The 111,480-nt window shown below is 67.1% G+C and carries 112 protein-coding genes, 9 pseudogenes and 1 riboswitch (2 of these 122 cut by a window edge); of the genes and pseudogenes, 53 read left to right on the top strand and 68 right to left on the bottom strand.

Going from position 1 to position 111,480, the window contains the following annotated elements; translation table 11 throughout:
* On the top strand, positions 1 to 132 hold the 3' portion of the coding sequence (gene gcl / locus ACTXG6_RS32620; protein ID WP_445183252.1) for a glyoxylate carboligase. It extends 1,644 nt beyond the left edge of the window; 132 of the gene's 1,776 nt are visible here — the last part of the coding sequence; its start codon lies beyond the left edge, outside the window; its stop codon occupies positions 130 to 132.
* Positions 133 to 179: 47 nt separating this feature from the next.
* On the opposite strand, the gene ACTXG6_RS32625 is transcribed toward gcl, so the two are convergent.
* Positions 180 to 506, bottom strand: a complete 327-nt coding sequence (locus ACTXG6_RS32625) for a hypothetical protein (protein ID WP_445190339.1) — start codon at positions 504 to 506, stop codon at positions 180 to 182.
* Here ACTXG6_RS32625 and ACTXG6_RS32630 point away from each other — a divergent pair.
* From ACTXG6_RS32630 to ACTXG6_RS32650, 5 genes are all read left to right on the top strand, one after another.
* Positions 468 to 863, top strand: a complete 396-nt coding sequence (locus ACTXG6_RS32630) for an ANTAR domain-containing protein (RefSeq protein WP_445183253.1) — start codon at positions 468 to 470, stop codon at positions 861 to 863. The two genes, ACTXG6_RS32625 and ACTXG6_RS32630, sit on opposite strands and share 39 nt — an antisense overlap.
* Positions 793 to 1,425: a DUF47 domain-containing protein gene (locus tag ACTXG6_RS32635; protein WP_445183254.1), complete on the top strand. Its 633-nt coding sequence runs from the start codon at positions 793 to 795 to the stop codon at positions 1,423 to 1,425. The genes ACTXG6_RS32630 and ACTXG6_RS32635 overlap by 71 nt, the downstream gene beginning before the upstream one ends.
* A 3-nt stretch (positions 1,426 to 1,428) precedes the next feature.
* Positions 1,429 to 2,424 (top strand): anion permease, encoded by a 996-nt coding sequence (locus ACTXG6_RS32640; RefSeq protein ID WP_445183255.1) that lies wholly within the window; start codon positions 1,429 to 1,431, stop codon positions 2,422 to 2,424.
* Positions 2,425 to 2,749: 325 nt separating this feature from the next.
* Positions 2,750 to 2,998: a hypothetical protein gene (locus ACTXG6_RS32645; protein ID WP_445183256.1), complete on the top strand. Its 249-nt coding sequence runs from the start codon at positions 2,750 to 2,752 to the stop codon at positions 2,996 to 2,998.
* Between the two features lie 56 nt (positions 2,999 to 3,054).
* Positions 3,055 to 3,255 (top strand): transposase, encoded by a 201-nt coding sequence (locus ACTXG6_RS32650; RefSeq protein ID WP_445190151.1) that lies wholly within the window; start codon positions 3,055 to 3,057, stop codon positions 3,253 to 3,255.
* An 88-nt stretch (positions 3,256 to 3,343) separates the two neighbouring features.
* On the opposite strand, the gene ACTXG6_RS32655 is transcribed toward ACTXG6_RS32650, so the two are convergent.
* A complete protein-coding gene (locus tag ACTXG6_RS32655) occupies positions 3,344 to 3,817 on the bottom strand; it encodes a MarR family winged helix-turn-helix transcriptional regulator (RefSeq protein WP_445183257.1) in 474 nt (157 codons plus the stop codon).
* A 63-nt stretch (positions 3,818 to 3,880) separates the two neighbouring features.
* On the opposite strand from ACTXG6_RS32655, the gene ACTXG6_RS32660 reads away from it, so the two are divergent.
* From ACTXG6_RS32660 to ACTXG6_RS32685, 6 genes are all read left to right on the top strand, one after another.
* Positions 3,881 to 4,978, top strand: a complete 1,098-nt coding sequence (locus ACTXG6_RS32660; protein ID WP_445183258.1) for a substrate-binding domain-containing protein — start codon at positions 3,881 to 3,883, stop codon at positions 4,976 to 4,978.
* 927 nt (positions 4,979 to 5,905) lie between these two features.
* Positions 5,906 to 7,159: a formamidase gene (gene fmdA, locus ACTXG6_RS32665; RefSeq protein ID WP_445183259.1), complete on the top strand. Its 1,254-nt coding sequence runs from the start codon at positions 5,906 to 5,908 to the stop codon at positions 7,157 to 7,159.
* A gap of 179 nt (positions 7,160 to 7,338) precedes the next feature.
* Complete coding sequence (locus ACTXG6_RS32670) at positions 7,339 to 7,980, top strand: AmiS/UreI family transporter (protein ID WP_445183260.1); 642 nt, start codon at positions 7,339 to 7,341, stop codon at positions 7,978 to 7,980.
* 1,837 nt (positions 7,981 to 9,817) lie between these two features.
* Positions 9,818 to 10,183, top strand: a complete 366-nt coding sequence (locus tag ACTXG6_RS32675; protein ID WP_445183261.1) for an ArsR/SmtB family transcription factor — start codon at positions 9,818 to 9,820, stop codon at positions 10,181 to 10,183.
* A complete protein-coding gene (locus ACTXG6_RS32680) occupies positions 10,180 to 10,668 on the top strand; it encodes an SRPBCC family protein (RefSeq protein ID WP_445183262.1) in 489 nt (162 codons plus the stop codon). The genes ACTXG6_RS32675 and ACTXG6_RS32680 overlap by 4 nt, the downstream gene beginning before the upstream one ends.
* A 1-nt stretch (position 10,669) precedes the next feature.
* A complete protein-coding gene (locus ACTXG6_RS32685) occupies positions 10,670 to 11,197 on the top strand; it encodes a maleylpyruvate isomerase N-terminal domain-containing protein (protein WP_445183263.1) in 528 nt (175 codons plus the stop codon).
* A 230-nt stretch (positions 11,198 to 11,427) separates the two neighbouring features.
* Here the strand turns inward: ACTXG6_RS32685 and ACTXG6_RS32690 are convergent, their stop codons facing one another.
* From ACTXG6_RS32690 to ACTXG6_RS32700, 3 genes are read right to left on the bottom strand one after another with little or no spacing between them, the layout of a single operon-like run.
* The gene (locus ACTXG6_RS32690) at positions 11,428 to 13,236 is read right to left on the bottom strand and encodes a hypothetical protein (protein WP_445183264.1); all 1,809 of its coding nucleotides are present in this window, start codon (positions 13,234 to 13,236) and stop codon (positions 11,428 to 11,430) included.
* 8 nt (positions 13,237 to 13,244) lie between these two features.
* Complete coding sequence (locus tag ACTXG6_RS32695; protein ID WP_445183265.1) at positions 13,245 to 13,664, bottom strand: hypothetical protein; 420 nt, start codon at positions 13,662 to 13,664, stop codon at positions 13,245 to 13,247.
* The gene (locus ACTXG6_RS32700; RefSeq protein ID WP_445183266.1) at positions 13,661 to 14,041 is read right to left on the bottom strand and encodes a hypothetical protein; all 381 of its coding nucleotides are present in this window, start codon (positions 14,039 to 14,041) and stop codon (positions 13,661 to 13,663) included. The genes ACTXG6_RS32695 and ACTXG6_RS32700 overlap by 4 nt, the downstream gene beginning before the upstream one ends.
* Before the next feature lie 181 nt (positions 14,042 to 14,222).
* Here ACTXG6_RS32700 and ACTXG6_RS32705 point away from each other — a divergent pair, with 181 nt between their 5' ends.
* Positions 14,223 to 14,429, top strand: a complete 207-nt coding sequence (locus ACTXG6_RS32705) for a helix-turn-helix domain-containing protein (RefSeq protein WP_445183267.1) — start codon at positions 14,223 to 14,225, stop codon at positions 14,427 to 14,429.
* Between the two features lie 41 nt (positions 14,430 to 14,470).
* Here the strand turns inward: ACTXG6_RS32705 and ACTXG6_RS32710 are convergent, their stop codons facing one another.
* Genes ACTXG6_RS32710 through ACTXG6_RS32720 form a run of 3 tightly spaced genes read right to left on the bottom strand, consistent with a single transcriptional unit; the run spans position 14,471 to position 16,496 of the window.
* Complete coding sequence (locus ACTXG6_RS32710; RefSeq protein ID WP_445183268.1) at positions 14,471 to 15,193, bottom strand: enoyl-CoA hydratase/isomerase family protein; 723 nt, start codon at positions 15,191 to 15,193, stop codon at positions 14,471 to 14,473.
* Positions 15,183 to 15,500: a Dabb family protein gene (locus ACTXG6_RS32715; RefSeq protein ID WP_445183269.1), complete on the bottom strand. Its 318-nt coding sequence runs from the start codon at positions 15,498 to 15,500 to the stop codon at positions 15,183 to 15,185. The genes ACTXG6_RS32710 and ACTXG6_RS32715 overlap by 11 nt, the downstream gene beginning before the upstream one ends.
* Positions 15,501 to 15,530: 30 nt before the next feature.
* Positions 15,531 to 16,496: a cupin domain-containing protein gene (locus ACTXG6_RS32720; RefSeq protein ID WP_445183270.1), complete on the bottom strand. Its 966-nt coding sequence runs from the start codon at positions 16,494 to 16,496 to the stop codon at positions 15,531 to 15,533.
* 241 nt (positions 16,497 to 16,737) lie between these two features.
* Between ACTXG6_RS32720 and ACTXG6_RS32725 the strand changes: the two genes are divergently transcribed.
* A complete protein-coding gene (locus tag ACTXG6_RS32725; protein ID WP_445183271.1) occupies positions 16,738 to 17,628 on the top strand; it encodes an NAD(P)-dependent oxidoreductase in 891 nt (296 codons plus the stop codon).
* A 289-nt stretch (positions 17,629 to 17,917) separates the two neighbouring features.
* Here ACTXG6_RS32725 and ACTXG6_RS32730 read toward each other — a convergent pair whose 3' ends face one another.
* The 5 genes and pseudogenes from ACTXG6_RS32730 to ACTXG6_RS32750 all read right to left on the bottom strand — a co-directional run bounded on the left by ACTXG6_RS32730 (position 17,918) and on the right by ACTXG6_RS32750 (position 22,057).
* Positions 17,918 to 18,406 carry an NAD(P)-dependent oxidoreductase gene (locus tag ACTXG6_RS32730; protein WP_445190152.1) on the bottom strand — a complete coding sequence of 163 codons (489 nt, stop codon included), beginning with the start codon at positions 18,404 to 18,406 and terminating at the stop codon, positions 17,918 to 17,920.
* Positions 18,389 to 18,819 (bottom strand): annotated as a pseudogene (locus ACTXG6_RS32735) (NAD(P)-dependent oxidoreductase); the annotation flags it as partial. The pseudogene ACTXG6_RS32735 and the gene ACTXG6_RS32730, both read right to left, overlap by 18 nt.
* 34 nt (positions 18,820 to 18,853) lie before the next feature.
* Complete coding sequence (locus ACTXG6_RS32740; protein ID WP_445183272.1) at positions 18,854 to 20,188, bottom strand: M24 family metallopeptidase; 1,335 nt, start codon at positions 20,186 to 20,188, stop codon at positions 18,854 to 18,856.
* 29 nt (positions 20,189 to 20,217) lie between these two features.
* Positions 20,218 to 21,222: a transketolase family protein gene (locus ACTXG6_RS32745; RefSeq protein ID WP_445183273.1), complete on the bottom strand. Its 1,005-nt coding sequence runs from the start codon at positions 21,220 to 21,222 to the stop codon at positions 20,218 to 20,220.
* Positions 21,215 to 22,057 (bottom strand): 1-deoxy-D-xylulose-5-phosphate synthase N-terminal domain-containing protein, encoded by an 843-nt coding sequence (locus ACTXG6_RS32750; protein WP_445183274.1) that lies wholly within the window; start codon positions 22,055 to 22,057, stop codon positions 21,215 to 21,217. Before ACTXG6_RS32750 ends, ACTXG6_RS32745 begins: the two co-directional genes overlap by 8 nt.
* A 146-nt stretch (positions 22,058 to 22,203) precedes the next feature.
* Here ACTXG6_RS32750 and ACTXG6_RS32755 point away from each other — a divergent pair, with 146 nt between their 5' ends.
* On the top strand, positions 22,204 to 23,016 hold the full coding sequence (locus ACTXG6_RS32755; RefSeq protein ID WP_445183275.1) for a FadR/GntR family transcriptional regulator: 813 nt from the start codon (positions 22,204 to 22,206) through the stop codon (positions 23,014 to 23,016).
* Positions 23,017 to 23,069: 53 nt separating this feature from the next.
* On the opposite strand, the pseudogene ACTXG6_RS32760 reads toward ACTXG6_RS32755, so the two are convergent.
* From ACTXG6_RS32760 to ACTXG6_RS32770, 3 genes and pseudogenes are all read right to left on the bottom strand, one after another.
* Positions 23,070 to 23,360, bottom strand: a pseudogene (locus ACTXG6_RS32760) (iron-containing alcohol dehydrogenase); the annotation flags it as partial.
* A 41-nt stretch (positions 23,361 to 23,401) separates the two neighbouring features.
* Positions 23,402 to 24,550, bottom strand: coding sequence for a muconate/chloromuconate family cycloisomerase (locus ACTXG6_RS32765; RefSeq protein ID WP_445183276.1), 1,149 nt, complete (start codon positions 24,548 to 24,550; stop codon positions 23,402 to 23,404).
* Positions 24,543 to 25,352, bottom strand: coding sequence for a dioxygenase family protein (locus tag ACTXG6_RS32770; RefSeq protein WP_445183277.1), 810 nt, complete (start codon positions 25,350 to 25,352; stop codon positions 24,543 to 24,545). Before ACTXG6_RS32770 ends, ACTXG6_RS32765 begins: the two co-directional genes overlap by 8 nt.
* A 110-nt stretch (positions 25,353 to 25,462) precedes the next feature.
* Between ACTXG6_RS32770 and ACTXG6_RS32775 the strand changes: the two genes are divergently transcribed.
* The gene (locus tag ACTXG6_RS32775; protein ID WP_445183278.1) at positions 25,463 to 26,248 is read left to right on the top strand and encodes an IclR family transcriptional regulator domain-containing protein; all 786 of its coding nucleotides are present in this window, start codon (positions 25,463 to 25,465) and stop codon (positions 26,246 to 26,248) included.
* Between the two features lie 61 nt (positions 26,249 to 26,309).
* The gene (locus tag ACTXG6_RS32780) at positions 26,310 to 27,341 is read left to right on the top strand and encodes a cyclase family protein (protein WP_445183279.1); all 1,032 of its coding nucleotides are present in this window, start codon (positions 26,310 to 26,312) and stop codon (positions 27,339 to 27,341) included.
* 242 nt (positions 27,342 to 27,583) lie between these two features.
* Here ACTXG6_RS32780 and ACTXG6_RS32785 read toward each other — a convergent pair whose 3' ends face one another.
* The 14 genes and pseudogenes from ACTXG6_RS32785 to ACTXG6_RS32850 all read right to left on the bottom strand — a co-directional run bounded on the left by ACTXG6_RS32785 (position 27,584) and on the right by ACTXG6_RS32850 (position 37,575).
* Positions 27,584 to 28,654: an MFS transporter gene (locus ACTXG6_RS32785; RefSeq protein ID WP_445183280.1), complete on the bottom strand. Its 1,071-nt coding sequence runs from the start codon at positions 28,652 to 28,654 to the stop codon at positions 27,584 to 27,586.
* Positions 28,655 to 28,712: 58 nt separating this feature from the next.
* Positions 28,713 to 29,156 (bottom strand): annotated as a pseudogene (locus ACTXG6_RS32790) (MFS transporter); the annotation flags it as partial.
* 14 nt (positions 29,157 to 29,170) lie between these two features.
* Positions 29,171 to 29,614, bottom strand: coding sequence for a GlcG/HbpS family heme-binding protein (locus ACTXG6_RS32795; protein ID WP_445183281.1), 444 nt, complete (start codon positions 29,612 to 29,614; stop codon positions 29,171 to 29,173).
* Positions 29,615 to 29,735: 121 nt separating this feature from the next.
* On the bottom strand, positions 29,736 to 30,512 hold the full coding sequence (locus tag ACTXG6_RS32800; protein ID WP_445183282.1) for a DUF427 domain-containing protein: 777 nt from the start codon (positions 30,510 to 30,512) through the stop codon (positions 29,736 to 29,738).
* 76 nt (positions 30,513 to 30,588) lie between these two features.
* Complete coding sequence (locus tag ACTXG6_RS32805; protein ID WP_445183283.1) at positions 30,589 to 31,473, bottom strand: IS3 family transposase; 885 nt, start codon at positions 31,471 to 31,473, stop codon at positions 30,589 to 30,591.
* Positions 31,470 to 31,757, bottom strand: coding sequence for a transposase (locus ACTXG6_RS32810; RefSeq protein ID WP_445183284.1), 288 nt, complete (start codon positions 31,755 to 31,757; stop codon positions 31,470 to 31,472). The genes ACTXG6_RS32805 and ACTXG6_RS32810 overlap by 4 nt, the downstream gene beginning before the upstream one ends.
* Before the next feature lie 240 nt (positions 31,758 to 31,997).
* Positions 31,998 to 32,852, bottom strand: coding sequence for an alpha/beta fold hydrolase (locus ACTXG6_RS32815; protein WP_445183285.1), 855 nt, complete (start codon positions 32,850 to 32,852; stop codon positions 31,998 to 32,000).
* A gap of 55 nt (positions 32,853 to 32,907) precedes the next feature.
* Complete coding sequence (locus ACTXG6_RS32820; protein WP_445183286.1) at positions 32,908 to 33,642, bottom strand: SDR family NAD(P)-dependent oxidoreductase; 735 nt, start codon at positions 33,640 to 33,642, stop codon at positions 32,908 to 32,910.
* 236 nt (positions 33,643 to 33,878) lie between these two features.
* Positions 33,879 to 34,076, bottom strand: a pseudogene (locus tag ACTXG6_RS32825) (DUF3024 domain-containing protein); the annotation flags it as partial.
* Positions 34,077 to 34,286: 210 nt separating this feature from the next.
* Positions 34,287 to 34,859 carry a nuclear transport factor 2 family protein gene (locus tag ACTXG6_RS32830; RefSeq protein WP_445183287.1) on the bottom strand — a complete coding sequence of 191 codons (573 nt, stop codon included), beginning with the start codon at positions 34,857 to 34,859 and terminating at the stop codon, positions 34,287 to 34,289.
* 266 nt (positions 34,860 to 35,125) lie between these two features.
* Positions 35,126 to 35,536 carry a nitroreductase family deazaflavin-dependent oxidoreductase gene (locus ACTXG6_RS32835; RefSeq protein WP_445183288.1) on the bottom strand — a complete coding sequence of 137 codons (411 nt, stop codon included), beginning with the start codon at positions 35,534 to 35,536 and terminating at the stop codon, positions 35,126 to 35,128.
* A gap of 124 nt (positions 35,537 to 35,660) precedes the next feature.
* Positions 35,661 to 36,014 carry a VOC family protein gene (locus tag ACTXG6_RS32840; protein ID WP_445183289.1) on the bottom strand — a complete coding sequence of 118 codons (354 nt, stop codon included), beginning with the start codon at positions 36,012 to 36,014 and terminating at the stop codon, positions 35,661 to 35,663.
* A 43-nt stretch (positions 36,015 to 36,057) separates the two neighbouring features.
* Positions 36,058 to 36,807 carry an SDR family NAD(P)-dependent oxidoreductase gene (locus tag ACTXG6_RS32845; RefSeq protein WP_445183290.1) on the bottom strand — a complete coding sequence of 250 codons (750 nt, stop codon included), beginning with the start codon at positions 36,805 to 36,807 and terminating at the stop codon, positions 36,058 to 36,060.
* A 24-nt stretch (positions 36,808 to 36,831) separates the two neighbouring features.
* Positions 36,832 to 37,575: an SDR family NAD(P)-dependent oxidoreductase gene (locus ACTXG6_RS32850; protein ID WP_445183291.1), complete on the bottom strand. Its 744-nt coding sequence runs from the start codon at positions 37,573 to 37,575 to the stop codon at positions 36,832 to 36,834.
* A gap of 578 nt (positions 37,576 to 38,153) precedes the next feature.
* Here ACTXG6_RS32850 and ACTXG6_RS32855 point away from each other — a divergent pair.
* Positions 38,154 to 38,633 carry a nitroreductase family deazaflavin-dependent oxidoreductase gene (locus tag ACTXG6_RS32855; protein ID WP_445183292.1) on the top strand — a complete coding sequence of 160 codons (480 nt, stop codon included), beginning with the start codon at positions 38,154 to 38,156 and terminating at the stop codon, positions 38,631 to 38,633.
* Between the two features lie 138 nt (positions 38,634 to 38,771).
* On the opposite strand, the gene ACTXG6_RS32860 is transcribed toward ACTXG6_RS32855, so the two are convergent.
* Positions 38,772 to 39,611 (bottom strand): helix-turn-helix transcriptional regulator, encoded by an 840-nt coding sequence (locus tag ACTXG6_RS32860; protein WP_445183293.1) that lies wholly within the window; start codon positions 39,609 to 39,611, stop codon positions 38,772 to 38,774.
* Between the two features lie 494 nt (positions 39,612 to 40,105).
* Between ACTXG6_RS32860 and ACTXG6_RS32865 the strand changes: the two genes are divergently transcribed.
* Positions 40,106 to 42,850, top strand: coding sequence for an AAA family ATPase (locus ACTXG6_RS32865; protein ID WP_445183294.1), 2,745 nt, complete (start codon positions 40,106 to 40,108; stop codon positions 42,848 to 42,850).
* Positions 42,851 to 43,003: 153 nt separating this feature from the next.
* Here the strand turns inward: ACTXG6_RS32865 and ACTXG6_RS32870 are convergent, their stop codons facing one another.
* The gene (locus tag ACTXG6_RS32870; protein WP_445183295.1) at positions 43,004 to 43,153 is read right to left on the bottom strand and encodes a hypothetical protein; all 150 of its coding nucleotides are present in this window, start codon (positions 43,151 to 43,153) and stop codon (positions 43,004 to 43,006) included.
* Between the two features lie 246 nt (positions 43,154 to 43,399).
* The gene (locus tag ACTXG6_RS32875) at positions 43,400 to 43,546 is read right to left on the bottom strand and encodes a hypothetical protein (protein WP_445190340.1); all 147 of its coding nucleotides are present in this window, start codon (positions 43,544 to 43,546) and stop codon (positions 43,400 to 43,402) included.
* A gap of 129 nt (positions 43,547 to 43,675) precedes the next feature.
* Here ACTXG6_RS32875 and ACTXG6_RS32880 point away from each other — a divergent pair.
* A pseudogene (locus ACTXG6_RS32880) lies at positions 43,676 to 43,918 on the top strand (hypothetical protein); the annotation flags it as partial.
* Between the two features lie 7 nt (positions 43,919 to 43,925).
* On the opposite strand, the gene ACTXG6_RS32885 reads toward ACTXG6_RS32880, so the two are convergent.
* The 4 genes from ACTXG6_RS32885 to ACTXG6_RS32900 all read right to left on the bottom strand — a co-directional run bounded on the left by ACTXG6_RS32885 (position 43,926) and on the right by ACTXG6_RS32900 (position 47,329).
* The gene (locus tag ACTXG6_RS32885; protein WP_445183296.1) at positions 43,926 to 44,465 is read right to left on the bottom strand and encodes a TRM11 family SAM-dependent methyltransferase; all 540 of its coding nucleotides are present in this window, start codon (positions 44,463 to 44,465) and stop codon (positions 43,926 to 43,928) included.
* 63 nt (positions 44,466 to 44,528) lie between these two features.
* Positions 44,529 to 44,951: a hypothetical protein gene (locus ACTXG6_RS32890; protein ID WP_445183297.1), complete on the bottom strand. Its 423-nt coding sequence runs from the start codon at positions 44,949 to 44,951 to the stop codon at positions 44,529 to 44,531.
* Between the two features lie 471 nt (positions 44,952 to 45,422).
* Entirely contained in the window at positions 45,423 to 46,085 is a 663-nt protein-coding gene (locus tag ACTXG6_RS32895; RefSeq protein WP_445183298.1) for a response regulator, read from the bottom strand.
* Positions 46,082 to 47,329, bottom strand: coding sequence for a sensor histidine kinase (locus tag ACTXG6_RS32900; RefSeq protein ID WP_445183299.1), 1,248 nt, complete (start codon positions 47,327 to 47,329; stop codon positions 46,082 to 46,084). The genes ACTXG6_RS32895 and ACTXG6_RS32900 overlap by 4 nt, the downstream gene beginning before the upstream one ends.
* Positions 47,330 to 47,438: 109 nt before the next feature.
* Here ACTXG6_RS32900 and ACTXG6_RS32905 point away from each other — a divergent pair, with 109 nt between their 5' ends.
* The 4 genes from ACTXG6_RS32905 to ACTXG6_RS32920 all read left to right on the top strand — a co-directional run bounded on the left by ACTXG6_RS32905 (position 47,439) and on the right by ACTXG6_RS32920 (position 51,387).
* Positions 47,439 to 49,094 (top strand): hypothetical protein, encoded by a 1,656-nt coding sequence (locus ACTXG6_RS32905; protein WP_445183300.1) that lies wholly within the window; start codon positions 47,439 to 47,441, stop codon positions 49,092 to 49,094.
* Entirely contained in the window at positions 49,091 to 49,567 is a 477-nt protein-coding gene (locus ACTXG6_RS32910) for a FixH family protein (protein ID WP_445183301.1), read from the top strand. Before ACTXG6_RS32905 ends, ACTXG6_RS32910 begins: the two co-directional genes overlap by 4 nt.
* Positions 49,568 to 49,642: 75 nt before the next feature.
* Positions 49,643 to 50,815 (top strand): hypothetical protein, encoded by a 1,173-nt coding sequence (locus ACTXG6_RS32915; RefSeq protein WP_445183302.1) that lies wholly within the window; start codon positions 49,643 to 49,645, stop codon positions 50,813 to 50,815.
* Positions 50,815 to 51,387, top strand: coding sequence for a hypothetical protein (locus tag ACTXG6_RS32920; protein ID WP_445183303.1), 573 nt, complete (start codon positions 50,815 to 50,817; stop codon positions 51,385 to 51,387). The genes ACTXG6_RS32915 and ACTXG6_RS32920 overlap by 1 nt, the downstream gene beginning before the upstream one ends.
* Before the next feature lie 456 nt (positions 51,388 to 51,843).
* Here ACTXG6_RS32920 and ACTXG6_RS32925 read toward each other — a convergent pair whose 3' ends face one another.
* Together ACTXG6_RS32925 and ACTXG6_RS32930 are read right to left on the bottom strand one after the other, a co-directional pair.
* Positions 51,844 to 52,083, bottom strand: a complete 240-nt coding sequence (locus ACTXG6_RS32925; protein ID WP_445190153.1) for a maleylpyruvate isomerase N-terminal domain-containing protein — start codon at positions 52,081 to 52,083, stop codon at positions 51,844 to 51,846.
* 110 nt (positions 52,084 to 52,193) lie between these two features.
* On the bottom strand, positions 52,194 to 52,640 hold the full coding sequence (locus tag ACTXG6_RS32930) for an anthrone oxygenase family protein (protein ID WP_445183304.1): 447 nt from the start codon (positions 52,638 to 52,640) through the stop codon (positions 52,194 to 52,196).
* Positions 52,641 to 52,730: 90 nt separating this feature from the next.
* Here ACTXG6_RS32930 and ACTXG6_RS32935 point away from each other — a divergent pair, with 90 nt between their 5' ends.
* Positions 52,731 to 53,309: a TetR/AcrR family transcriptional regulator gene (locus ACTXG6_RS32935; RefSeq protein WP_445183305.1), complete on the top strand. Its 579-nt coding sequence runs from the start codon at positions 52,731 to 52,733 to the stop codon at positions 53,307 to 53,309.
* Between the two features lie 427 nt (positions 53,310 to 53,736).
* A complete protein-coding gene (locus ACTXG6_RS32940; protein ID WP_445183306.1) occupies positions 53,737 to 54,864 on the top strand; it encodes an alkaline phosphatase family protein in 1,128 nt (375 codons plus the stop codon).
* Between the two features lie 572 nt (positions 54,865 to 55,436).
* Here ACTXG6_RS32940 and ACTXG6_RS32945 read toward each other — a convergent pair.
* Positions 55,437 to 55,667 carry a three-helix bundle dimerization domain-containing protein gene (locus tag ACTXG6_RS32945; protein ID WP_445183307.1) on the bottom strand — a complete coding sequence of 77 codons (231 nt, stop codon included), beginning with the start codon at positions 55,665 to 55,667 and terminating at the stop codon, positions 55,437 to 55,439.
* 1,508 nt (positions 55,668 to 57,175) lie between these two features.
* Between ACTXG6_RS32945 and ACTXG6_RS32950 the strand changes: the two genes are divergently transcribed.
* The 5 genes from ACTXG6_RS32950 to ACTXG6_RS32970 all read left to right on the top strand — a co-directional run bounded on the left by ACTXG6_RS32950 (position 57,176) and on the right by ACTXG6_RS32970 (position 61,203).
* Positions 57,176 to 58,732, top strand: a complete 1,557-nt coding sequence (locus tag ACTXG6_RS32950; protein WP_445183308.1) for a COG4705 family protein — start codon at positions 57,176 to 57,178, stop codon at positions 58,730 to 58,732.
* Positions 58,733 to 59,279: 547 nt separating this feature from the next.
* A complete protein-coding gene (locus tag ACTXG6_RS32955) occupies positions 59,280 to 59,666 on the top strand; it encodes a hypothetical protein (protein WP_445183309.1) in 387 nt (128 codons plus the stop codon).
* A gap of 61 nt (positions 59,667 to 59,727) precedes the next feature.
* Positions 59,728 to 60,162, top strand: coding sequence for a PPOX class F420-dependent oxidoreductase (locus ACTXG6_RS32960; protein WP_445183310.1), 435 nt, complete (start codon positions 59,728 to 59,730; stop codon positions 60,160 to 60,162).
* 534 nt (positions 60,163 to 60,696) lie between these two features.
* Entirely contained in the window at positions 60,697 to 61,005 is a 309-nt protein-coding gene (locus tag ACTXG6_RS32965) for a hypothetical protein (protein WP_445183311.1), read from the top strand.
* Positions 61,006 to 61,056: 51 nt separating this feature from the next.
* Entirely contained in the window at positions 61,057 to 61,203 is a 147-nt protein-coding gene (locus ACTXG6_RS32970; protein ID WP_445183312.1) for a hypothetical protein, read from the top strand.
* A gap of 165 nt (positions 61,204 to 61,368) precedes the next feature.
* Here ACTXG6_RS32970 and ACTXG6_RS32975 read toward each other — a convergent pair whose 3' ends face one another.
* Both ACTXG6_RS32975 and ACTXG6_RS32980 read right to left on the bottom strand, forming a co-directional pair.
* Positions 61,369 to 62,304, bottom strand: coding sequence for a formate/nitrite transporter family protein (locus ACTXG6_RS32975; RefSeq protein ID WP_445183313.1), 936 nt, complete (start codon positions 62,302 to 62,304; stop codon positions 61,369 to 61,371).
* Positions 62,305 to 62,650: 346 nt separating this feature from the next.
* Complete coding sequence (locus tag ACTXG6_RS32980) at positions 62,651 to 63,055, bottom strand: LytR/AlgR family response regulator transcription factor (protein ID WP_445183314.1); 405 nt, start codon at positions 63,053 to 63,055, stop codon at positions 62,651 to 62,653.
* A gap of 280 nt (positions 63,056 to 63,335) precedes the next feature.
* Here ACTXG6_RS32980 and ACTXG6_RS32985 point away from each other — a divergent pair.
* Positions 63,336 to 63,476 (top strand): annotated as a pseudogene (locus ACTXG6_RS32985) (DUF4118 domain-containing protein); the annotation flags it as partial.
* 189 nt (positions 63,477 to 63,665) lie between these two features.
* On the opposite strand, the pseudogene ACTXG6_RS32990 reads toward ACTXG6_RS32985, so the two are convergent.
* From ACTXG6_RS32990 to ACTXG6_RS33000, 3 genes and pseudogenes are all read right to left on the bottom strand, one after another.
* Positions 63,666 to 63,887, bottom strand: a pseudogene (locus ACTXG6_RS32990) (DoxX family protein); the annotation flags it as partial.
* Entirely contained in the window at positions 63,863 to 64,138 is a 276-nt protein-coding gene (locus tag ACTXG6_RS32995; protein ID WP_445183315.1) for a hypothetical protein, read from the bottom strand. The gene ACTXG6_RS32995 and the pseudogene ACTXG6_RS32990, both read right to left, overlap by 25 nt.
* 339 nt (positions 64,139 to 64,477) lie before the next feature.
* Positions 64,478 to 64,792 (bottom strand): hypothetical protein, encoded by a 315-nt coding sequence (locus tag ACTXG6_RS33000; protein WP_445183316.1) that lies wholly within the window; start codon positions 64,790 to 64,792, stop codon positions 64,478 to 64,480.
* A gap of 13 nt (positions 64,793 to 64,805) precedes the next feature.
* Here ACTXG6_RS33000 and ACTXG6_RS33005 point away from each other — a divergent pair, with 13 nt between their 5' ends.
* Positions 64,806 to 66,623, top strand: a complete 1,818-nt coding sequence (locus ACTXG6_RS33005) for an ABC transporter ATP-binding protein (RefSeq protein WP_445183317.1) — start codon at positions 64,806 to 64,808, stop codon at positions 66,621 to 66,623.
* Between the two features lie 188 nt (positions 66,624 to 66,811).
* On the opposite strand, the gene ACTXG6_RS33010 is transcribed toward ACTXG6_RS33005, so the two are convergent.
* A complete protein-coding gene (locus tag ACTXG6_RS33010; protein ID WP_445190154.1) occupies positions 66,812 to 68,512 on the bottom strand; it encodes an IS1634 family transposase in 1,701 nt (566 codons plus the stop codon).
* A gap of 329 nt (positions 68,513 to 68,841) precedes the next feature.
* Here ACTXG6_RS33010 and ACTXG6_RS33015 point away from each other — a divergent pair, with 329 nt between their 5' ends.
* Positions 68,842 to 69,234: a reverse transcriptase domain-containing protein gene (locus tag ACTXG6_RS33015; protein ID WP_445183318.1), complete on the top strand. Its 393-nt coding sequence runs from the start codon at positions 68,842 to 68,844 to the stop codon at positions 69,232 to 69,234.
* Positions 69,235 to 69,253: 19 nt separating this feature from the next.
* Here the strand turns inward: ACTXG6_RS33015 and ACTXG6_RS33020 are convergent, their stop codons facing one another.
* From ACTXG6_RS33020 to ACTXG6_RS33040, 5 genes are all read right to left on the bottom strand, one after another.
* Entirely contained in the window at positions 69,254 to 69,568 is a 315-nt protein-coding gene (locus ACTXG6_RS33020) for a tyrosine-type recombinase/integrase (RefSeq protein WP_445190155.1), read from the bottom strand.
* A gap of 30 nt (positions 69,569 to 69,598) precedes the next feature.
* The gene (locus tag ACTXG6_RS33025) at positions 69,599 to 70,519 is read right to left on the bottom strand and encodes a tyrosine-type recombinase/integrase (RefSeq protein WP_445183319.1); all 921 of its coding nucleotides are present in this window, start codon (positions 70,517 to 70,519) and stop codon (positions 69,599 to 69,601) included.
* A gap of 51 nt (positions 70,520 to 70,570) precedes the next feature.
* Positions 70,571 to 71,800 carry a site-specific integrase gene (locus tag ACTXG6_RS33030; RefSeq protein WP_445183320.1) on the bottom strand — a complete coding sequence of 410 codons (1,230 nt, stop codon included), beginning with the start codon at positions 71,798 to 71,800 and terminating at the stop codon, positions 70,571 to 70,573.
* Between the two features lie 407 nt (positions 71,801 to 72,207).
* Complete coding sequence (locus ACTXG6_RS33035) at positions 72,208 to 73,215, bottom strand: tyrosine-type recombinase/integrase (protein WP_445183321.1); 1,008 nt, start codon at positions 73,213 to 73,215, stop codon at positions 72,208 to 72,210.
* Positions 73,212 to 73,421 (bottom strand): hypothetical protein, encoded by a 210-nt coding sequence (locus ACTXG6_RS33040; protein WP_445183322.1) that lies wholly within the window; start codon positions 73,419 to 73,421, stop codon positions 73,212 to 73,214. Before ACTXG6_RS33040 ends, ACTXG6_RS33035 begins: the two co-directional genes overlap by 4 nt.
* Before the next feature lie 129 nt (positions 73,422 to 73,550).
* Between ACTXG6_RS33040 and istA the strand changes: the two genes are divergently transcribed.
* Both istA and ACTXG6_RS33050 read left to right on the top strand, forming a co-directional pair.
* On the top strand, positions 73,551 to 75,176 hold the full coding sequence (gene istA / locus ACTXG6_RS33045) for an IS21 family transposase (RefSeq protein WP_445183323.1): 1,626 nt from the start codon (positions 73,551 to 73,553) through the stop codon (positions 75,174 to 75,176).
* Positions 75,173 to 75,997: an ATP-binding protein gene (locus tag ACTXG6_RS33050; RefSeq protein WP_445183324.1), complete on the top strand. Its 825-nt coding sequence runs from the start codon at positions 75,173 to 75,175 to the stop codon at positions 75,995 to 75,997. The genes istA and ACTXG6_RS33050 overlap by 4 nt, the downstream gene beginning before the upstream one ends.
* Before the next feature lie 134 nt (positions 75,998 to 76,131).
* On the opposite strand, the gene ACTXG6_RS33055 is transcribed toward ACTXG6_RS33050, so the two are convergent.
* From ACTXG6_RS33055 to ACTXG6_RS33070, 4 genes are read right to left on the bottom strand one after another with little or no spacing between them, the layout of a single operon-like run.
* Positions 76,132 to 77,016, bottom strand: coding sequence for an IS3 family transposase (locus ACTXG6_RS33055; protein WP_445183283.1), 885 nt, complete (start codon positions 77,014 to 77,016; stop codon positions 76,132 to 76,134).
* Positions 77,013 to 77,300, bottom strand: a complete 288-nt coding sequence (locus ACTXG6_RS33060) for a transposase (RefSeq protein ID WP_445183284.1) — start codon at positions 77,298 to 77,300, stop codon at positions 77,013 to 77,015. Before ACTXG6_RS33060 ends, ACTXG6_RS33055 begins: the two co-directional genes overlap by 4 nt.
* 30 nt (positions 77,301 to 77,330) lie before the next feature.
* On the bottom strand, positions 77,331 to 78,149 hold the full coding sequence (locus tag ACTXG6_RS33065) for a tyrosine-type recombinase/integrase (protein WP_445183325.1): 819 nt from the start codon (positions 78,147 to 78,149) through the stop codon (positions 77,331 to 77,333).
* A complete protein-coding gene (locus tag ACTXG6_RS33070; RefSeq protein ID WP_445183326.1) occupies positions 78,146 to 79,273 on the bottom strand; it encodes a tyrosine-type recombinase/integrase in 1,128 nt (375 codons plus the stop codon). The genes ACTXG6_RS33065 and ACTXG6_RS33070 overlap by 4 nt, the downstream gene beginning before the upstream one ends.
* Before the next feature lie 256 nt (positions 79,274 to 79,529).
* Between ACTXG6_RS33070 and ACTXG6_RS33075 the strand changes: the two genes are divergently transcribed.
* The 6 genes from ACTXG6_RS33075 to ACTXG6_RS33100 all read left to right on the top strand — a co-directional run bounded on the left by ACTXG6_RS33075 (position 79,530) and on the right by ACTXG6_RS33100 (position 84,613).
* Entirely contained in the window at positions 79,530 to 79,907 is a 378-nt protein-coding gene (locus tag ACTXG6_RS33075; protein ID WP_445190156.1) for a hypothetical protein, read from the top strand.
* On the top strand, positions 79,904 to 80,050 hold the full coding sequence (locus ACTXG6_RS33080) for a hypothetical protein (RefSeq protein WP_445183327.1): 147 nt from the start codon (positions 79,904 to 79,906) through the stop codon (positions 80,048 to 80,050). Before ACTXG6_RS33075 ends, ACTXG6_RS33080 begins: the two co-directional genes overlap by 4 nt.
* Before the next feature lie 62 nt (positions 80,051 to 80,112).
* Positions 80,113 to 81,336, top strand: coding sequence for a tyrosine-type recombinase/integrase (locus ACTXG6_RS33085; protein ID WP_445183328.1), 1,224 nt, complete (start codon positions 80,113 to 80,115; stop codon positions 81,334 to 81,336).
* Positions 81,333 to 83,465, top strand: a complete 2,133-nt coding sequence (locus ACTXG6_RS33090) for a tyrosine-type recombinase/integrase (protein WP_445183329.1) — start codon at positions 81,333 to 81,335, stop codon at positions 83,463 to 83,465. Before ACTXG6_RS33085 ends, ACTXG6_RS33090 begins: the two co-directional genes overlap by 4 nt.
* Positions 83,466 to 83,542: 77 nt before the next feature.
* Positions 83,543 to 83,758 (top strand): hypothetical protein, encoded by a 216-nt coding sequence (locus ACTXG6_RS33095; protein ID WP_445183330.1) that lies wholly within the window; start codon positions 83,543 to 83,545, stop codon positions 83,756 to 83,758.
* Between the two features lie 45 nt (positions 83,759 to 83,803).
* Positions 83,804 to 84,613: a hypothetical protein gene (locus ACTXG6_RS33100; protein ID WP_445183331.1), complete on the top strand. Its 810-nt coding sequence runs from the start codon at positions 83,804 to 83,806 to the stop codon at positions 84,611 to 84,613.
* A gap of 34 nt (positions 84,614 to 84,647) precedes the next feature.
* Here the strand turns inward: ACTXG6_RS33100 and ACTXG6_RS33105 are convergent, their stop codons facing one another.
* The 3 genes from ACTXG6_RS33105 to ACTXG6_RS33115 all read right to left on the bottom strand — a co-directional run bounded on the left by ACTXG6_RS33105 (position 84,648) and on the right by ACTXG6_RS33115 (position 85,703).
* A complete protein-coding gene (locus ACTXG6_RS33105) occupies positions 84,648 to 84,875 on the bottom strand; it encodes a hypothetical protein (protein ID WP_445183332.1) in 228 nt (75 codons plus the stop codon).
* 67 nt (positions 84,876 to 84,942) lie between these two features.
* On the bottom strand, positions 84,943 to 85,386 hold the full coding sequence (locus ACTXG6_RS33110; RefSeq protein WP_445183333.1) for a MerR family transcriptional regulator: 444 nt from the start codon (positions 85,384 to 85,386) through the stop codon (positions 84,943 to 84,945).
* A complete protein-coding gene (locus tag ACTXG6_RS33115; RefSeq protein ID WP_445183334.1) occupies positions 85,383 to 85,703 on the bottom strand; it encodes a hypothetical protein in 321 nt (106 codons plus the stop codon). Before ACTXG6_RS33115 ends, ACTXG6_RS33110 begins: the two co-directional genes overlap by 4 nt.
* 153 nt (positions 85,704 to 85,856) lie before the next feature.
* Between ACTXG6_RS33115 and ACTXG6_RS33120 the strand changes: the two genes are divergently transcribed.
* The 3 genes from ACTXG6_RS33120 (at position 85,857) to ACTXG6_RS33130 (ending at position 88,471) form a co-directional block, all read left to right on the top strand.
* A complete protein-coding gene (locus tag ACTXG6_RS33120) occupies positions 85,857 to 86,198 on the top strand; it encodes a YnfA family protein (protein WP_445190157.1) in 342 nt (113 codons plus the stop codon).
* Positions 86,198 to 86,659: an SOS response-associated peptidase gene (locus ACTXG6_RS33125; protein ID WP_445183335.1), complete on the top strand. Its 462-nt coding sequence runs from the start codon at positions 86,198 to 86,200 to the stop codon at positions 86,657 to 86,659. Before ACTXG6_RS33120 ends, ACTXG6_RS33125 begins: the two co-directional genes overlap by 1 nt.
* A 234-nt stretch (positions 86,660 to 86,893) precedes the next feature.
* On the top strand, positions 86,894 to 88,471 hold the full coding sequence (locus tag ACTXG6_RS33130; protein ID WP_445183336.1) for a Na+/H+ antiporter: 1,578 nt from the start codon (positions 86,894 to 86,896) through the stop codon (positions 88,469 to 88,471).
* A gap of 66 nt (positions 88,472 to 88,537) precedes the next feature.
* Here the strand turns inward: ACTXG6_RS33130 and ACTXG6_RS33135 are convergent, their stop codons facing one another.
* The 3 genes from ACTXG6_RS33135 to ACTXG6_RS33145 form a co-directional block, all read right to left on the bottom strand.
* Positions 88,538 to 88,855, bottom strand: a complete 318-nt coding sequence (locus ACTXG6_RS33135) for a hypothetical protein (protein WP_445183337.1) — start codon at positions 88,853 to 88,855, stop codon at positions 88,538 to 88,540.
* A 52-nt stretch (positions 88,856 to 88,907) separates the two neighbouring features.
* Complete coding sequence (locus ACTXG6_RS33140; protein ID WP_445183338.1) at positions 88,908 to 89,174, bottom strand: hypothetical protein; 267 nt, start codon at positions 89,172 to 89,174, stop codon at positions 88,908 to 88,910.
* A gap of 230 nt (positions 89,175 to 89,404) precedes the next feature.
* Entirely contained in the window at positions 89,405 to 89,953 is a 549-nt protein-coding gene (locus ACTXG6_RS33145; protein WP_445183339.1) for a hypothetical protein, read from the bottom strand.
* Positions 89,954 to 90,136: 183 nt separating this feature from the next.
* Between ACTXG6_RS33145 and ACTXG6_RS33150 the strand changes: the two genes are divergently transcribed.
* From ACTXG6_RS33150 to ACTXG6_RS33160, 3 genes and pseudogenes are all read left to right on the top strand, one after another.
* Entirely contained in the window at positions 90,137 to 90,859 is a 723-nt protein-coding gene (locus tag ACTXG6_RS33150) for a hypothetical protein (RefSeq protein WP_445183340.1), read from the top strand.
* The gene (locus ACTXG6_RS33155) at positions 90,829 to 91,827 is read left to right on the top strand and encodes a PucR family transcriptional regulator (protein WP_445183341.1); all 999 of its coding nucleotides are present in this window, start codon (positions 90,829 to 90,831) and stop codon (positions 91,825 to 91,827) included. The genes ACTXG6_RS33150 and ACTXG6_RS33155 overlap by 31 nt, the downstream gene beginning before the upstream one ends.
* Positions 91,828 to 91,991: 164 nt before the next feature.
* Positions 91,992 to 92,272 (top strand): annotated as a pseudogene (locus ACTXG6_RS33160) (DUF4158 domain-containing protein); the annotation flags it as partial.
* Positions 92,273 to 92,566: 294 nt separating this feature from the next.
* On the opposite strand, the gene mihF reads toward ACTXG6_RS33160, so the two are convergent.
* Complete coding sequence (gene mihF / locus ACTXG6_RS33165; RefSeq protein ID WP_445183342.1) at positions 92,567 to 92,797, bottom strand: integration host factor, actinobacterial type; 231 nt, start codon at positions 92,795 to 92,797, stop codon at positions 92,567 to 92,569.
* 484 nt (positions 92,798 to 93,281) lie between these two features.
* Positions 93,282 to 94,148: a helix-turn-helix transcriptional regulator gene (locus ACTXG6_RS33170; protein ID WP_445183343.1), complete on the bottom strand. Its 867-nt coding sequence runs from the start codon at positions 94,146 to 94,148 to the stop codon at positions 93,282 to 93,284.
* 249 nt (positions 94,149 to 94,397) lie between these two features.
* On the opposite strand from ACTXG6_RS33170, the pseudogene ACTXG6_RS33175 reads away from it, so the two are divergent.
* Positions 94,398 to 95,319, top strand: a pseudogene (locus ACTXG6_RS33175) (aldo/keto reductase).
* 547 nt (positions 95,320 to 95,866) lie between these two features.
* On the opposite strand, the gene ACTXG6_RS33180 reads toward ACTXG6_RS33175, so the two are convergent.
* The 3 genes from ACTXG6_RS33180 to ACTXG6_RS33190 all read right to left on the bottom strand — a co-directional run bounded on the left by ACTXG6_RS33180 (position 95,867) and on the right by ACTXG6_RS33190 (position 98,513).
* The gene (locus tag ACTXG6_RS33180) at positions 95,867 to 96,112 is read right to left on the bottom strand and encodes a hypothetical protein (protein WP_445183344.1); all 246 of its coding nucleotides are present in this window, start codon (positions 96,110 to 96,112) and stop codon (positions 95,867 to 95,869) included.
* 1,399 nt (positions 96,113 to 97,511) lie between these two features.
* Positions 97,512 to 97,697, bottom strand: a complete 186-nt coding sequence (locus ACTXG6_RS33185) for a DUF1918 domain-containing protein (protein WP_445183345.1) — start codon at positions 97,695 to 97,697, stop codon at positions 97,512 to 97,514.
* A gap of 183 nt (positions 97,698 to 97,880) precedes the next feature.
* Complete coding sequence (locus ACTXG6_RS33190) at positions 97,881 to 98,513, bottom strand: integrase core domain-containing protein (protein ID WP_445183346.1); 633 nt, start codon at positions 98,511 to 98,513, stop codon at positions 97,881 to 97,883.
* Positions 98,514 to 102,097: 3,584 nt separating this feature from the next.
* Between ACTXG6_RS33190 and ACTXG6_RS33195 the strand changes: the two genes are divergently transcribed.
* Positions 102,098 to 102,292, top strand: a complete 195-nt coding sequence (locus tag ACTXG6_RS33195) for a hypothetical protein (RefSeq protein WP_445183347.1) — start codon at positions 102,098 to 102,100, stop codon at positions 102,290 to 102,292.
* 572 nt (positions 102,293 to 102,864) lie between these two features.
* On the opposite strand, the gene mgtA is transcribed toward ACTXG6_RS33195, so the two are convergent.
* Positions 102,865 to 105,618 (bottom strand): magnesium-translocating P-type ATPase, encoded by a 2,754-nt coding sequence (gene mgtA, locus ACTXG6_RS33200; protein WP_445183348.1) that lies wholly within the window; start codon positions 105,616 to 105,618, stop codon positions 102,865 to 102,867.
* A 321-nt stretch (positions 105,619 to 105,939) separates the two neighbouring features.
* On the opposite strand from mgtA, the gene ACTXG6_RS33205 reads away from it, so the two are divergent.
* Positions 105,940 to 106,323, top strand: coding sequence for an ArsR/SmtB family transcription factor (locus ACTXG6_RS33205; RefSeq protein WP_445183349.1), 384 nt, complete (start codon positions 105,940 to 105,942; stop codon positions 106,321 to 106,323).
* Between the two features lie 34 nt (positions 106,324 to 106,357).
* On the opposite strand, the gene ACTXG6_RS33210 is transcribed toward ACTXG6_RS33205, so the two are convergent.
* Positions 106,358 to 107,326: a VWA domain-containing protein gene (locus tag ACTXG6_RS33210; protein ID WP_445190158.1), complete on the bottom strand. Its 969-nt coding sequence runs from the start codon at positions 107,324 to 107,326 to the stop codon at positions 106,358 to 106,360.
* A gap of 211 nt (positions 107,327 to 107,537) precedes the next feature.
* A riboswitch (M-box (ykoK) riboswitch) is annotated at positions 107,538 to 107,719 on the top strand.
* Positions 107,720 to 108,355: 636 nt separating this feature from the next.
* On the opposite strand from ACTXG6_RS33210, the gene ACTXG6_RS33215 reads away from it, so the two are divergent.
* Positions 108,356 to 110,017, top strand: a complete 1,662-nt coding sequence (locus ACTXG6_RS33215) for an NRAMP family divalent metal transporter (RefSeq protein ID WP_445183350.1) — start codon at positions 108,356 to 108,358, stop codon at positions 110,015 to 110,017.
* Positions 110,018 to 110,236: 219 nt separating this feature from the next.
* A protein-coding gene (locus tag ACTXG6_RS33220) for a magnesium transporter MgtE N-terminal domain-containing protein (RefSeq protein ID WP_445183351.1) crosses the window boundary here: on the top strand, positions 110,237 to 111,480 show its 5' portion. 202 nt of this gene lie beyond the right edge of the window; the window shows 1,244 of its 1,446 coding nt (coding positions 1–1,244); its start codon is at positions 110,237 to 110,239; its stop codon lies off the right edge, out of view.

Genomic DNA, 111,480 nt, shown 5'->3' on the forward strand with positions numbered 1-111,480 from the left:
GTCGTCGTGGAGATCATCCTGGAACGGGTCACGAACATCGCTATGGGCACCGAGCTCGACGGCATCGTGGAGTTCGAGGCGCTCGCCGACGCCGATATCACGGCGACGCCCACGACGGAGACACTGCACTGAGACGGCCGTGCGGCAGCTCGCGGCAAGTGCCGAGATCCGACCCGGAGCTATTCGAGACCCGACGCCGTTAATCCGACGAGCCCAAGAACGGCGAAGTTCATCGAAAGAAAGACCAAAAAAGGATAACGGCACGAATCTGGGGGTTCGGCACGGCGACCCTGGGCGCGCTCAACCTCTACGCCGCCCAACCCGACGTCTTCACCCCGGACGCGGAAATCCTGGCGGAGCTGGTCGCCCAGCACGCCGCGATCGCTCTCGCCGGGGCCACCCGCGAACACCACCTCAACGCCGCGCTGGTCAACCGGGACGTGCTCGGGCAGGCCAAAGGCATCCTCATGCAACGCGACCGACTCACCACCCTGCATGCCTTCCAACTACTGGTCCGGACGTCGCAGGAAACCAACGTCAAGATCGTCGAGGTCGCCCGCTGGCTGATCACCGAAACCCAAACAATGCCCGTGGCCTGCACTGCGTCGGAGACCCCAACCCGTTTCCCCAGTGGCGACCGGCCAGGCTCAGCTCGACCGGCCACGGCGAGAACAGGGTCGCCGACAACTCGTGACCGTGGAATCCGCGTCCATACCATTCGTTTTCAGCGGCTAGGTATCGTGCCCGGACGGGCGGGAAGCCGACGGCAGCTATGGGATGGAGAGTCCGGGCATGTCTCTGCGACTGAAGCCTCACGAGCGCGGGTTTTATCCGCTGTTCGCCGAGGCTGGCCGGAACATTGAGGCCGCGGCGGGCAACCTGGCGGCGCTCATGGCTTCCCATCCGGAGGGGCGTCCCGCGTTGGCCACGCGGGTGAAGGAGGCGGAGCGACGGGGGGACGAGCTGACCCGTGAGGTCCTGTTGAAGCTCAACTCGACCTTTGTGACCCCGTTCGACCGCGAGGACATCTATCGGTTGGCCACCTCGCTCGACAACGTGATCGATGCGATCGAGGAGGCGGCCGATCGGATTGTGCTGTACCGCATCGGGGCCCTGCCCAGCAGGCTCGTCACCCAGTGCGACACGTTGTGTCGAGCTGCCCGGTGCACGGCCGATGCGATGGGTCGCCTGACAACGGTGTCGGAGCTGGGGGACTACTTCGCGGAGATCAACACTCTGGAGGACGAGGCCGACGAGCTCTATCGCGACGTGATCAGTGAACTGTTGAGCTCGACGCACACGTCGGTGGGTGATCTACAAGACGCGTTGAAGGTAAAGGAGGTAATGGAGGCCCTGGAAGAGGCCGCGGACGCGTTCGAAACTGTCGCGCACACCGTCGAAGCCATCGCGGTCAAGGAGACCTAGCCCATGGAGCTGGCCACGGTGGTACTGGTCATCGTTGTTGCGCTCGGTTTCGACTACACCAACGGTTTCCACGACGCGGCGAACGCGATCGCCACCTCGATCTCCACCCGCGCACTGACCCCCCGTGCGGCCCTGGGAATGGCTGCGGTGATGAACCTGGTCGGGGCGTTTCTTGGTACCGGGGTCGCCAGTACCGTCGGCGAAGGCATCATCAACGCGCCGCGCGGCATAACCGGCTTGGTGATCGTGCTGTCGGCGCTGGTCGGGGCCATCGTGTGGAACCTAATCACCTGGTACTTCGGGCTCCCGTCGTCCTCGACCCACGGGCTGATCGGGGGACTGGTAGGCGCGGCGCTCTCGGCCTCCGCGTCGGTGCACTGGACGGGGGTAGTGACGAAGGTCGTAGTCCCGATGCTCGTCTCACCGCTGGTCGGGTTCGCCTTAGCAGGTTCGCTGATGCTCGCACTGTTGTGGATATTCCGGCGCGGTCGCCCGGCGAAAGTGAACAGAGGTTTCCGTCGCGCCCAAATCATCTCGGCGATGGCGATGGCGCTGGGTCACGGGCTGCAGGACGCCCAGAAGACCATGGGCGTGATTGTGCTGGCCCTCGTCGTGGCCGGCGGCCAAAACGGCTTCGCCATCCCGCCATGGGTGATCCTCTGCTCGGCCGGGGCGATCTCCGCGGGCACCGCCTCCGGCGGCTGGCGGGTGATGCGTACCCTCGGTCGGCGCGTGATCGCGCTGGACCCGCCGCATGGCTTCGCAGCGGAGACCGCCGCGGCCACCGTGCTGTACGTGACCGCGTTCGCCTTCGCCGCCCCGATCTCCACCACACACACCATCACCTCAGCGGTGTTCGGCGTCGGCGCGACCAAACGACTCTCTGCGGTGCGCTGGGGCATCGCCGGCCACATCATCACGGCCTGGGTCCTCACCCTGCCCATGGCCGCCCTCTTCGCCGCAATCGCCTTCCAATGCCTGCACCTGCTCGTCCGCTGAGCTCGCGCTGCTCATTGATCTAGGCTGCTAGGGCTTGGTGGTGCATTGACTCCCTGACACCGCCATCTACTTCGGGACGTCCGGGCTGACCCCACTCAACTATGTACACCATCCGAGATTTTGTCCGGGCACCCGCCGCGCGGGGTCCTGCACGACGTGCGCGATCATCTGCCACTTCTGCGCCGGCCATCTCACCCCGGCCAAGACTTCGTTGATGCGCAGCGTGTCCTCGCGGTATCCCAGCCACGGTGTGAGTGCCCGAAACCTCGCGCACTGACTTTGACCTGGCGCTTCACGGCTGGTGGTGGCAAGGCATGATCCGCCGATGGCGGTGAAACTGATCAACCAGATGTTCACGAAGCTGCTGAGCTGGATGGTGCTCCACTCCCGCTCGAACACCGCCAACGAGATCGAAATTCTCGTCCTGCGCCATCAACTGGCTGTGTTGCAGCGACGCACACCACGACCGCAGATCAGCTGGACCGACCGCGCCGTCATCGCCGCCCTCGCCCGACTACTACCTCCTCGTCGCCGCCGCGGATTCCTGGTCACCCCGGCCACGATCCTGCGCTAGCGAACGCGATCGCCGAGCGCTTCGTCGGCACCATCCGCCGCGAACTCCTCAATCGGATTCTGATCACGAACCAACGACACACCGCAACCCTGCTGCGCGAGTTCGAATGCCACTACAACGATCACCGTCCACACCGCACCCTGGGGCAGGCTGCTCCGTTACGGCCGCTCCCCCACCATGCACCGACCGACATCCGCAAGATCCAACGACACGACCGCATCGGCGGCCTCCTCCACGAATACCAGCAGGCGGCATGACGTGGACAGGGTTTCGGGCACCCACAGGCTCGGTTGATGAGTGACGGTGGCTGATGGTCGGTCTGGTGAAGCGGGCACGATGAGGTTCTCAGTCGGCGGCGCTGTCGGCGGGCGTCGAGGCGCGCCCCAGGCCCTGGGACAGCCGGCGCAACAGGTCGTGGAGCTGGGCGGCTTGCGACCCCAGGATCTCCTGGAACTGCTGCTGCACCTCTGTGGCGGCGGTATCCCACTTCGCCAGTGCTTGGTAGCCACGAGGGGAGGCGACAACGAGCACACGCCTACGGTCGCGCTCGTCCGCGCGGCGCAATACCAGGTTCGCCGACACCATCCGGTCGACGAGCTTGCTCAACTTCGGCGCCAGCAACATCGCGTGGTCCGCAATCACATTCATCGGGCAACCGCCCTGCTCGACGAGCAGCGACAGAATCCGCCACTGATCAATTCCCGAACCGTGGGCCTTGAGTGCCTCATCGAGACGTTGGGTCAGGGAGCGCTCCGCCAGCGAGAGCAGCCGTAGAGACTCATCACTGACCAGCGTCGACCGGTCCGGGCTTGCCGCCATTGAGGAATGTTAACCCTACGATTGGAGCAACACGATCTTTACAGCTAGGGCTAGCGTGACGCCATGACTCTATGCGTGGCGCCGAAGCACCTGACGGTGCCGCCGTTACGCGGGCGCGACGTCCTCAACATGGCGCTCGTCATTCCCCTGCAGGGACCCGCCGGCATATTCGGGCCGTCCTGTGAGAGCTGCGCCGCACTCGCCATGGAGGAGGTCAACGCCGAGGGCGGCGTGCTCGGCCGCGAGCTGAACCTCGTGCCCGTGGACGGTGGGGCCGCGCCCGCAATTGTCGCGGCGGAAGTCAACGCGCTGATCTGCGCCGGTGCGATCGAGGCCGTGACAGGATGGCATATTTCCGCTGTTCGTGAGGTTGTCGCGCCCCGGATCGACGGTCGCGTCCCGTACGCCTACACCGCTCTGTACGAGGGCGGCGAGCACCGACCCGGCGTGTTCCTGACCGGTGAGACGCCGGATCAGCAGCTGGGCCCGACGCTCGACTGGTTCGCCAGTACGGTCGGGGTCCGACAATGGACCATCGTCGGAGACGACTACGTCTGGCCGCGCCGATCCGCGCGGGCCGCGCGGCACTACCTGCGGCAGATCGGCGGAACGGTCTGCGACGAGATGTACGTCCCTCTCGGTACCACCGAATTCTCCGAAGTCCTGCACCGTGTCGAGGCGAGCGGCTGCGAGGCTGTACTCATGCTGCTCATCGGCAACGACGCGGTGGAGTTCAACCGCGCCTTCAGCGCGAGCGGCCTGGACCGAGATGTCCTGCGCTTCAGCTCGCTGATCGACGAGAACGTCCTCCTGGCCTCCGGAGCGGAGAACACGCGCGGACTCATGACCTCCGCCGGTTACTTCGAAGATCTCGCGACGACGTCCGGCCTCGACTTCGCTGCGACGTACTTCCGCCGGTTCGGCCCCGACGCTCCCGTGCTCAACAGCCTGGGCGAGTCCTGCTACGAGGGCGTACGCCTACTCACCGAGCTCATGCGCCGTGCGGGCTCGGTCGAGGTCACCGCCCTGACCTCCGTGTCCGAGGGACTCGCCTACGAAAGCCCGCGCGGCACCGTCGAACTTCGCGACCGGCACCTGCGCCAGCGAGTGTTCCTTGCGGCCGCCAACGGCCTGCTCTGGGACGTCATTCAGGAGCTCTGACCTCCCGAACAGCCCCAACTCGCGGCCCTGGGACGCGCTGATGGTCCCGCTGCCCGCTCCGGCCGTGGCCCCTCTCCTGATCGGGGATGGTCGTCTCCACCTCGATGTTCGACGCCGTGACTAGCTGTTTCAGTTGACTCCTCGGCGCCGGGGGGCTCCTGCGCTGGAGAGTCGTCATCTCGGCTGCTCTTACCCGATCCGTTGACATCCATGTTAAACGGAGAGTATTTTCCTAGGAAATAATTTCCAATGACTTACAGTACACTTGCGCAGCTCAAGAAGCTGGCGGAGCGTAGGACCCGAAGCTCGAACACGGAACGTAGACAGAGTCGTCTACATCAAGGGGTGCCCAGATGGCTACGTACGGGTATCGATGCGACGTGCACGGTCTCGTCGACATCGGCTGGCCGATCGGTACCGCGCCGGCGACGGTCTCTTGCCCAATCTGCGGTGGACCATCCGCACGGATATTTACCGCACCCATGCTCGGACTTGCCAACCGCAAACGCATGGCCGTAATCGACCACGCCGAGGCGTCCAGGTCCGAGCCCGCGATCGTCTCCTCACTCCCGTCAGGACCTCGGCCGGGCAGGAACCGTCTCGCACCTGCCCCCCAGCTGAACCCCAAGACCAGCAAGTTGCCGCGACCCTAACCGCGGCTCCGCTGGGCCCGGGGCTTCGACACTGAATCATTTCGATATTGCCCGCCCGGGCGTCGGACAAGTCATCCTCGCGGGCAAGAGCCGTCCCGATCCCGAGGTGGTCTCCGCTACCGGGTCGACCCGAGTATCCGCGCGCGCGGACCCCGTTCAACCCGATGCCGCAACGGCTGCCCGGGCCCTCACCCACCGGTCCCTGACCGATTTCCCGGCGGGCCGACGTTCCGAAGATTTGATCCACGTATCACAGATGAGGAGTTGTGGTCCCATGCCCGAGGTCGTATTCCCACTCGACTCACAGAAGAGATTCACCGAGCAGCGCATCGTCGGCCACAACCGCTGGCACCCCGACGTCCCGGCCCTGGTACAGGTCAAACCGGGCGACGTGTTCCGGGTGCACTGTCGGGAGTGGTTCGACGGCGCGATCCAGAACAACGACTCCGCCGACGACATCCTCAACGCCCCGCTGGCCGGCGTCCACGTGCTCAGTGGCCCGATCGCGGTGCAGGGCGCACAGCCGGGCGACCTGCTGATCGTCGACATCCTCGACGTCGGCCCGATCCCGCAGGAGGACTCCGGCCCGCTGGCCGGGCAGGGCTGGGGCTACACCGGGGTGTTCGCCACCGGCAACGGCGGCGGGTTCCTCACCGAGCAGTTCCCGGACGCCTACAAGGTGATCTGGGACTTCCGCGGTGGCGTGGCGACCTCGCGGCACGTGCCGAACGTGTCGTTCACCGGCATCGTGCACCCCGGCCTGATGGGCACCGCACCCTCGGCGGCGCTGCTGGCCAAGTGGAACGCCCGCGAGCAAGCGCTTATCGACACCGATCCCAACCGGGTACCGCCGCTCGCGCTGCCGCCGCTGCCGCAGTCGGCGATCCTGGGCAACCTCACCGGCGACGAGTTCGACCGGGTGGCCCGCGAGGCCGCGCGCACCGCGCCACCGAGGGAGAACGGCGGCAACCAGGACATCAAGAACCTCACCAAGGGATCCCGGATCTTCTATCCCGTCTTCGTCGACGACGCGAAGCTGTCCATGGGCGACCTGCACTTCTCCCAGGGCGACGGCGAGATCACCTTCTGCGGCGCGATCGAGATGGGCGGGTTCATGGACCTGCACGTCGACCTGATCAAGGGCGGCATGGACACCTACGGCGTGTCGGAGAACGCCCTCTTCATGCCCGGCCGGACCGACCCCCAGTACAGCGAGTGGCTGGCCTTCTCCGGCACCTCGGTGACGCTCGGCGGCGAGCAGCGCTACCTGGACTCACACCTGTCCTACCAGCGGGCCTGCCTGCACGCGATCGACTACCTGCAGAAGTTCGGCTACAGCGACATCCAGGCCTACATGATCCTGGGCGCGGCGCCGATCGAGGGCCGACTGTCCGGCGTGGTGGACATCCCGAACTCGTGCTCCACCGTCTACATCCCGACCGAGATCTTCGACTTCAACGTGCGGCCCAGCAAGGACGGCCCGCACCAGGTCCACCCGGGCATGGGTGTACCCAAGGCCGTCGCCTGAGGAGTTGACCACGAGAACATCGAGTGGCTGCGGGGGCCCTCACCTCCGAGTACGGCCTCCGCAGCCTCCCCCCACCACCGTGCCGCCAATCTCGTGCGGCGCCCGCCCGAACGACGACCTCCCCTCCCGTCCCGGGGCGGCCGCGACCGGTACTTACGACTCAAGAAAGGTGTGCCCCCATGGCCGCCGTGGGACTGCTGTTCGTCGGAGCCGTGCTGTTCATCAACGGCGCAATGCTCTTGGGCTGGGTCGACGCGAAGTCGGCAGCGCCGATGAACTTTTTCGTCGGCGCCCTGCAGATCATCACTCCGACCTACCTAATCTTCACCGCCAACGGCAACGCGGACACCATCCTGTCCGCCGCCGGGCTCTACCTGTTCGCCTTCACCTACCTCTACGTCGCTCTCAACATCTCCTTCGACCTCGACGGCACCGGTCTGGGCTACTTCTGCCTCTTCGTCGTCCTCTCCGCCCTGGTCTACTCCGGGCTGAACTTCGTCCACTTCCGTGACCCGGGCTTCGGCGTGATCTGGCTGTACTGGGCGTTCCTATGGTTGCTGTTCTTCCTGGTGCTGGGTCTCAAGCGCGAAAGCCTCAGCCGCTACACCGGCGCGGTCTGTGCCATCCAGGGCTGGGTCACCGCATGGGTCCCGGCGTTCCTGCTGCTCACCGGCCGTTACGCCGCCTACAGCAGCCAAATCGCGATCGCACTCGCCGTCTTTGCCGTCGTCGTCTTCGGCGGCCTCTACATCACGATGAGACGGCACGCAGCACCGGTCACGAAGGCCGAGCGAACTCCCGGCGAGCACGCGGCTGTCTGACCGGACGGCTGGAAACGACACGTGGTTGCAAGGCGGCGGGTCAACGGCGGTGCTCAGTGATCGGGAGCGAGACGAGCTCGCAGAGATCGAGAACGCGCTCGTGTCCTCTGAGCCCGCCTGGCCACCTCGTGCGCCCACCACCGATTGCCCGCTCGGTGCTGCGCGTTATCGCGACCCTCGTGTGCTCCGCATCCATCCCGCTGCTAGCCGCAGGCCCGCTCCTCGACAGCAGAGGGCTACTCTTGCCAGTCGTTCCCGCTGTCCGCATCGGCACGACATGCATTGCCATCACGCTTACCACCCAGTCGCGGTGATACCCACGCGGCGAAGGCTTCGGCGCCACAATGAAGCGACTGCTGAGCCGCTCAGTTTCGCACGGCGTCATCCGCGCCCAAGACCGCGCCCGCATAGGACGTTGGTGCCGCTCCGCCGGGCGGAACCCAGCCCCGTGCTCACCGGCCCGTTAAGGCCGCTTGCAGCACCCAGATCGCGATCGCCCGCCGGTCTTCGCCGTCGTCGCCTCGGCGCCTCCACGTCACGATGAGATGCCGCACCACGCCCCTCACACCGGTGATACCCCAAACGTGGGCTCGCGCGGCCGGGGAAGTCCCTGTCCGCGATTCGTAACATCGCTGTTACCGCGAGACATACAGGGGTAAATGCAAGTTGTCACCGTGATCCGGTGTGGCAGGTTCAGCGCCCGGCTGACCGGCACTAAGGAGGCGGCGTGCTCAGCAGGAACGAGGCCCGAGCATGGGCCGAGATCGAGCGCCGACTGGTCCAGGACCGCCATACCCGGTCTTCCATCCGGGCCCGGCTGCGGAACGCCGTACCGGTGCAGACCCTCGCACCGCTCGTGCTCGCCGCCATAGCCGCCCTGCTGGGCCTTCCCGTCCCGGCCTTCCTCCTCCTATTCCTTGTCCCCGTCGGCCCGGTCTTACACATGACTCAGAACATGCCACCACAAGCGCCCAGCCGCGACCGGCCTTTGCCTGGCTGATGAAGCCGTCCATGTTCCCGCTTTCCCGCCGGCGATGTCGGTGGCGGCGCTGGTCTTGCCGTGCGGTCCGCCGCCGCTGACGTCGGCGTGCTGGGGAAAGGGCTTCACATACGAGCTGTCAGCTTTCGCGCTACGGCAAACTCGACAAGCTCGGCGTGCCAACGCCGTCGAGCTCGCTGGGGAGATCCGTAGTCGCGGCAACACAGGCAGCGAACGATCGGTGCGGGATCTGGTGAGCACCTGGCGCACAAGCGCGACCGCGCCCAGCCCGACTCCCGTGCGGTCGCTGACGTCTCGCCAGGTGACCACGTTGATGATGCGCCCCAGACACTCACCGCTACGCCGATTCGCCACCGGTCTGCTCGCCGACTACGACGCCGTCCGCGCCGGGCTCACCCTGCGCTGGAGCAGCGGCGCAGTCGAAGGAAACGTCACCAGAATCAAAGCGATCAAGGGACAAATGTACGGACGAGTCAACTCGACCTGCTCCGCCGCCGCGTCCTACTCGCACACTGACAACCCCGACCATCACGGGATGTGTGCCAGAGCCAGTTTTCACGTGCCGTCGACAGGCTGTCGGGCGATGTGCCACTTCTAAGGAACTGGGACACCAGTCCCGTCCCGTATGAGGTACCCGTGCGAGATTCTTCATAGCGGGTTCGCCAAACGGGAGGCCACGGTTCCGGCTCGGCAGTGGGACCGAGGGGCAGCTGGCTCGACCGGTTGCCCCATGATCGAGCCGCACCCGAGATGATCACTGTCTTTCTCAACCATCGGGTTGATAATGCTCGGGCGGCGCCGTACGGTCGTACTCAACCGATGAGTTGAGGAAGACGGATGGCTGAGAGCACGGAGCAGCTCAACCGGGTATTCGCCGCTTTGGCTGACCCGACCCGACGGGATCTGGTGGCCCGCCTGGCCGGCGCGGACGCGACGGTCGGGGAGCTGGCGGAGCCATACGACATGAGCCTCCAGGCGATCTCCAAGCACCTGAAGGTGCTCGAGGAAGCCGGGGTGGTGACCCGCAGCAGGGAGGCGCAACGTCGGCCGGTCCACCTGGACGCTGAGGTGTTTGACCTGATGACGAAGTGGATCGAGCGCTATCGCCGCGAGGCGGAGGAGCGTTATCGACGCCTCGATGCCCTGCTGGGCCGGATGGCTGACGAGAAGGACCAAAAGCAAACCCGCAAGGAGGCATTGTGACCAGCACCAAGCATGAGACTGAGATCGTGGCCGACGAGAAGGTCCCGACGATCGAGATCATCCGCGAGTTCGACGCAACTGCCGAGCAGGTGTTCCGATCCCACGTTGTCCCCGAGCTCTACGCGCAGTGGGTCGGCCCCCGCTCGGTCGCCACGAGGATCACCAGATGGGACGCCCGCACCGGCGGTGCATGGGCCTTTGCGAATGATCGCGACGGCGAGGAGATCGCCTCGTTCTACGGCAGCTTCCACGAGGTGCGGCCCCACGAGCGGATCGTGCGGACCTTCACCTACCAAGGTGAGCCCGACGGAGTCGCGCTGGAGACGCTGATCCTCGAGGAGATCGAAGGCGGGCGTACGCGGCTGCGGGCGCTGAGCGTGGTGCAGGACTTCGAGACCCGCGACGCCATGCTGTCAAGCGGCATGGACGTCGGCATCAACGAGGGCTACGACACACTCGACGAGCTGCTCGCGATGGCGCCCTGAGATGACCTCAACGCCCACGAGTCCGGCCCGCCAGCATGCCTACGATGCGGCCCGGTTCACCGAGTTGGTCGAATCCGCCTCCACCGGCGACTGGGCTCGGCCCAGCCCCATCGCAGAGTGGACGGCTCTCGACATCGTGAAGCACCTGGTCGAGTGGCCCCGCGAGTTCCTCAAAGGTGCCGGAATCGACCTTCCAGCCTTGGACGTCGAGGATGACCCGGCGGCGGCCTGGACACAGCACGTCGCCGACATCCAAGCCATCGTCGACGACCCCGCGGGACGGGTGCTCAGCAACCCCCACACCGGAAACAAGCCCGTCGACGAGGCGATCGACCAGTTCTACACCGCTGACCTCTGGATGCACTCCTGGGACTCGCCACGGCACTCGGCCGCAAGCTGGACCTGGGCCAGGAGCGCTGCGCGGCCGCGCTGGCGGCCATGGAGCCGATCGAGCAGACGCTGCGCCACAGCGGCCAATTCGGTTCCGCCGTGGCCGTCGCCCCCGACGCCTCCGCGCAGGACAAACTGATCGCCTTCATCGGCCGCGACCCGGCCTGGCGGCCCGACGGTCGAGTCGCCACAAATGGCCGGTTGCGCCCGTCACCAATGACCGATTGAGTGTGCGGTCGCCAAGCACAACCGCGCACGTCGCGTCGACCCGCCTGCCGATGGGACGCTCGGGGTGTCGACAGGGGCAATGCGGCCACCGTCCCGATGAAGGATCCCGCATGGGGATGGTCGCCGCCGGGGGCAGCCAGCCTACTTTGGTGGTTGAGGCCGTTGGTCGAGGATCCAGTCTCGTTTGTCGTCAGGGGCAGGCTGGTAGCTGCAGTGCAGGCCGGTGCGAATCGTGGCCCGCAGGTGCCGGCCGAGCGGCGCATCGACGGTGGCGATGCGATCGATCGCGGCGGTGATCGCCTTGGTGGCGGCGACCCTTGCGCGTTCGTGGCTGGAGCCGGTTACCCGTGCCCGTCCGCCGAGGCCGGTCGCGGCGGCCAGCTCGCCAACGAGCGCGTCGCGTTCGGCGTGCAGGGCGTCGAGCCGACCGACGTCGGACCAATCCTCGGCCTCGGTGAGATCGCGTTCGATGTCGCTCAGCCGTCGGCGGTACGCCTCGCGCGCCTGGTCGTCGAGCACGTCGCCTAGCCCGGGTTGTAATGCGGCGCCGCTGCCGCCGGTGACCAGATCGAGCGCCGGCACGAACTGACCGGGCCGGCGCAGCAGTTCGCGCAAGTAGCGGAAGCCGCGCAGTGCACGAACCGGCACGGTGGCGTCCGCGGGTCCCACCAGCCAGAGCCCGTCCGCTCCCGGCAGTAGCTTCATTTGCCCAGCCGGGTGTGTGCTGAACGGGGGCGGTTGCCATGCCGCGAGCCGGTCGCGCCACCAGCGGGCGCCGATACGTTCGTAGGTGGCAAGTGCCCCGGCGCCCAGTTGGCTGGCGGCACTCGCATCACCGAGAACGCCCGCCGCGCGGGAAAGCGTGTCGTCGGTGACGCCGTGGAACATGACCGCGCCAGCGTTGAATACGGCCCGGCCGGCGTATGGGGTGAGCAGGTGAGCCGCCCTCTCAACGATCTCGTCGCCGGTGCCGAGCGCCGCCTCCAGCACGCACTGCAGCGTCAGCAGCCAGTTCACGTCGCGCGGCAGCTCGTCGAGAACGCGTCCGTGGAACGTGCGCACGAGAGCGCGGGCGCGTTCGGGCTGCCCGGCGGCGACCCAGAGGTAGCTGGCCTCGGCGCACACTACGGGAACTCCCTCGGCGGTCGCGAACTCCTCGCACTCGGCCGCGACGACGGCGCACGTGGCCGGGTCACCGGCCTGCACGGCGGCGTAGCCCTTCATGGACTCGACCACCATCCAGGCGTCGGCAAGGCCCGCCCGCTCGGACGCCGCGACGGCCAGCTCGACCAGCCGGGCCGCCGTGTCAGTGCGCCCGCGCAACAGGTCGAGCATCAGCCGCCGCGACGCCGCGAAGAACTGCGCACGCGGCGACTCCTCACCCAACCGCTCGAGGGCCCGCATGTGCCGATGGATCGCCTGCACGTGCAGCGACTCGCACGCCACCTGCAAGCCCCACAGGTGCGCCTGCAGCCGGGCGTCCGGGTCGAGTACGTGCGCGGCGACCTCGTCGAGCTGGCCAGCCAGCTCCACGCGCGCCTCCAGGTCATCCGGGCCCCAGTGCGCGGCCAGAGCGGCGTCGAGGCAGTCGGCGAGCAGCCCTGGCACGTCCACACGCTGCGCCCGGTCCACCGCCTCGTCCGCGAATTGCACCGCCCGCGATGCCTGACCCGCATAGACCCAGCACCGGGCCAGTGCGGCAGCCACGCGGGCCCGGCTGGCGTCGTCGGTGGTGCGGACCAGCACGTCGTACAGCTGGGCGGGCAGCCTGCCCGGCTCGGCGCCGAAGACGTAGCCCGACGCCGCGCCGAGCACCGCGCGCGTCCAACCGGCGAGGTCGCCGTCGGCTCGGCAGCGTGCGATCGCCTCGTCATAGAGGCCGGCGGCCTCCTGCACCCGGCCAGCCGCGCGCGCGGCGTCGGCCCGCTCCAGGAGATCGTCGATTGGCACGCCTCATCCTAAGGACGGATCAGCGGCACCGCCGCAGCGTGCTCGCGCTGCCTGGCCTCGTCCCAGTCGCCGGTGCAGTACACCGACATCTCGACGATCCGGTTGTCTACGACGTCGGCGCGGATCATCTCGCGGCAGTACCAGCGCTGGCCGTCGTGGTCCCACCGCTCCTCGAACTCGATGGTGAACCCGTGGTCGGTCTGCTCGACGCGCTCGACGCGGACCTGTCCCGGGAACGGATGGCCCTCGGCCCGCACGGCCAGTATCTCCTCCCCGGTGTCTGCCTGGATCCGCCACTGCGGCAACGACAGGTCGAGGAAGGCGTCCGGCGCGAACAGCCCTACCGGCGCCGCCCCCGTCTCGAGGAACCGGATGAGGTGCGCGACGGCCATGGCCGTCTCCGGCCGGGTCGCCGTCGTCGCCTTCATGCCTGCGCTCCCGCGTCGAGCAGGTTCTTCTCAACGACCGCCATGGTCGCCTCCAGGTCCCCGGACGGGCTGAACTCCACGATCGACGTTCCGGCGGTCACGAGCGGCAAGTGCCCCGGCGGCGCGTAGTAGGAGTCACCGGCGACGTAGGTCTCCTCGTGGTCCGTCCACCGGAACGTGAGCTGACCCTCGGTAACCATGCCCCAGTGCGGGCACTGGCAGCGGTCGCCGGGCAGGCCAACAAAGTACGGGGCCGGGTCGGCGTCCTGCTTGAACGTCTCGAAGCTGACGGTGTAGTCGCCGAGTGGCGCGTAGCGGCCCTCGAGCACATCGATGTCGACGGCGACCGGCGTGGTCATTCGATTAGCACTAGGCATGGCGTCCTCCTTCTGAAACGAGCTGACACCTCTCATGCGTGACAACCGATGGAACAACCGTGCCACCGCTCGTCACAGCGGCCCACGGCCAACGTCAAACCAGCAACGCATCGCCGTACCGCATAACCACAGGCAACGCCGGCCCGATCAGGGACCCCTGTCGTACGTACGGATAGGCGGCATGGCCGTCGCCCGCGCCAAAGGCCGGCTACGCGGCCGCCAACCCAAACTCTCCACCAAGCAGCAGGGCGAGCTGCGGCGCATGCACGCTACCGGCGACTACTCCATCACCGACCTCGCCGAGCTCTTCTCCGTGTCCAGACCGACCGTGTACCGGGCTCTCCAATCGAAACAGACCGCGCCGGCGCCTCGGTTGCCCGTCAGCTGATCGGCACCGAGGTCTGTACCGGGCTGGAGGTCGCCAGAAAGTCAGCGTTCCGCGAGGGCGACGAAGGCGTCGGCGCCAGCGCGCAGAGCCTCTCGGAACGGGAGCGTGCACGCCCGGTAGAGCTCTCGACGACCTGTCGCCACGGCGTCTCCGGCGACCGTGATCTCCTCGGCGACTTCCAGGGCCCGGGCATGCAGGTCCAGGGCGGGGACTGTCTCGTCCACGACACCGAGCCGCTCAGCCTGCTCGGCGGTGAACGGCTTCCCGGTGAGCACGTTGCGCCGCAGCGCGGGGAACGGTGTCCGCTGCAGTGCCGCGACCTGGGCGATGACTGGCCAGGAACCGAACCGGGCCTCGACGGTCCCGAGCAACGCATCGTCGACCGCGAGCACGATGTCGGCACAGCACATCAGCCCGAAGCCCCCGGCCAGCGCGTCGCCGTTCACCGCCGCGACGACGGGGGTCCGCAGTTCCGGAAAGAGGGCGAAGAGCTCGACGATCGCGTCCGAGAAGTCGTGCAGCGTCCCGGAGGCGGTGATCTCGGGAAGATCCGCGCCACCGCAGAAGACACCCTCGGACCCGGTCAGGACGATGGCGCGCACGTCGTCCGCGGCGTCGAGCTCGACCAGCGTCGTGCGGAGGGCCCTGGTCAAACCCAGGTCGAGCTTGTGCTGAGGGGGGCGGCGCATCGTCATCCGCGCGACCCTTCCCTCTCTGCTGACGTCGACGAGCGTGCGGCCGACGGGCGGCGGGTCAGCGCTCATCGGCGGCGACGCTCACCCGATAGTCGAGCGCGAAGCGGTCGATGCAGAGCTCGTCGAGCCTGCCGAGCAATTTCTGATGGGCTGGATGGTTCCAGTAGTCGCCGCGCAGTGCTGCCTCGCCGGTGAGCCGGGCGAAACAACCGTGCGTGTAGCCGTGCTTCAGGCCGGACGCGTTGGTGTTCTCACCCCAGGTGAAGTCCTGGACGCAGGTCAGACCGGTGATGCCGGCAGCGAAGTCCCGCAGGGCCGCCGAGAGCTCCTCCTCCCGTCCCCGGTGCGGCTGGAACACGACGTAGTGGTCAAGCATGATCACCCTCCTCGGTGAGGATCGGTCGGGTCAGCAGTGGTCGGCCTCGAAACGCTCCCAGTCGACCGGCCATCGGTAGCTGTGTTGCTGGGGCGGGGCGGGGGCCTGGGTCTCGATCCAGCGGACGCGCCCGCCATCGACGTTGAAGCAGGCGTGCGTGGCACCCACGCCCGCCCACGCCACGTCGCCAGGCGAGAAGTGATACGTCTGTCCGCCGAGTTCGAAGTCGGTCTCCCCGCTCAGGAAGAAGTAGGCCTCCTCGAAGGGGTGGTCATGAGGTTGGGCGGCGCCACTGACCTCGTAGTCGACCATGAACATGGTCAGCAGGTGGGCCCCGCGGTTCTGGTCGACCAGCATCTTCACGGAGATGCCGCTATAGGCGAGCAATGCCGTGTTCATGCCCGCCGACTCGCGGCCGCGGGCCGGCTCGGACGTGGCTGTGGTGACGTGGTCCGGTTCCGTGCCCTGGTAGTGGCCGACGAGCCGCAGGGTGGGGTCGGCGAGGTTCGGCGGTGCGGCCGCCGCGGTGACGTCAGCGGCGCCGACCGGGAAGAAGGCGTCCCTGCGCCCGGACTCGCGGCGCAGCGCGACGGGGCTGTAGACGTCCATCCAGCGAGCCTCCGTCGATGCGCGGTTCGCGAAGGCGTGCACGGCTCCCAGTGGAACGAAGGCGAAGTCGCCAGGTCGCAGGAGGTAGGCCCGGGCCTCGATCTGGACCGCGACTTCACCCTCGAGCACGTAGATCGCCTGCTCGTAGGAGCGGACGTGGGGCGGGATGTGCCCCCCGGCGGCGAGACGCCCGATGCCCAGGTCCGTGTGGGTGGTGCCGACTTCTGGCGTCAGGAGAGCGAGACGGTCGAAGCCCTCGCCGTGCCCCTCGAATGCCCACGGGACAGTGGCCGCCGCCCAGTCCTGACGTACGACAGCCGTCGGTCCGTCGAGTCGTGCGCCCCGCTCGCGTCCATGGTCGCGGGAATGGAACGTCGCGCTCGTCATCATGGCCTCCTCGATCACTGCTGGCACCTGGGTCGCGCCCGCGGCATGACGTGGACGAACGACTGACCGTATGTGGCCATGCCAATCTAGCGACTTCGAACCTGCTTCTCAAGATGTGGCTTGGCCACCTATCCACTCTTTGACACGTCGCCGGCTCCCTGCAAGGCTCGGGGAGGCGCGGGACGACCCGCGCGCCGCCCGAGTCGTCGGGCCGGCACCCGCACTCTCGAAGGTGGCGACGATGCCCACTCCTGTCCCCCACACCTCCATCGGCTTCATCGGGCTCGGCAGCCTCGGAGCGCCTCTCGCCCGCAACCTCGCCGCCGCCGGATACACGGTCACCGGACACGATGTGAGCGAGCAGGCAGTGACCCGCCTCGCCGGCGACGGCGTCGCCGGCGCCGGATCGGCGGACCAGGTGGGCCGCCGATGCACTGTGGTCTTCACCTGCGTCCGGTCCTCGGCGGACCTCGAGCAGGTGCTCTCCGGACCGGGCGGCCTGCTCAGCGGCCTCGCCCCCGGTTCGGCGGTGCTCGACCTGAGCACCCTGTCCCCCGAGGCCTCCGCCTTCCACGCGAAGGCCGTCGAGGCGGCCGGATCGCGCTATCTGCGTGTCGCCGTCAGCGGTAGCGCGGCCGCGGCCGCGGCGCGGCAGGTCAGCTTCATCTGCTCCGGCCCGAGCGACCTCTACGAGTCGAGCGCCCCCCTGCTCGATGCGCTCGGCCGTTCCCGGACCCATGTCGGGGAAGGGGACGAGGCGCGTTCAATCAAGATCGCGGTAAACATGCTCGTCGGGATCGGCTTGGTCGCGCTTGTCGAGGCCGTGGCACTCGCCGACGGCCTGGGCATCGATCGCCGCCGATTCCTCGACGTCGTCGAGCAGAGCGCGGTGGGCTCACCGTTCGTCTCCGCCAAGGCCACCGCCCTCGTCGAGCGTGACTACACACCCGCGGCCAGCCTCGCCCTGATGCTCAAGGATCTCGACCTAGCCCTCGACGCGGGCCAGGCGACCAAGCTGACGCTGCCGGTCACCGAGCTGGCACACAAGCTCTACGACGAGTGCCGCGAGCGCGGCTGGGCGGAGCGTGACTTCGCCTGCATCGCGGAACTCTACGAATCACCCGCCGGGTGAGGCTGCGCGGCACCGTCGGTACGTAGAAGCACCCGGGACGAGCCAGGACGTGACCGCCGATCCGGACGGTCGCGCCCTGGTCCACCGCCCGCCTCGGACACCAGTCGGTCGACCGCCTCGCCTCGACATGGCCGGATTGATCAACGACCCGAGCTGAGTGGTGACCTCGAGCCCCGGGCCGATACGCAGCTCCCCCATCGCCTCGACGAGCTGCGTGCCTCGCGCGCGCCGTCGGACGCCTCGCCCCACTACTCGCCGACGAGAAGGTCCGTGTGTGCGGGCAGCGAGGTCACGAGCCGGTCCCCTGCTCGAGGGCGGCGCCGCGGGCCTGCTGCTCGTAGAGCGACAGGAAGTCCTCCTCACGCAGGCCGATCCCGATCGCCGACTGGATGAGCTGATACGTGGCCGAGCCCACCGGCATCGGCACCTCCAACGAGCGCGCCAGCCCGAGACCGAGATCGAAGTCCTTGCGCAGCATCTCGGTGGTGAACTTCGGAGTCCAGTCCCGCTTGACCAGGTCCGGGGTGCGCTTGCGCACCCAGTCCGAGGCCAGCACCGTCGCATTGAGGAACTCCAGGAACGCCGCCCGGTCGGTGCCCCCCTTCTCCACGAGGCTGGTCACCTCGACCAGAGCCTGCACCATCATCCCGAGGTAGAGGTTGTGGCACAGCTTCACCAGGCGGCTCTGCTCCTGGGCCCCGGCGTGCACGGCGACCTTGGCAATCTCGTCCAGATAGGGCTTGACCTGCTGGAACGACTCGATCGGCCCCGAGGCCACGATGCACGCGCCACCCTCGGCGACGACGTGCGGGTTGCCACTGATCGGCGCGGCCAGGAACGCCACACCGGCCGCGGTTGCGGCCGCACGGACCTTCGCCGACGACTCGCTCGACACCGTGGAGCAGTCCACGATGGTTGCCGGCTTCGACGACCCGCCCAGCAGGCCGTGATCGCCGATGACGACCTGTTCGAGATCGGCCGGGGTGGACACCATGACGAACACGATCTGACAGCGGCCGAGGTCGGCGATCGTCTCCACGACCGTAGCCCCTTAGCGACCAGCGGCTCGGTCTTGGACCTGGTCCGGTTCCACACGCTCACCTGCTCGCCCGCATCGAGCAGGCGACCGGCCATCGCGGCACCCATCCGGCCGGTGCCCAACCATCCCAGGCTGATGCTCTGCGTATTCATGCGTACTCCTCGACGAGATGGGTGGTGGCCGATGTCAGCGCGCGCGAACCGGTGCGACGACACCGTTGACCGAGGAGCTCGGCAGGTCCACCCCGGTCCAGTACTGGGTGCCCGCGACGTAGAGCTGGTCGGCCGGGAAGCGCGTGAGCAGCTCGCAGCCGCCCGGGGTGACCACCACTTCCTCCTCGATCCGGGCGGCTGCGGTGCCGTCCGGGGTGGGCCAGTAGGTCTCGATGGCGAACACCATGCCCTCCTCCAGTTCCACCGGGTACTCGAAGGAGTGCAGTCGGCTCATCAGCGGCCGTTCCCAGTTCGACAGGCCCAGCCCGTGGCAGTACTGCAGGCCGAACGCCTCCTCCTCGGTCGCGAAGCCGAACTCCCGCGCCGCCGGGAAGTGCTTGACCACGTCGGCCGAGGTGGCGCCCGGGCGGATCTCGGAGATCGCGTTGTCCATGAACTCCCGCGCCCGGCGGTAGGCCTCGCGCTGCGCGGCGTTGGAGTTGCCGACGTTCAGGGTGCGGTAGTAGCAGGTCCGGTAGCCGTTGTAGGCGTGGATGATGTCGAAGTAGGCGGTGTCGCCGGGGCGGATGAGCCGGTCGGAGAACACGTGCGGGTGCGGGCTGCAGCGCTCCCCGGAGATCGAGTTGACGGCCTCGACCTCGTCCGAGCCGTGCTCGTAGAGGTAGCGGTTCACCAGCGCGACGCAGTCGTTCTCCCGCACTCCCGGGCGCAGGAACCGGTACAGCTCGTCGTAGGCGCCGTCGACGAGCGCGGCGGCGTGGTCGAGCAGGGCGACCTCGTCCGGGGTCTTGATCGCCCGGACGTCCTGCATGAAGCCGTGGCCGTCCTCGATGTGCAGGCCCTCCCGCTCCAACGCGCGCAGCACCGGCAACTCGACGACGTCGACGCCGACCGGCTCGCCGGCCAGGCCGTGCTCGCGCAGCAGGTTCGCCAACCGTTTGGCGTTGCCGGCCTCCACCCCGACCTCCTCGGGGATGGAGCCCCGCCAGCTCGACAGCCCGGCCTGCCAGGATTCCTTGCCGAACCAGTCGGCGAACTGCTGATGCGTGCGCGCCGCCGAGCCGATGTCCCACAGGATCGGGTCCTGGCCACGCATCACCAGCGCGCAGCGGAAGAACTTGTCCCGCGCCCAGTTCCCGATGTGCGTCGAGGTGGTGTAGCGGACGTTGTTCATGTCGAAGAGGATCAGCGCGCCCAGGTGTGAGCGCTCCAGTGCCTCGCGGACCTTGGCGAAGCGGGCGTTGCGCAACCGGTCGAAGTCGACCCGCCGCTCCCAGTCCACGCCTTGGGTGGCGCCGGGCGAGGCGATCGGGGTGGCCTGTCGGGACGCCGAGTAGAAGGCGGTCATCAGTGACGCTCCAGGGTGATGAGGGGGGTTCAGACCGGCGAGTACTCGCCGGTCTCGACAATGGCGACGGGAACGGCGGGCGCCGCGCCGGGGCGGCCCAGTGCCGCCCAGGTCGCCTCGATCAGCGACCGGGTGGACAGGCCGTACTTCTCGAACAGGTAGGGCCCGCTCATTGAGCCCTCGGCGAAGGTGTCCCGCAGCCCGATCCGTCGCAGCGGCCGCCCGAGCCCGGCCTCGGCGATCGTCTCCGCGACCGCGGAGCCGAGGCCCCCGATGACGGAGTGGTTCTCCGCGGTGAGCACGACTTTCGCCTCGGCGGCGACTCCCTGCACGGTCACCGTGTCCAGCGGTTTGATCACCGGCACGTTGACCACGGACACCGAGACGCCGTGCTCGCCCAGCACCCGCGCCGCGCTCAGCGCGGCGGCGAGCATCATCCCGCTGGCGAACAGCGCGACGTCGGTGCCCTCGGTCAGCACCTCGGCGCGGTCGAGGTTCAGCAGGTGCTCCTCGTCGAAGATCACTGGGATCTCCCCGCGCTTCAGTCGCACGTACACCGGCCCCGGCACGTCCACGATCGCCTCGACGACCTGGCGCACCTCGACCGCGTCCGCGACGTCGATCACGGTCATGTTCGGCAGCGCCCGCATCAGCGCGACGTCGTCGATCGCCTGGTGACTCGGCCCGCCAGGGGTCGATACACCGGGCATGAACCCGATGATGCGCACCGGCAGGTTCGGATAGGCGATCGCGTTGGCGATCTGGTCGTAGGGCCGGCGGGTGGCGAACACCCCGAAGGTGTGCACGAACGGGATGTGCCCGCACCGGGCCAACGTCCCGGCCATGCCCATCATGTTGGCCTCAGCCATGCCGGCGTGGATGAACCGCTCGGGCAGCTCGGCCTGGAACAGGTCGATCTCGCACTGCCGGGTCAGGTCACCACTGAGGCACAACACCTCCTCCCGGCGGCGCGCCAGATCCAGCAACGCCTTGCCGTAGGGCTTGAGCTCGGTGGGATAGGGCGGCTCATGCATCGATGCTCTCCAGCTTGTGGGTGAGCTCCGCGACGGCCGCGGCCGCCAGCTCGGGGGGCAGCTTGATGAAGTGGCCATCCGCATCGGGCGGCAGGCAGTCCAGCCCGTGCACGGTGGACGTACGGCAGACCAGCACACTGGGCCGGTCGCATTCGGCGTCGGCCACGGCGAGACCGTCGGCCACCGCGTCGATGTCGTGCCCGTCCAGATCGATCACGTGCCAGCCGAACGCCGACCACTTGTCGGCGATCGGCTCGATCGTCGTGATGGAGTCCACCGGCCCGTCGACTTGCGAGTTGTTCGCGTCCAGCAGCACAGTGAGCCGAGAGAGGCGGTGATGGCCAGCGAACATCGCCGCCTCCCACACCTGCCCCTCCTCCAACTCGCCGTCGCTCACCATGGCGAACGTGCGAGCGTCGCGCCCGCGCAGCCGGTCCGACAGGGCGAACCCGATCGCGCCCGACAGACCCTGGCCCAACGAGCCGCAGGTGTAGTCGACCACCGGCGAACGCTCGGTACCGATGGCCTCGATCACCGACCCGTTCTGGCCGTAACCCGCAACAGCCGCTTCGTCGAGCAGGCCGAGCTCGGCCGCCGCGGCGAACGGGCCGATGATGTAGTGCCCCGGCGAGCAGACCAGGCGATCGAGCCCCGGTCGCGCGGTGGCGAACACCGCCGCGACCTGCTCAGCCGCCGAGAGGGCCTGACCGAGGTACCCGAATCCCTGCGGGGCCACCATCCGCACCGCACGCAAGCGGATGCGCAGCGCAAGCTCGCGGGTGTCGGGCACCGTCCAGTGCATTCCCGGATCGGAGACGTGCAGCGATGCAGTCATCGGCCTTCCTCCTTGCTCGGGCCTTACCCTCCGGGCCAAGTGTGGCCAAGTGGCATGGCCACATTGTGGCTTTGCCGCTGCGGTAGTGTCAAGATTCCCGTCAGATGCGCCGGTGCCCGAGGTGCCGCCGAGCCGAGAGGAACGACGTGGCCGAGTCGACCCGAGAAGTGCGCACACCACGGCGCCGCCCCGCGCCGGTCGCCCTTCCCGGCATCGAACCGCTCGTCACCACTCGCCTGTCCGACGACCTCGCCGACCGGATCCGCGGCCTGATCATCAGCGAGGACATCGTCGAAGGATCCCGGCTGCCCTCAGAACGCGATCTCGCCGAGCGATTCGGCGCCAGCCGACCGACCGTCAGCCAGGCCCTGCGCACCCTGTCGCTGATGGGTCTGGTCGAGATCCGCCGCGGATCCGGGGCCTATGTCGTGCGACGACCGGAGACGATGGTCGCCGCCTCGGTCAACCTCATGCTCGATCTCGACGAGCACTCGGTCAGCGATCTGATGCAGCTGCGCTTCTGGCTCGAGACCGTCGGCGTGCAGGAGGCGGCCACCCGCGAACCCGCTCTCGGGGAGGGCGAGCTCGCCCGGATCAGGGACGCGCTGGAGCGGCTACAGGAGGCCGCGGGGAACGCCTCCGAGTGGATCGCCGCCGACACCGTCTTCCACGCCACCGTCGTCCGCGGCGCCGGCAACCCCTACCTCGCGGCGATGTACAAGGGTGTGCACACCGCCGTGCTGTCCTACGAGTTCAAGCAGTGGGTCGACAGCGAGTCTGTGCCCGCCTGGCTGCGCGACGCCGACCCGGAACAACAGCTGGCGCTGCACGAGCCCATCGTGGCCTCGATCGAAGCGCAGGACGCCGACGCCGCTCGGATCGCCGTCGTCAACCACCACCGCGTGATGCTCGAGCACCTCGATGCGGCCCGGGCGCTGCACGACGCTCGGCGTGCCTGAGCGCCCGCCTGGCCCCGACCGCAGCACCTACTCTGGTGACATCGGCGGTCGAGCAGCAGCGCGATGGCCTTGGCCATGCCGACCGCTGAGCCACCGCCGACGCAGAGCAGGCTGTCTGCGGTGTTTTCCTGGGCGCGGGCGGCGGCGGCGCGGGCGGCGGCGGCGGATACATGCCGGTGGATGTCTTCGACGTGACCGACCACCCAGTCACGGATCGGGTCGAGCACGTCCGCGCGGGCTTTGCGTTCGCGTGGGCTGGCCAGCAGCAGCGCCCTGCGGGGCCGGCAGGAGGTTGAGCTCGGCGGCAAGGTCGGTGCGGGCGCCCCTTGGGCCGAACACCACACGTGGTCCGCGCAAGGTGAGCGTGTGCCGGCTCGCGTGGGTGTCAGCGGCGTTCATATTTGGCCACCTTGTTTTCATCGATGGTGATTCCGAATCCGGGGCCGGCGGGCAGCAGCAGTTGGCCGGCTTGGTAGGTCACCGGTTCGGTGACGATGTCGTCGTCGAGCAGCAGCGGCCCGAACAGCTCGGTGCCGGCGTCTAGTGGCGTGGTGGCGCAGAACAGGTGTGCGCTGGCCGCGGTGCCCAGTGAGGTTTCGATCGCGGTGCCGCCGTAGCAGTCCATGCCGGCGGCCTCCGCGACGGCCGCGACGCGCCGGACCGCGGACAGGCCTCCGCTCTTGCCGATCTTGATAGCTAGTACGTCGGCGGCGTGGGCGGCTGCCAGGCGCAGGGCGTCTGCCGGGGTGCGCAGCGACTCGTCGGCCATGATCGCGACGGGTGACTGGGCGCGTAGCCGGGCCAGGCCGGCGATGTCGGCCGCTGGGAGTGGTTGCTCGACCAGGTGCACTCCGGCGTCGGCGAGCGCGGGCAGCCAGCGCCGCGCGGTGTGGGAGTCCCACGCCCCGTTCAGGTCGACCGCCAGTGGGGCCGCGCCGCCCAGCGCGTCGGCGATCGCGCGCACCCGGGCCACGTCCGCCTCGGCCGGGGCGGCGCCCATCTTCAGCTTGAACGAGCCGTGGCGTCCCTCGGCTAGCAGGCTGTGGGCTTCCTGGGCGACGACGTCGGCGGGCTCGGCGCCCAGGGCCCAGGTGACCGGCAGGCGGTCGCGGTGAGCCCCGCCGAGCAGTTGGTGCACCGGCACGCCCAGCGCGCGGCCGGCCGCGTCCCAGGCCGCCATCTCCACGCCGGCACGCGCGAACGGTGCGCCTGCGACCAGGCTTTCCAGCCGTCGGGCAAGTACCTCGGGTCGCAGCACGTCCTGGCCGACGGTCAGCGGGGCGAGGTGGTGTTCGACCAGGGCCGCCATGCCTTCCACGGACTCGCCGCCCCACCAGGGGCCGCCTGGGACGACGCCTTCACCCCAGCCGACGATGCCGTCCTCGGTCACGAGCTCGATGAGCAGCACGCCTTGGGTGTGCATCGTGGTGACGGAGAACTTGTGTGGCCGCACGAGTGGGATGTCCAGTAGCCGGATGCGCAGGCACGCGATCCGCAGCACGTCCGCGGATTTTGGGCAGGTCGGTTCAGGCACCCGGCACCGCCCCGGTAGGGGCGAAGGCGAAGTCATAGCGGGCGTCGACAAAGGCCTGCCCGAGGCCCTGGTGCGCGATCCGCTCCGGGTCCTCGACGAGCGTGGTCTCCAGTACCAGCTCGGTGCGGACCGCGTTGGCCACGTCGCTGTCGAGATACTCCCCGGCGGGAAAGTAAAGCTGCGAGGTCCGCTCGCCGAAGTAGTCGTGGCGCAGCTTGAGGTGCAGGTGCGCCGGGCGGAAGAAGTGCCGCCCGAGCGCGGACAGGACGGTGCCGGTGGGGCCGTCCTTGGGGATCTCATAGGGCGGCGGCGCGATCGTGCGCACGGCGAAGTGGCCCTGGCCGTCGGTGCGGAACCGGCCCCGTAGGTTCCATTCCGGGATACCCGGGTGGATCTGGGAGTACTGGCCGTGAGTGTCGGCCTGCCAGAGGTCGAGCTCCACATCGGCGAGCGGGTCTCCCCGCTCGGTGCTGATGCGGCCGTGGAACACCAGCGGGATCCCTGCCTCGTCGGGGCGTTGGGTCAGCACGTAGGGCGGGCCGTCCAGCCAGGGTGCGCCCGGCAGGTAGAAGGGGCCCTCGATCGCCTCGATGCTGCCCTCGCGGCCGTGGTTGTCCATGTCGGTGGCGGCGGCTTCGAGGAAGACGTCGAACAGCAGGCTGCCCTCGCCCGCCTGTACCTCGGCCACGAGCAGATCGGTCGCGGACCGGTATTCGGCGTGGGTGATGCGGTGTGTGCGGATGAACTCGACGAGCGTGCGCTCTAGCTCCTCCACCACGGTGAGCACGCGATCGTTCGTCATCGGGGTCTCACTTCCTTGGGAGTGTTGTGATGTCGCATTGCGATCTCTTGTGCCGCAATGCGACTACATGCGAGAATGCGCCTAGCGACTGGTGATGTCAAGGAGGTCCGGTGACGGACGAGCACGAGCGACGCGACCATCTGCAGACCTTGGAGCGTGGTCTGGCCGTCATCGCCGCCTATGCCGGGCGCGGCCCGCTGCTGGGTGTAGGTGAGCTCGGCGCGCTCACCGGTCTGTCCAAGCCGATCGTGCGGCGCATCATGTTGACCTTGGAGCGACTGGGCTATGCCCGCTCGAGCGCCGGCCAGTTCGCGCTGACCCCCAAGGTCCTGGCGCTGGGCTACGCGTACCTGTCCTCGGTCCGCCTAACCGACGTGGCGCGCCCGCTGATGGAGGAGCTCACCGACGAGATCGGTGTCGGCACCTCGCTCGCCGCGCTCGACGGGCGCGACGTCGTCTACGTCGACCGGGTCCAGCGAGGTCGGGTGACCAGCATCAACCTGGCCGTCGGGACCCGACTCCCCGCGCACGCCACCTCGATGGGCCACGTGCTCATGGCCTACGCCGCGCCCGCCGACCTCGAGGCGGTGCTCGGGTCGGCCCCACTTCCGGCCCTGACCGAATCGACGCTCACCGACCCGGCCGCGTTGCGCGCCCGACTCACCGTGGTCCGCGACCGCGGGTGGGACGCCGTCGACCAGGAACTCGAAATCGGGCGCCGCTCCGCGGCCGCGCCGGTCTTCGACAGCGACGGGCGCGCGATCGCCGCCCTGTCGTTGTCCTGCGGCACCCTGGAGTGCTCCATGGACCGCCTGATCGGCGAGTACCTCCCGCCCCTGCGGGCCGCTGCAAGCGCGATCAGCGAAGCCCTTGGCGGTGGTCTGCGCGCCGGCTGACGGGGACCACCACGTCGAGACACCCCCGAATCCAGCGCCGACCAGCGACGAACGGAACCCGATGACCAAGCCTCACGCCAAGGCGAGCCCGTCGCTGGAGGATCTGCCCGACTATGCGGCGCTGCGCGCCCGCGCCGACGCACCAGCGGGATCCAGCTGGGGACTGTTCGGGGCCGACGACCAACTCGGCACCCTCAACTTCCTGGCGCTCAACGACCTGAAATCCGCCGCCAAGGAGGTGCGCGAGGGCGCAGCGTTCTCCCTCGATCTGCCCTCGACGGCGATCAACCCGCCGCTTGCCCCCACCCGCGAGCCGATCGAGCACCACATCTTCCAACGCACGCCCTATCACCGTGACGAGTGGCTGGACAGCTTCTACACCCAGTACGGCTCACAACTCGACGGGCTGCGGCACATCGGACACCCCGAGCACGGCTTCTACAACGGCGCCGACCCACACCGCTTCGTGCCCGGCGACGAACTGCTCAGCATCCACCACCTCGCTGCCCTCCCGATGGCCGGCCGCGCGGTCCTGCTCGACGTCGACCGCCACCTGCGCACCCAAGGCCGCGCCCTCAATCACCACTCCAGCCAGGCGGTAACCGCCCAAGAACTCGAAGACACCCGCACCGCTCAAGCCACCGCTCTGCGGCCCGGCGACATCGTGCTCATCCGCTTCGGCTGGTTGCACTGGTACCTCACCGAAGCCAGCCCCGCCGTACGAGAAGACCTGCGCACCCAACAGGTCCACCCCGGCCTCGCTCAGTCTCACGACATCATGGCCTGGCTCTGGGACCACCGCGTCAGCCTCGTCGCCGCGGACAACTTCGCCCTCGAATGCTGGCCCGCCGCTTCCGACAGCCCCTTCTACACCCAAGCCGAGCGAGAGGCAGGGGCTCACGATCCGCACTCCGGAGTCATGCACCGCGCGCTCATCGGCCTGCTCGGAATGCCCATCGGAGAACTATGGAACCTCGACGCGCTCGCGGCCGCCTGCGCCGCCGACAAGCGGTGGACGTTCCTCCTGACGATGGCCCCGCTCAACCTCGTCGGCGGCGTCGGCTCCCCAGCCAACGCCATCGCGCTGCGCTAAGCCCAGGGTCAAATTCCCTAGCGGACCCGCCGCTAATTGGATCGCTGATGGGGCCAGGCAACAACAAGCTCCCCAATCGATGCGCGCCAAAGACAGGCCTCCGCTCGGCCACGCCGCGCCAGACCACAACCAGCTCAGAGACGCTCCGTAACAGCGGGTATCCGCGCCGGGCACTCGCCACACTCCTCATCCTCGCCGCGCTACTGATGCTCCCGTTCGCGCCTCCGGACACTTGAGGGGGCTCAGGCGCGCCGGCCGGGGGCCGGGCCGCATCGGGCGATGAGGATCCCGACGACGCAGAGCAGCGTGAGCGCGCCGCTGACCAGGAACACGTCGCTGTAGGCCTGGGCGAGGCTGTGGTTCTGCAGTTGCTGCCATAGCGGCAGCAGCCCGTCTGGTCCCTGCTCGCGCATGTGCTGGATCCGGGGGTCGCCGGCGACCCGGTCCGGGCTGAGCAGCGCGGCCCGGTCGGCGAAGATCTGCTGCCGGCGGGCGTTGACCAACGCGGTGAGCAGGGCCACGCCGATCCCGGAGGCGATCCGCTGGAAGACCAGCCGGATCGCCAGCGCGTCGGGCACCACGGCCGGGGCCAGCGTGGCGACGCTGGCGCCGAGGATGCTCGTGGCGACCAGACCCAGGCCGAACGCCCGCACGCTCAACCACAGCGCAAGCTCCGGGCGCGGCAGGTCGACATTGATCCGGACCAGCATCAGGGTGCCGCCGCCGAGCAGGACGGTGCCGAGGACGGCGGGCAGCCGGGTACCGCGGCGGACGAACAGCCGCACCGCCAGCGGCGTGGCCACCATCCAGGCCAGCGCCTGCGGCACCATGACCAGCCCGGCGTTGGTCGGGGTCAGCCCCTGGACCTGGGTGAGGAAGCTGGGGACCAGCGCCAGCACCAGGAACAACCCGGTGAACATGACGTCTATCAGCAGCGCGGCCATCACGAAGGAGGCGTTGCGGAAGATCCGCAGGTTCAGCAGCGGGTGGGCGACCCGCAGCTCGACGTAGACGAACAGCGCCAGCGCGTCCAGCCCGACGGTGAGCAGGATCAGCACCGGGTAGCTGGTCCAGCCCCAGTCCTGGCCCTTGGACACCGCGATCAGCAGGCTGGCCAGCCCGACGCCCGAGAGCAGCAGGCCCGCCAGGTCCGGTCGCTCCCCGGGGCGCCCGGGTGTGGCCGGCAGCAGCCGCGCGCCGGCGACCATCACGACGAGGGCGACCGGGACGACCCCGAAGAAGATCATCCGCCAGGTCACGTATTGACCGAGGAAGCCGCCGACCAGCGGGGCGAACCCGACGCCGGAGACCACCAACGATCACGTAGGCGCTGAGCACGGCGGCCATCCGATCCAGCGGCACCACCGCGTAGAAGATCAGCATGCAGACGACGGGGGTGACCGCGCCCGGCACAGCCTGCAGCACGCGTGCCGCAACCAGGACGTCCAGGTTGCCGGCCACGCCGCACAGGGCCGAGGTCAGCGCGTAGAGCAGCATCGAGGCGAGGAAGACCCGGCGGGTACCGAAGCGGCGGCACAGCCAGGCGGCGGCCGGGATGACCAAGCCCTGGCTCGCCCGGTACGCCGTGGTCACCCACTGGATGTCCACCTGCGAGCCGCCGAGCTCCTTGGTGATCTCGGAGTAGTCGCTGCCGGCGATCGCGGCGTTGTAGATGGACAGGAACATCCCCAGGGCCGCCACGAGCGCCGTGCCCAGCACGAGACCACGCCGAGGGCCCGGGCGGGCGCCCGCCGACGGTGGGTCGGGCGCGGGGGTCGGAATGGTGGCGCGGGCCGCCAGCGTGGAGGCCTTCATGGTCGCTCCAGCTGCTATTGCTCCTCGGCCGGCGCCGCATCATCGACCAGTGCCAGGGCGGCACTCGCGCAAGCGACATCACTCTCCAGGGTGGGGGCTCCGCTCACCCCGATAGCCCCCACAACCTCCCCGTCCACCTTGATGGGAAAACCCCCACCCCACGCCGCCACACGTGCAAGCGCGGGGATACCGGCCAAAAGCGACGGATCGCCTTGGATAAAGTCGAAGAACTCCTGCGTGGAAACTCCGAATAGAGCTGTATACGCCTTATTGTGCGCCATCTCAATGGAAAGGATCGGGGCGCCATCCATTCGACTAAAGGCCTTCAGATTGCCGCCGTCGTCGAGAATAGTCACGTTCTCGTTAACGCCAAGTTCTCTGGCTTTCGCCACGGCTTCATCCACCATTCTCTGTGCCAGTTCAGAAGAAATGCTGTATTTCTTCACCAAGTCAGCCATTGGCTTCCTCCTCCGCGAGACAACTGCGCGATGATTGAATGGGTGCAATCAAGAACTTCTCCGGACAACCCGCTCCCAACGCCCCTGGTGCTCGGTGGGGCGCCACGTCCTCGGGAACCTGCTATGCGAAAATGGTACGGGGCCTCGGTAAGCGAGCATCATCGATGGAGATATCGAGCTTCTCATTGTAGAAAGCGATCGTTCCAGCGATAGGGCCGACCTCGCGCAGCGGGTAATCGTAGGCCCAGGCGATGTCCGCATACACAGCCTCGCCGACTTTGGCACTCCAGTACCCCGATGTGACCCCCTTATACGGGCAGACACTCTCGGTTTTGCTCGGCTCCAAGTAAGAAAAATTGATATCGGTGCGGTCGATGTAGTAGCGGGTGGGCAGGCCTGTTTCGAACAGCATCAGTGAGCTTCGCGTATCGGCCAACAGGACGCCGTCAAGCTCGACCTTGACATGGCGATGAGAGCGCAGCGTGTCAACACGCACGTATGGGTTGCGCGGATGAAGGATAATAGGTTCATCTTCTTCGAACCAATCGAGCGCGTCCCATTCGAACCGCATGTAATTCGTGACCGGCCCCGTACCGTAAAGACGGACTGCGGACTTTGATGTGCGTTTCGACGACGCCAACGAGTAAAGGCGCGAGGAACCAAGCTGCAACTTCTGGACGTGATCCTCGTCCTCCAAAAACTTCATGCGAACGTCGGACACTGGAATGTAATACTGCGGGTAGTATTGGATCTCCCAGACGTAGCGGGCTCCGATCGTGTCGAACACGAGTTCCCCATCGAAATAACCCCGCACCCGGCGAGGGGCGGGTTCGATCAGACCTCGATCCCCTACCAGTTGTGGGTAGTCCCGATCGAAGTGCAGTGCGTCCGAAGACATTGGTCCTCCTGAATGTCTGGGTCTCCTGAGCGCAGCGCGAGTGCACTGGACTGTTCCCGATTTCATTGACACTGGTTTAGGCTGCCAGTTCGGTAAGTTTTCTGAACCCTAGCTCGTATTCGATGGGTGTCAAGTAGGCGAGTGTGGAGTGTCGCCTGCGGCGGTTGTAGTAGCTTTCGATCCAGAGGAATGTCTGTTGTTGTACTTCGGTCGCACCGCTCCATGGCCGGGTGTGGATGAGTTCTTTCTTGTAGGTTGCGAAGAATGATTCGGCGACCGCGTTGTCGAAACAAGTAGCGCGCCGACCCATTGAGCGCTGTACGCCGTTCTCGGTGCAGAAGTTAGCGAATTCTCGGGACGTATATTGACAGCCTCGGTCGCTGTGGAATATGACCCCGGCCAGGGGTTTACGGGTGACCAGTGCCGCGGCGAGGGCCTCGACGATGAGGCTGGTGCGCAGGTGATCGGCGACGGCGTAGCCCACCACTTTGCGGGAGTGCAGGTCGATCACAGTCGCGGTGTAGACCCAGCCGTCGACTGTCTGGACGTAGGTAATGTCGCCACACCAGCGGGTGTCGGGTGCGTCGGCAGTGAAGTCCTGGCCGATCAGGTCTGGGGCGTCGATAGGGCGTAGACCTGCGACGGTGGTCTTCTTCCAGGCTCGGGGGTGGCGTCCTTGCAGGCCGGCGGCACGCATCAGGCGCCAGACCCGCTTGGGAGCGGTCCGCACGCCGCGCACGACCAGCTCAGCCCAGACCCGGCGCACCCCGGGGTGGCCGTGCAGGTCTTGGTGGATCTCGCGGATGGTCTCGGTGAGCTCGGCGTCGGTGCGTTCGCGCTGGCACGGCCCTGAGGTCAGCCATCGGTAGTAGCCCTGCCGGATCACTCCGAGCTGGTCGCACATGAACGTAACCGAAAACTGCTCATCGGTTGCCCAGTCCGCGATCGCCGCGTATTTCACGGCTGTTCCTTCGCGAACCAGGTGGCAACTTTTTTTGCGAAGTCCCGCTCCATCTTCACAATGGCGATCTCTTTACGTAGCCGTATCAGTTCGGCACGTTCAGACTCGGACAAGTCCTTGTCAGGAGTGCGACCGGACTCTCTTGCTGACTTCACCCATTTACCCAACGTCATCTCGTGGACGCCGATACTTTTCGCTACCTCAGCGATAGTGCGGCCGGAATTGAGCACGAGGCTAACGGCCTGGTCCTTGTACTCCTGGGTGAAGTGTCGGCGTGTCGCCACGCGAGTACCTCCGCTGCGATCAGCGGCAGTCTACGACCGGCTGTCTACAAGATCGGGAACGGTCCACACTGTACTCGGAAGGGGTCGCAAGGGTGCCCCGAGCCGGGCGGAGATCGCGCCATAAAAGGCAGTGCACAGACCGCCTTCGCCGTCACCTTCGCCGACCGATTCCCAGCAGCCGAAACCTACTAACCAAAGCTGCCGGAATCACCGTTAGCGAGACAGTCCCGCGGTCTTGTCCTAACGGTCGAGGAAGAGCTTGGTGTGGGTCACGAACAGGTCGGGGTACTGGAAGTGGACCCCGTGGTTGGCGTCCGGGTAGATGATCAGCTCGGCGTTCGGCAGGAACTGCTGAAGGATGTACGAGTTGATAGTCGCGATGATGATGTCGTCGGTGCCGTTGACCACCAGGACCGGGACCTTGATGTTCTTCAGGATCGCGTAGGCGGGGTCCTTCGTGGTGCCGTAGGTGTGGATCGCGGCGCCCTGGCCGGCGAAGACCTGCTCGCCGAACGGGGAGGCGTCGCGGTCCTTGCGGGCCACGATCCGCTCCACGTACTCGCGGCCCAGCTTCTGGCTGGTCTCGGTCGGGGCGAACAGGACCGGGAGCCACATGTCCTCCTGCCGGGGCAGCGTGACGCCGAACAGCGCGGCGGTCTCCGCCGGCATCTCGCCGATGCCAACGCCGCCACGCGGCCCGGTGCCCACCAGGACCAGCTTCCGGACCAGGTCCGGCCGCTGGATGGCGACCTGCTGGGCGACCAGGCCGCCCATCGAGTGGCCGACCAGGTCCGCGCTGGTCACTCCCAGGGCGTCCATGAAGGCCCCGGCGTCGGTGGCCATCTGTTCGATGGTGTCCGGGACCAGGCCGCTGGTGGAGGCGACTCCCGTGTTGTTGAACAGGATGACCTCGCGGTCGGTGGCGAAGCCGTCGCTGATCGCCGGGTCGTGGTCGTCGAGGTTGCCGATGAAGTGCTGGAAGAACACGATCGGGTACCGGCTGGCATCCGGGTTACCGAAGCGCCGGTAGGCGAAACGGATGCCGCTGGCCTCGACGAACTGGGTGGGGGCGGTGTCGTGGGTGTGGTCGGCCATTGTGGCTCTTCTCCTTGAATCAGCGTCTTGACTTGGGGTGGTGCGCAAGCGCCGGTCAGACGGCGGTCCGGCCACCGTCGGCGGCAACGGTGGCGCCGGTGACGTAGGCCGACGCCGGCGACGCCAGGAACGTGATCACCTGGGCGATTTCGTCGGCCTGCGCCGCGCGACCGAGCAGCGTGGTGGCCCCGAGGGCCTCGATGCGTGCCGGATCGGCGGCGGTGTACACCGGGCCCGGAGCGACCGCGTTGACCCGCACGCCCCGGGGGCTGAACTCGGCCGCCCAGGAGCGGGTCATGGCCGCGAGCGTCGCCTTCGTACCGCCGTACGCGGCGGCGCCGGAAATGCCGATGGCGGCCACCATGCTGGCCACGTTGACGATGCTGCCGCCGCCGTTGGCCGCCATCCGGGGTGCCAGCGCCGCGACCAGGAAGTACGCGGCCCGCACGTTGCTGTCGAACAGCGCGTCGTAGGTGGCGACGTCGAGGTCCGCGGTGGGGCCGAACCAGGAGATCCCGGCGTTGTTGACCAGCACGTCGACCTCGCCGGCCTCGTCGGCGAGCCGGCGGATCTCGGTCGGGTCGGACAGGTCAGCCGCGACGAAGCGCGCCTTTCCCAGCGCCCCCGCGATCTCGGCGACGACCTGCTCACCCCGCTCCGGATCGCGGCCGTGCACGATGACCTCGGCGCCTTCGCGGGCCAGCTGGATGGCAGTGGCGCGCCCGATGCCAGAGGTGGCGCCGGTGACGAGGGCGATCCGGCCGCGCAAGCTCTGCTGAGTGCTGGTCATGGGGTGCTCCTTACCGAGTTCGCTGGCGGTGTCGAGGTAGTGGGAGCGTCGCGCCGCGCCGGCCCCTCGGGCACCGCATGAACGTGTGATTCCTCGGGTGGGACTGTCGGGCGAACGTGCCAGGCTCTCGGGTATGGCGGGGATGGCGATGTCAACCCAAACTGGCTCCACCGTGACGGAGGTGAGTGGCCCCACCTGAGTCTGGGCCAGGGGTTGGGGGCTTGGCGGCCCTTGGGTTATCCCCAGAAGATGCAGGTTGGGTCGCGGTCGATCTCAGTGAGGAGGTCTTCGACTTGTTGTGAGGGAGGGAGTAGGTCGTAGCTGTGAAAGCGGAGATTGCGGTCACGCCAGTACAAGGTCCACGACTTGTCTGCGACGGTGTAGCGCAGTCGGGCGAGCGGGAAGCTGGTCCATTCCGGCCCGACGTCCTCGCGCCAGGGGGCGCGTCCGCTCGACGATCGTGAGGTGTCATGGGGCGAGCTCGCACTCGACGTGCTCGCGTCCCAGTTCGAGCGGCAAAACGATCGGGATAGGTAGACCTATCTGTCAAGAAACTCGATCGGGCGAACCTAGCGAGATCGCGAACTGGTAGGAGACATCCATCGTGTTGCTCCTTGCCGCAGGAGAATTCGTCAGCGGCGCCATCAGATGGCTTCGGCGCGGTCTTCGGGGAAGGTGTCGCCGAACATCGGCAGCCCGCTCACCGAGGCCTCGCGAGATACCTCGTCTTCGATGACGTCCCAGTGCTCGACGAGCTCGCCGTCGCGCACCCGCACGGTGTCCACCACGATCCACGGCGCCGGCTGGCCGTGCCCGGAGAAACGGCCCCGCAGCAGGACCATGTCGCCCTCGGCCATGATCAGCTCGGTTTCGTGGCGCAACGTGTCCGGCAGGGCCTTGACCAGGCTGAACAGGCCGTCTCGACCCGGTGGGATGTGCGCACTGTGCTGAATGTAGTGCGGCGACCAATATGTCTCGGCGCGCGCGTAGTCGCGTCGGTTGAACAGCGTGTCGAACGCTTCGAGGACAAGCTGTTTGTTCTGTTCGGGCGTGGCCATCGTGGCTCCGATCAGCGAACTTATTGGGCAAGGTTCGTTTGTTGAATCTGGTGAACATACGTTGGCGTTCGGAGCTTTTTCGTTGACCATGGCGAGTCCGGCGATTGCGGAGACCGTGCGGTCGAATCCGTCGAGGCTGTCGCGGTAGCGACTTGTCAACGTTATCCAGTTTTAGATGCGCGTTGGCCTGCTCAACGCCTACGCGGAGGAGGCGAGCGCGATGTTGTAGTTGCGATCAGCCTCGGTGCGTTCGCGCCCGGGCTATTTTTTGTTCGGTTCGTCATGTCGCTACCCTGGTAGCCAGGGTCGCCGAGCGCGCTTCCCGCTGCGTCTGCGAGACCGTCGGATACGTGGGAGAATTATATCGGCTTCTTTTGGACGCCGAGCACGAATTGACGGCGTGCTTCTCCGATCTCGTGGGGATGTCAGGTAGTCGCTGGACCGTCATGTGTGGCGTTTACGGCTTCGAGGAGCAGGATCGGGATTTCCCGTCCTGCTTTAGCGCGGTAGTCCGGGAAGTATGGCCACCGCGATTCGGCCAGTTTCCAGGCTTGCGCTTTTTCTTGCCCGAACACCTCGCGGGCGCACAGGGAGTGCACCTGGGCCCCGTCTTGTAGGCGCACTTCAGGGTGGGCGATCAGGTTGTGATACCAGGCGGGGTGGCTCGGCGCGCCACCGTTGGAAGCCACGGCGAGGTAGATGCCGTCATGCTCGATCCGCATGACCGGCGTTTTACGGACTTTGCCGCTGGTGGCGCCGGTCATGGTGAGGATGACGACGGGGCGCCCTTCGAGCGTGCCACCTTCTTCTCCGCCGGAGGCTTCGTAGAGCGCCACCTGCTCTCGCACCGGCTCGCTGGAGCTGGGAACGTACGGCTCAGCCACTAGATCCTGGTCTCGGCGTTGCATCGTGCTGGGTCCTCCCCTGGTGGAGTTTGTCGTGCGGTGTCACCGACCGGGCTTAGCCGGCAACAAGATCGAACTCGTTGCCCTCGGGGTCGAGAAAGGTGGTCCAGCGCGCGCCGCCCTGCTCGACGTCGTTCACTCGGGTGGCGCCCAGAGACAGCAGCCGGTCGGTTTCGGCGGCGAATTCGCTGCTGATCATGTCCAGGTGCAGCCGATTTTTGACCGTCTTGACCTCGGGGACCTGGTGGAACGCCAGTCGTGGGCCCTGTGTCGAGTCGGTCGCGTCGATGGCGGCGAACTCGGCGGTTGGTCGGGGGTTCACCTCTCGACCGAGGACATCGGCCCAAAACTGGGCCAGTTTGGCGGCGTCCGCGCAGTCGATGCTCAGGCCGATCACGGAGTTGCTCATGGTGGAGTCCTTCCAGGGGTGCGTGGCCGGTCGGGAGTCGGCTCTAGACCTGGGCCATGCCGCCGTCGACGGCGAGGTCGATGCCGGCCACGAAGCTGCTCTCGTCGGAGGCCAAGAAGTAGGCGGCGGCCGCCACTTCCTCGGGCTGTCCCATTCGGGCGAGCGGAATGACCGAGGCGAAGGCGGCCCGGATGGCGTCGGCGCCTTCCTTCGTGTCCGCCTGGCCATCCATGATCGGCGTGTCGATCGGCCCCGGGCTCAGGGTGTTGATTCGGATGCCGCGATCCTTGAACTCCTGGGTCCAGGTGCGGGCGTAGGAGCGCAATGCCGCCTTGGTCGCGCTGTAGGTGGTGTAGCCGTTGATGCCCTTGTAGCCGGCGATCGAGCTGACCAGGACGATCGACCCTCCATCCCGCATCAGCGGTAGCGCCTTCTGCGCGGTGAACAACACCGCCCGGGCGTTCAGGTCGAAGGTCTTGTCGAAGTTGCCCTCGGTGATCTTCCCGAACTCTTCCGGCTCGACCCGACCGGAATTGGCGACCAGGACATCCAGCTTCCCCTTCTCCTGCACGACCGTCTCGAAGAGGCGGTCGAGGTCGGCGGTACTGGTGGCGTCACCCGGCACGGTCGTCACACTTCCGCCAAGCAGGGCCTTAGCCTTGTCCAGCTCTGATTGCCGTCGGCCGGTGATGAAGACGTAGGCGCCCTCCTTGACAAACCGCTGCGCGATGGCCAGGCCGATACCGCTGCTCCCGCCGGTAACGACGGCAACCTTTCCGTCCAATCCAGACATGTCCAATACCTTCCGATTGCTGAGTTAGATCGCGGTGCGGCCGCCGTCGACCGCGACGATCGCGCCGGTGACGTAGCTGGCACGTGGCGAGGCGAGAAAAGAGATGACCTCGGCGACTTCATCGGGGTCGGCGGCGCGATCGAGCGCGGTGGTGGCCCCGAGGCTGTCGAAGAGCTCCCTGGCCTGGGGGCGGGTGTAGACCGGGCCGGGGGCGACCGCATTCACCCGGACGCCGCGCGGGCTGTATTCGGCGGTCCACCCCTGGGTTAGTGAGGCCAGCGCGGCCTTGCTGGCCCCGTAAGCCGCACCGTTGGGCAAGCCGACCCGCCCGGCCATACTGCTGACGTTGATGATGCTGCCCTCACCGCGAGCCGCCATCCCGGGCGCGAAGGCCGCGACGAGCTGAAACGGCGCGCGCACGTTCAGGGCGAGCATGGCATCGAAGTCGGCGTCGTCGAGCTTCTCGGTCGGCGCCCACGCCGAGAAACCCGCGTTGTTGATCAGAACATCGATCTCGCCGGCAACCTCGACCAGGCGCTGCACCTCACGTCTATCCGCGAGGTCAGCGGCGACGAAACGTGCCCGGCCGCTCTTCGCCACGATCTCCGCCACCAAAGCGATACCTCGAGCCTCGTCGCGTCCGTGCGCGATGACTTGGTAGCCGTCCCCGGCCAGCCGCAGCGCAACCGCCCGACCGATGCCCGCCGTCGCTCCGGTCACGAGTGCTTTTCGAGGATGAACGTCGAGGTCAGAACGCTGCTCGGCCATCGTTCTCTCCTCCGGTGAAATCGATACAGACTAGTCTGTCTTGCTCGTCATCTCGACGAGGCTGCATCTGGGATCGTCAAGCGATTCGTGGTGTTCGCTCGCGGCACCGCCCGGTGTGCATGGCATTCGTCCGGCGGTGGGCGAACGCTGCCACCGGCGGTGCGGCGGCGCGGTGTGCTTGCTGTCCGGATAGACAACCAGGCACACGCGGACCCTGACTCACCCAGATTGAGCAACTCTGGGCGCGGCGGGCTCTGCTGTCCGCGCCCGCCCGTCACCCTTTTCGACGAGACGCTCGGTTCTGGGAAAATCAGGAGGGTGCCCGGGAGTCCTCACTCGAATCAATGAGGCCTAGTAGCGGCAGCAAGAAAGGCTCGCGCCGAGCGCTACTCAGTTCAGGTGGTACGGGGTTGCCGGCCTGGGTGGTCTTCTCACCGGGCCCGGCTGGATCGTCCGAGTCACCTTGGGAGGTCGGCCACGTCCTCAGGGCGGTAGGAGCAGGTCTGCCCGCAAGAAGCCGTTGACAGCCTCGGCGCGAGATCCTTTACCTCGTTGAACAGTCCTGGAAGAGCGTGTCGATGCCTCAAAGTGGGGACTATGAGCCCAGCCCGAAGGGGCAGGTTCGCGATCAAGTTGACAGGTACGTGATGTCCGGTGGTCGAGAAGGTCGGACACTGCGGGGCCGCCCGGTCGTTGTACTGACCAGCAGGGGCGGACGGTCAGGAAAGCTTCGCAAGACGCCGGTGATGCGGGTTGAACATCGTGGGCGGTACGCGTTGGTGGCATCGGCCGGGGGGTCGGCCACTAATCCCTGTTGGTACTACAACCTACTGGCAAACCCGATTGTCGATCTACAAGACGGCCCGGTGACGAGTCAGTGGAAGGCCCGCGAACTCTTTGGTGATGAGAAAGTCGAATGGTCGGTGCGCGCCGACGCCGCGTACCCCTTCTACGTCGTGGAGCGGGCACGTGCAGGCCGCGAAATCCCCATCTACGTACTGGAACCCACATCGCCTCCCGAATCCCCTCCAGCCCAAGGCGCGGCGGAGCCGCACTAACCAACGCCACTGAGTCAACGGGTGCGGGTGCCAGGCCTAGATGCCGCGCGCGTCGACGCCGGAGGCCTCGCCTCCCACGGGAGTGTGTGCCTGGCCTGGTGCGGATGACTCCGGGTACTCGGCGAGTCGACCGCTCCCTCAGTCGGACCGGTTGCCGCTCAGTGCACCGGTGAGCGTGTGTAACCGGGCTGATGTCGACGAGTCCGGCGTGGGGGTGTATACGACCACGCGGAGATCGCTGTGCTCGATGGTGAGGATGTCGCAGTCGAATTCGAGGGGCCCTAAGCCAGGGATGTCAATCGTCTTGTGTTCCTCGGTATAGGTAGCGACGCACTGGGACTCCCAGAGCTCGCGGAATCTTGGGCTGACATCGCACAACTCGGCGACGAGCTCCCCGAGACGCCAGTCGTCTGGATACTTCCCGGAGCTGTCGCGCAGGTCTGCGACCAGGGCTTGTTCGAAGGCCCGCTGTTGGCTCGGCGTCCGGACGACGCGTGTGGGTAGGCCGGTGAACTGGCGCCAGGCGAGGTTGCGTTCCAACTCCGGGCGGGATAGCGGGTCGCCCATCACCGCCACCCACATGGAGTTCCATGCCACTGGGTCCCACCGCAGGTCGTAGACCGCAACGGGGCCCTGCACCCGATCGACTAGCCGGTGTATCGCTGCCGGCAAAGTGTTGCTGATGCGGGCCGCTGCCGGCACGGGCTTGCCAGCCAGGCGAAACAGATGAGCGCGCTCCGCCTCGGACAGCCGCAGTGCCTTGGCCAGCGCCGCCAAGACCTGCGCTGAGGGGCTGGATGCGCGGCCTTGTTCCAGTAGCACCACATACTCGGTTGACACACCGGCGAGACGTGCAAGCTCTTGACGGCGAAGGCCCGGTGCGCGGCGCCGGGCCTCAGCCTCGAGCCCCACTTCCTGCGGGGACAGTCTGTCGCGCCAGGCACGCAGAGTGGGCCCCAGCTCGCTTTTGGCGGCCACCAGCCCAGACTACCTCGGCAAACTGGTAATGGGTTTACCTGCTTCCCGAGCCTGCGGTCTGCTACTCCTTCGCTAGGCTGAGTGCGTCAACGTGGATCAGGGCCAACCTAGGTTGCTGCCGACCCTGTTTCAAAACATTGGACGCGCACCGATCGACGCGAGTGCGCCGTACTGCCTCGAAGTTGACGATTGGCCATTATGACCAAGCTCCGAGATTTCACGGTTGCGCGAGGTAACGCGACGAGGCATCGAGGCCTCACCGGCGGGCATGAATCGCCTGCTCGGCACCGCGCGCCGACGCGGTGTCCTGATTGGGACCGCCGCCGGTCCAGCTCCCTCCAGCGCGGAGTCGCCCTGATCCGCGGCACGTCGCTCCGAGCCATTGTCCGCACGGTACCCCGACGCACCGGGCCACTTGATTGTAGGCAGTGCTTCCTGGCCGCCTCATGGCTGGACGGTGCGGTTCGGGGCACGGGATGACAGAGGAGGCTCGTATGGGCCCCGGTCCGTTGCGTGGCCGCTCCGAGCAGATGAGGCGTGCCCTTGAGGTTCTGCGTCGGGTCGCCCGGAGTGGTCAAGGAGCTGTGGTTGTGGTCTCCGGCGAGGCGGGCATCGGCAAGACCGCCTTACTCGACGCCATTTCCGAGCAGGCGGCGCGCATGGGGTTTGCCGTCGGGGTCGGCAGGGCCGAGGAGTCCTCGCGGATAGCGCCGATGGCGGCGCTGCTAACGGCGGTGCGCTCAGGCCGATCGCCCTTACTGTCCGAGGCGACGTTCAACGACCTCGGCCCGCTCTACGACCGCGAGTTGTGGTTGATTGACCGGCTCGCCGCGGCGCTCGAGGAGCGAGCCGCGCGGTCGGCGATCTTGGTCGTGGTCGACGACGTGCACTGGGCGGACGAACTCACTGTCTTCGCGCTGCGCGTCCTTCCGGCGCGCATGGCCGGTTCACCGGTGGTCTGGGTACTGGCCAGCCGTAGCACCACTCGCGGTATCACCGATGTTGCACGGCGAGATATGCCGGTGGAGACGGTCGTATTGGGGCCGTTGAGCGACGGCGCGATCGAACAGATCGCCATCGACCAGCTAGGAGACGCTCCCAGTCACCAGATGCGGGCACTTCTCAGTGGTGCGGCTGGGAGCCCTTTCCTCGCGGTGGAACTTCTGGCGGGCCTGGTGGCCGAACGGAAATCTCCCGCAGCGGATAGCGACAGCGGCTTGCCGTCCCAGCTGATCATCGGCGTGCGAAACGTGCTCGCCCCGTTGCCCGCAGAGGCGGTGAACCTGGTTCGGGTGGGTTCAATTTTGGGCCAGTGCTTCACCGCTGACGACGCGGCCGCGCTGCTGGACGGGTCAGCCGAGCGGCTGGTCCTGCCGAGCTTGGAACTCCTAGAGCGGGCCGGGGTTCTCGATGACGACGGTCAGACATTGACGTTCAGACATGACCTGCTTCGCCAGGCGGTGTACGAGGACGTCCCGGCCACCGTCCGCAAGGCGATGCACCGCGCGGCCGCCCGACACCTCAACCGCGCGGGACGAAGCCCGGTCGACGCGGCCGCTCACGTGTTACTCAGCGCCGAACCCGGAGACGCCGAGGCAGTCGCGGTACTGCGTCGCGCCGCGGCGCAGGTTGCCGTGATAACGCCGTCCATGGCGGTAGAGCTCATCCGCGCGGCGTTCGCGTTGTTGACCCCGGCCGACCCGCGGTGGATGGAGGTTGGGCAGGAAACCGTCGCAATCTTGGCGCAGGCTCGCCAGGCTCGGGCGGCGGTGTTGGTCGCCGACGAACTGCTCGCCCGCAACCCTGGTACGGAAGCCAGCGCCCAGATCGAAGGACTGCTCACCACGCCGCTGTGGACGATGGGATTGCTCCACGAGCTCCGTGAGCGGACGGAGAAGAGTCTCACCCAGCACGATCTGTCCGACAGAGCGCGCGCTCAGTTGATGGCGCAGCGCGCACTCGCGTGCTCGCGAGACGAGGACCTCGCCGCCGGCCGGGAGTCAGGACAGGCGACATTGGCCGAGGCGGTGCGGCTGGGTGATCCCACTGCACAGGTGACCGCGTTGTGGGCGCTTGGGGAGATCGAGCGCAACGACGGCTACAACGAGGCGGCCCTGGAGCATTTCCAGCGGCTTCGGCTTCTCACCGGCGCCCCCTACTCCGCGGACGAGATCCTTACGCTGCAACTACTCGATCGCTACGACACCAGCGCCGACCAAATCGCCCAGGCGGAACGAGACGTCAGTGAGCAGGGCGCGAGCGCACCACGATCCGTGCTGGCGTTCGCGCGCATGTGGCAGGACTACAGCCTCGGACGACTCGACGACGCCGAGGCGGACGCCCTGACCGTGCTGCGGCTGGGCGAGGAGCTGAACGACTATGCCTTCCTCACCGAAGCGCGGCTGGTGCTGAGTCGCATAGCTCAGCTGCGGGGCGACCCGAAAGCGACCAAGGAACAGCTCGAGCTCGCCGAGGCCATCCCCCGCGCCGACGACGGCACCTGCGCGGTGATGTTGTTGTTCATGCGCGCCTGGCTGGCCGAAAGCGAAGGGGACCTAGCTGGTGCTCTGGAACCCGCACGTCAGGTCGTCCACGAGACCCTCTCGCTGCGCCACCGCTGCCGGTGGGAAGCGAGCTGGATGGTGGAGGCGGCGCGTATCGCCCACCGCAGCGCAGACCACGCCCTTGCCGGCGACGTGGCCGCTATGGCTCGCACGCTGGCCCAGCGCAACCCCCAGGTGCTGACCGCGGTCGGAACCTCACAGCACATCGACGGAATCCTCGCCGATGACCCGGACACACTCGGCCGCGCGGTCGAAGCCCTGGGCGGCGGACCCCGCCCGCTACTGCTCGCGGACGCGCTCAGCGACCACGGCCAAGCCCTGCTCCGCGACGGCCAGCGCGACCAAGCCGTTGCCGCCCTGGACCAGGCTGGCGGCATCCTGCTAGGTCTCGGCGCGCGCGGCGAGATACGTCGACTCCAGGGGCTCCTGCGATCGTTAGGGACGCGTCGCCGCTGGATCACCTCGCCGACACGGCCCGTCGAGGGGTGGGGTGCGCTGACCGACGCCGAACGACGGGTCGCCCACCTCATCGCGGAAGGACACACGAACAAGTCGGCCGCCGCGGAGCTCTATCTTTCCGCCAACACTGTCGCAACACATCTCAGAGCTGTCTTCAACAAACTGAGCGTGACCTCGCGCATCCAGCTGGTGAAGATCGTACCTCCGGACGCCTAAGCGCCAACAGCACCGGCGAAGGCTGAGCGGCAGCATATCCGCTCGAAATGCGCCTTTGGTCGGGACCGGTCAGGCGTCGAGGAACTGCATGACGTGTACGGCACACAGGTCGGGGTATTGGAACTGGGACCATGGTTGAGCGTTCGGCAGATGTTATTGAAGGAGGTAGGAGTTGGCCGTCGGGATGACGATGTCATCGCTGCCGTTCACGACCAGTGCCGGTTGAACGATCTCGGCCAAATAGTCGTAGCTGCCGGCCCGGTGGGCGCCCCACTCGGCGGCGGCGGCCGAGTGCGCGGCCACCGTCTCCTCCTGGACTGGGACGTCACGGTCATCGGTCCGCGCGCGGATACGTTGGAGGATTTCTGCCCCGGCGACTGGCTCTCCGGCGATGGCGACAAGAATATCGGCAACCACATCATGTCCTGCTGGGCATACTTGCTCGTGAACAGCGCGCTGAACGTGGGCAGCGCCTGTGGGGTTCAACAACCCTGCCACGGAGCTTGAGCTGCGGTTTCGGGTCCACGCGTGTCGCCGGATTTGGCATGATCAGTAGTTGTGTTCTGGTCCTTTGCCTACCTGGTGCTGCGGCGCGCCTTCCAACTGCTTCTGTTGCTGGCGCGCGGAGACCGATCCAAGGAGATCGAGATCCTGGTGCTGCGCCACCAGGTCGCGGTCCTGCGTCGCCAGGTACACCGGCCGGACCTCACCCACGCGGATCGAGTCGTGCTCGCAGCGTTATCGCGGCTGATCGGGCGACGGGTATGGGACACATTCTTCGTCACTCCTTCCACGCTGCGCTGGCACCGTGATCTGGTCCGCCACATGGACCCTCCAGCACGCCAGGAACCTGCTCACAGAACTACGGATGCCGGTGCGGTTCCTCATCCGAGATCGGGACTCCAAATACACAGCCGCGTTCGGCGCCGTGTTCGAATCCGAGGGCCAACAATCATCAAGACTCCCCATCGAGCGCCTCGGGCAAACGCGATCTGCGAACGCTGGATTTCCACGCTTCGCCGCGAGTGCACCGACCAACTGCTCATCTACGGCGAACGACATTTGCGCCACGTACTCAGGCTTTACCTCCCGCACTACAACAAACACCGCCCTCACCGTGCGCGACACAGGCGCCCCGCCAGTACGGCCCGTCAATCTCACCGACGTGCGTGTCCACCGCCGAAAGATCCTCAACGGACTCATCAACGAATACAAACGAGCCGCATGACGCGCATACCCACAGCTCACAGGCCAGAACAGAGTTCTTAAACCCACAGGGGCAGGTCGGGACCAGCTTGACCTGTCCGCGCATCTGATCCAGGTACTGCGGTGGCAACACCGCGGGCAAAGATCGGGCGTCGCCGGTGATCACATGCCCGTAGCCGCCCACGCCGAGACGGCGGGTGTGGGCAATGTTGTCGCGGGCCAGGGAGCTCCAACGGGGTTCGATGTCCACCCCGACCGCGGCCCGCCCCAGATGCATCGCCTCCACCAGGGTGGTGCCGGCCCCGCACATCGGGTCGAACACCAACTCCCCCGGCTCAGTCAAACCCGAGATAGCAGCCGTGGCGACGGCGGGCAGCATCCGCGCCGGATGCGCCGTGGTGTCGGGCACGTAGCGGCCTCGCCGCTGTGCACGGGAGTCAGTCTGGGCGCTGGCCCCCACTGATCGGCCTACTCACGCAGCCTCTCCCCTCCGCTCCGCGCTGACCTCAGGACTGCTGGGGATGGCGGCGCCGCCGCTGATGTCGGCGGGCGTCAACGTGGTGGGTGATAGGTCTGGGGCGCGAGCGGCGGCGATGCTGGGCAGGGTCGGCGGATCAGCCGGCGGATCAGTGGGAGCGTCGGTCGCCGCCGAGGACCGGGCCGCGACGGCCGTCCCCAGGCTCGTGAGGGGGGCCGCTGGACGCGGCGACTGCTGGAGTGGTTCGGTCAGGTCCGGCGGGGTTTGCAGGACGAGGGCGTCGGTGTGGACCGGCCAGAACGGTGCGTGCGGGCGCCGGGTCGAGTCTGGGTGCGCCAAGCCCGCCTCGGTAGCGGGGACGTGCACGAGCACGATGTGTTGCAGGTAGCTCAACCCGGCCTCTCGCGCGGTGCTCACCACTGCTGCGTGTCCGTGGGAGGTCCGGCGTTGGCCGAGCTCGCCGGGGCGCAACACCATCAGCAACCCGCCCGGGCGCAGTGGGCGTGCCCACGCGCTGATCAAGCCCCTGGGTGATCGTGCGTCGGGACAGCGAACCGGCGACGGGCTAACAGCTCCCACATCGCGGCGGGATCAGCCAGCACCGCGGGGTCGACTCCCGTGACGTACCCCCACGCGCCGTCAGCGTCGACCGCAGCCGGGTCAAGGTCGTGGTCGTGGTCGTGGTCGAGCCCAGCGAAGCGCGGGGCGGACCGCCGCGCGCGCTGCAGCCGGAGCTTCTTCTGCGAACGCTTCCGGCGACGTCCGTGACCAGCCGAACTCACCACCCAACACTCTCAGATCCACCCCAGCCTTGACGAGGTCACACTCCCACCGCCACGAGACGCCTCCGAGGACTTGACACGAATAGAAGCGTCTACGGCTGGAGTGCTAGTGCTCGATCAGCCCGTGTCGGTGGGCGTAGACGACGGCGTGTACTCGGTCGCGTAGGTCGAGTTTGGCCAGGATCCGGGAGACGTGGGTCTTGACTGTTTCGTCGCCGACGTAGAGGCGGGCGCCGATTTCGGTGTTGCTGTGGCCGGCTGCGAGCAGCAGGAGCACCTCGTTCTCGCGGGCGGTGAGGCGTTCGAGCCCCGGCGCTCGAGCGGCGACCGTTTTGACGGGTGCGATGCTGGCGGCGAATCGGCTGATGAGGCGGCGGGTCACCGAGGGGTCGACGAGCGCATCACCTCGGGCGGCGACTCGGATGGCGGCGACGAGTTCTTCAGGGGGCAGGCTCTTGAGTAGGAAGCCGCTGGCGCCCGCGATGAGTGCTCGGTAGACGTACTCGTCGGTGTCGTATGTGGTGAGCACGAGGATTCTGGTGTCCAGGTCGGAAGCCAGAATCGCTTCCGCGGCCGCGAGCCCGTCGAGTTTCGGCATGCGTATGTCCAGGATCGCGACGTCTGGGCGAAGCCGGCTGGTTTCGGCGACCGCGGCCCGACCGTCGGCAACCTCGGCAACACAGTCGAAGTCGGGCTGGGTGTCGAGCATCGCCCGCAGCCCAGAGCGGAACATGGCGTGGTCGTCGGCGAGCAGAATCCGCAGCGTCATTGGTCTTCGCCGAGTGGGAAGGTGGCGATGGTCTCCCATCGACGGCCGGCCGGGTCCGGGCCGTGGGCGATCGTGCCGTTGAACAGCGCCGCCCGCTTTCGGATTCCGGCCAGTCCGCGCGCGCTTTCGTTGCGGTCATCGTTGGCGGGTGCCCCGGCCGGTCCCGCTGGCACGCTCGTCCGGAAGCCGTTGCGCGCGATCACCGAAATCGACGCTGGCAGGTAATGCAGTTGGATCTCCACGCCAGCACCGTCGCCGTGGCGCATGGCGTTGGTCAGCATCTCCTGAATGATCCGGTAGAGGGCGACGTCGAGGGACTCGGGTAGCGGGCGAGGCGCGCCGTGGGTACTGACCCGGGTCGGCAGACCGGCCCGGCGGACCCCGTCGAGGAGTTCCTCGAGGTTGTCCAGTCCGGGTTGCCTACTGATGTCGGCCCGGTCGCCGTGGAGCAGGTCCAGGAGCCTGCGCAGGTCGAGCATCGCCGCGCGGCTGGAGGTCTCGACGGCGGTCAACGACTTGGCGAGGCCCTCGGGGCGGGCCGCGGCGTTGAGCCCAAGGCGTGCGGCGCCGGCATGCACGCCGATCGCGCTGACGTGGTGGGAGATGACGTCGTGCAGGTCGCGGGCGATGGCGCCGCGTTCCTCGGCGACCGCGTACTCGACGGCGGCCTGAGCGTCACGGCGCTGGGTTTCGGCGCGTTGTTCGAGTTCGGCGATATAGGCCCGCCGTGCGGTGGTGTAGCGGCCGACCAGCCAGGGCAGGACGGCCTCCTTGACGACCTCGACCGGCAGGATTTCTCCGCTGTGCGCGCCAGAAAGCAGGTGGGCGCCGCCGACCCCCAGCGCCAGCACCGCCAGCGCCACGAACGCGTTACCGCCGCGCAGCCACGCACCGGCGCGGTATCCCGCGATCAGCGTGCCGGCCCCGTTGGCCTGACCCGCGAAGCTCGATCCGCCGAGCAGTCCGACGGCGGCGAACCTGACGACGGCGTGGGCTAAGGCTACCCATCCGGAGTAGCGGGCGGGCAGGGCCAGGGCGGCGTCCACCACCGCGACCGCGCCGAGTACCGCCCAATCCTGGGCCCGCAGCTGGGCGAGGGGCCCACTGGACAGCAGGGCGGCCACGTCGGCGAGCAGGCACACCACGGCCACGAGCAGTCCTTGGCGCGCCAGCGCGCTGCTCAGATCGCCCGCGCCGCCGATCGTGAGTCGGTGGCGCAGCTTGAGGTGGTTGCGGGGGTGCACACTGCCGATGATCGGCCGTCCTCGGCCACAGCGGGTCCCCCGTGCGGGGGATAGCGGGTCCCCGGCAGCGGTGACGATCTCGGACGTCCGAGTTCCTAACGTTCACGGTGTGACCACCAGAGCGCACGTAATAGGCCGTCGCCTGGCGCTGCTCGCGGGCCTGTGTGCGCTGCTGGGGTCGCTTGGGATCGCACCGGCATTCGCTGACACCCCGTCCTCGGGCGGGGATCTGACGGTCGCGCAGACCCTGGGCGACCGCGAGCTGACGTTCGTGCTCCGCCGGGTCACCGGAGTGCCTGGTCCGCTGCGCACCGACGTCATCACCCACACCGGCACTGCCCCGGGATACCTCGCGCTGGAAGTGATCCCGACCGGGACCAGCACCCGGTCGTCCTCGTTGCCCGCGCCGGGCGCTGCGACCGCGCGGACCGGCGTCGAACTGGGCACAACACCGGGGACGTATTCGGCCACGGTGGCGGTGGACCGGGCTGGACCGTGGGAACTGGCAGTCAGCGACGGCCAACGAGTGGCTCGGATTCCGTTCGTCGTGCCTATTCAGGCCGCGTCCCCGCCGGAACGAGCGGTCTACGGAGGTTTGCTCGCAGCTGGCGTGCTGCTGCTGGTCTCGGTGGTGGTGGCCACCCGGGCCCGGCGCGGCGCGTGGGTACTTGTTCCCGCCGCCGGCCTGGTGGTGGCGATGTCGGTGGCACTGACCGGTGGGGTGCTTTCGGCGTCGTTGCCGCTGCCCCCGCAGCCAGGTGGCCAGTTGGATCCCACCGTCGACAACGTCACCGACCCCTACGCCGTGGCCAAGCCCTTGGTTACCGACTTCTCCCGTCCACCGGTCACCCTCGACATCGAGGGCGGCGCTCTCGTCGCGGGCCAGGCGGGCGACGTTGAGCTGAACCTGACAGACGGGGCAACCGGTACGCCGGTCGACGACCTACTTGTGCACGACGACGCGCTGATCCACCTCCTCCTGGTCGGTCCAACCGGGCAGTTGTGGCACCTGCACCCGATCCGAACCGCACCGGGCCGCTACCAGCAGCATCTCTCCCTGCCCACTCCGGGCCACTACGCCCTGTCGGCGGAGATGGTCCGGCGCGGCGGCGGCGTGCAACTGGTCCGCGCGGCCGAGGGCCTCGACGCCGCTCCGGCCGGCAACACCCCTGGGTCGGTGGGCACCCAGGACCGCACCGCCGCAGCGCCCATCCACCTGGGCGACGGACAAGTCACCGCGTCGACCGTCATCGATGCGACCTCCATCACCGTCACGGCGAGCAGGGCGATGGCGGGATCACCCACCACCATCACTGCCCGAGCCGGCGACACCGCCGACCTGCAGCCCTGGCTGGGGATGGTCGGGCACATGATCGTTGCCGGTCCGTTGCCCACCACCGGCGAGGCAGTGGGAGCGGCCGTGCAGAACGCGCCGGTGTGGGCCCATGCCCATTCCATGGGCGCCATGACCATGGCGGGCATGGGCGAAATGACCATGCCAATGGGCGCGATGCCGATGGCGGGCACGGGTGACACGGGCACCGGCACGGGCATGACCGCGATGACCGGCCTGGCCCCGGTCAACGGCGACAGCGCCCCGGACGAGACCGTCGCCGCCTACGGCCCGGACGTCCCGTTCACCTACACCTTCCCTACCGCCGGCCAGTACCGGCTCTGGATCCAGGTCGAACGCGACTACACCGTGCTCACGGTGCCCCTCGTGCTCGACGTGGCCGCCTCAACGAGCCATGGAGTCCTGCAATGATCCCCTCCTCGCCCGCCCCGCAGACGTTCGAATCCGTCGCTCGCGCCCGGCGCCCGCGACGCAACCGTGGCGTTCTTGCCGCCACCGGGGCCGTCGCCGCGGTCGCGCTAGCCATCGTCGCCGGCTGGCTGCTGTGGCCAACCCCGCCCGGACCCGCGGTGCTGCATGGCGGCACCGCCCGGTATGTCGTCACCGCGACCGTCGACAGCCCAAGGATCGGGGCGACCGCGATCGACATCGACCTCACGTCTCGCACGGGTGACCCGGCACCGCCGGTGGCGATGGACGTCGAGGCGGTCATGCCGCTGATGGGCCATGCCACGCCACCGGTATCCGCGGTCCCCGTCGGAGGCGGCCGTTACCGCGCCGAGGGGGTTCCGCTGATGATGACCGGCCCATGGCAGCTGCGAATATCCATGACCGCCGCAGACGGTATCGATCACCTCATGCTGCCGCTCTCGGTCAGCGGCTAAGGCCCAGCAGCGATCAGACCGCCACCGACCCGTGTGCCACCTACCGCCGCGCCACCCCGAGAGGACACCGGAAACATGGACATCCCCGCATCACCGACCGTGGCCACCGGCCGCGCCGGTCCGCCAGCGGACCACAGCTCTGACCCAGCCGTCCCCGATCCCGAAGTCGGCGTCACGGCGAGGGCCGGCGCCTGGGTTGTGCTCCTCGGCACCATGATCACCACTGTGGGCCTGAGCTGGGACATCCAGTGGCACGTCGAAGTCGGCCCCGACACCTTCTTTACCCTCTCCCACCTGGCCCTCTACTCCGGCAGCGCGCTGTCAGGTATCGCCAGCCTGGTCATGGTGCTCATGGCTACCTCCGCGCAGCGCGCCGATCGATCTCTGCCGAGGGCTGTCGGTGGCACGCCCGTACGGGTCCTCGGTGGCAGGTTCGCCGCCCCGTTGGGCTACCTGATCTCCGGGATCGGCGCGGCGTCGTTCCTGCTCTACGGCCTGCTCGACCTGTGGTGGCACTCCCTCTACGGGTTCGACGCGGTGCTGAACTCCCCACCACACGTGGCACTGTTCCTGTCGATCTCCATCACGATGGTCGGCAGCATCGTCGTCTTCGCCGCCGCCCGCGACCAGCGCTGGGCCCAGATCGGGCTCCTGATCGCCATCCCGATCCTGATCACCTTCGCCCCCGTCACCACCAACGCGTTCAGCAACCTGTCGCTGCCCATCGACCCGACGATCGCCGGGATCATCTTCTTCTCGGCGGTACTGCTGGTCACCGGCGCGGGCATCATGCGCCGGCCGGGCGCGGCAGTGGGCATCGCCGCCGTCCTCGGGGTCCTGCAGGCGTTCCTGTGGTGGTTCTCCCCCTGGGCGGCGCACACCTATGCCGCCGCCGTTGGCCTCCCGCTGCGTGACGGGCTCACCCCCAAGCCCCCTGAGTTGCCGGGCACCATGCCGATGTTCCTGATCGTCGCCGCGGTCGCCGTCGAGGTCTTGTTCTGGCTCACCCGCGACCGGAACCTCAGCGCCAAAATCGCCTTCCTGCTGGCTGGTGGCGCGGCGGGGCTCGTCGTCGCGGCCACCCTCCCGCTGCAGCAGGTCCTCACCGACCCCACAGCGAGCGTCGGCCCCACCACGATCGCGCTCCTGGCGATCCTCGGGATCGCGTTAGGGAGCCTCGCTGGTTTCCTCAGCGGCCGGTTCACCACCATGCTGCGCGCCGTCGCGCCGGCCACGATGGAGGCATGATGATTACCGAAGCATCCCGACCGCGCCCGACGCGGCTGCGCCGGCTGGTCTTCATCGCGCTAGCCGTGGCCACCCTGAGCCTGGTCACGGCAGGCCCCGCGTCGGCCTACGCGCCGGTCGACATTGTCCACACCGAACGAGTGCAGGCAGGCCCCTACCGGGTGGCCGTTGGATTCTCCGTCTGGCCGATCCGCGCCATGCAGTCGCTGGACTTCACGTTCGTCCCCGACGGAGGCATCGCCGGTAAATCCGGGCGGCTACTGATCGACGGACCTGGGGTCAAGCCCGACCAACGCAACACCCCGCTGGCCCGCCATCCCCGCAAACTCGACGTGTGGGGGCTGGACGTGAAGTCCCTCAACGCCCCGGGCAGCTACAGCTTCGGGTTCACCATCGACGGCCCGCAAGGGCCCGGGCAGGGAACCCTGACCGGAATTACGGTGCTCAACCAACCCGGCCCACCCCTGGGACTCAGTTGGGCGATCGGATCGCTGCCGTTCGTCGGGCTGCTCGCCTTGCTCGTCGTCGCCTGGCGACGGACCCGACCCGGCGGCCAACCCCTCACCATCTGAGCCCCACGCCCGGTCGAGCCGCGGAATGGAAGTTGGCTCCGTCGCGAACCTTGCCGCGCCATGATCATTCAGCTACTGCATTGGTGTCCATGTTTCGTTGAGACGAACTGAGGAAGGTAGCGACCAGGGCATCCGCACGATGTCACACCTCGTCGGGTGTCCACAGGTGAAGCCACCCGTCGTAGTGCAGGTTGAGTTCCGTTCCGGGTGCAGGTGCGTCTGGGTGCCGCAGCGGTGGGGCAGCTTCGACCGGAGCAACAAGGTTGGCAGGAGTGGTCACCCTAGCGAGCTTATCGAACACTGTACGGTTTGCTCGAACCTGAGAGAATCACGGGCTCCTCACAAGTAACGAAGCCGCGATCCACGGCTGGGATCTCGCCCGCGCAATCGGTGCGGACGAGACTCTCGATGACGATGTCGTGGCCTTCCTCCTCGCATGCACGGCCGACCTCGATCTCAGCCCTCAGCAACGTGCTGATCGTGAAAGCACGCGACAGCGCGGTCGGCCGTCGCGATACACGACGCCAGCGCGTCGTCGCCAAGATGATCGACGGTGGGCATCGCTTCGACCTGTTCAGTCGGTGCCCCGTGTAGCAACAGCTGGAAGCGAACGTTCGCGCCGACGACGTGATTGACGAGCGCGCGCACGTCCCACTCGGAACACGGCGTTGGCCGCGCGAGGTCGGGGCCAGACAGCGTGGAGAACCACTAGTTGCTCAACGGTTTAGCGCTGTTCTGCAACGCTCAGCGTGGAACTTGCCTCTTCAGCGGTTGCGGCTGACGACCGGGCGGGTGAGCCCGTGGGCTCAGGTGAGGGTGGCGACCAGCAGGGCGAAGGCGGCGATGATGACGGCGACGCGGACGTAGTGGAGGCGGTCCCAGCGGTTCATCTGCTGCTTCCAGTCGGCGGGCCGGTTGTCAGGCGTCCACGTCTTGTTCCGGTTGTTGATCGGGACGAGCAGCAGAAGCGACATGGTCACGCTGAGGATCAGAAGCGCGCCGGCGGTGACGACGAGGCCGGTGCCGTGGCGGTGCCACCCGGCGACAGCCCAGATGCCGACGAGGACGAGCGAGCCGATGTACCAGACCGGCATCACGGCGCCGAGCATCCGGCCCCCGTGGGCGTGGCCGAGTTGGCCGCTGTCCTCCGGAAGGGCGTTGAGGATCGGGTTCATGACGAAGGCGACGGAGAACTCCACCCCCACCATCACGCCGACGACCACGGTAGTGACGACCTCGAGTGCGTTGAGCATGATGACCCTCCTAGAATCTAGTGCCGCTAGATGATGAGGCGACGCTAGTGCTGCTGCCGCTCTCTTGTCTAGCGGCGCTAGGATCGGATCATGTCGGTACAGGAACGCAAGGAACGCGAACGGGCGGAGCGCGAGCGCCTCATCGTGGCGACAGCCCGCGAACTCGCCGAGCAGCAGGGCTGGGAAGCGGTCACCACCCGCCGGCTCGCCGAGCGCATCGAATACAGCCAGCCCGTCCTCTACAGCCACTTCCGCGGCAAACGCGAGATCATCGGCGCCGTCGCCCTCCAGGGCGCCACCGAGATGGCCGCGGCGGTGCGGGCCGCGACCGCCGCCGCGGACGGCCCGCGCGCCCGGGTGTACGCCCTAGCCCGCGCCTACCTCGACTTCGCCGAACGCAACCCGGCGGTCTACGACGCCATCTTCCAACTCGACGGCGGCCTCGCGTACGCACAGGAGGAAACCCCGGAACCTCTCAAAGACGCTTTCGCCGCGCTGCTGGAGAGCCTCGGCGAGGTCGCCGGGGACGGCGTCGCCCCGGGGCTGTTCACCGAGGTGTTCTGGGCGTCCCTGCACGGGGTGGCGACCCTGACCCGGTCGGGACGGCTGCCGCCGGAGGACACCGAGCCGAGGGTGGAGCTGCTGGTGGACCGGCTCGCCATGGTCTGACACACCATCCGGCGGGCACGCAGCCGGGGCCCTCGGGCCCCGCCGCTGCCTGCCCGCGGCCCACACGGCGCAGCCGCAGATGGCCGGGCCCCGGCGGTACCTCTCGCTGAGCGGTTCCAGGATGTCGAAGCCGGATGGCAAGCGAGATTGCGATATGGGGCGAGCTGATCTCCCGCGAGGCGGCGCGCCGGGTATTTAGTCTCAACGTCATGGCGTGCAGCTCGTGGCCAGCAGTGAGTTCCCGCAGTCGCCGGGCGGTTGCCCTCCCTCCCTCCTCGATGAGCGCTCGCAAGAACGCTGACGCGCTCGGCAGGGCCTTGCGGAGGATCTGGGATGACACCGGATCAGCGGTCACCAGTGGAGTTAGCGGGCGGATGTTTTTCTGCAGTTCCTTGAGTCTCGGTGGGTCCTACGGGAGCCTGCGGGAGTGACAGCCGCGGTAGGGCATGTGGTGGTCTTCGTCCAGGAGAACCACACCACCGACAACTACTTTCGATCGATGCGCCGGTGGGGCGCCAACGTCGTCGATGACTGGCCGATCCAGCCCAATCCACCACTGAAAGACCATGCCCATACCCGCGCCGCCTACGCCAAGTGGTTGCACGCCCAGCACGCGGGCAGCCCGACGCCGGCGGTGCACGCCCAATTCGACACCACCGCGGTGTTGCCCTACTACGCCTACCTCGCCGCCACCGGGGCTTTCCTGGAGAACCACTGCTCCGGTTTCGGCACCAACTCCACCCCGAACCATCTGCTGCTGGTCGGCGGGCAGACCCCGACCCTGCGCAACCCACCTCGTGGCCACGGCGACCCGGTCTGGGACATGCCCTCGATCCTGGGCCACGCCGGTGAGCACGGGCTGAGCTGGAAGGCCTACACCGGCACCTCGTCCTATCCGGTGGCGTTCTACCAGCAACTCAAAGCCTCACCCAACGTGGTACGCAGCGACCAGATCGTCGCCGACGCACCGAACCTGCCCGGGCTGAGCATGGTCTGGCACGACAGCCCGTATGACGAGCACCCGGTAGCCGATGTGAGCAAGGGCCAGGACAAGATCTGGCAGGCCGTCGACGCGATCGTGGCCGCCGGGCTGTGGGACGACACCGTGTTCCTGCTGACCTGGGACGACTGGGGCGGGTTCGATGACCACGTGACAACCCCGAACGTCGAACACACCCCCGACGGGGTCCAGCTGGCCTACGGCCCCCGGGTCCCGCTGCTGATGTTCGGCGGCCGGGTCAAGGTCGGCATCGACAGTCGGTGGAGCTCCCACGTCAGCATCGGCAAGACCGTGCTGGACCTGCTCGGGCTGCCCCCGCTCGGAGTCCCCCGACTCGATGAGGCACCCAGCCTCGCTGATCTGATCAACCCTGGTCCGTCCATGCCCACGCCCCCGGCGTTCGGCACCACGATCACCCAACCCACCCCGCCCAACCCCACCCCTGAGCCGAACCCGGCGCCACCACCCCCGACCAACACCTCCGCGCCTGTCGGGCCGGTCATCTTGCGCGACGGGTCCACGCTGCCCCCGCCCAACGACCAACCGGTCACATAACCCAGCGGCACCAAATAAGGGCCGGAACCCCAGAACGGCGACCCTCCGGGCGTCCTGGGTGTCCTCACCGGGCGGTGGTCGCTGCCGAGCACATGTTGAGAAACGATGCCCGCGACAGTGTCCGACACCGCTGGGCCGCCAACCGGGGTTCTTCCGTCGCCGGGTGTCCACCGATGTGGACAGCGCGGCTGTGACGCCGCGGTTATCCACAATTGTGGACTCCGCAACGCTGGGTGACCGTCTTCGGAGTCATGACCCGGCCGGTGGGGGCAGGTCGCCTAAGCGCACCCAACCGGGACCCACGCCAACTCCACGAGCAGCTGGTCGCCGCCCAACAAGACGTGGTCGCCTCGCTGATGGAGATGATCAATTCACCGCACTGTGACCGAGAGGCAATGCTAGAGCGGTCTGGGCGGCGCGGCTGCTGGCCTGCCGGGCCGGGGCCACCGCGTTGAGCAGCGCACAGGCTGCCGTGCCGTTGGTCACCCAGGGGGAATCGGGGCTTCCGGGTCACGCCCACCCTCGCCGAATTGCCGGCCAGGATCGCGAGGCCGGGAACGGAGGTTCGAGCGTCAGCGTTCCAGCTCCCGGGCTGCTCGCTCGATCAAGATCGGAAGGAAGGTGCGAATCCTTGCGCTCAGAAAGCGTTCGGCCACACGTCCGAACGTGTGGCGCACATGATCTTCGGTGATCTCGCCGTGTGTAACGTAGTGATCCACTAGCCGAGCTTCGCTCTCCTTGAGCTGTTGAGCGATCTGTTCTTCTTCGGGATCCCGGGTGATCGGCCTGCTGGCGTGCGTCATCGAGACCTCCTACTGATTGAAGAGGTGGCACGACAGGGACCGCTAAGAACTGAACACAAGTTGCCGGCGCAAGCAAGGCGCCGCATCCGAGGTGCCGCCACTTGTCACCGATAAGACTGGCAATCCGCCGGGTGTGTGTCGTCACCGTGAGCACCCATCGGAACTACCAGCTAGCTGGTATCCCTGAATGCCTGCCAGTGGCCATAACAACGATGATGATCAGCGGTCGTCCGGTGAGGCGCTCGACGGTGCGGGCCGCCCCCGGCTTTCGGCGGGAAGATCGGCCAGCAGCCGAACTGCACGGCAGGCAAAACGATCACCAGTAAGAGGCAAGACGGGAGGATCGTGAGCTAGCTAGCCAGCGTGCGGAAGCCTTCTCAGTGGGCGGGCGATACCGCGGTCGCGCTCCAATCGGGCGATCAGACCGCGACGAACGGCTTCGGAGGTGTCCGCGTTCTGGTCAGGGTGGGCGGCATACTCAAGCGGGCGGCAAGGACGCCGAGTAGCTCTTCGCGCCGAGGACTTGAGGCTGACATTGCGCGTACAGGGTTCGGTCGGGCCTGCGCAGCAGCAATGGACTCCCGCACTGTTCGCACTCAGAGGGCCACGCGGCGGGCATAGATCCCTCAGAGGTTGCGCCGTCCGTCGCCGTGATCATGGTCAGGAGTCTGCCCGCCGCAGTAACGGAACCCGGGATCAACGCGCGAGTCAGACACCACAAACATGAGGGCCGGTAGGAGAACGGTCGGGTGACCACGGGCCACGGACGCGGCTACATTGGCCGCCGTTCCACCACCACCCGCCTCCGGTGTCGTCGTCCGAATGCGCGCCGACAGTCACGCCGTGTCGACCTCGACCGTCGAGCGGGCGCTGCGCCGCCGAGGTCTACTCCCCGCGTGGTTATCGGGCCGACCGCAAGTCGTGGGCTCTGGTTCGACAGCCGACTGTACTGCCAACCGTGACGGCGCACTGTTCACCGGAGTGCCCGGTGCTTCCCGAGTGGGTCAGTCCGATGACTGAGCCGCGCCGGCGCTGGCGGATCAGCCCACATGTCCAGCAAGACATCACCACGTTGAGTCAGACGCTGCCCTACGAGTGGAAGCTGTTGTCCGACCGGCTGGCCCGCGAGTCCGTCGCCTTCCGGGACGGCGCTGCGGGCGCCGAGGCGGGCCGCCATGCGCGAATCCGACCAGTCCGTTCCCGGCCTCATCCAAGCCCTCAGCGCCAGCTTCGTGGAAATGACCCTCGACGACCCAAGAGCCACCCGGATTGGGTTCATCGAAGCCTGGAACAGCGAAGCTCTCATGCGCCGGCGAGTACAAACCCTGCACGGCTGCGCCACCGCGCCCCCTGAACCGCCGCCGGGAGCCTTATCGCCGGGTCGCCGAATTTGCCGAGGGCTTGCCTAGTTCTGCCATCCCGCTAGTCGATCGCCGCATAGCGTCGTGTCTGAACCCACTCGGCCACGGGCGGAGTCCGAGGCGGCAAATGAACCAGGGATGAGGCTCATGACCACCTATGACCCCCTCGTGGGGAGCAGGAGCCGCCGGCTTCTGAGCAAAGTTCCGGAAGTCACGATCTACTTCTGGGTGATCAAGATTCTCTGTACAACGGTCGGTGAAACGGCCGCGGACTTCCTCAACGTCAATCTCAATTTCGGATTGGTCGCCACCTCCGTGGTGACCGGAATCCTGCTCGTCGGAGCCCTGGTCCTGCAGTTCCGCGCGGATCGGTACATTCCGGGCAGGTACTGGTTGGCGGTCACCCTGGTCAGTGTCTTCGGCACGCTGGTGACGGACCTTCTCACCGACCAGTTGGGCGTGCCGCTCGAGGCGAGCAGTCTATTCTTCGGCCTGCTCCTGGCGCTCGTTTTCCTCGCGTGGTACCGGTCGGAGCGAACGCTGTCGATCCATTCCATCTTCACCAGGCGCCGGGAGGCGTTCTACTGGCTTACGATTCTTGTCACCTTCGCGCTGGGCACCGCGACCGGTGACCTGATGGCCCAGGTGCTGGGGCTCGGGTACCTGGTGTCCGGACTCATCGTGACCGGGATCGTCCTGATCACCGCGGTCGGCTGGCGAGCCGGTCTCAACCCGGTGCTGGCGTTCTGGATCATCTACGTCCTCACCCGGCCCTTGGGCGCGTCGATCGGGGACTACCTGGCCCAGCCGACCGGAGAAGGGGGGCTGGGCCTGGGCGCGACCGTGACAAGTGTGATCTTCCTGGTCGCCATCGTCGGCACCGTCACCTACCTGAGCCTGACCAAGGCGGACGTCATCTCCGGTCGTGCCGTGGCGGGCACCGAAGTGGGGGCGCAACGCGGGGGTCTGTGGCAGACCGTCGTCGTGGTCGGCCTCCTGCTAGTCCTGGGCGGCACCGGATACGCCATGCGCAAGTCCGCCCTGCAGGACGCTTCCCCGGCCTCCGCCGCCGCGCCGGACTCAAGCACGGCGTCCCCCGGCGATGCCCAGGCAGCCCCAGCGTCGCCACTGGGGGATCTGTCACCGTTTCGGACCGTCACCCAGGACACGCTGAACAAACTCAACGCTAGTGACCAGTCCGGGGCCACCACCCGGATCACCGACCTGGAGACCGCGTGGGACGACGCCCAGGCACGGCTGAAGCCCCGGGACACGGCGGCGTGGACTCAGATCGACGGCAAAATCGACACCGTGCTGCGCGAGCTGCGCTCCACCAACCCCCACCCAAGCAGCGAGAAGGCAGCGCTCGTGGACCTGCTCGGCACGCTCGGGCCGGCGACGCCCGCCGGCGGCACACCGGCGCCGCGTCGCTCTACGCTGGGGGATCTGTCGCCGTTTCGGACCATCACCCAGGACACGCTGAACAAACTCAACGCTAGTGACCAGTCCGGGGCCACCACCCGGATCACCGACCTGGAGACCGCGTGGGACGACGCCCAGGCACGGCTGAAGCCCCGGGACACGGCGGCGTGGACTCAGATCGACGGCAAAATCGACACCGTGCTGCGCGAGCTGCGCTCCACCAACCCCCACCCAAGCAGCGAGAAGGCCGCACTCGCGGCATTGTTGGCTGATCTGGGCTGAGAAATCCGCCCTGGATTCCGTCGGAACCTCGCCCGGCTCACCGACCAACACAAGCGCCCCGCCCTCACTGTCGAACAGCCCTAAGCAAGCGATCCAGCTCAGCGAACTCCGCGCACCGAGCCAGGAATGGTCGTTCCGCGCACCTGCGGTTGCGAGCCGGACGTCTGGGTGATGCCAGTCCTCGAATCTCACGGTCTCGGGTTGGCGTGGGGCGGGTCGATGTGTCACGGGAAGCTGCCTCTGCCAGGGGGAGCGAACCCTTCCACGTTGCCATGACCCCACGATTGAGGTGACCGTCTGTGACCAGCCCTCACGGCCGGTCGGGGTCCCCGGCGCGCCGGTCCGATCGCTCCCTCGGGGCAAGAGCCGAGCGGAGGGCTGGCCTCTCCAGGCTGAATCCCGCTGGGGGTGGATCGATCAGAGTGCGGGTATGAGCGTCGCACGAGTGCCGCGCCGGCGGGAGCGGTCGGTGTGGCGCACAGTGTGCGCGGACTGCCCCGAACCGATGTGGGGTGTCCACGGAACACCAGCGGAAACGGCAGAAGCCATGACAGCCACGCTGAACCGGCGCGCGCTCGACGATGCTCGGGAGCTCATCGCGACGGGCAGGTACATCATTGACGACCGCGACGCCTGGAGCGAGCACCAGCCCTCCACACAGCGGGAGAACGCGTTCATCGAGCGGCACGGCATGGCTGAGTATGGGAAGTGGCACCTCGGGATCGACGAGACGCTCGACGTCGCCAACAAGGGGCGCTACAAGGTTCCCTACGAGACTTCGAGAAGGTCCACCGGTGCGGGCTGCTGGCCGCCGAGTCACGGGCCGGGCAACGCAAGTACTACGACATCGAGCTCGCCGTGGCGCACCTGCACAGCATGTTGGAGGTGTTGTGTCGGACCGCGCACGCATCCAACAGCTCTCGCCGCGGTCTAGGTGACGGCGCGCCCGATCCGGTCCACTGATGTTCCATCCACACTACTGGAGGTCGGCCACCATGGCGCACTCGGCGAACGACCAGCAGCTGCACCCCATGGCGCGGGAGTTGGCGGCTGGGAAGAACTTTGCGGCGGTCTCGACCCATTTTCCCAGCGGCACCATCCAGACGCAGATGATCTGGGTGGACGCCAGGGACGGAAAGATCGTCCTGAACACCGAGACTCACCGCGCGAAGTACCGGAACGTCCAGCGCGACCCTCGCATCACCGTACTGGTCCGCGACGAGCAGGATCCCTACCGCTACGCCGAGGTGCGCGGCGAGGTCACCGCGACCACCATGGGCGAGCAGGCGCGGGCGCACATCGACGAACTGGCGCGGAAGTACACCGGCTCGCCCTACCCACCGGAGAACATCAAGTCCGAGCGGGTGATGTTGTGGATCACCCCACGACACCAGACCATCGTCGACCAGAGCAGGGGCGTCGAAGGCTGAACGGGTGATGGATCGCCCCCCGCGCTCAGGATGGCTGACGGCACGCGGCCACGCAGAACTTAAGTCCACCTACCCGGAGATCTGCTGTCCGCGAGCCCGGAGATCAAATGTCCGCCCACCCGGAGTTCCCAATGACCGTTGACACTCGGGACCTTACCCGCCCGGGGATGGGTCGAGGGCTGGTTGAGCGCCGGGGTGATGGATCAAGGTCGCGGGCCACGCCGAGCTGCGCGCACATGAACGAGACCGAGTATTGCTTGTCGCCGACCCAGTCCGCGATGACAGCAGATGGGCTCGCTGGGTTCGCTCCGCCCTGCGTGTCAGGGTGAGTTGAGGCCGGCACGCGCGCGTACATGGCGAGCCGGGCACGGCGACCGTGCCGCCGTACGTGCGAGCATGGGACGCCGCGTCACTCGCGATTGACGCCGACACGAACCTCGGCCTGGTGCTCGTGAAGCCGGCGACCGGTGCCGTTATCGACTACATCGTCGACGCGCTGGGCGGGCTCGGCTGGTTGGTGAGCTGCCCGTCGGCGTGCCCGCCTTCGTCACGGCCGCCGGCAACCTCGCCAAGTCGCTGCCGGAACACCAGGTCCGCACTTGCACCTCGGCCGAGGTCGTCGGGCTGCTGCGGCGGGCGCTGAGCAATGCCGGGGAGCGGAGCGGCAACCTGCGGACCGCACTTGCCGAGTACGGCGCCCATTACAACGGTCGGCGACCACACCGCGCGCAGCGACTTCTCCCGCCACGCCCCGATCATCCCGCCCCGGACCTTGACCAGCAGCGGATCAGACGTCGACCGATCCTGGGAGGCCTGATCAACGAGTACGAACGTGCAGCCTAAACCCGCAGGTCAACCCCGGCAGCCGAGTTCTGGAACCCGACAGGTTGCGCGATGCTGGTCCCGGCGACCGTGGTGGCCGAAGTCGTCTATCTCCTCGAGCGCAGGGCGGGGCCCGAGGTCGAAGCGCCCTCGCTGGCCGGAGCCGGAACCATCCCCACCGGAGCACGACCAGGTGACTTCGATACGACGAAAGATTGATCCCGGGCCGTGATCAGGCGGTTTGGGGTGTTCGTCGCGCAGACGCGAGAGCCAGCGTCGTCGCGATGCCGGCGATCGGGCTGATTCGTCGCCGACGCTCGCGTGTTCGCTGATGTGAAGGAAGCGGTGCCGCGTGTTTCGGTCAATCAAGTTCTGCGAGCACGTCTACACGTGCTCCCGTTCTTCCTTCACCCGGTGAGGCACCCGAAGCAGCCGGACTGCGGTGACCAGAACCAGGCCGCCGACCAGGTTACCCAGCGACGACCAGCACAGTGCAATTAGCCAGTCGGCGTAGCCGTAGTCGGTGTGACCGGTGAGTAGACCGCAGAACATGAGGATGGAGTCCAGCACCGAGTGGAAAAGCTGCGCGCCGACCAGCACGAACGAGAACAAGATCGCGGGCACCAGTTGGACTCCCAGATTCTCGGTGGCGTGCTGCATCCGCGTGAGCAAAGTGATCACGGCTCCGCCCAGCACCGCCAGGGAGAACGACTCAACGGTGACGCCGAGGTGTGCGTAGTGGCCACCGATCTGCACGGCAGTGGCCCGAACGCCGGGCAGTGCAACGACGATCAGCGCTGCCATGACGAATCCGCCCGCAAGGTTGGCGATCAAGCTCACCCCCCACAAGCGCGCCAGCTGGAACACCGTGCCTCGCCGGGCGACAACCGCGATGACCGGCACCAGGAAGTTCTCGGTGAACAACTCGCTGCGGGCCAGCAGCAGCGCCACGAAACCGATCGTGAACGTCGCCGCCGCGAGTAGGCTGTCTCCGGTCTCGGTCTTGACGACCAGGTAGATCAGAACCCCCATACCGACGTCCACACCGCCCACGAAACCTGTGCTCAACAGCGGTAGCAGTGGCCGGGTCAATCTGGTGTGACCTTCTTCGACCAACCGGTCGAACGCATCCTCCACCTCGGGTTCCTCCCGAGATCCGGCTGCGGACACGAGGTCGCCCGAGCCCCCTGACGGCGCCGCGTCGGTCACGGTTCGAGTTGGTCGACGAAGGGCACGGGATGGTCCTTCCCCTGGACGATCATGTCGCTTCAGACCGGCGGCGGGAGAGCCTATCTCGCGGCTGGTGCGCAACGCCTTCATTCACGACCTGTCGCAGCCGGCTAATACCGCTTCTGCCGATCGATGCTTCATCCAGGACGCCTCATGGGGAGGCTTACCCCGATGGGCAGCCGTCATCCCCGATCAGCACCCGAATTTTTCGACTGACCTCATGCGATATCAGCTCTGTACAACGCCGAGGCCGGGCGGCGCGACGCGTTGTTGATGGCAGGCGACCGAGCTGGGGAGCAAGGTAGTTGTTTTCACCTACTTCCTCGCCCACCCGGAGATGGTGTGCGGCCACGGCCAAGAGTCGCGCTCATCTCCTGATCGGCCAGCAATCGGGCGTCCGTAGATCGTCCGGGTTTATCCCATGATCGGCTCCTCTCTAGTCAAGTCGCGGGGTGGCCTGGCGGAGTCGAGTAACCAGCTCGAAGCCGCTCTCGCCACCCAGGTCGATGTCCACCAGCGTGACGTCCGGCTGGAGCTCGTCGGCTCGCTGGAGGGCCTCGGCGCTGTTCGAGGCAACGGCGACGACGGAGATGCCCTCGTGCTCGAGCAGGCTTCGGGCCGCGCGCAGGAACCTCGGATTGTCATCTACGATCAGGCAGCGCACCTTGACCTTCAGAATCCCATCGCCGCCCGCGGGCACTGCGGTGTCGGCCGGACTGGCGTCCCGGCCGGCACGAAACGCTGATATCGGTTTGTCCGGGAGGTCGTCCCGGCCGGCACCAGTCAACCTGGCGAGGACTTGATCGACGCGGTGGTACTCACCGCGCACCAGGCGGGTCACCTCGTGTAGCTCATCGAGACTGATGGTGGCCCTCCCAGACCTCGTCCACCGACAAACTGGTCGAGCTGAGAAGGTCATTCCGGAGATGGCACCCCAACCGATGGCACGGGATGAGACGGCATGGCGCCGGGTCAGCGGACCCATCGTCCGCTGGTTGAGCGGGCTGCTCGCCAGCGTGGCGATGGTGGCTGCGGTGAGCGGCCTGGTCGCGTTGCTCGATCCGCGCGTGCCCCCGCTTTTCCTGCTAGCCCTCTAGGCGCTCGGGGTCGTGGCGCTTGCCATGGTGTGGGATACCGGGCTTGCGGTAGTCAATGCGGTCCTTGCCGTTACGGTCTTCGACTACCTCTTCATACCTCCACTCCACACGCTCGGGGTCGACGACATGGCCGACGTTGTAGCGTTGGTGGTCTTCCTTGCAACGGCGATCGTCGTGGGAGTCCCGGCGTCCCGGTTGCGGCGGGCGGTGCTGGAGTCGGCACGGCTGTCGAAGGAGCTCGCGGCGTGCGCGGGTGCGCATACGTCCCATCGAGGCGGTGGCCGTCCCACACCGTGGCGTCGTCGAACGTGCGGTGGCATGGACCGCGCAGGCGAAGAAGAGGACGAGCCCGCCGGCCGCGGCGGTCCCGACCCCGGGCACGCCGAGCAGGCCCAGGAGCATGCCGGCGGACCCGGCGGTCTTGAGAGTGCCGATGGGGAAGATCAACCAGGGCAGCGGCACCCCGGCCCGGGTCATGGCCGGCACGATCGCCGGCAATCGTGCGAGGGGCGCGACGCCCGAGAAGCCCGTAGCGAGGACGGCGACGACGGTCACGACGAGGTGGGCGGTGTGCATGCCGGCTCCTGGGGAATGTGCGCGGTGCCCGTTTCACTGGCGGCGGGTATGTCGTAGTGGATGCCGTGGCGGGAGGCGATGGGATTGATCTTGGTCGGGTCCAGCTCGCCGTCGGTCAGCACGGACAGGCCGGCCTCGACCAGGTCCTCCAAGTAGCACTCCCACCCGCCGGGGGTGGAGATCTGCAGGACCCGTGGCGGCGGCCGTGAGGCGCCGCGCAGCGCGTGCGGCACCCTCGCCGGGAGCAGCACGAACGCGCCAGGTTCGGCGATCAGGGTCCGGTCCGTCGAACTCGACCTCGAGGCGCCCGTCCAGCACGTACACGCACTCGTCCGCCCCATACCCGCGACTCTTTCAAATCTTTTTCACATTATGAGAAACTGATTTGTCTCACATTTGAGGATTTCGGACTAGATTGCTGAGATACCTCAGGTTACTCAGGATTATCATAGTAAATTCACATTCTAGATCAATGCTTGCTTCGGTGATCGAACTTATGTTGGTCTATTTGAGTGGTCCAGCGGGATTTGCCGTAACCGATGCGAGGAGTGGCTCGCTATACCCCTCGTGGGAGCGCCGCATGGCGTCCTTCACAGAGACGCACAAAGACGGAGGAAAGAATGGGAAGCAGCAGATGGGGTTGGGTCCGGGACGATGACTGGCGCCGCCGCGGTGACGACGACGACCGTCGCCGGCGTGAGGACGACGACCGCCGCCGGCGTGAGGACGAGGACCGTCGCCGGCACCACCACCGATAGATAGACGCTGTGGTGGTGGTCCTGCCCGTGGGGGTGGGGCCACCACCGGGGGGCCGCGAAGATGACGAAGTTCACCGAACAGCCGCGGCCGCCTCGCGGGTCGGCGTGGGCGGCTGCGCTGGGTACAGCGTCGGGCGGCTTGCTCACCACGACACCCCGAGTGGGAGTGCGAGCGAGCTTCGTCCGGTTCTGGCCGGACACCGCCCCGTTCCGCGCTCGGTTGTGGATCAGTCTGGGGCTGGTCGCGGTGTCCCCGGTGTTGAGCACGGTCGCGATCTGGCTGTTCAAGGTCGTGATCGACAATGTCGTGGTTCCGCACGACTTCCACCTGTTCCCGGTGCTTGCCGGGGCATACGTTGCACTCGCGGTGGTCCAAGGCGTGGTGTCGTTCACCGATCAGTACCTGTCGACCTGGGTCGGCGAGCGGTTCGTGCTGAACCTTCGGACTCGCCTGTTCGCCCACCTGCACCAGCTCTCGCCCGGGTTCTTCGAACAGCGGCCGCTCGGTGACATTCTGTCCCGGTTGACCGGGGACATCGGTGCCATTGAGGAACTGGTTCTGTCCGGCCTTGCCCAAGCCCTGACCTACCTGTGTCAGCTCGTCTTTTTCACCGGCGCGCTGTTCTACCTGGACTGGCGCCTGGCCGGGGCCTCGTTGATCGCCGCGCCGAGTTTCCTATGGGCCGCTCGGTTCTTCTCAACGCGGATCAAGGAGGCTTCCCGGGAGAAACGCCGCCGAGCCGGCGCCATCACCACCGTGGCCGAGGAGAGTTTCAGTAACGCCGCGTTGGTCCGCGCCTACGACCGCACCGACGCCGAGAGCACCCGATTTCACGAGGAGAACCTGGGCAGCTTCACCGCCCAGATGCTCGCCACCCGGCTGCAGGCCCTGTTCGGCCCCTTGAGTGACCTCCTCGAGGTCATCGGCGTCATGCTGGTCCTCGGCCTGGCGGTATGGGAGCTGGCGAACAACCGCATCACGATCGGCGGTGTACTGGTCTTCGTGGCCTACCTGACCCAGCTCTACGGACCTGTTCAAGGCGTCGGGCGGCTCAGCAACTCCCTGTTCGCCGCCAGCGCAAGCACCGAGCGGGTCATCGAGCTACTCGACGAAACACCCCTGGTCACCGAACCTGCCCACCCCACACCGCTGCGCCGCGCCCACGGCGCGGTGCGCTTGCGGGGGGTCAGCTTCACCTACCCGGGCACCGAACACCCCGCGCTGGGCGGGATCGACCTCGACGTCGCGGTGGGTGAAAAGATCGCCGTGGTCGGTGCCAGCGGCGCCGGGAAGTCCACTCTGGCGAAGCTGTTGCTGCGTTTCTACGACCCCACCCTCGGTGCCATCAGCATCGACGGTATTGATCTACGACAGCTCGCCCTCAGCGATCTCTACCGCAACGTCGGCACCGTGCTACAGGAGACGCTGGTCTTCGACGCCACCATTGGGGACAACATCGGCTGGGGCAAACCCCACGCCACCAAAGCCGACATCATTGCCGCGGCCACCGCCGCTGACGCCCACGAGTTCATCCTCGCGCTACCACAGGGTTATGACACCCGGGTCGGTCAACGCGGGCGGATGCTATCGGGAGGACAACGCCAACGCCTGGCCATCGCCCGCGCGATGATCCGCGACGCGCCGATCCTGTTGCTCGACGAACCCACCACCGGCCTCGACGCCGAATCCAGCCAACGTGTCCTGGCGCCACTGCGCCGACTCATGCACGGCCGGACCACGATCATCATCTCGCACAACCTGCTCACCGTGACCGACGCCGACCACATCGTGTTCCTAGAGCACGGCCGCATCACTGGAACCGGCACCCACACCCAACTCTTAGCCACCAACCCCGCATACGCCCACCTCTACCGCCTGCACCAACCCACGACTCCCGCGGACAGCGGACCCTCATCCCTCGCGCCACGACAGGCGATCTGGCCCATGGATTCGGGCCGACAGGGGGTCCCGACCTAAGCAATGCGCCGGCACCGCGACTCCGCCGCCGCGTCGCGCAAACACCCCAGCACTCAGACCCGGGTTCCGCAGTTGAGAGGCACATGGGCGGGTCGGATTCGGGGTTTGACCTGGGGGAACGCCCGTGAGGGCGCGGAGGGGGCGTGTGCCTACGCCGTTCGCCAGGCTCGGGTGGGTGTTTTGCCTGGTCAGGCCGGGTCTAGCGCGGTCACGGTGGTCGGGGCGGATACCTGACAATCGCGCAGAATGGCCGCCTGGGCGGTGGTGAGCGGTGTGGTGTGCACGGCGGTGCCGGCGCTGCCGGTCAGCGTCACGGCGTGGACCCGGCTGAGTTCGGTGTTGATGCGCCGCCAGGTCATGCCGGCGCGACGTTCGGCGAGGCGCACGAGCAGTAGCGCCAACCAGCACAGCAGGACGTGGGCACGGATGCGGTGTTCGAGCCGGTGGAAGACCGGCCGCAGTAGCAGGCTGGACTTGAGGTCGCGGAATCCGCGCTCGGCTTCCAGGAGGTTCTTGTAGCCCAGGGCGGTGTCCTCGGCGCTGAGGTGTGGGTCGGAGGTGGCGATGAGGTACTTGCCGTCCAGCCGTTCCTCCTGCTTGATCTTCGCGCGGTTGAGTGACAACCTGCCGGTCGGTGACTGGTGCAGCCAGCGGCCCAGGGTCGGGTGATCGCGCAGTGCGCATTCGGCCTTGGTGTGCGCGGCTTCAGCCTTCTGTCGGGTTGTCGCGTTCGTCTTCTTGCGGTCGCGTTCGCGTGCCTGCTTGATCCGCTCGAGCTCGGCTTCCAGTCGGGTGAGCGCGTCTTCGCGTTGGGTGCGGTCGCGCTCGGCCTGTTCGGGGTTGTGACAGATGACGAACCGCACGTCGGTGTCAGCTCCGAGGCGGACTTCCTTGACTCGCAGGTTCTCTTTGACCTGCTGGTAGCGGCCCTGACGGGCGAGTACTTGCTCGACCAGCGGATTCCCGTCGCGCATGCGCATCCCGGCGATGAAGTGCCCGCCGGCGCGGCGCAGATAGGCCAGGTTGTCCGCGCTGGAGAATCCGCGGTCGACGACGGTGATGACGCGTCCGAGGCGCCAGCCGCGCATGTCGTCCTTCACTCCGGGCAGGATTGCCTGATCGGACGTGTTGCCGGGCCAGCACCACACGCGCACCGGGATGCCCTCCTTGGTGACGGCCAGCCCGATGACGATCTGCGGGAGGTCGTCACGGTGGTCCTTGGAGTGGCCGTAACGGCGGAACGCCTCGTCGCCGCTGTCCTCGGTGTCGCGCTCGAAATAGGTGGACGTGGTGTCGAAGAACAGCAGGTCGACCTCGAGGTTGAGCAGGTTGGCCACGGCGAAGAACACCGCTTCCTGTACCTCGGCCTGGGCGTCGGCCTCCACCAGCAGGTCCATGGCGCGGTAGGCCTGGTCCTCGTCCATCGACTCGAGTCCGTCGATCGCCACGTCGTGGCTGGCCCACTCGCCCGCGGAGAGCTTCGACATCGGGTCGATGGCCCGGTTGGCGACCAGCGCGAACAGCACCCGCTCCACGTCGGTGGCGAACCGGCGCGGCCCGAGTACCTTGCGCAGCGCGGTGTCGATCTCCAGCGCCCGCCACAGCCCGTCGAGCAGGTGCACCGCCCCTACCGGGCGTGAGCCGGTCACGGACAGCCCGTCCCCGACCAGCTGCGTGGCATCCGCCACCGCCCCATCAGCGGTGCCCAGGTAGCGGTTGATCGAGGTGACCAGCCGCGCCAGCCCGTCGCGGTCGAGCTGGTCCTCCCGGCCCAGGTTCAACAGCACCTGCGCCTGCGTGACCCCGTCCACCCGACGGTTGTGCGCCAGCTGCACGTATCGCACGACCGTGCCGTCCCGGTTCTTCCGCTGCGTCGCCCGCAGATACATGCCCACCAGCCGACCAGGAACAGCCAGCGTGATCAAGCCCGACACCACAAGTCGTGTGCCCACGCTTTTCGGAGATTCCGAGGACGCCGCAGACCCACTACCAGCACAAACACGAATCAGAAGGAGCCTATGTGCCCATCAACCGCGGAACTCGGGTCAGAAGACCGCCCAGGGCCGATTCCGCTGCCCCGGGTCAACAGATCAACGCGCTCGATGAGGTGAGCCTTACCGGCCCGAGCGGCCCCCGGACCCCCGGCCATGCCGACCAATCCGCGGGGCCAGTGTTTCGGGATTGTTGGCCACGAGCCACGAGTCACGAGCGACGGGGCGTGGAAGCCCGGTTCGAGATCCGCTCGTACGGATTTCGACGAGGCCGGGGCTGTCACGAGGCGATCGAGGCCATCTTCAACACGCTGCATGGGCGCAACGCCCAGCGGCTATCGATCCTGGACGCGGACTTGACCGCGGCGTTCGACCGGATCGACCACTCCCAGCTACTGGCCGTTCTCGGGTCGTTTCCCGGAAAGGAAACAACCCGGCAGTGGCTGACGGCGGGTGTGTTCGAACCTGGCAAGGGATTCGCTCCCACCCAGGAGGGAACCCCGCAGGGGGGGTTATGTTCAGCTGCGCATAAGCCCCCTTATGAACAGTGCCGGGTTATGCGTAGCGCTGGCCTGCCGGCCCTGGTGACAGCGACGCTGGGGGTCGAGCACTGCGCATAACCCTTCCTGGTGCGGAGGCTCACAGGTTGGCGAGCCAGTTGAGCAGTCCGGGGTCCTGGTTCCATTCGGGCAGGTCGCCGGCGACGATGTCGGTGTAGGCGGCTTCGAGGGCTTTGCGTTTGGCCTCGGTGGAGGCTCTGGCGTAGATATCGGTGGTGGCCAGCTCGACGTGTCCGAGGATGTCGCGGATGTAGGGCAGCGGCACGCCTGCCTCGTAGAGGTGCATGGCCCGGGAATGGCGTAGTACGTGTGGGCTGAGCTCGGCGCGGGCGAGTGCCGGGTCGCCGGCCTTGGCCTGGTGTTGGCGGATGATCCAGGCGCGGCCAGATGCGATGTGAGGAAGCGGTGCAGGAAGACCGCGAAGTCAGTCGCCATAGCACGGCCCTGCCGCGAGCCGCGGGACGACGTCACCGAATGCGCGGTGGATCTGGGTAGTGACCTGCGGGTAAGACTCGGCGGTCAGCCTCAGGTAGTAGTCGGTGTCGGCGATCGAGGAATGACCCATGTAGGCCTGCAGGACCGGCAGCAGCGCGCCGACGTCCTCGTCGCGGGTGAACCATGACCGCACATTGTTCACTGCCATGGTGTGCCGGAGATCATGGACGCGGGGGCCGTGACCGCGGCCGCCGTGCGGAATGCGGGCCTGCCACAGGAACCGGCGGAAGTTCTTGTCAATGTTGGCGAGCGTCAGCGGCCGCCCGGACGTGCCGGCGAAGAACCAGTCCCCGCCGGTGCGCCCGGCGACGCGACCGTGGTAGTCAGCCAGCCTTTCGCGCAGCGGTGCGCTGACCGGCACCTGCCGGTCTTTGCCGCCCTTGCCGTCGCGGATTGCCAGGACGCCGGCATCGGGGTCAACGTCGCCGAAGCGCAGCAGCCGGGCCTCGGAGGCGCGCAGGCCGCACGCGTAGATCGTGCGGAAAAGCACCGGCATGACCAGGTGCCGGAACGGTACCTGCGAGTCGTAGCGACAGCGGTCTGTCTGGGTGAACAGGGCCGCCAACTCCAGGTCGGTGTAGATGTGCGGGACATAGCGGGCGGGCCTGGGCAGCGCCCCGGAGGGAAGAACATAGGCCGGCACGCCCCGGCGGCCGAGCCAGCGGGCCAGCTCCCGCACCGGCGCGGCCAGGCCCTGCAGGGTCGCCGGTTTGACTCCCCGCTCGCGGGCCGAGGTGATCCACGCCTCGACCGAGGCCCGGGCGGGCGCGTCCAGCCCGGGGAACTGGCTGTCGGAGAACGCGGCGAAGCGGGCCAGCACCCGCTCCTCGGCGTCGTACTTATAGCCCACGGCGCGCTTCTCCGTGACCAGGGCCGTGATCGCCCCGGCTGATGCCGGGGCTCATCGCGTCACCTCACGCCCTGGCGCGTCCGGGTCCAGCGCGCACTTGGAGAGCAGCCCCAGCGACGACTTCAGGTAAACGCCGGTCGACTGAACTGACTGGTGACCGAGGATGTCCGCGATCTGTTCGACCGGCGTGCCGCCTTCCATCAGCCGGGTCGCCAGCGTATGCCGGAGCGAGTGCATGCCATGACGGCGTTTCTCACTCACCGGGACGTGAGCTACCCGGGCGTGCTTGACCAGGATCTGATGCAGATGGTCCTGGTCGGAGAACGGCCCAATAGGGGCCAGGTGCCGCACGAACACCTGCGGGCAGTCGCAGGCCGGCCGGCCATGGCGGATGTAGTCGATCACCGCCCAGCCAACCTCTTTCAGCAGCGGCAGCTGCACCCGGTGACCGGTCTTGGCCTGCGTCACGAACAGGCGGTTGCCCGGCCAGTCGAAGTCGGCGAACTCCAGCCGCCTGACATCGACGCCGCGCAGCCCGAGCCTGGTGATCAGCAGGATGATCGCGTAGTCGCGCTTCCCGCACGGGTTGTCCCGGTCGATCGCCTCCACGATCCTGGCCACCTCGCCGGGATCCCACACCGACGGGATCCTGGCCTGCTTGATCGAGGGCACCGCCGGAACCACAACCAAGCAGGCGGCGTCGACCAGGCCGTCGGCGGACGCGAACCGCAGAAACGACCGCAGCGCACCCAGTTTCTGCTCGACCGTCTTGACCTGGTATCCGGCCAGCGTGACGACGAACGCCTCGATCGTGGCGGCGTCGCACCGGGCCAGCCCGCCGCGCGTGCCGGTGAACGCGACAAACTCACCGGCCACTGTTCCGTACGTCCGAACGGTCGACACGGCGCGATCCGCCGCGCGCAGCCACGCCTGGAACCGGGCGACGGTCTCGGCGCCGTCCCCGGACAGCTTGCTCACCGACCGGTTATAGCGACGCAGCACCGCACCGTGCGCCGCGTACTCGCCCAGCATCTGGGCGACCCTGAACAGATAGATGTCATTCGGCTTCAGCGAGCCCGCCTGTTCCTTGCCGAAGAAGCCGCAGGCTTCGTCGACCCACGCCATCGCCACGTCCAGGGAGAACTCCTCCACGCCACGGGCGGCGAAGAAGTTCTGCATGCGGCGCCAGCAGCCCCGGTACCACACCATCGTCGCGTCCTTGTAGCCCAGACGCCGCAACTCCGCGTCCAGACCTGACACCAGCGCAGACACAGTCGTCATCACGCCGACCTCCTGATCATCTGGGTTCGGCACCATGCCGAACCGCCCGATCAGAAGCCTCGGCGCATTATGCGCAGTGCTCGACCCCCAGCGTCGCTGTCACCAGGGCCGGCAGGCCAGCGCTACGCATAACCCGGCACTGTTCATAAGGCGGAGTGATCAGCCCCGTCCTATTGAACGTCGCGCTGCACGGGCTAGAACGGGCCGCCAGGGTTCGATATCAAACCAGCCCCACCCATACCGGGTGGGCGCGGGCGAGGTCCCCGGTGCTGGTGCGTTACGCCGATTTATGCCGAATTCAGCATAAGTCCGCTTATGTCGACTGCCGGATTATGCCGACCGGCGTTGTTGAGTGTGTTGGTGAGCTTTGGTTTCAGGTCGGTGGGGTCGGCATAATCCGGGGTGGGTTAGAGCGTTTGGAGGAAGGTCAGCAGGCTGTCTGGGGCGGTGTAGCGGTGGAGCCTTCCGCCGGTGGGGTCGGTGCGGGCCAGGGCGCGTTCTTTGATTGCCATGTCGGCGTGGAGATAGATCTGGGCGGTGTCCGTTCCTTCGTGACCGAGCCAGAGCGCGATGACGGAGATGTCCACCCCGGAGCGCAGTAGTGCCATTGCGGTGGAGTGGCGCAGGGTGTGTGGTGTGACGTTCTTGCTCGTCAGGGACGAGCAGGCGGCTGCGGCGGTGTGGGCGTGTTTGGTGACGAGGCGGGCGATCGCGTCGCGCGATAGTGGGGTGCCCCGGCGGGTAGGAAACACCGGATCGCCAGGTTCGCCGGCTCGCTCGTTGAGCCAGGTCCGGAGGGCTTTGGCGGTGGGGCGGGTCAGCGGGGTGCAGCGATCTTTGCGGCCTTTGCCATGGCAGCGCAGGTGTGCGCCGGTGGCGAGGTGGGTGTCGCTGACGCGCAGGTTGGCCAGCTCGCTGACGCGCAGTCCGGTGTGGATGGCGACCAGCAGCAGAGTGTGGTCGCGCCGCCCGAGCCAGGTGGACAGGTCCGGGGCGGCGATCAGCGCGGCGGTCTCGGCGTGGGTCAGGTAGTCCACGATCGCCCGGTCGTAGCGTGCGGGCGGGATGGCTAGCACGCGTTGGATGAGCGCGGCGTGCTCCGGTGCGCGCGGTAGGGCATGGCGGAAGAATGAGTGGATTGCGGCAAGCCGCGCGTTGCGGGTGGCGGCGGTATTACCTCGCTCACTCCGCAGGTGCTGCAGAAACGCGCCGACCGCAGGGGCGTCCAGGTCGGCCAGGCCCAACTGGGCGGGCTGGCGTCGGGCGCGGGTGCTGGCGAAGCCGAGCAGGAGTGTGAACGCGTCGCGGTAGGCGGCGATGGTGTTCGGGCTAGCTTGGCGTTGGCGCATCAGCTTGTCGGTGAAGAAGCTCTGCAGCAGTGCCGGCAGGTCGCCCGATTCCGATCGCGCGGTCATCGCGGGGTCTCGCTGGTGGTGAAGGCGTGCTCGAGCCGGGCTGCGGCCAACTCGAGTAGTTCGGGTGATCCGCTGAGGTACCAATACGACGACTTCGGGTCGACGTGGCCGAGGTAAGTGGCCAGCAGCGGCATCCGGGCCTGGACGTCGACGCCGGCGCGATACCAGTCCAGCAAGGTTGTCGTCTGCCACGAGTAAGGGACCACCTGGGATCTAGTTTTGCCACGAGGATGGGACCAGGGGCTTGCCGGTGATGGGACCACCTGTTTGCCAGTAGTGGGACCACCCGGCGTGGCTCCCCGCCTTCCGGTCGTGCGGCCGTTGTGGTCGTCCGCATGTCCTATCGGGAGGTGTCCGTGATCGAGGTTAGAGAGATCCTTCGGCTGTGGTTGGAAGGCCGTTCGCTGCGCGCTGTGAGCACGTTGGCGGGGGTGGACCGCAAGACGGTCCGCCGGTACGTCGCTGCCGCTGAGGCGGCCGGGCTGGCCCAGGAGTGCGGCCCTGAGCAGCTGACCGATGAGCTGCTCGGGACGGTCCTGGGCGCGGTGCGACCGGACCGCCCACGCGGTGTTGGGGCGGCCCGGGAGTCCCTGGATGCCCATCGGGAGCAGATCGCGGCCTGGCTGAAACAGGGGCTGACCTTGGCCAAAGTCCATGTGCTGCTGGGCCGGCGCGGGGCGGTGGTGCCCTATCGCACGCTGCACCGCTACGCGGTCAGCGAGTTGGCCTTCGGCCGGCGCCAGCCCACGGTCCCGGTTGTCGACGGCAACCCTGGTGAGGAGCTACAGGTCGATTTCGGTCGACTCGGGCTGATCCCGGACCCAGTTCGTGGGGCACGGCGGGTCGCCCATGGGCTGATCTTCACCGCGGTGTATTCGCGGCACATGTTCCTTTACCCGACTCACCGCCAAACACTCGAAGAAGTGATCGCCGGGTTCGAGGCCGCCTGGGCGTTCTTCGGTGGCGTTTTCAAAGTCGTCATTCCCGATAATATGAAAGCGATCGTCGAGCAGGCCGATAATATCGAACCCCGGCTCAATGATAGTTTCCGCGAATACGTCCAAGCTCGGGGCTTCGTGGTCGACCCGGCGCGGGTCCGCCATCCTCGGGACAAACCCAGGGTCGAAAAATGTGTGCAATATGTGCGGTCCAGCTTCTTCGCCGGGGAGGACTTCACCGATCTGAACGACTGCCGGGCCCGCGCCGTGTTGTGGTGCGCCCAGGTCGCCGGAACGCGTATCCATGGCACCACCTGCGCACGCCCAGCTGAGGTGTTCGACGCCGAGGAAGCACCCCTGCTGCTGGCGGCCCCCGCGCAGAGGTTCGCGATCCCGGTCTACACCAAACCCAAGGTCGCACCTGATCGGCATGTCGAGGTGGCCAGAGCGCTGTATTCGGTGCCCGGGGAGCTGATCGGGCAGCGGCTGACCGCTCGTGCTGATGGGCACACGGTCAAGCTGTTCCGCCGCGGCCAGCTGATCAAAGTTCATCTCCGGCAGGAACCGGGGCGGCGGCGCACCGACCCGGCGGATCTGCCCAGCGAGGTGTCCACCTACGCGATGCGCGACCTCGACGCGCTGGCTCGCCGCGCGACTGGCTATGGCGAGCACATCGGTGCCTACGCGGCCGCGCTGCTGGATCATCCGCTGCCCTGGACCAAGATGCGCCAGGTCTATCGGCTCCTCGGACTGGTCCGCCGCCACGGCGCTGACCGGGTCGAACAGGCCTGCAAGCGGGCCTTGGAGGTCGAGGCGGTCAACGTCGGGCTGATCGACCGGATGCTCACCCGGGGGCTGGAAGCCGACACCACCCGCGGCACCGCCACCGGCCAGCTGGCCATCCCCATCCCGGCCGCCGTTGATACCGCCGCCTCGAAGGTGGTGCCCGCCGCGCGACGGTTCGTCCGCGACGCCGGCGAGTTCGCCACCGGTGCCACCGGGCAGATGCGGCGCCCGTCGTGACCACCAACGCCCGTCCCAGCCCCGTCCCGCGCGGGTCCGTGCAGCGAGTCGAGGTATCCGGCGATCTCAAGGACCTGATGCGCCGGCTCAAACTCGGGCGGCTGCTCGACACCCTGCCCGAACGCCTCGCGTTGGCCCGCACCCAACACCTGCCGCATCACGAGTTCCTGGAGATGCTGTTCGCTGATGAGGTCACCCGCCGCGACCAACAAGCCACCCTGCTGCGCGCCCGCTCCGCGCACCTGGACCCGACCATGGTCCTGGAGGCCTGGGACGACTCCACGGCCGTCGCGTTCGACCGGACACTGTGGGCAGAGTTGTGCTCGCTGCGATTCCTCACCCAAACGAACAATGTGCTCATCATGGGACCCGTGGGAGTGGGGAAAACATTCCTGGCCAACGCCCTCGGGCATGCCGCGGTCCGCCGCAAATACACCGTGCACATCGAACGTGCCGACAAACTGTTCAAACGGCTACGCGCCGCCCGTCTCGATCACACCCACGAAGAGGAAATGCGGAAACTGCACCGGGTTGAACTATTGATACTCGACGATCTGGCATTGCACCCGCTGGGCACCGAGCAGACCAGTGATTTTTATGAGCTGATCGTGGAACGCCACCGCGAGGCCTCCACGATCATCACCTCGAACCGGGAACCCCCAGAGATGCTGACCATGATGGCCGACCCGCTGCTGGCCCAGTCCGCGATCGACCGGCTGCAGTCCGCCGCCTTCGAACTCATCGTCGAGGGCGAAAGCTACCGCCAGCGCCAACGACCACGCATCGGCCAACCCCTCGACGCCGCGCAGGAGGACAGATGACCGAGAAACGTTGACGTCAACGACGTCCCTACACGACGATCAGCACACGGCCCACGACCGCCGAAGTGGTCCCTAGCTGGTGACAAAACGCTGGTCCCTTACTCTGGACTGTTCCCGATTTCATTGACACTGGTTTAGGCTGCCAGTTCGGTAAGTTTTCTGAACCCTAGCTCGTATTCGATGGGTGTCAAGTAGGCGAGTGTGGAGTGTCGCCTGCGGCGGTTGTAGTAGCTTTCGATCCAGAGGAATGTCTGTTGTTGTACTTCGGTCGCACCGCTCCATGGCCGGGTGTGGATGAGTTCTTTCTTGTAGGTTGCGAAGAATGATTCGGCGACCGCGTTGTCGAAACAAGTAGCGCGCCGACCCATTGAGCGCTGTACGCCGTTCTCGGTGCAGAAGTTAGCGAATTCTCGGGACGTATATTGACAGCCTCGGTCGCTGTGGAATATGACCCCGGCCAGGGGTTTACGGGTGACCAGTGCCGCGGCGAGGGCCTCGACGATGAGGCTGGTGCGCAGGTGATCGGCGACGGCGTAGCCCACCACTTTGCGGGAGTGCAGGTCGATCACAGTCGCGGTGTAGACCCAGCCGTCGACTGTCTGGACGTAGGTAATGTCGCCACACCAGCGGGTGTCGGGTGCGTCGGCAGTGAAGTCCTGGCCGATCAGGTCTGGGGCGTCGATAGGGCGTAGACCTGCGACGGTGGTCTTCTTCCAGGCTCGGGGGTGGCGTCCTTGCAGGCCGGCGGCACGCATCAGGCGCCAGACCCGCTTGGGAGCGGTCCGCACGCCGCGCACGACCAGCTCAGCCCAGACCCGGCGCACCCCGGGGTGGCCGTGCAGGTCTTGGTGGATCTCGCGGATGGTCTCGGTGAGCTCGGCGTCGGTGCGTTCGCGCTGGCACGGCCCTGAGGTCAGCCATCGGTAGTAGCCCTGCCGGATCACTCCGAGCTGGTCGCACATGAACGTAACCGAAAACTGCTCATCGGTTGCCCAGTCCGCGATCGCCGCGTATTTCACGGCTGTTCCTTCGCGAACCAGGTGGCAACTTTTTTTGCGAAGTCCCGCTCCATCTTCACAATGGCGATCTCTTTACGTAGCCGTATCAGTTCGGCACGTTCAGACTCGGACAAGTCCTTGTCAGGAGTGCGACCGGACTCTCTTGCTGACTTCACCCATTTACCCAACGTCATCTCGTGGACGCCGATACTTTTCGCTACCTCAGCGATAGTGCGGCCGGAATTGAGCACGAGGCTAACGGCCTGGTCCTTGTACTCCTGGGTGAAGTGTCGGCGTGTCGCCACGCGAGTACCTCCGCTGCGATCAGCGGCAGTCTACGACCGGCTGTCTACAAGATCGGGAACGGTCCACTCGTGGCACCTGACAAGCAAGGTAGCCACCGAAAATGAGTGCCTCAGATCGTGGATCCGTTGCCGGCGACGACCCGGGGCCGGGGCGATCCGGGCGGCGGTGAGCAGCTGACCGAAGGTGTGGGACATGTTGGCGGCATCCAGGCGGGTGCCGCGGGTGGAGACGAAGAACGCCGGGCCCGTCAGTCTGGGTCTGAGCTGGTCTCGGACGAGCGCGTAGCCGGCCAGCACGGCTGTGGTGGAGGGGTCGATCGGGACGTCGCGCGACTTGCCGAACTTGGAGTCCCGCACCGTGAGCACACCGTGGCGCAGATCGACATCGCCGCGGTCGAGCCGGCATACCTCGCTCACCCGCATGCCGGTCACTGCCAGCAGACCCAGGGCGGTCTGCCAGGTCGCCGCGCGCAGCGGCGGGGACAAGCGGCCCGCCGCGAGAAGCAGCGCGACGATCTCGCTCGGTGAGTAGAGGTAGGGGGTGATCCGCCGGTAGCGACGCGACACCACGTCCTCGGGTGGGATCTCGGTCGCCGGGTCCAGGGTTTTCAGATGCCGGGCGAAGATCCGCACCACGTCCAGGCGCCGCGCCCAGTTCACCGGGTCGCGGCTGTCCCGGGGCGTGGAGGTCGCCCAGGTGACGGCGTCGTCGGTGGTGAGGACGGTGTGCTCGAGCGATTCGAGATAGGCGATGAAGCTCATCAGCCTCGCGCGCCAGGTGGTCAGCTTGAAGCCCAGGGCACGGCGCATGGCCAGGTACTGCTCGGCGCGATCTCGCAGCAAGGTCATGACTGACCACCTTCTGGCGCGGGAAGGGGCCAGGGGCGTGCCAGCGCTCGCAGAGCGGTGTGGTCGACCTTGGCGTAGACCGTCGTGGATAGCTGGCTGCGGTGTCGCAGCAACTGCCCGACCTCGATCAACCCAGCGCCGGCCCGCAGGACGTCCGTGGCCAGGGAGTGGCGCAGGCGATGCGCGCCGAAACGGGGCAGATTCGCGTTCTTGCAGGCCCGACCCATGATCGCTCGAACCGCTGTGCCTGACAGCGCGTGATAGGGCGCGCGGGCGGTGACGAACAGCGCGGGGCACGAACACGACGGCCGACCGGCGGTCAGATAGGCGGCCAAGGCCTCGCCGACCTCGACCGGCAGCGGGACCCGCTCTACTCGAGATCCTTTGCCTCGCACGGTGATCTCACCGGCACGCCAGTTCACATCCGCCAGCGCAAGCCCGGCGGCTTCCGCGCCGCGCAGCCCGAGCCGAGCCAACACGGTCAACACCGCCCGGTCCCGCAACCCGGCCGCGGTGCAGGCGTCCGGGCCGGCCAGCACCGCCGCTACCCGCTCGCGGTCCACACCACGCGGCAACCCAGCCAGTCGCCAGCCGGCGACCGCCGGGACCGCGCCGACCAGCGGACCCGGGATCACACCGTCCACGTGCAGGAATCGCAGCAACGACCGCAACGCGGTCACCAACGCCTTCGCCGACCACACGCTGCCGGCTACCGTGGCCTGGTCCATGACGAACGCGGTGACCATCCCGGTGTCCAACCGCGACAGCGACTCGGCAAGTGGATCGGGCAGCCAGCCCAAGAACTTCTTCGCCTGGCAGCAATAGCAGCGCACCGTCTCAGCGGCCAGGCACCGCTCACCCACCAACCACGCGCGATACCGAACCAGCACGATCGCCACCAGGCCAACGCTGTCGACCTCGTTGTCATCAGGGACGGTGCCGACACCGCGCAGGAACCGCAGCAGCGGCCCCAACCCCCGACGGGCCACCGACTCGGAGGCGCAGCGCTCCCGCCGCAACACCAGAAACTCCCGCACCACAGGCGGGGTCAACTCCGCCGCCGTCCGGTCGGTCCGCTCCAACCAACCGCTCAGCCGGGCCATCGTCCGCACGACATCTCTCACCGACGACTCTGCATAGCCCGCCCGCGTGAGCTCCGCGCGCAACGCCACCTCGTACGGCGCCAACGGCCCATGCACAACACCACAAACGTGATCCATGATCTTCTCCCCGTCTGGAGTCCGACACCCATCCAGACGAGAAAACCCCTCAGATCATGACACTGGTTATGCCGACCAAACCAAGACGGCCAGGCCGTCCACCTGCACCTTCAGCAACCCGATCGGCATAATCCGGCAGTCGACATAAGCCGACGACTTCATCGTTGCCTGCCCTAGCCAGGAGCAGGCCGAACAGGTCAAGGCAGAGCTCGCCGAGTGGTTGGCTGCCCGGGGACTTGCCCTCAACGAGGACAAGACGTCGATCGTGCATGCAGATCGCGGGTTCGACTTCCTCGAGTTCAACATCCGCCGCTACCCCAACGGCAAGCTGCTCATCAAGCCCAGCAAGGCGGCCATCAAGCGGATCCGGAAACGGCTACGTGAAGTGTTCCGGAAGATGCGCGGCGAGCCGTCGCCCCCACGGCCATCGGGCGCCTTGTCTGGGCCGAGGACCTCGCCACCGGCAAACGACGCAACCTGTCCTATGACGAGGAAGAAGCGTTCTGGGCGTTCGCCACCATCGAGGTGCTGCGTTTGACCGGCATCCGCTGCGAAGAGCTGCTCGAACTGTCCCACCACAGCATCACCGAATACGGGCTGCCCACCACCGGTGAGCTGGTGCCGCTGCTGCAGATCGCCCCGTCCAAGACCGACACCGAACGGTTGCTACCCATTGACTGAACTAACCATCGATATAACCCCAGCTCAGAGGCTGTTTCGCGAGTCTGGTAGTTATTCCGCCCATGGATCAGATGGAAGAGCCGGCACGGGACTTGGTGGCCATGATCGTGCCCCAAGTGGGTCACCTCGCCCGGACCGGCGACGCATGCGATCCATACCGGCTCGTCGACCCTGACGGGGCCGTGGTGGAAGCGGTCACCGAGTATTTCCGGGACCTGCAGGCGGCGGGCCGGTCGACGGCGACGTTGCGTTCCTACGGGCTGGATCTGTTGCGGTGGTTCAGATTCTTGTGGGCTGTTGACATCCGGTGGAGCTGGGCGACACGGGTGGAAGCTCGGGACTTCTGCCGCTGGATGCTGGTGGCTGGCAAGCCACCCCGGTCGCACTGGCGCGACCGGAGCAAGACAGTCACACCTCGGTCCACGGTGGAGGCGTACGCACCGTCGGTGCGAGCGCACTGTGAGACGGTGCTGCGCTGCTTCTACGAGTTCCACCTCAGCGCGGGCAGTGGGCCGATCATCAACCCGTTCCCGCTGGCTCGGAGGCGTCAGGGTGGCAGGGCACATGCGCACCACAACCCGATCGAGCCATTTCGCAACGAGCGGAGCGGGCTATACCGGCCGAAGGTGCCATCCAGAGTTCCGCGCAGCGTCCCGGACGAGGAGTTCAACGAGATCTTCGCCAAGCTGCCGTCCCATCGCGACCGTGCACTGGTCGCCTTTTACGTCTCTACCGGCGCCCGCGCTTCGGAACTGTTGTCGGCGACGCTCGCGGGTGTCGCCCCCGGTCGCCAGCTGATTACGGTGGTGCGCAAGGGAACCCGCGAGTTGCAGGAGTTGCCGGCCTCGACGGACGCGTTCGTATGGTTGCGGCTCTACCAGGTCGAGATGGAAGGGCTGATCCCCAAGGGCCGACGGCAGCCACTGTGGTGGACACTGCGCAGACCGGTACGGCCCCTTACCTACCACGCGGTACACCGCATGTTCGAGCGGGCCGGCGAGGCTGCGGGAAGCACGGCAACACTGCACTCGCTACGGCACACCGCCGCCTATCGTATGGCCGAGGATCCGGCGCTGCCGCTCACCGATGTCCAGTTCGTCCTCGGGCATGCCCTGTTGACCACGACACAGATCTACTTGACGCCCCGCAAGGAGGAGGTTATCCGCCGCGTCCTGGCCCATCATGCCGAGCAGACCCGGCAGGCCGCGGAGCGAGCGCGTCCGGCCCCTGCTCCCGGTTACCCACCGGAGACGCTGGAGGTCTTGTTTGGGAGTCGGACGACGTGACCGAAGTGGTCACGTTTCCGGGTATTGCCTCTCGTCCGTCGAAGGCCCAGCGCGAGTCGGCGCGCATGCGGTTCCCACCGCGTCCGGTGGTGACAGACTGGCCTGCCACCAGGCAGGAACGCGGTGAAGTGTGGGAACGGCTCACCAGCGGGATGTTCGTGCTCGACAATGCCAACAGCCAGGAGAGGCGCGTGCGCGGGTTGGCCTGGCTGCTGGACTGGTTGGCCGATCAGCCGGGCAAGACCTGGCAGCAACGTTGGATGACCAGCGGCGCTGACGCTTTCGGCGGTGCTTGGCGGCAGGCGCCGATCGCTTGGCAGCGGGCGCGTGGTCGGGAGTCGCGATGGCTCTGGCACGAGCTGTCGGGGGCGCTGGTCGTCGCGATCTGCGGCGACCTCGTCCGTCCCTCGCTGGGCTGCCTGGTGGCTGGCGCGGCCGGCAAGGGCTCCCTGGCCCGCAATCTGGCCCGCCATCGTGACCCGCAGGGGTTCGCGCGCCTTCGAGCGTTGTGCGACGCCGATCCTCATGTGTCCGACTTCGCCGCAAGCCTCACGCTGCGGCGCAGCGCTGAGATCATCGCCGCCAAGGGCGGCATCCTGGCCGATATCACCGTCGGCGACGCGCTGCAACTGATGGACCGCGAGGCCGAGACCTTCACCTGCCCGACCCGGGATCACAAGGTCTTCTACCGGATGCTGCGAGAGATGGGGATTTTCGGTGAAGGGGCGCCTGAACGGCTGCGGGCGTTCCGCACCGCCGGTCAGCTGACACCCGAGGAACTCGTCGACCGCTACAAGTTGCAATGCCGCAGAGTCCGCGATCTGCTCGTGGACTACCTGCGGGAACGCCAGCCCGCGCTGGACTACACCAGCCTGAAGCAACTCGCCTACTACCTGGCGCAACGGTTTTGGGCCGATCTTGAGCAGCACCACCCCGGGATCGACAGCCTGCGCTTGACCAAAGAAGTCGCCGAGGCGTGGAAGCTGCGCCAGCGGACCAAACCACACGTGATCACCACGGCCACCGGGGAGAAGGCCGTCGTCATGGTGGAGCGGATCGGCTATCGCCAATGCCTCACCCCAGTGCGAGCCCTCTACCTCGATCTGTCCCAGTGGGCGATCGAGGACCCCGCCCAGTGGGCGCAATGGGCCGCGCCCTGCCCGGTCGGCCAGGAAGAGATCAGCCAACGCAAGTTCCAGCGTCACCGCAAAGCGCGCATGGACGCGCGAACCCGAGAACGGCTCCCGGTCCTGCCGGTGCTGGTGCGCACCGTCGACGAGCGCCGCAAGAACGCCACCACGCTTCTGCAGGCCGCCTGCCAGTCCCTGCCCGGCCAGGCATTCACCGCTGCGGGCCAGACGTTGACCCGCTCGATCACCAAGACCGCCGAGAAGGTCTGGGCCGACGACCCAGCAACTGGCAAGCGCCGCGACCTCGGCCACGAGGACGACCACGCGTTCTGGGCTTGGGCCGCCGTCGAAATCCTTCGTCTCACTGGCTGCCGGCTCGAAGAACTGCTGGAGATCAGCCATCACAGCCTGATCCAGTACCGCTTACCCACCACCGGCGAAATCGTGCCGCTGCTGCAGATCGTCCCCTCGAAGACAGATGAGGAGAGGCTCCTGGTCGTCTCCCCGGAGTTGGCGGACGTGCTATCGACGGTCATTTGCCGGATCCGCGAACCTGACGGTGCCGTGCCACTTGTTCCCGTCTACGACCGCTATGAATGCGTGTGGCGGCCACCGTCGCCGGTCTTGTTCCAGCGACGGTTCCCCAGCGAAATTCGGGCGATCAGCGACAGCTCACTGCGGACCATGCTTAACTCCGCTCTTGCCCACACCGGCCTGAAAGACCCCACTGATGGGCAACCCCTGCATTACTCGCCCCACGACTTCCGGAGAATCTTTATCACTGATGCCGTCATGAGCGGCCTACCACCGCATATCGCCCAGATCATTGCCGGCCACCGCGATATCAACGTCACCATGGGCTACAAGGCCGTCTATCCAGACGAGGCCATCCAAGCCCACCTGGCCTTCCTTGCCGCCGCCGGGCCCTGCGTCCGGGCGAGGAATATCGCGTCCCCACTGACAAGGAATGGGAAGAGTTCCTCGGCCACTTCGAGCTGAGAAAAGTCGCCACAGGCACCTGCGGTCGCGCTTTTGGAACCCCGTGCGTTCACGAGCACAGTTGCCTACGGTGCAGCATGCACTGGCCCGACCCCGCTCAACGCCCACGCATCACCGAGATCCGAGACAATCTCATCGTCCGCATTACCGAGGCTGAGCGTGAGGGGTGGCTGGGCGAGGTCGAGGGACTCAAGGTCAGCCTCGCCGGCGCCGAGGACAAGCTCGCCCAGATCGATCGTCGCTCCCACACCACTATCGAACTGCGCATCCCGGCAATCAGCCCCACCATTTGACCGCGGTTACCCAGCCTTCGCAGCGGTGAAGATCAAGTTCAGAGAATGTTGGTTAGCGCGGAGCTGGCTGACGTCCTCAGCGCCATCGTTCAGCGGTTGCGCACACCCGACGGGTCTGTCCCCTTGGTGGTTTCCTACGACATCCGGGAGAAGATCTGGAACCCCCCGATGCCGCTGCTGTTCCAGCGGGGCATCGGCAACGAGCGCCGAGGGTTCACCCCCTCGGCCATCCGCAAGCTGCTGATCAACGCTCTCGCCGCCACCGCGCTCACCGACGCCAACGGCAACACGTTGACGTTCCAAGCTCACGATTTCCGAAGAATCTTCGTCACCGACGCCATCATGAACGGGCTGCCCCCGCACATCGCTCAGATCATTTGCGGGCACAAAACCATCGACACGACCATGGGTTACAAATCCGTCTATCCCGCTGAGACAATCGAGGCCCACCGGGCATTCATTGCGCGCCGCCGCGCCACCAGACCCAGCGAAGAATACCGCACCCCGACCGACGACGAATGGGACTCCTTCCTCGCCCACTTCGAGAAACGAAAGGTATCCGTCGGGACCTGCGCACGAGCTTTCGGATCACCCTGCGTCCATGAACATGCTTGCGTGAGATGCTCGCTCCTGCGACCAGACCCCGCACAACGCACCAGGCTCGAAGAGATCCGCGAGAACCTCGAAGCCCGCATCATCGAGGCGAAATGCGAAGGCTGGCTCGGCGAAGTCGAAGGCCTCCAAATCAGCTACAGCGGCGTCAAAGACAAGCTCGCCCAGATCGACGCCGCACTCCAGCGTCAGCCCGGCCCCACAAATCTCGGTATGCCCAGCTTCACCTCGTTCGCCGGTTGAGCAACATCCACATCGCCAGCGTGCTGACGCACTGTCATGTGGCTGAGCGTGCAGCCTCCTCAGGGCGATGCCGCTGCAGCCATTTGCGCGCGGCGTCCTCGCCGAAGCCGCGGGACCGAAGGACGTCAAGGGCAAACGCTCGAACTTCTCGCTCGCGGTCTTTCTGGTCCAGGTAATCCTTCATGCGCGCCACCACATCGTCGTAGTCGAGGACGTAGCGGCCGTTGACCTTCTGCGCAAAACGCGGGAGAAGCTTGTCCATGCCAGTCCGCCCAGCCCGACTGGCAGCAGCGCTAGCCAGCGGCGGCGAGCTGTGAAGCGGCGGGCCGTCATCCGGCGTCCGCCGGGGCAATGGTGGCGAGTTCGACGAACGGCAGTGGGCAGCAGTTACTCGCGGCGCAGGTCATTAGGTCGTCGCAGCCGGCCGCGAGCGCGTCTTGCAGGGTCGCTCGGATTGCGGTCAGGTCGGCGATCTTCGCCTCGACCTCGGCGAGCTTGTGCGCCGCGCGGGCCTGCAGGCCGGCGTCCGGTCGGCGGTGGTGGTGTCGCCCTGATTCCAACAGGTCAGCGACTTCGTCGAGGGTGAATCCCAATCGCTGCGCGGCCTTGATCACTTTCAGCATGGTGACCGCCTCGGCCGGGTACATCCGGTGGCCGCCGAGGCTGCGCTGCGGCTCGGCCAGCAGTCCACGCCGCTCGTAGTAGCGCACCGTCTGCAAGTTGACTCCGGCAGCGTGGGCGACCTGGCTGCTGCGCAGCCGTGCTTCGCTCATCGTGGGCCCGCGCTGCTCAGCTGGGCCAATCCGTCGAGCACGTCTACGCGGACTGCCGGTACCCGCACGTCGAGCACTACTTGCCCAGGCCGTGCCGAGACCGTGAAGTCGAAGAACGAGCAGCACTCGCTCTCCCGGGCGGTCAGCTCTCGCACCTGGCTGTCCAGGCCGTGGTCTCCGGGGAAGCTCACCCGCAGATGGCGATCACCAACCCGCTCGATGCGTGACGCGGTGGCGAACAGTGCTTCCAGCTCCGCGACTCGCACCGGATGTTGTGCTGTGGGCAATGTGCAGCTGGCCGGAACTTCGAACCCCATCACCGGACTCCTTGTCTCCGGACGCCTCCGCGAACGGCGTCGACCACTCGACGGTAAGCCCGTACCCGGGTACTGGATGCAAGCCTGAGCGTGGGAAGTTCGTTCGGTCTCGATCATTGGGTCGGATGGAACCCGCTGGTTATCGTGATCAGCATGTCCGTGTTGCGATCGATCGTGCTGTTCGTCCTCGCGGCCATCTCCGAGATCGGCGGATGCTGGCTGATCTGGCAGGGGGTGCGTGAGCACCGTCCTCATCCCGTGGCCTGGGTTGGTGCCGGGATCATCGCCTTGGGCTTGTACGGCTTTGTCGCCACCCTGCAACCTGACGCCCAGTTCGGGCGCATCCTCGCCGCCTACGGCGGGATCTTCGTCGCCGGTTCCCTGGCCTGGGGCATGGTCCTTGACGGCTACACACCTGACCGCTACGACGTCACCGGTGCGGCAGTTTGTCTCGTGGGTGTTGCGATCATCATGTATGCCCCACGAGGAGCCTGATGACGCGTCGTCAAGGCGGTGACCAGCCAACTGAACTGACCTCGCCGAGAACTACGGATAGTCCCGCCACCGGCTATTTCGAATGGGAGAACATAGACGGGCACAAGGTGCCGCAGTTCCTGTTCCGGCCGGACGAGGCGCAATTGGCGTTCGCGGGGCTCTACGAGCTGTGGCCCGACCCCGAGCGCGCCGAAGACGACCCGGATCGGTGGGTCTGGAGCTATACGATCATCACCCGGACCGCGCCCGACGCGGTCGGTCACATCCACGACCGCTCCCCCCTCCTCGTGCCCAACGAACTGCGTGCGGACTGGCTGAGCCCCTCCCTGGTCGAGCCGGAGCAGGTGAAAGAGCTGCTGGCGTCGATCCCGGAACCGCTGCTGACTCCGCGCGAGGTGTCCAGCGCGGTCAACTCCGTCCGAAATAACGGCCCCGAACTCATCGAGCTGGTCGCCAGCTGAACCGGCGCCGCCTACAGGCTGTGTCCGTGGCGGTCACCCGGCTCGCCGAGCTGACCGTCCAGCGCGCCGAGGCCGCCGACCGAGTGCTCGGCGCCCAACCGGTCCCGAACTGGGCGCTGCTGGCAATGGGGCTGCTGGTAATGGGAGTGACAGCTTCCAGGACGACGGGGTTGGCGGCGGTCGCTTTGAACGTGTTGGGCTGGACCTGGCGCAGAAATCCACCACGATGTGTGTGTGCTGGGACTGGAGATGACGGTCGTCCTCGGGGTCGCCCTGGTGATGTGCGGTGCGCTGGCGCGCCGCTACCCGATCGCGCCGGCGATCCTGCTGGTGCTCGTGGGGGTACTCATCGGCTTCGTGCCGCACCTGCGCGAGGCCCAGCTGCCACCGGAGGTCGTGCTGCTGCTGTTCCTGCCGGTGCTGCTCTATTGGGAGAGTCTGACCACCTCGCTCCGGGAAATCCGCAACAACCTGCGAGTCGTAGTTCTCATCAGCACCATGCTTGTCCTCGCCACCGCCGCGGCAATCGCAGCCGTGGCGCACGCGATCGGCCTGCAATGGGGACCGGCCTGGGTCCTCGGTGCCGCGTTGGCGCCGACCGACGCGACCGCGGTCGGCGTGCTGGCCCGAAAGTTGCCGCGCCGGACCGTGACCGTGCTGCGCGCGGAGAGCCTGGTCAACGACGGCACCGCGCTGGTGATCTACGGTCTCGCGGTCGGGGTCACCGTCGGCGAGGAACACCTCACGCCCCTGTACGTGACCGGCCTCGTGGTCCTGGCGTACGGCGGCGGCGTGCTCGCCGGTGCACTGATGGGCCTGCTGAGCTGGCAGCTACGCCGACGGATGGACGACCCGATGCTTGAGAACATCGCGATACTGGTGACCCCGTTCGCGGCATTCCTCCTGGCCGACTCGATCCACGCCTCAGGGGTACTGGCCGTCGTCGTCTGCGGGCTCTTCATGAGCCAGGTGGCCCCCCGCATCACCGGCGCCGTCACCCGACAGACGTTCATCTCCTTCTGGAGAGTCTCGACGACAGTGCTCAGCAGCGTGCTGTTTGTGCTCGTCGGCCTCCAGGCCCAGACGGCGATCCGCGACCTGGCCAGCGTCTCCCTGGCCCGCGCACTGATCGACGTCCTGCTGATTACCGCCGTGGTCATCGGGGTGCGCTGGGCGTGGTTCTACACCACGCCGTACATCATCCGCGCGCTCGACCGCCGGCCGGCGCAGCGGCTGCGCCGGCTCGGCGCCCGGCAGCGCTCGGTCAGCGGCGTCGCAGGTTTCCGCGGTGCCGTCTCGCTCGCCGCGGTGCTCGCCGTACCGAGGGCACTGGACTCCGGCGCGGCGTTCCCAGACCGTGACCTCATCGTGGTGATCACGTCCGGGGTGATCGTCCTGAGCCTGCTACAGGCGCTGCTCCTGCCGCGTGTGGTGCGGTTCGCCCGGCTCCCGGCGGACGACTCTGTCGCGGAGGAACGACAGTATGCCGAGGTGTACACCACCGACGCCGCCATCGCCTCGCTCGACGTCACCGCGGCCGAGCTGGGCACCGCCGAGCGCGTGATCGAGCGGGTGCGCGGCGAGATCGAGAAACGGCGTAAGGGCCTGGTGGCCGAAGGCGCTGATGCCGAGCCGGTGATCCGGCACGACGACCAGTACTCCAGCCTCTGGCTCGCTCTCATCGCGCGCAAGCGCGAGGCGCTCCTCGAGCTGCGCGACGAGCAGAGGATCGACGACATCGTGCTGCGCCAAGTCCAGGCCCGCCTAGACATCGAGGAGGTTCGGTTCTCGCGGGCCGATCACGTCGACTGAGAAGACGCCCACCGGGCATCGAGTCAGCCGGCTACATGAACACGATCTGCGGCCAGTGGGGATGAACTACCTACCCCTGCTCGCGCCCAGATGCAGCGGCGCTGGAGCCTGCGGTCCACCGGTGCGCGTCCTCCTGGGAGGACCGGGCCGGTGGAACGGCCCAGCCATCGACTGCGGGCTTCCGGTGGGAAGCGATGACTCGTCCGTGGCTGATGCCTCGAAGAAGGTATCGAAGATCATCGATCCTTCACCGTGCTCGATGCTGGCGATGATGGTCTCCACGGCGACCTGATACTCCGCCGCGTTGACCTTATTGCGCCGGATGAAGTCGATGATGGTCCGCTCGAAGTCAGTGAAAACCTCGATGAGGCGCTGGTTGTGCATCGGGCTGCTCTCGTTCTTCGTTGAATGCAGGGAGGCGTTGGTCGGGCGCTGGCTAGCGCCAGCGTCTGGTGCTGGGCGGCACGTCACCGATTGTGAGGACGGACCCGGCGGTGACGATCTCGAAGGCGTCGGGTGCCGCGGCCGCGATAGCGCTCTTCATCGGGAAGCCGCTGCAGTGCATCGGGGCGACGAAGGCGGGCTTCAGGACAGCGAGACCCTCCGCTGTGCGCTCGATGCGCTCAGCAGTCACGCCGGGGTGCCCGGTGTGGAATCCCCCCATCACCGCGTGGACCTGCTCGCTACCGCTCAGCTTCTGCATGTGGGCGACCGTGCTCAGTACTCCTCGATGCCCGCACGGCGGCCGGTCGGTGCGCGCTGAGCTGGACGAACCCCACCAGCTCCGCGCGCACGCAACAGTCCCTGGTCGGGATGGGTGCTTCGCACAGCCGCTCGCGCAGCGCAGCGGGCAACTGTCGGGGCGGCGTCACGGGCGGCGCACGGTGAGGTGGGCCAGGTCGAAGTGGCCCACTTGGGCGGCCACCAGGTCCGTTATGGCCAGTGGGACTGCATCTGCCACATGCCCATCTCCGGGTCATGCTCGACCAGCCGCTGGAAGGCTTGGCGGATGTTGCGGCCTTGCGTGAGCTCATAGAACAGGTAGGTCACCGCGAAGAACGCGGCGTGACCCTCTGGGTAGCCGATCGGGGCGATGTAGCCCTCGGCACCTTGGCCCAGGACGGCCTGACCCATGTTGAGGTCGGCGGTGGTGCACCCGGTCGAGATCACCAAGGCTCGGTCGAAGCGGGCGTACTTCGACATCACCTCCGGTGTGAGGCGGCGGTGGAACGGTTGCTGGGCCTCCAGTTCGGGGGCGAGTTCGGGGATGAGGATGTCTCCGTCCACACCGTGACAGTCCAGGATCACGTACTCGGCTGCGCCGATGTCGGACAGCGCCGCGACGAGATGGCGGGCCTGGCCGATCCGCACGAGGGTGACCCGCAGCCCGCACTGTTCCAGTGCCGCCCGGATCGCCTCGCTACCCCGATCGTCGAGCGTGATCAGCAGTACCTCTGCCCAGTGCGTCGCCCCCTCCGTCACCGCACGGGTTCGCAGGTTGGCTCGCCGGGGCGGGCGCGCGGTGGTCACGAGACTTGTTTCGGGTTGACGAGTGTGGCCTTCAGTTCGGCGCAACAGGTTTGGATCTGCACCAAAACGGTCAGCCCTACTGGTGGGAGCCACCCGCGAAGTCGCCGAACCGGGCCATGGCGAGGAGTTCGTTCGATGGACGACCGCGAATTGAACGAGGCGCTGCGGGATCAGATGTCCAACCTCTGCAGTGTGTTCGCGTTGTCGATGATGCTTTTCGACCGCGTGGACGAGGAGGAGATCCTCAAACTGGTGACCAGCTCGGTGCCCGCACTCGGGCCGTTCGAAGCCGAAGGCACCTATCTGGTGCGGGACGACCTGCGGCGCGGCGCGGACGGCAGTGCGATACGGCGGGACCCGCTGGCCGTCCTCGCCGGAGCGGACGGGCAGATCGATGTGCTGGGGACGACCTGGGCATGGGCCTACCCGCTGCGCGCGGTGGGCGGCCACGCCGGTTATCTCGTCGTGTCCTCGGGCACTGAACCGTCGACGGACGAACAGTTCCTGATCAGGACCCTCGCTCAACAGGCTGGGGCCGCGTTGACCAGCGCCACCCTCTACCGCAACGAGCAGGTCGCCTCCGCGGAGTTGCGCGAGAAGAACGCTGAGCTCGCGTCGGTCAACGACGAGCTCACCCTCGCGGTGGCGGCACTGGAGCGACGCACCCGGATACACGAGACCCTCTCTCGCGTCTCCGCCACCGGGGGCGCCGAGCCGGGGATCGCCGCGGCGCTCGCCACGCTGACCGGGCTGGCTGTCGTCCTGGAGGACCGGTTCGGCAACCTCCTCGCGTGGGCCGGCGGTGACGAGCCGACCCCAGCCCCCGGTTGTCGGCCCGAGCCAGGACCGAGCTGCTGAGCCGCATCCAGCGGAGCGGTCGACCGATACGCGACCGCGACCGGATCATCGCGCTGGCCCAGCCCCGCGACGAGGTTCTCGGCGTGCTCGCGCTGGTCGACCCCGAGGGCCGGGCAGGACGGCTGGAGCTGTTCGCGCTCGAACACTCGGCGGTCATCCTGGCCATGGAGCTGGCTCACCAGCGCAGCCTGGCCGAAGCGGAGCTGCGGCTGCGCGCCGACCTCGTCGATGACCTGCTGACCGGCACCGGCGACGACAGCGCACTCGCACGTTCGGCCGCGCTCGGCCACGACCTCCGCCCGCCGCACCAGGTCCTGGTGGTGAGCTGGCCGGGCATCGACAACGAGGAGAAGGTCTGCCGGGCGGTCGACCAGGAGGTCACCAGGATCACCCAGGCTCGCGCGCTGCTCACCCGCAGGGGCGGGAAGGTAGTGCTGATCGCTCCCGCCCGGGAAGGCGACGACGGCGCGCACAACTGGGACGAGCTGTACCGACGGATGGGCCGGGGGCTGCCGTCGGCGGAAGCCGCCGTCGGCGTGGGCCGACTGTGCCCGCTGCCCTCCGACCTGCCTCGGTCCTACGTCGAGGCACTACGTGCGCTGCGGGTCCGGCGGGCGTCCGCGACCAGCAGCGGGGTGACGACGTTCGAAGAGCTCGGCTTCTACCGGATGCTGGGCAGCGGGGAGAGCACCCGCGAGGTGGGCGAGTTCATCCGCGAATGGCTTGGGCCACTCATCGACTACGACGAGACCCACCATTACGACCTGGTCTCCACGCTGTGGCAGTACTACGAATGCGGGGGCAACTACGACGCGACAGCACGGGCGTTGCTGATCCACCGCAGCACCCTGCGCTATCGCCTGCGCCGCATCCGGGAGCTCACCGGCCACGACCTCGGAACCGTCGACACCCGGCTCAACCTGCACATCGCCACCAGGGCGTGGCGGATCCTGCACGGGCCCTCCTAATAGCGGCGGCGGGGCTTGGACCCGGTTGCGCCCGGGTGTCCTGACCTGGTCCTCCTGCTGTCCCTCCCGCCCGGCCCTAGCACCCCGCCGCGTCCGCGCAAAGGCCGCTCACGGCCGACCGTGGACGGGGTCGAGGTAGTAGTCAGGAAATTTCGGGCGGATTCGTGCCGGACAAGGTGTCCACCGCACCGCCGGTGGCGGTGGCTCGGTTGGCCGATCAGTTGGGTGTTGACCCCGTTGAGCTGCGGTCCTACGGCCGGCGGGCGAAGACCCGCACCGAGCATCTGAGGCTGGTCGCGCAGTACCTGGGGTGGCGCCCGCCTCGACTCCGGAGCTGAAGGAGCTCGACGAGTTCCTGCTCGCGCGGGCGATGGAACACGACTCGCCCACGCTGCTGTTCCGGTTGGCGTGCGAGTACTTGATTTCCGCGCACGTGATCCGACCCGTCCTCTCGACCGGGACGAAGCCTCCCCAAGCACCACCCCCGGAGCAGCGACGGCGTGCCGATAGTGCGGTCAACGGAGCTTTGTGCCCACGGCCCGTCCACCAGCACGATCAATTCACGATCAGCGGCTATCTGCTCGGCGAGGCTCGGGCGACGAGTCGAGCGGCTTGTCCACGAACCCTCGATCGGCGCCGCCGGCACGCCGTCAGGACGCGAGCACAGGGCCGAACCGTCGTGATGGGAGAAGTCCGGAGTGCGTCGTCCCTCGCTGGTGCGGGGAACAGAGTCTGCGTCCTAGCTGAGCTCGGCCAGCAACGCGGTGCGTTGACGTTCGCCCAGCCCGGCAACGCGGCGATTGGTAGCAATGCCGGCATTGTCCATCAACGCCTCGACGCTCACCGGCCCGAGACCGGGAACGGCGTTCAGCAACTGCGTCACCTTGATCTTGGCGACGACCGGATCTGGGCTCGGCGCGGACAGCAGCTGCGGCACCGTCTTCTCGCCGCTTTTGAGCGCGGCGATCACCTCGGCGCGAGCTTTCCGGGCTTCCATTGCCTGGCCAGTGCGGCGGTGCGCTGCTCTGGAGTCAATGTGGGCAGTGCCATCCGGGTAGGTCCCCTTCGGTGGTGTTGCCAGAGCGCGCGGTGCGGCCCGGTCGCGTCTTGCGCGAGCCATCGTTTCAGCCCGGTTACCTGGTTCGGCACTCGGGACGGTCGGGAGGTGTACCGGGCGAGCGCTGGCATGTGTCATGGGGCGGATTGTGGAGCGACGGTAGAACGACGGTGGTTCGGCGCCGTGAAAGTGGCAGTACGTCGGGGTGCCGGAACCCCCGCGCGGATGTGGTCGTGGGTACGTCCGCCGGATGCCTAGGCTTCGCGAGACCGGAGACCCGCTAGCACGGCTGATCGCTACCGGAGCCCGGCTACGCCCGGGCCCGGATCTCAGGCGCGCGCGGCGCTCAGGGGCGGCGCCTGTTGTCGTCGTGCCGGTGACCAGCTAGTCGAGCCGTTCAGCTACGGATATTTCTGGTCTGTTCGTGTTCTTCGTCCTGCGCGGTGGTGGTGGCCAGGAGCGCGAGCGCCTGGGCGCTGGCGCTGCCGGGCGCCGCGTAATGCACGGCCAGTGTCTGGTGGTCTGTGTTGGGGATCGGCAGCTTCTCGGAGTGGAGTTCGAGTGGTCCGACCAGGGGGTGGTCGATCCGCGCGGCTCCGCTGCGTTTGGTGTGGACGTCGTGTCGCGCCCAGAGTTGGCGAAAGCGCTCGCTGCGGACCGAGAGCTCGCCGACCAGTTCGTTGAGGCGGGGATCGTCGATGTCGGGGCCGACCCGGACCCGCAGGCTGGCGACGGTGCTCATGGTGACGTCTTCCCAGTTGCCGTAGATGTCGGGTACGCGCGGGTCGAGGAAGACGGCACGAACGAGGTTCTCCCCTTTGGTGTAGAAGGGGACGAGCGCGGTTGCGAGGGTGTTGGCGGCGAGAATGTCCATGTAGCGGCCGTAGACGTAGGCGGGGCTCTGGTTCCAGGACGCGATCAGCTCGAGGATGCCGGCGGGCACCTTCTCCGGCGGCGGGGTTTTGCGGCGTCGGCGGGCTGGCGGGGTGGCCAGCTGGTGGAGATGGGCGGTGGCGGCGTCGTCGAGTTGCAGGGCTCGGGCGAGGGCGTCGAGAACCTGTGGTGAGGGGTGCTGGTCTCGTCCTTGCTCGAGGCGGATGTAGTAGTCGCTGCTGACGCCGGCCAGCATCGCTACCTCTTCGCGGCGCAGCCCGTGCACCCGTCGGCGGGCGCTGATGTCCGGGATCCCGATGTCCTGAGGCCGGACTAGCTCACGGCGGGCGCGCAGGTACTCGCCGATCGGGTTCTCATGCGCCACCGCCACGACGCTACGCCTTCCGTCGCGTCGATCCAGGCCCTGCCACTACCAGGACAACCAGGTCTCTGGTGCGGCCGCGGGGCGCGGCTCAGCCTCTGTATCTGACGACCAACCCCAATCCGGCTGCTCGCCGACGCCGGAACGTGCGGTGCCTGGCCCACCCGGCAATCCTGATCAAGAGGAGCGACACGCACCGTGGAATACGTGAAGCTGGGATCGACCGGACTTGATGTGTCGAGGATCTGCCTGGGTGGGATGAGCTTCGGCGTCCCCGGGCAGGGCGAGAACAACTGGTCCCTCGACGAGGACGCCGCGCGCCCGCTCATCCGCCGCGCGCTGGAAGCGGGCGTCAACTTCTTCGACACCGCCAACGTCTACTCGGCCGGCAGCAGCGAGGAGATCCTGGGCCGCGCGTTGGGGGAGTACGCCGACCGCGCCGAGATTGTGCTGGCGACGAAGGTCAGGGGCCCGGTGCGGCCGGGGCCGAACGGGGCCGGGTTGTCGCGCAAGGCCGTCATGACCGAGATCGACAACAGCCTGCGTCGGCTCGGCACTGACTACGTCGACCTGTATCAGATCCACTCTTGGGACCCGACCACTCCGATCGAGGTCACGATGGAGGCGCTGCATGACGTCGTCAAGGCGGGTAAGGCGCGCCACATCGGCGCGTCGTCGATGTGGGCTTGGCAGTTCGCGAAGGCGCAGCACACCGCTGTTCTGGGTGGCTGGACCCGTTTTTCCACCATGCAGAACCACTACAATCTGCTTTACCGCGAGGAGGAGCGCGATGCTCCCGCTCTGCGCTGATCAGGGCGTCGGGGTCATCCCGTGGAGCCCGCTGGCCCGGGGCCGGCTCACCAGGGACTGGGACGCCATCACCGCGCGCAGCGAGATCGACATGTGGGGGGACCTCTACCCGGAGACCGACCGCCACATCGTCGAACGCGTGGCCGAGGTCGCCGAGAAGCGCGGTGTTCCCCGCGCGCAGGTCGCGCTGGCCTGGCTGCTGAGCAACCCGACCATCACGGCCCCGATCCTCGGCGCCACGAAAGTCGGGCACCTCGACGATGCCGTTGCCGCCGTCGACCTGGAACTCGACATCACCGAGATCGCCCTACTCGAGGAGCCTTACCAGCCGCACCCAGTAGGGCGTTACCTTCCCGAATTGCGCCGCTGACGCGAGCGGGCCCATCGACGATCTTCCTACCGACCGCCGTTGACCCTGTGAACACAACTTTTGCGATCCCGGGGACGCCGCTCGCCCACTCGACGCGGACACCGCGCGGGCACTGCACGCGATCGCTGGGCCCGATAGTCGCTGGTCGGAAGCGCACAGGGTCATCGGGCCAGCAGCTGCGGTCCGGCTCCAGCAGCTAGGCCTGGTCCGTCGCCGACCACGGGCCGGCTACCTCGAACTGACCGACGACGCCCCGCTACTCCCTCTTCCCCGACACCACATGACCCGACTCGGCTCGGCTGCGTACCCGCCGCCAAGCCGCCGGGTACGCGGCATCACCCCCGGCGTAGCACCCGCTCGTGGACTACCAGCATGTCGACAACACTCCCCAACTCCTGGACGCCGGGGTCCCCGCATGATCCACCTCCACTCTCGTTTCCCTGACGCCATCACTCTCATTCTGCTGACGCATCCACTCTCATTCACCTGACGCTCGACACGGATTTCGGTGTGCCGCGACCAGTCGAGATGCGGTTCGACCGCCCTGTCAGCGGGCGGTGCGGGGAGCCAGCCCGCCGGGATGCGCGGTGTCGAGCGCGGCGGCGGCGTTCTGTAGCGCGGTGAACAACCGGCGGTGGTGCCAGTGCTCGCGGGCGAGCGCGGTGGTGTCGTCGCCGAGTTGTTCGCAGAGCAGGCCGAGCAAGGCGATCCAGTCCGGGGCGGCGGGCTTGGGCCGCAGCGTCCGCTCGATGACATCGTGAACGACGGTAGGGGTGGGATCGCTGTCGGCCAAGGCGCGCTCTGGCGTCACGCAGCGCCCACGCCAGCTGTTTGCACGTCGGTGAGCAGTACATCGCAGGCCGCCCCTTGCTTCGCTGCGCGAAACGCTTCCCACACCCGCGCCGGCGGCACTCACGCTGGACCACGCGTTCGCTGAATCCAGCGGACGTGTCTATCCGGAAGCCTCCAGGCTGGCACGTCCAGATTGCTTCCGCCGTCGGCGCGGCCACCCAAGACGCCTAGGCCCACGGTCATGACATCAAGGACGGGGTCCGGTGGGCCGACGCGCAGCTGTTCGATGGCGGACACAGCCCGCCCAGCCGATGCTCCCGGCCCACGTAGCAGCGAACCTCGCTCTAGCGAAGCTCCGGGTGCCGCCCTCGAGTGAACCTAATGAGCCGACCTCCCGTCGGGTGGCCACCTTGACCCCGCCTCCACGACCGGCGGCCCCACCGGTCCCCAGGTGGTCCCCACGCCGGCAACAGCTGGATCAACCACTCGGCAGCTCTCCGACAAAAGGAAAGGCCCGCTGACCTGGAGTAACTCCAAGTCAACGGGCCTGTCGCCTTCCTGTCGGGACGACAGGATTTGAACCTGCGACCCCTTGACCCCCAGGGTAGTCCGGACATGCTCCTGACCAGCGAAAACGCCAACCTCGCTGGTCAACGCCACCCGGTTGGGCACCGTTGCGCCGCGTTGAGGCGCGTTGAGTGCTGTCGTTCGGGTTCTCCCGCTCCATCACCGCTCCATCGAGAAGGAGCGACCCGATCGACGATACGGAGATCCGCAACGGAACCTGACCAGCATCGGCGCCGCCGCTAACGTGCCCCTGTCGTTGAAATGACTGACTAGCCAGCAGCTTCCGGGCACCGATGTGGATCCGGATCTAGAAGGGCCACCGTTGATTGAACCGGGCAGCCAGCCTCGCGTCGGCGCCAGCGAGGCGTCCCGCGGGCACGATAGCCAGCAGCACCAACGGGAAGAGGTCCAAGGGGTACACGCGTCAAATGTCATCACCCACAGACACCCGATGGCCGCACCGACACAAGTTGATCGTCCACAATGGTGCCGTGATTAGGCGGCTGCGGTGGATAGCGTGGTAGCAAATGCCTGTTTCGGGTTGTAGTGCTCGCGGCTTTCCAGGCAGTGATGAAGTTGACTGAGGAAGCGATTGAACAGGGTGCGCAGGCCGCGGGGTGCCCGTCGCCGCGGGCTCGAAGCCGGTCGTAGTGGGCACGGGCCTCAGGTGAGGCGGTGAGCGCGGCGAAGGTCCAGGTACAATCTGCGGCCGCCAGCCGCTGGTTTTTCACCTTGCGCTGCTTGATCACTACTAGTTTCCTGAGTCGGAAGTTCTTGCACCGCCTCCGGCTCCCAGACGCCGCCTCGCTGCGTTCGTTCAGTGCGACTGTGGATCAATCCGCTGGGCGCAGTTGAGCATCCGGGCCGGGGAAATAGATCGACTCGTGGCCATCGTCCCACCGGACCCGGTAGTGCTCGTTGTCCTGGTCTCCGAGTACTTCGAGCACGTCGCCGTGGCGGCGCCGCGTGTCGAGTTTGGCGGTCTCGATGACGATGTGGTCGCCCGTCTTGGCGTGCATCACCGTCTCCTCTCGTGTGTCCGCGTTTAGCGTCCCGCTGACTGGCCGTGTCGACAACACCTTGCCGGAGTCGTCGGAGCCGTCGACGACACTGGACTCCGCCAAGTTCAGGAAGATGCGACTACCACGCGCACGTCCACCTTGTGGGGTTCAGAACTCGGTCTGTGGCGTTGATCTGCACGTCTATGCCGCGCGTTCGTACTCGTTGATCAACCCTGCCAGGACCGCTTGCCGCTTGATCTGTTCGTGGTGGAGGTCAGTTACGGGGTGTTCTGGTTGCGGTGGACGTAGCTGGCGGGCGCGATGGGGTCTTCGCCCGTTGTAGTGGCGGACGTAGCTGGCCAACACGGTCCTCAGTTGTCGTTCACCAAAGATCAACATGTGGTCGGTGAGCTCAGCTCTCGCGGTCAGCACGAATCTTTCGGCGAAGCAGTTCGCCCGCGGACAACGAGGCGGGATCTTCACGACCCTGATACCCCACCTGCCACGACGGCATCGAACGCGGCGGTGAACTGACCGGCCCGATCGCGGACGAGGAGCCTGAACTCGGCGGCCAGCTCCCCCAAATTCATCATGAGATTGCGGCCTGCGCTGAGTCGCCCACGGACCGTCCGGGTGCCCGGTCAGGCCGAGGACGTGCACGTAGCGGCTCCGAACTTCCATCGCGAACAGCACGTAGATCCGCTGCAGCGTGACCGCCCAACGCGTGCAGGGCAAACCCGATCGTGCTGCACGCCATCCCAACCAGCCACCATGAGTGACGCAGGGTTGCCCGCACGAACCCGGCGAGTTGTCGGGGTGCCAGCCCCCGAGCATTCGGCACCTGGCCAGCACTGCGATGCTCCAGAAGGGCCGCTACCGCGAAGGCCCCCGCGGCGCACAAGCCAACGGGTAGGCGAGAGGTTAGCCAACGCGGACAACTTGAACCCATCTAGGGATGCGCGCGAGACCTACCAAGTCAGCGGGCACGAATCGGTCAGCTACCCCGGCGCAGGACCCGTCGGCGCCGGGAGCGCAGCTGTCCCCAGAATCACAACCATCCCCGCAATCACCACAGCCATCACCGTTTTCTCGTTCGGAATCCGGCTGGGCCGTTCACAACCTATAGACAATGATCAACAGCGCATCAGAGGTCATGCTGCCCATATCGGTCGGTGGATTCAGTCTCAGCGTTCGGTTGTACCTACTGCGGCCGCCGTCGTGGGATCGCCATAGGCCTCGATGTACACAGCCGCCAGGTCGCTAGACGCCTCGTCCTTTGTAGTCCCGCTGTGCATCATCGGGTTCGCGTCGAGTTAGACCAGTTCTAAACGAATGTAGTTGCGAACTCAAGCAAGGGGATGCACTCGACCGCTCCTTCGTTGATAACGATACTGAGCCCTGGCGGAACCTGAGGAAATCCTCAGCCGATGAACAGTAAGGATGTCATCCATGACACCGATACCTGAAGGACTTCTCAGTAAAAGCCCAGAAGAATCATGGCCGCGCAGCGAATTCGCTACGGTACGGCGCAGCAGACGCGGATCCACACCGGCTTGACCACACGGGAAGCTTGAAGACACGGGAAGGGAGCGCCATAGGCTCGTAGCATGGTCCGAATACAGACGCAGCGGTTCGGCTACTTCGATAGGGGCCATCAGTCGGCGGGAACGATCCGAGAGCGTTCGATTAAGACGGACGGATCACTCCAGACAGGACCGGCCTCCCTGCTTCGAGATCATTTTCAGCATGTCCACCGAAGTGGTTATCAGCGGGGATTCCTCCCGGCACCCGGATTCGAGATACGGCCTGACCTGGAACCAAGACCGGTTCCGGCTGGACCATGATCAGGAATCGACGAGGGCAGCATGGCATCGTCTGCGTCAGGTCCTCGTCAACACTGCGGCACGTTCTTCGCTCTCCGCCGTCGCATCGTTGTTGATCTGATCGACTTGAAGGAGCCATGATGCTTCATCGTCTTACTGTCACAGCGCTCGGAGCCGCTGTGGCGGTCACCCTCATCGCCAGCGGGGCCAATAATGGGCAGCTTGCCCTCGCTGGCATGAGTAGCCCGCTGTTCACGCCCGCCACCTCCGCAGCACCTCCACCTGCGCCGAAGAAGTGTCCGGCCAACTTCGCCTCTGCGATGATCGGCGGGCAGTCAAAGTGTCTGGCTCCCGGGCAACAATGCCAGCAGCAGAACGCTAAGGACTACACTCGCTACGGTTTTACTTGCAACAAGGTGAGTAATCGCTATCAATTGACTAAGTCGACGACCAGTAAGCCGTCGACCGGTAAGCCCTCAACCACCAAACCTGCGCCGCCGAAGCCCCCGCACCACTAACCAGGCGGTCAGCGGCGAGTGGCCGGCACAGCGTCCGTCCGCTCGCCCGCTGGCCCGTAAATCGTCATGCGCGACCATTCCACCAGCGGATACGGGCCCGCCGGTGGAACGGCATCACTGCACCTACATCCGCATCCGACCGTGGCATTGGAAAAGCGGGCGAACCACGCGCCCTCGGCTGCACGAACGCCAGACGCTTCACATCCAGTCTTTGCGCTTGAACAGCAGATAGAGTCCGCTTGGGCGCGAGCCGGCGCACGAGCAGCTCGCGCCAACCGGTGAACCGTCTGGTCCGCCGCTCGTAGTCGTGAGCCGGCGCGTGGCAGGCCTCGGGTAACGCCTCCCGCCACGGCAGCTCCCCCTGTCGCTCCCACTATGGCTCCCGCCTCGGTTCCGCCGGAGGATTGCGCGGTCCCGCTCGGAATGTCCGCGTGGGTCATGAGCCAGGGCGGACCCGTCTCACAGTGCAACTCGGCGAGTGGGGCCGGCGGCGATGGCGGTGCCAACTAGGTTCCCCGTGTCGGCGGGAGTTGACCGCGGACGAGGCCGATTGTCGCTCCATTGATCGCCAGCCGGTCTTTAGCGATTGGCTGCTAACCGACATATTTGGCGAACCTCAATCCACGCGCGAGAGGCGGTAAAGTTCCACGACACATCCAGGAGCCTCTACCGCCTCTCGCTGCGACGATCGATGGCGCGCCAGGGTCAGTAGTTCGCGCCGGTCCCGCCGCTACCGCCGGCACCGCCGGTGGCAGTGCACTGCGAGTTGTTGCCACCCTGGCCGATGATGCCGGCCGAAATACCGATCGGAAGCACGCAGTTCGAGTTAGCTTTGCCGCCGGCGCCTCCGGCGCCACCGGTGTTGTTGCCCTCGCCGTGACTGCCGGCGAACGCGGTCCCGCCGAAGAGAGTCGCTGCGCCTGTAGCGAGAGCGGCTGCGGCGACCGCGACTGCGGCGCGCTGGCCAAGCTTGCGATTCATATATCCTCCGATTGATCGGGCCAAGACACTATCGCCTCGACCACATTGGTTAGCAGTAGTGGGTGTGGATGAAGTTGTCCAGCAATCAACCGACAGTGTGTAACTGAATCACCCGCATGAGTGATTCACGCTAGGGTCATTGTGGCCCTTTCAGGTTGTAATATCCAAGGGTCGGTGCCGGCCAGTGATGGTATGACGAGTGGCCGTTCGGTCGAGTGACGAGCTTTTTGTGCGTTCACGATGGCGTCTTCAGATTTGGCGAGGTTGCCAGGTCGGTGAAGGTTTGACGAAGACTTTCGTGTGGGTGGAGGTGCTCAGATCGCGTACCTGGCCGACTCTCCCCTCGTTGTCGAGCATACGGGGAGTCCTGTTCGGCGTGGCGGCTTCTGGGTACGCCAGGGGCTGCGACGGCGGGGCGCAATGATTCAGCTTGAGCGTATTTGCAAGGTGTATCGGGCTGGTGATGTTGAGGTAAGGGCGCTCGACGATGTCGACTGACAATCGCCGAGGGCGAGATTGTTGCGATCTTGGGACTGTCGGGGTCCGACAAGAGCACAATGTTGAACATTTCTAAGTTGTCTGAATCTGCCCACTTCGGGTCGTTACCTACTCGACGGAGCGAGGTGTGGCGCAGGTTCGCGTCATAGATGAGCACACCGCGCAACACCGCGCAACACCGCGCAGGAGAGGATCGACAACGGTGATGGCGGGCAGGCTCGCCACCAGGGGCCGCCTGGAAGCAAGAAACTAGCCCGTGACGGTCCGCCGTGATCTAGTGGTGTGCGACAGATGACACAGCCGCTCGGGTCGAGCGCGATCTCCACCGTTGAACCCGGGGGTCGGGACTGCGGGTCGAACATGCGGTGACCGCGTCAGCAGGCCGGTCACAAACGTGGTCGTAGTCGCCGCCGCGACTCCCGCCGAAACGGGCTTTCGATCGGGCGGAACCTCCACCACAACCAGCAGCGTCGGAGAACCCGACCGGCTCGAGATGGAAACGCTGAAGACTTGCTTGAACACACACCCTCGCGGCGTCGGTGCAAGCGGCGTCCGGTTCTAGCATCGCCTTGACGACGTCAAAGGCAGGTGAGAGTGCATGGCACTTATCGCGCACGCCGTGCTACTGCTGATCGCCCTGGCCGCGCTATTCGTCGCGGCCGTCGCGCTGATGATCGGACGCCTGGTTCTCCTCGGCGTCCTGTTGACCGCAGCGGTCCTGTTCACCTCGGTCGAACATTTCGGTGGCCTCATCCACACTGACGCACGACACCCGTCGGCCGCACCCCGATAGTGTGCCGCGCATGGGCATCCTCCTCAGGCAAAATCGGTCGGCGTGGACGATCCCGCTCAAACGACAGCCGAAGACTCGGCTCTCACAGTGGTTCTGCACTGACAAGCCGACTCACGGATCATCCTGAGCTGCCCGCTGATCGGCCCGGACTAACACAGCCTTGTCAGAGTGAAACCGGTTTGTGGCGGCGACGCATGGCCACTGCTCGCCAGGTAGGCACTCCCACCAGCCTTGCCACGGCGGGTCCGCCCACCACCAGTCCAGCAGGTGGCACAGTTCGGGCAGATCTTGCCGCGCCGGCCAGGTCGCCCATGGCGTCCACGCTAGGCCGCCGCAGCGACACGAGGGCTCGCTTAGTCGGGGTCCGTGGGCGACGCCGACACTCTCGCCATCAGAATCATGGGCCAACTGTTCGCCGGGAGCCCCCAGTCCGGCGCTCCATCGGTTTCAGGACCTCGCGTCGAGTGGTCGGTCAGTCGTTGGTCCAGCCGGGTCTGGTGGGGCGCCGTGACCGCGCGCTCTGGGTCGTGGCATGACGAGGTCGCCGCCGTATCGGGCGCGGTCTACTCGGGCTACCACCAGGGCAGTCGACGGCGCAGATACAGGCGTTTGGCCAGCTCGGCGGCCAACCCGTAGCCGAGCAGCACGGCGGCGAGCCAGAGCAGGTAGCCGCCGGGTAGCGGCCGCATCCCGAGCGGGCCGGCCAGCGCGGTCAGCGGCAGCAACAGCCCCACAAGGGCAACAGTCAAGCTGGCGAGAAGGACGGGCCGGCCCGGCCTAGCGCCTCGCCAGCTCAGGACAGCGGTACGCAGTACGAACACCACAAGCAACTGCGAGCACAAGCCCTCGACGAACCAGCCGGTCTGGAATAGCGCGGGGTGGGTGCCGGTGTGGAACACCCACCACAGGACCGCGAACGTGGCCATGTCGAACAGTGAGCTGAGCGGGCCGAAAGCCAGCATGAACCGGGTCAGGCCGCCGGCGTCCCATTGTCGGGGACGGCGCAGGTACGCCGGGTCGACGCGGTCCCAGGGCAGCGCCAGCTGCGCGGTGTCATACAGCAGGTTTTGCACCACCAGCTGGATGGGTAGCATCGGCAGGAACGGTAGGAACACGCTGGCCGCGAGCACGGTGAGCACGTTGCCGAAGTTCGAGCTGGCGGTGATGTGCACGTACTTGAGCGTGTTGCCCAGGGTGCGTCGGCCCTCGGTGATACCTCGGGCGATCACCCCGAGGTCCTTCTCCAGCAGAATCAGATCGGCCGCGTCCTTGGCGACATCGGTAGCGGTATCGGCCGCGATGCCGACATCGGCAGTGCACAGCGCGGGAGCGTCGTTGACTCCGTCACCGAGGAAGCCGACCACATGCCCGCCCTCGCGCAGCGCGGCGACGATCCGCACCTTGTGCGCGGGGGTGAGCTTGGCGAACACGGTGTGGGACTCAACCAGCGCGCGCAGCGCGGTGTTGTCGGTCGCGTCGATCCGCCGGCCGGTCACGATCTCGCCGACGCGCACGCCGACTTGGGCACACACATGTGCGGTGACCTGCTCGTTGTCTCCGGTCAGGACCTTGACCGCCACCCCGTGCCGGCTCAGCGCACGGACCGCGTCCGCGACGCCCTCCCCGACAGGGTCCACGAAACCGATGAAACCCACCAGCATGAGCCCCGCCTCGTCGCCCTCGCCGTAGCGGGCGTACCGGGCCGGGCAGTGCTTGATCGCCACGGCCAGGATGCGCATCCCCTGCTTGGCGTGAGCGGCGACCACGTCGCGGGCCCGCGTCAGATCCGAGGGGCCGAACTCGGTGACCGTACCGAGCGCGGCGGCATGGGTGCAACGCGCCAACACCACATCCGGGTCCCCCTTGGTGATCAGCACATGCTCACCGGGTTCACGGCGCACCACCACAGTGGCGCGGCGGCGGTAGGGGTCGAAACCGATCTCGTCGACCTGCTGGTAGAAAGCCTCGATCAACAGATCCTCAGCGCCGGCGCTGACGCGGTCATCGGGGTGCCCCTTGGTGTTATCGGCGCTGTCGGCGAGTTGGGTGGCGATCGCGGAGTCGAAACGGTCACGGGGGCCGGTCTGGAAATGCAGGGCCAGGTAGGCGTATTCGGCGGCTTGGCCGTCGGGACGCCCCTCGGGGTCGATGCTGTGCGCGTAGGCCACCCGGTCCTCGGTCAACGTGCCGGTCTTGTCCACGCACAGCACATCGGTCGCGGCCAGGTCCTGGATCGCGTTCAACCGCTTCACGATGACTTTGTCCCGGGCCAGCCGCACCGCGCCTCGGGTCAGGTTGGTGGTCACGATCACCGGCAGCATCTCCGGGGTCAACCCGACCGCCACCGCCACCGCGAACATCACCGCGCGTGCCCAGTCCCCGCTCACCGCCCCGTTGACCGCGAGCACGATCGGCACCAACACCAGCATGAACCGCACCAAGGTCCACCCGACCCTGCGCACGCCCCGATCGAAACTGGACTCCGGACGCTCCGCGCTGGTGGTATGCCGGGCGATCGAGCCCGCATAGGTCTGTGCCCCGGTGGCGATCACCACCGTGGTGGCGGTACCGGAGACCACCGAGGTGCCGGCGAAGCACAGCGCGGGGGCGTCCACCAGCTCCGGTGCCACCTGGCGGCGGTCAGGGTGGCGGCGCCAGTGGTGGTGCGCGGTGCGCGGTGGTGCCGGCACCCGCTTGGACACGGGAACCGCCTCGCCGGACAGCGTCGACTGGTCCACCACCAGATCGGCGGCCGCCAGCACCCGAACATCGGCGGGCACCAGATCCCCCGGCGCGAGTAGCACCACATCGCCGGGAACCACGTCCTGACTGGGAATCTCCCGCTCGACGGGCGGGCACCCGTCGGTAGCGCGTCGGCGCACCGTCGCGGTCACGCTGACCTGTGCCCGCAACGCGGCCACCGAGCGCAGCGAACGGGTGTGCTGCCACAACCGCACCCCGACACTCAAAGCCACCATGGCCGCGACGGTCAGCGCCCCACGCGCATCCCCCAGCGCGGCGAACACCACGCCCAGACCGGCCAGCAGACCCACGAACGGGCTGCGCACCGCGGTAACCACCCGCCTCGCCAGACCGGCCTCGGCCGGGGCGGGCATCTGGTTGTCACCGCACCCGGCCAGCCGCACGGCCGCTTCGGCTTCCGTGAGGCCCTTCGGGGACGCGCTCAAGCAGCGAAACAACTCCAGTGGTGGCGAGTCCGCCAACTCACGCAAGCGGCCCACCACCGCCTCGGCCTCGGACCCGACCAGGCCACCCAGCCCAGCCGGGCTCGTTGAGCGCGAGGAGGTGTTCGAGGCTCGAGTCATGGCCCGGCCCTGTCAGTGGAGGCGATGCCCACGGTGATATCAGCGGTGTTGACCACAATGACCACCACTCAGACCGTCCCAGCCATCCCCGGGCCCTACCCCGGAACCTCGAGGCCAGGGGAGGTATCCACGTGGCGGCGACTACTTCCCTCACCGGTCACGAGCCCACCTCCTCGTCGCCATCGACACGAGCGTCCGCATCCCGACCGGTGGTCGGTGGCCCCGCTCCCAGTACACCGCCCACCTACCTGACAGTCAAACGCTTGTGCAAATATCGGTTGTAGGTCACGCTGTCGGACACCGCACCCGAAAGGACCGTTCGTGCCCACTGGCCCCCCGACCGACCCTCCTGAACACCCGCCGTCACCTGAAACCCTGCCACCTAAGTTGCTGCAGGACGCGGCCGCGACTTTCGGCTTGCTCGCGGCGACCGTGCGCCTGCACCTGGTCTGGCTGCTCGCCGACGGCGAGCAGGATGTGGGCACCCTGGCACAGCAGGTCGGGCAGAGCGTGGCCACCGTGAGCCACCACCTCGCCAAGCTCAAACTCGCCGGTCTGGTGCACGCCCGCCGCGAGGGCAAACGCCAAATCTACGTCGTCGACGACCCGCACGTCGTGGAGATCGTGCAGCTCGCGATCCGTCACCACAGCGAGCTGTACGACTCCCGCCCCAGTCGGTCCCGGGGACACCGCCGCGGCGCCTGAGCGCCGCGGGGTCCGCCATGCGGGCCGTTGAGCGTCAGCCGGGTAGCCGTTGCGAGCGGGTCAGGGCGATCGCTGCGGCGAGGATGCTGAGCAGGGTGCCCAGCGCGAACCAGGTCTTGCTGGTGTCGGCCTGGATGGTTTGGTAGCCGATCTGCGCACCGAGGGTGTCATAGACCTGGTGCAGTGCGGCGTTGCTCTGGGCGGGATAGAACTGCCCACCCGAGAGCCGCGCCACCTGGGCCAATGACGGATCGTCGACCGGGACCCCAACTTGTCGGCCCCCCAGGTCGATGGTGCCGTACAAGGTGCCGAAGGAGATGGTGCTGATCGGGATGTGCTTATGACCGGCCTCGGCGGCGAAGTCGAACTCGTCCCGGCCCGCGGTTTGTTTGCCGTCGCTCATCAACACGATCCGCGCCGGCGGCGGCCCAGCTTCGCTTCCCGGGATCTGCCGGTTGAACAGCTCGATCGCGTTCACCGCGGTGGCGATGGCTTCCCCGGTCGCGGTGGACTCGGCCAGCTTCAACGACTGGATCTGTCCCTGCACCGCCTCCCGGTCAGTCGTCGGGGGAACGAGCAGCGCGGGGGTGCCGGCGAACGACTCCAGCCCGAGGTTGATCGTCGAGGGCATAGCCTTGACGAAACTCGTCGCGGCGTCCTGGGCGGCCGCAAGCCTGGTGGGGGTGACGTCGTTGGCCCGCATGGACAACGACACATCGATCACCAACATCACCGTGGCCCGATTGCGCGGCACCTGAACCCGAGCCGTCGGGCCGGCCAACGCCACCGTCAACAAGAACAGCGCCACCAGCAATAACGCCGGCGGAAGATGCCGTGGCCAGCCAGGATGCCGCGGTGCGACACGTTCCACCGAGGCAAGATTGGCGAACCGCAGCACGTGACGAAAGGGCCGCTTCTGCGCCCACACATAGCCGGTCACCAGCACCGCCAGCACCGCGAGCAGCCCCAGCCATCCCGGCGTGGCGAACCCGTCGATCGCCAGACCCCGGGAGTCAACGCCGCCGAAGATGGGACCAGCATGAACAAGGAACGTCTCAGCGTGACCCGGACCCGTCCAATCCCAGGGCAACATGCGTCGATCCATCTTTTCGATCACCTGAGACGCCCTGACCGTCGGAAGCCGTGGGACGAACCACATTCTTACACTTGCACGAATACTTGACAGTGCGCTTAGGGCCGGGTCAACTGGTGGAGTAGCACCTCGTTCGGTGAGGCGTCTGCGCGGATACAGGCCACTGACCCTCCAGCGTCGAGAGACGCCCCAGGGTCAGGACAGGTCTCCCCGGCCTAAGGGGTGACCCCAAGTGGCTTCCCCGACCCGCACGGGGCGGGGATCACGCCGCGCAGTGCCAAAGCTCTGACGAGGGGGTGCCCGAGCCCGATCGTCGATATTGGTCGCGCGGTGCTCGCGCTGCGCGCAGACAGTGGTGGCACCCGCGTGTGCCTCGGCGGTGAGGAGGTGAGAGATGGGATCCGGCGATAGTCACGGTCCGAGTCCGGTTGCTCATATCCATTTCGCGCTGACCGACCACGGCCGCAATTAGCTGACCGCGCTGTAGCGCGGGGCTGTGGGTGATGCGGTGGCGCTCGTCTGAGGGGATGTCCGCGATGAGTCACGTCCTTTTCGATCTGCACTTCGGTTCCGTTCGCTTTCTCTCGATCCGGCTGTTGTCGGCGGCTCGGCTGCTGGCGAATCGCTGGCCTCGCCAGGTCACCCTGGGTCGGCGGGCAGCTGGTGGGGCCGGGCTGTTGCGTGCCGGGCAGGCACCGGGGCCGGTCCCGATGGTGATGACCGCGGCGTTTGGCGGCCGTACCTACACGCGCCCGGGCTCGGGCGAACCCCGTGTCCGGGGCTGGTGAAGGGATGATCCCGATGACCTCGAACACCCCGGCCCGCGGTGACGCCGCGGCCGGACCAACGCCAACCACCCCCGCCGCGCCAGCGCCAAAAGCGCACGCGCCGGCGGAAGGGGCCTCGCCGGCGCGGGCCACACCCGGGAACACCGCGCGCGTGGAAACGACGGCTACCACGGGAACGAAACCAGCCGCGCGGAGCGCGGTACTCGACGAGGCGCACCTGGGTGACATTCAGGGCGCGATGGGCACCATCCGGCTCGACGACCAGGACGGGCGCACCAGCCTGTCGCGGCGGTTGAAGACCCTGTTGGCCATCGTCGGCCCCGGTCTGATCGTCATGGTCGGCGACAACGACGCCGGCGCGTTCGGTACCTACACCCAGGCCGGGCAGAACTACGGCACCCGGTTGTTGTGGACGCTGCTGCTGTTGGTGCCGGTGCTATATGTCAACCAGGAGATGGTGCTGCGCCTGGGCGCGGTCACCGGTGTCGGGCACGCTCGGCTGATCCTGGAACGCTTCGGACGGTTCTGGGGCGCGTTCAGCGTCATCGACTTGCTCCTGCTCAACGCGTTGACCATCGTCACCGAGTTCATCGGGATCAGCCTCGGCCTGACCTATCTGGGCCTGCCCAAGGTGCCCGGGGTGTTGCTTGCCGCCATCGTCGTCGTGGCCGCCGCGTCGACGGGCAGCTTCCGCCGCTTCGAACAGGTCTGTTTGGTCCTCGTGTTCGGGTCGCTGCTGCTGGTGCCGATCCTGGTGATGGCACATCCGCCAATCGGGCAGGTCGTGCATGACTTCGTGGTGCCCGGGATGCCGAGTGGCTCGGAGTTGTCCACGGTGATGTTGCTGATCATCGCCATCGTGGGAACCACGGTCGCGCCGTGGCAGCTGTTCTTCCAGCAGTCCTACATCATTGACAAACGCATCACTCCCCGCTTCATCGGCTACGAGAAAGTCGATCTGTGGATCGGCATCCTCATCGTCGTACTCGGAGCGGGGGCGATGATGGCGTTCTGCGCGGCCGCGTTCGGCGGCACACCCGCCTTCGGGCAGTTCACCGACGCCGGCGGGGTCGCCACCGGACTGGGCACCTACGTGTCGAAGTCGGCCGGGGTGCTCTTCGCGCTCGCGCTGATCGACGCCTCCATCATCGGCGCGGCGGCGGTGTCACTCTCGACCGCTTACGCAATCGGGGACGTACTGGGGTTGCGGCACTCGCTGCACCGAAGCCCGAAAGAGGCCAAAGGCTTCTACGTCATGTTCACCGGGCTGCTCATCGGAGCCGCGGTCATTGTGGTCATCCCCGGCAGCCCGCTGGGCTTGCTGACCGAAGGGGTGCAAACCCTGGCCGGAGTGCTACTGCCCTCAGCGACAGTGTTCCTGCTGTTGCTATGCAACGACAGCGAGGTCCTCGGACCATGGGTCAACAGTCGAAAGCTGAACATCTTCACCAGCGCGGTCATTGCGATCCTGGTGATGCTTTCGATCGTGCTCACCGCCGCGGTGGTGTTCCCCAATATCACCGGCGGCGCGATCCTGACCATCCTCGCCGTGGGCAGTGTCCTGGCGATCGGGGCTGGGTTGTTCCTGGCCATCCGCCACCGGCTGCGCCGCCCCGGTGGTCAGGAGACCTCAGCTCCTCCGGTGGATCGGGAGCTGCGAGCGAGTTGGCGGATGCCCCCGCTGGCCCTGCTGACCCGACCCACGCTGAGCAGTGGACGGCGCCTCGGGTTGACCGTGCTACGCGGCTACTTGGTGATCGCCGTCGGCATGGTGATAGTTCGTGTCGTGCAACTCGCCCTGGCCCACCATTAGGTCCGGCGGTGACGCGATGCCCCCCGGGGATGCACCCGTTCGTAGCGGCCCAATGGCACTCCAGATAGCAGCGATCGCGCCATCATCAACAGACGCCACAGATGCCACCGTGGCCCTCGATGACCCAGCGATGACCTGGAAGGAACCCTGGTCATGAGCACTACATCACCCCAACCACCCACCAGTGGTGCCGAGCCGAACACCGCCACACCACCGGCCGTGTCATCAACCGAGTTCGGGCCGACGCTGTCGCTGTCACGGCTGCTGAGCCGTGCCGTCCTCGGCGCCCGCGAGCAAAAACTGGGCCATCTCTCCGATGTGATCGTCCGGCTGCGCGGTGTCGACTACCCCCTGGTCACCGGGCTGGTCGCCGACCTGGGCGGTCGGCGCGTGTTCGTGCCCGCCGACGCGGTCACCGACTGGAACACCGAGCAAGTCGTCCTGGCCAGCTCCCGGCTCGATCTGCGGGAGTTCGAACGCCGCGACGGTGAGGTGCTGCTGCGCACCGACATCCTCGGCCACCGCCTCATCGACATCCCCCGGGCACGGTTGGTCCGCGCCTACGACCTCGAACTCGCCCCCACCTCCGACGGGTGGGTGCTGGCCGGCGTAGACACCCGCAAAACCTCCTGGTGGCGCCGGCTGCTCGGCAAGACCGAACCCGCCCACGAACACCACGGCGATCACCAGCGCGAGGAGGAGGGTGGGGGGTGTCGGGACTGGAAGGCGTTCGAAGCGTTGATCGGGCACGAGCCCACCGTGCTGCTGCGCGGCCGCACCGGGCGGCTGCGCGGGCTCAAGCCCCCGCAAATCGCCGACCTGCTCGAGGAGGCCTCCCGGGAAGAACAGACCGAGCTACTCGCGCACGTGCACGCCGACCCCGAGTTGGAGGCCGACGTGTTCGAGGAACTCGACGACGACCGCCAATCCCGGCTACTGCGCGATCGGCCCGACCCAGAGATCGCCGCGGTACTGGCCCGGATGCGCGCCGACGACGCCGCGGACGCCATCGCCGACCTGCCCCAAGACCGGCGCAAGCCCGTGCTGGAACTGCTCCCGGCCGGGCAACGCACCAAGGTCACCGCCCTGTTGGGCTACAACCCCACCAGCGCGGGCGGGCTGATGGGCCTGGATTTCGTGGCGTTGCACCGCGGCGCGACGGTCGCCGACGCGCTCGAACGAGTCCGCAATGCGAAAACACTGCAACCCGAGGCGCTGACCACCGTGTTCAGCCTCAACCCACACGGCAAGCTGCGCGGCGCGGCCAGCCTTGTCGCGCTGCTACAGGCCGACCCCGCCGCCACGCTGCGCCAGATCGCCGAGCCCGACCCGGTACGGGTGCATCCCGACGCCGACCTCATCGACATCACCCTGCTGGTCACCGACTACAACTTGCTCAACCTGCCCGTCGTGGACGAGGAGGACCACCTCATCGGCGTGATCACCGTCGATGACGTCCTCGA

This window comes from Pseudonocardia sp. Cha107L01 (assembly GCF_052566575.1).

Excerpts from the sequence above, each read along its gene's own strand:
- ACTXG6_RS32710 (WP_445183268.1), bottom strand. The coding sequence starts at position 15,193 with ATGAGCGCTGACCCGCCGCCCGTCGGCCGCACGCTCGTCGACGTCAGC.
- ACTXG6_RS33110 (WP_445183333.1), bottom strand. The coding sequence starts at position 85,386 with ATGAGCGAAGCACGGCTGCGCAGCAGCCAGGTCGCCCACGCTGCCGGA.
- ACTXG6_RS32800 (WP_445183282.1), bottom strand. The coding sequence starts at position 30,512 with ATGTCTTCGGACGCACTGCACTTCGATCGGGACTACCCACAACTGGTA.
- ACTXG6_RS33100 (WP_445183331.1), top strand. The coding sequence starts at position 83,804 with ATGTTGGTTAGCGCGGAGCTGGCTGACGTCCTCAGCGCCATCGTTCAG.
- ACTXG6_RS32705 (WP_445183267.1), top strand. The coding sequence starts at position 14,223 with ATGGCCGTCGCCCGCGCCAAAGGCCGGCTACGCGGCCGCCAACCCAAA.
- ACTXG6_RS32920 (WP_445183303.1), top strand. The coding sequence starts at position 50,815 with ATGATTACCGAAGCATCCCGACCGCGCCCGACGCGGCTGCGCCGGCTG.
- ACTXG6_RS33095 (WP_445183330.1), top strand. The coding sequence starts at position 83,543 with ATGCACTGGCCCGACCCCGCTCAACGCCCACGCATCACCGAGATCCGA.
- ACTXG6_RS32635 (WP_445183254.1), top strand. The coding sequence starts at position 793 with ATGTCTCTGCGACTGAAGCCTCACGAGCGCGGGTTTTATCCGCTGTTC.
- mgtA (WP_445183348.1), bottom strand. The coding sequence starts at position 105,618 with ATGACTCGAGCCTCGAACACCTCCTCGCGCTCAACGAGCCCGGCTGGG.
- ACTXG6_RS32780 (WP_445183279.1), top strand. The coding sequence starts at position 26,310 with ATGACCAAGCCTCACGCCAAGGCGAGCCCGTCGCTGGAGGATCTGCCC.
- ACTXG6_RS32840 (WP_445183289.1), bottom strand. The coding sequence starts at position 36,014 with ATGAGCAACTCCGTGATCGGCCTGAGCATCGACTGCGCGGACGCCGCC.
- ACTXG6_RS32670 (WP_445183260.1), top strand. The coding sequence starts at position 7,339 with ATGGCCGCCGTGGGACTGCTGTTCGTCGGAGCCGTGCTGTTCATCAAC.
- ACTXG6_RS32865 (WP_445183294.1), top strand. The coding sequence starts at position 40,106 with ATGGGCCCCGGTCCGTTGCGTGGCCGCTCCGAGCAGATGAGGCGTGCC.
- ACTXG6_RS32815 (WP_445183285.1), bottom strand. The coding sequence starts at position 32,852 with ATGGCCGACCACACCCACGACACCGCCCCCACCCAGTTCGTCGAGGCC.
- istA (WP_445183323.1), top strand. The coding sequence starts at position 73,551 with ATGTCCTATCGGGAGGTGTCCGTGATCGAGGTTAGAGAGATCCTTCGG.
- ACTXG6_RS32750 (WP_445183274.1), bottom strand. The coding sequence starts at position 22,057 with ATGACTGCATCGCTGCACGTCTCCGATCCGGGAATGCACTGGACGGTG.
- ACTXG6_RS32970 (WP_445183312.1), top strand. The coding sequence starts at position 61,057 with ATGCTGGTCCCGGCGACCGTGGTGGCCGAAGTCGTCTATCTCCTCGAG.
- ACTXG6_RS33105 (WP_445183332.1), bottom strand. The coding sequence starts at position 84,875 with ATGGACAAGCTTCTCCCGCGTTTTGCGCAGAAGGTCAACGGCCGCTAC.
- ACTXG6_RS32745 (WP_445183273.1), bottom strand. The coding sequence starts at position 21,222 with ATGCATGAGCCGCCCTATCCCACCGAGCTCAAGCCCTACGGCAAGGCG.
- ACTXG6_RS33185 (WP_445183345.1), bottom strand. The coding sequence starts at position 97,697 with ATGCACGCCAAGACGGGCGACCACATCGTCATCGAGACCGCCAAACTC.
- ACTXG6_RS33010 (WP_445190154.1), bottom strand. The coding sequence starts at position 68,512 with ATGTATCTGCGGGCGACGCAGCGGAAGAACCGGGACGGCACGGTCGTG.
- ACTXG6_RS33065 (WP_445183325.1), bottom strand. The coding sequence starts at position 78,149 with ATGACCTTGCTGCGAGATCGCGCCGAGCAGTACCTGGCCATGCGCCGT.
- ACTXG6_RS32630 (WP_445183253.1), top strand. The coding sequence starts at position 468 with ATGCAACGCGACCGACTCACCACCCTGCATGCCTTCCAACTACTGGTC.
- ACTXG6_RS32740 (WP_445183272.1), bottom strand. The coding sequence starts at position 20,188 with ATGACCGCCTTCTACTCGGCGTCCCGACAGGCCACCCCGATCGCCTCG.
- ACTXG6_RS32955 (WP_445183309.1), top strand. The coding sequence starts at position 59,280 with ATGACAGCCACGCTGAACCGGCGCGCGCTCGACGATGCTCGGGAGCTC.
- ACTXG6_RS32820 (WP_445183286.1), bottom strand. The coding sequence starts at position 33,642 with ATGACCAGCACTCAGCAGAGCTTGCGCGGCCGGATCGCCCTCGTCACC.
- ACTXG6_RS32935 (WP_445183305.1), top strand. The coding sequence starts at position 52,731 with ATGTCGGTACAGGAACGCAAGGAACGCGAACGGGCGGAGCGCGAGCGC.
- ACTXG6_RS33195 (WP_445183347.1), top strand. The coding sequence starts at position 102,098 with ATGGCACTTATCGCGCACGCCGTGCTACTGCTGATCGCCCTGGCCGCG.
- ACTXG6_RS33125 (WP_445183335.1), top strand. The coding sequence starts at position 86,198 with ATGACGCGTCGTCAAGGCGGTGACCAGCCAACTGAACTGACCTCGCCG.
- ACTXG6_RS32770 (WP_445183277.1), bottom strand. The coding sequence starts at position 25,352 with ATGACGAACGATCGCGTGCTCACCGTGGTGGAGGAGCTAGAGCGCACG.
- ACTXG6_RS33115 (WP_445183334.1), bottom strand. The coding sequence starts at position 85,703 with ATGGGGTTCGAAGTTCCGGCCAGCTGCACATTGCCCACAGCACAACAT.
- ACTXG6_RS32685 (WP_445183263.1), top strand. The coding sequence starts at position 10,670 with ATGACCTCAACGCCCACGAGTCCGGCCCGCCAGCATGCCTACGATGCG.
- ACTXG6_RS33150 (WP_445183340.1), top strand. The coding sequence starts at position 90,137 with ATGGACGACCGCGAATTGAACGAGGCGCTGCGGGATCAGATGTCCAAC.
- ACTXG6_RS32960 (WP_445183310.1), top strand. The coding sequence starts at position 59,728 with ATGGCGCACTCGGCGAACGACCAGCAGCTGCACCCCATGGCGCGGGAG.
- ACTXG6_RS32715 (WP_445183269.1), bottom strand. The coding sequence starts at position 15,500 with ATGCTTGACCACTACGTCGTGTTCCAGCCGCACCGGGGACGGGAGGAG.
- ACTXG6_RS32950 (WP_445183308.1), top strand. The coding sequence starts at position 57,176 with ATGACCACCTATGACCCCCTCGTGGGGAGCAGGAGCCGCCGGCTTCTG.
- ACTXG6_RS33085 (WP_445183328.1), top strand. The coding sequence starts at position 80,113 with ATGGATCAGATGGAAGAGCCGGCACGGGACTTGGTGGCCATGATCGTG.
- ACTXG6_RS32720 (WP_445183270.1), bottom strand. The coding sequence starts at position 16,496 with ATGACGAGCGCGACGTTCCATTCCCGCGACCATGGACGCGAGCGGGGC.
- ACTXG6_RS33135 (WP_445183337.1), bottom strand. The coding sequence starts at position 88,855 with ATGCACAACCAGCGCCTCATCGAGGTTTTCACTGACTTCGAGCGGACC.
- ACTXG6_RS32645 (WP_445183256.1), top strand. The coding sequence starts at position 2,750 with ATGGCGGTGAAACTGATCAACCAGATGTTCACGAAGCTGCTGAGCTGG.
- ACTXG6_RS32930 (WP_445183304.1), bottom strand. The coding sequence starts at position 52,640 with ATGCTCAACGCACTCGAGGTCGTCACTACCGTGGTCGTCGGCGTGATG.
- ACTXG6_RS32725 (WP_445183271.1), top strand. The coding sequence starts at position 16,738 with ATGCCCACTCCTGTCCCCCACACCTCCATCGGCTTCATCGGGCTCGGC.
- ACTXG6_RS32655 (WP_445183257.1), bottom strand. The coding sequence starts at position 3,817 with ATGGCGGCAAGCCCGGACCGGTCGACGCTGGTCAGTGATGAGTCTCTA.
- ACTXG6_RS32695 (WP_445183265.1), bottom strand. The coding sequence starts at position 13,664 with ATGAAGGCGACGACGGCGACCCGGCCGGAGACGGCCATGGCCGTCGCG.
- ACTXG6_RS32910 (WP_445183301.1), top strand. The coding sequence starts at position 49,091 with ATGATCCCCTCCTCGCCCGCCCCGCAGACGTTCGAATCCGTCGCTCGC.
- ACTXG6_RS32915 (WP_445183302.1), top strand. The coding sequence starts at position 49,643 with ATGGACATCCCCGCATCACCGACCGTGGCCACCGGCCGCGCCGGTCCG.
- ACTXG6_RS33035 (WP_445183321.1), bottom strand. The coding sequence starts at position 73,215 with ATGACCGCGCGATCGGAATCGGGCGACCTGCCGGCACTGCTGCAGAGC.
- ACTXG6_RS32975 (WP_445183313.1), bottom strand. The coding sequence starts at position 62,304 with ATGAAGGCGTTGCGCACCAGCCGCGAGATAGGCTCTCCCGCCGCCGGT.
- ACTXG6_RS32795 (WP_445183281.1), bottom strand. The coding sequence starts at position 29,614 with ATGGCTGACTTGGTGAAGAAATACAGCATTTCTTCTGAACTGGCACAG.
- ACTXG6_RS32700 (WP_445183266.1), bottom strand. The coding sequence starts at position 14,041 with ATGCCTAGTGCTAATCGAATGACCACGCCGGTCGCCGTCGACATCGAT.
- ACTXG6_RS32675 (WP_445183261.1), top strand. The coding sequence starts at position 9,818 with ATGGCTGAGAGCACGGAGCAGCTCAACCGGGTATTCGCCGCTTTGGCT.
- fmdA (WP_445183259.1), top strand. The coding sequence starts at position 5,906 with ATGCCCGAGGTCGTATTCCCACTCGACTCACAGAAGAGATTCACCGAG.
- ACTXG6_RS32945 (WP_445183307.1), bottom strand. The coding sequence starts at position 55,667 with ATGACGCACGCCAGCAGGCCGATCACCCGGGATCCCGAAGAAGAACAG.
- ACTXG6_RS33030 (WP_445183320.1), bottom strand. The coding sequence starts at position 71,800 with ATGACGACTGTGTCTGCGCTGGTGTCAGGTCTGGACGCGGAGTTGCGG.
- ACTXG6_RS33120 (WP_445190157.1), top strand. The coding sequence starts at position 85,857 with ATGTCCGTGTTGCGATCGATCGTGCTGTTCGTCCTCGCGGCCATCTCC.
- ACTXG6_RS32855 (WP_445183292.1), top strand. The coding sequence starts at position 38,154 with ATGCCTCAAAGTGGGGACTATGAGCCCAGCCCGAAGGGGCAGGTTCGC.
- ACTXG6_RS33140 (WP_445183338.1), bottom strand. The coding sequence starts at position 89,174 with ATGCAGAAGCTGAGCGGTAGCGAGCAGGTCCACGCGGTGATGGGGGGA.
- ACTXG6_RS32850 (WP_445183291.1), bottom strand. The coding sequence starts at position 37,575 with ATGGCCGAGCAGCGTTCTGACCTCGACGTTCATCCTCGAAAAGCACTC.
- ACTXG6_RS33190 (WP_445183346.1), bottom strand. The coding sequence starts at position 98,513 with ATGCTCGGGGGCTGGCACCCCGACAACTCGCCGGGTTCGTGCGGGCAA.
- ACTXG6_RS32660 (WP_445183258.1), top strand. The coding sequence starts at position 3,881 with ATGACTCTATGCGTGGCGCCGAAGCACCTGACGGTGCCGCCGTTACGC.
- ACTXG6_RS32895 (WP_445183298.1), bottom strand. The coding sequence starts at position 46,085 with ATGACGCTGCGGATTCTGCTCGCCGACGACCACGCCATGTTCCGCTCT.
- ACTXG6_RS32640 (WP_445183255.1), top strand. The coding sequence starts at position 1,429 with ATGGAGCTGGCCACGGTGGTACTGGTCATCGTTGTTGCGCTCGGTTTC.
- ACTXG6_RS32845 (WP_445183290.1), bottom strand. The coding sequence starts at position 36,807 with ATGTCTGGATTGGACGGAAAGGTTGCCGTCGTTACCGGCGGGAGCAGC.